At 72.7% G+C, this 111,599-nt stretch carries 112 protein-coding genes and 2 tRNA genes (2 of these 114 running past the window's edge); 75 read left to right on the forward strand and 39 right to left on the reverse strand.

What is annotated here, in order from left to right:
* The 13 genes from ACQ1X7_RS02195 to ACQ1X7_RS02255 form a co-directional block, all read left to right on the forward strand.
* Positions 1-880, forward strand: the 3' portion of a protein-coding gene (locus tag ACQ1X7_RS02195) for an MCE family protein (RefSeq protein ID WP_432476506.1). It extends 158 nt beyond the left edge of the window; only the last 880 of its 1,038 coding nucleotides appear in the window; its start codon lies off the left edge, out of view; it ends in the stop codon at positions 878-880.
* Entirely contained in the window at positions 877-1,860 is a 984-nt protein-coding gene (locus tag ACQ1X7_RS02200; protein WP_432476507.1) for an MCE family protein, read from the forward strand. Before ACQ1X7_RS02195 ends, ACQ1X7_RS02200 begins: the two co-directional genes overlap by 4 nt.
* Complete coding sequence (locus ACQ1X7_RS02205; protein ID WP_432476508.1) at positions 1,857-3,005, forward strand: MCE family protein; 1,149 nt, start codon at positions 1,857-1,859, stop codon at positions 3,003-3,005. The genes ACQ1X7_RS02200 and ACQ1X7_RS02205 overlap by 4 nt, the downstream gene beginning before the upstream one ends.
* Positions 3,002-4,456: an MCE family protein gene (locus ACQ1X7_RS02210; protein ID WP_432476509.1), complete on the forward strand. Its 1,455-nt coding sequence runs from the start codon at positions 3,002-3,004 to the stop codon at positions 4,454-4,456. Before ACQ1X7_RS02205 ends, ACQ1X7_RS02210 begins: the two co-directional genes overlap by 4 nt.
* The gene (locus ACQ1X7_RS02215) at positions 4,453-5,748 is read left to right on the forward strand and encodes an MCE family protein (RefSeq protein ID WP_432476510.1); all 1,296 of its coding nucleotides are present in this window, start codon (positions 4,453-4,455) and stop codon (positions 5,746-5,748) included. Before ACQ1X7_RS02210 ends, ACQ1X7_RS02215 begins: the two co-directional genes overlap by 4 nt.
* Entirely contained in the window at positions 5,745-6,329 is a 585-nt protein-coding gene (locus ACQ1X7_RS02220; protein ID WP_432476511.1) for a hypothetical protein, read from the forward strand. The genes ACQ1X7_RS02215 and ACQ1X7_RS02220 overlap by 4 nt, the downstream gene beginning before the upstream one ends.
* Positions 6,326-7,108 carry a J domain-containing protein gene (locus ACQ1X7_RS02225; RefSeq protein WP_432476512.1) on the forward strand — a complete coding sequence of 261 codons (783 nt, stop codon included), beginning with the start codon at positions 6,326-6,328 and terminating at the stop codon, positions 7,106-7,108. The genes ACQ1X7_RS02220 and ACQ1X7_RS02225 overlap by 4 nt, the downstream gene beginning before the upstream one ends.
* A 242-nt stretch (positions 7,109-7,350) precedes the next feature.
* Positions 7,351-10,890 carry a DNA-directed RNA polymerase subunit beta gene (gene rpoB / locus ACQ1X7_RS02230; protein ID WP_432476513.1) on the forward strand — a complete coding sequence of 1,180 codons (3,540 nt, stop codon included), beginning with the start codon at positions 7,351-7,353 and terminating at the stop codon, positions 10,888-10,890.
* A 20-nt stretch (positions 10,891-10,910) separates the two neighbouring features.
* The gene (locus tag ACQ1X7_RS02235) at positions 10,911-14,792 is read left to right on the forward strand and encodes a DNA-directed RNA polymerase subunit beta' (RefSeq protein ID WP_432476514.1); all 3,882 of its coding nucleotides are present in this window, start codon (positions 10,911-10,913) and stop codon (positions 14,790-14,792) included.
* A gap of 176 nt (positions 14,793-14,968) precedes the next feature.
* Positions 14,969-15,340: a hypothetical protein gene (locus tag ACQ1X7_RS02240; protein WP_432476515.1), complete on the forward strand. Its 372-nt coding sequence runs from the start codon at positions 14,969-14,971 to the stop codon at positions 15,338-15,340.
* On the forward strand, positions 15,337-16,359 hold the full coding sequence (locus tag ACQ1X7_RS02245; RefSeq protein WP_432476516.1) for a serine hydrolase domain-containing protein: 1,023 nt from the start codon (positions 15,337-15,339) through the stop codon (positions 16,357-16,359). Before ACQ1X7_RS02240 ends, ACQ1X7_RS02245 begins: the two co-directional genes overlap by 4 nt.
* Positions 16,356-17,033, forward strand: a complete 678-nt coding sequence (locus ACQ1X7_RS02250) for a DUF429 domain-containing protein (protein ID WP_432476517.1) — start codon at positions 16,356-16,358, stop codon at positions 17,031-17,033. Before ACQ1X7_RS02245 ends, ACQ1X7_RS02250 begins: the two co-directional genes overlap by 4 nt.
* A 78-nt stretch (positions 17,034-17,111) precedes the next feature.
* Positions 17,112-18,359 carry a geranylgeranyl reductase family protein gene (locus ACQ1X7_RS02255; RefSeq protein WP_432476518.1) on the forward strand — a complete coding sequence of 416 codons (1,248 nt, stop codon included), beginning with the start codon at positions 17,112-17,114 and terminating at the stop codon, positions 18,357-18,359.
* A gap of 57 nt (positions 18,360-18,416) precedes the next feature.
* Here the strand turns inward: ACQ1X7_RS02255 and ACQ1X7_RS02260 are convergent, their stop codons facing one another.
* A complete protein-coding gene (locus ACQ1X7_RS02260; RefSeq protein ID WP_432476519.1) occupies positions 18,417-20,015 on the reverse strand; it encodes a hypothetical protein in 1,599 nt (532 codons plus the stop codon).
* A 29-nt stretch (positions 20,016-20,044) separates the two neighbouring features.
* A complete protein-coding gene (locus ACQ1X7_RS02265) occupies positions 20,045-20,431 on the reverse strand; it encodes a DUF2784 domain-containing protein (protein ID WP_432476520.1) in 387 nt (128 codons plus the stop codon).
* Between the two features lie 160 nt (positions 20,432-20,591).
* Between ACQ1X7_RS02265 and ACQ1X7_RS02270 the strand changes: the two genes are divergently transcribed.
* The 7 genes from ACQ1X7_RS02270 (at position 20,592) to ACQ1X7_RS02300 (ending at position 27,438) form a co-directional block, all read left to right on the forward strand.
* On the forward strand, positions 20,592-21,401 hold the full coding sequence (locus tag ACQ1X7_RS02270) for a lysophospholipid acyltransferase family protein (protein WP_432476521.1): 810 nt from the start codon (positions 20,592-20,594) through the stop codon (positions 21,399-21,401).
* A gap of 13 nt (positions 21,402-21,414) precedes the next feature.
* The gene (locus ACQ1X7_RS02275; RefSeq protein ID WP_432476522.1) at positions 21,415-22,317 is read left to right on the forward strand and encodes an NUDIX domain-containing protein; all 903 of its coding nucleotides are present in this window, start codon (positions 21,415-21,417) and stop codon (positions 22,315-22,317) included.
* Entirely contained in the window at positions 22,314-23,576 is a 1,263-nt protein-coding gene (locus ACQ1X7_RS02280) for a hydroxyacid-oxoacid transhydrogenase (protein WP_432476523.1), read from the forward strand. Before ACQ1X7_RS02275 ends, ACQ1X7_RS02280 begins: the two co-directional genes overlap by 4 nt.
* 111 nt (positions 23,577-23,687) lie before the next feature.
* Positions 23,688-24,899: a class I SAM-dependent methyltransferase gene (locus tag ACQ1X7_RS02285; RefSeq protein WP_432476524.1), complete on the forward strand. Its 1,212-nt coding sequence runs from the start codon at positions 23,688-23,690 to the stop codon at positions 24,897-24,899.
* Positions 24,886-25,869: a hypothetical protein gene (locus tag ACQ1X7_RS02290; protein ID WP_432476525.1), complete on the forward strand. Its 984-nt coding sequence runs from the start codon at positions 24,886-24,888 to the stop codon at positions 25,867-25,869. Before ACQ1X7_RS02285 ends, ACQ1X7_RS02290 begins: the two co-directional genes overlap by 14 nt.
* Positions 25,870-25,931: 62 nt before the next feature.
* A complete protein-coding gene (locus tag ACQ1X7_RS02295) occupies positions 25,932-26,927 on the forward strand; it encodes a DNA topoisomerase IB (protein ID WP_432476526.1) in 996 nt (331 codons plus the stop codon).
* Between the two features lie 13 nt (positions 26,928-26,940).
* Positions 26,941-27,438, forward strand: coding sequence for an O-acetyl-ADP-ribose deacetylase (locus ACQ1X7_RS02300; RefSeq protein ID WP_432476527.1), 498 nt, complete (start codon positions 26,941-26,943; stop codon positions 27,436-27,438).
* A 68-nt stretch (positions 27,439-27,506) separates the two neighbouring features.
* On the opposite strand, the gene serC is transcribed toward ACQ1X7_RS02300, so the two are convergent.
* Entirely contained in the window at positions 27,507-28,628 is a 1,122-nt protein-coding gene (gene serC, locus ACQ1X7_RS02305) for a phosphoserine transaminase (RefSeq protein WP_432476528.1), read from the reverse strand.
* Positions 28,629-28,695: 67 nt separating this feature from the next.
* On the opposite strand from serC, the gene ACQ1X7_RS02310 reads away from it, so the two are divergent.
* Together ACQ1X7_RS02310 and ACQ1X7_RS02315 are read left to right on the forward strand one after the other, a co-directional pair.
* Entirely contained in the window at positions 28,696-29,181 is a 486-nt protein-coding gene (locus ACQ1X7_RS02310) for a GNAT family N-acetyltransferase (protein WP_432476529.1), read from the forward strand.
* Positions 29,182-29,239: 58 nt separating this feature from the next.
* Positions 29,240-29,812 carry a hypothetical protein gene (locus tag ACQ1X7_RS02315; RefSeq protein WP_432476530.1) on the forward strand — a complete coding sequence of 191 codons (573 nt, stop codon included), beginning with the start codon at positions 29,240-29,242 and terminating at the stop codon, positions 29,810-29,812.
* A gap of 7 nt (positions 29,813-29,819) precedes the next feature.
* Here ACQ1X7_RS02315 and ACQ1X7_RS02320 read toward each other — a convergent pair whose 3' ends face one another.
* Positions 29,820-30,752 (reverse strand): SRPBCC domain-containing protein, encoded by a 933-nt coding sequence (locus ACQ1X7_RS02320; protein WP_432476531.1) that lies wholly within the window; start codon positions 30,750-30,752, stop codon positions 29,820-29,822.
* The gene (locus ACQ1X7_RS02325; protein ID WP_432476532.1) at positions 30,749-31,099 is read right to left on the reverse strand and encodes an ArsR/SmtB family transcription factor; all 351 of its coding nucleotides are present in this window, start codon (positions 31,097-31,099) and stop codon (positions 30,749-30,751) included. Before ACQ1X7_RS02325 ends, ACQ1X7_RS02320 begins: the two co-directional genes overlap by 4 nt.
* 87 nt (positions 31,100-31,186) lie before the next feature.
* Between ACQ1X7_RS02325 and ACQ1X7_RS02330 the strand changes: the two genes are divergently transcribed.
* Together ACQ1X7_RS02330 and ACQ1X7_RS02335 are read left to right on the forward strand one after the other, a co-directional pair.
* Positions 31,187-31,525 carry a hypothetical protein gene (locus ACQ1X7_RS02330; protein WP_432476533.1) on the forward strand — a complete coding sequence of 113 codons (339 nt, stop codon included), beginning with the start codon at positions 31,187-31,189 and terminating at the stop codon, positions 31,523-31,525.
* Complete coding sequence (locus tag ACQ1X7_RS02335) at positions 31,512-32,102, forward strand: hypothetical protein (RefSeq protein WP_432476534.1); 591 nt, start codon at positions 31,512-31,514, stop codon at positions 32,100-32,102. The genes ACQ1X7_RS02330 and ACQ1X7_RS02335 overlap by 14 nt, the downstream gene beginning before the upstream one ends.
* A gap of 17 nt (positions 32,103-32,119) precedes the next feature.
* Here ACQ1X7_RS02335 and ACQ1X7_RS02340 read toward each other — a convergent pair whose 3' ends face one another.
* Positions 32,120-32,692 (reverse strand): class I SAM-dependent methyltransferase, encoded by a 573-nt coding sequence (locus tag ACQ1X7_RS02340; protein WP_432476535.1) that lies wholly within the window; start codon positions 32,690-32,692, stop codon positions 32,120-32,122.
* 44 nt (positions 32,693-32,736) lie between these two features.
* Between ACQ1X7_RS02340 and ACQ1X7_RS02345 the strand changes: the two genes are divergently transcribed.
* Positions 32,737-33,138 (forward strand): VOC family protein, encoded by a 402-nt coding sequence (locus ACQ1X7_RS02345; protein ID WP_432476536.1) that lies wholly within the window; start codon positions 32,737-32,739, stop codon positions 33,136-33,138.
* Between the two features lie 75 nt (positions 33,139-33,213).
* Here ACQ1X7_RS02345 and ACQ1X7_RS02350 read toward each other — a convergent pair whose 3' ends face one another.
* Together ACQ1X7_RS02350 and ACQ1X7_RS02355 are read right to left on the reverse strand one after the other, a co-directional pair.
* The gene (locus ACQ1X7_RS02350) at positions 33,214-33,786 is read right to left on the reverse strand and encodes a GNAT family N-acetyltransferase (protein ID WP_432476537.1); all 573 of its coding nucleotides are present in this window, start codon (positions 33,784-33,786) and stop codon (positions 33,214-33,216) included.
* Positions 33,774-34,886, reverse strand: a complete 1,113-nt coding sequence (locus ACQ1X7_RS02355) for a citrate synthase 2 (protein WP_432476538.1) — start codon at positions 34,884-34,886, stop codon at positions 33,774-33,776. Before ACQ1X7_RS02355 ends, ACQ1X7_RS02350 begins: the two co-directional genes overlap by 13 nt.
* 55 nt (positions 34,887-34,941) lie before the next feature.
* Between ACQ1X7_RS02355 and pdxH the strand changes: the two genes are divergently transcribed.
* The 6 genes from pdxH to ACQ1X7_RS02385 all read left to right on the forward strand — a co-directional run bounded on the left by pdxH (position 34,942) and on the right by ACQ1X7_RS02385 (position 42,366).
* Positions 34,942-35,580, forward strand: a complete 639-nt coding sequence (gene pdxH, locus ACQ1X7_RS02360) for a pyridoxamine 5'-phosphate oxidase (RefSeq protein WP_432476539.1) — start codon at positions 34,942-34,944, stop codon at positions 35,578-35,580.
* 52 nt (positions 35,581-35,632) lie between these two features.
* A complete protein-coding gene (locus ACQ1X7_RS02365) occupies positions 35,633-36,211 on the forward strand; it encodes a TetR/AcrR family transcriptional regulator (protein WP_432476540.1) in 579 nt (192 codons plus the stop codon).
* Positions 36,211-37,947: an ABC transporter ATP-binding protein gene (locus ACQ1X7_RS02370; RefSeq protein WP_432476541.1), complete on the forward strand. Its 1,737-nt coding sequence runs from the start codon at positions 36,211-36,213 to the stop codon at positions 37,945-37,947. Before ACQ1X7_RS02365 ends, ACQ1X7_RS02370 begins: the two co-directional genes overlap by 1 nt.
* Positions 37,944-39,947, forward strand: a complete 2,004-nt coding sequence (locus ACQ1X7_RS02375) for an ABC transporter ATP-binding protein (RefSeq protein WP_432476542.1) — start codon at positions 37,944-37,946, stop codon at positions 39,945-39,947. Before ACQ1X7_RS02370 ends, ACQ1X7_RS02375 begins: the two co-directional genes overlap by 4 nt.
* Positions 39,948-40,357: 410 nt before the next feature.
* Positions 40,358-41,908, forward strand: a complete 1,551-nt coding sequence (locus ACQ1X7_RS02380; RefSeq protein ID WP_432476543.1) for an MDR family MFS transporter — start codon at positions 40,358-40,360, stop codon at positions 41,906-41,908.
* Positions 41,905-42,366, forward strand: coding sequence for a MarR family winged helix-turn-helix transcriptional regulator (locus ACQ1X7_RS02385; RefSeq protein WP_432476544.1), 462 nt, complete (start codon positions 41,905-41,907; stop codon positions 42,364-42,366). The genes ACQ1X7_RS02380 and ACQ1X7_RS02385 overlap by 4 nt, the downstream gene beginning before the upstream one ends.
* A gap of 24 nt (positions 42,367-42,390) precedes the next feature.
* Here the strand turns inward: ACQ1X7_RS02385 and ACQ1X7_RS02390 are convergent, their stop codons facing one another.
* The 3 genes from ACQ1X7_RS02390 to ACQ1X7_RS02400 form a co-directional block, all read right to left on the reverse strand.
* Positions 42,391-43,977, reverse strand: a complete 1,587-nt coding sequence (locus tag ACQ1X7_RS02390; RefSeq protein WP_432476545.1) for a glycoside hydrolase family 13 protein — start codon at positions 43,975-43,977, stop codon at positions 42,391-42,393.
* Between the two features lie 156 nt (positions 43,978-44,133).
* Positions 44,134-44,937 carry a hypothetical protein gene (locus ACQ1X7_RS02395; protein ID WP_432476546.1) on the reverse strand — a complete coding sequence of 268 codons (804 nt, stop codon included), beginning with the start codon at positions 44,935-44,937 and terminating at the stop codon, positions 44,134-44,136.
* Complete coding sequence (locus ACQ1X7_RS02400; protein WP_432476547.1) at positions 44,934-46,256, reverse strand: cryptochrome/photolyase family protein; 1,323 nt, start codon at positions 46,254-46,256, stop codon at positions 44,934-44,936. The genes ACQ1X7_RS02395 and ACQ1X7_RS02400 overlap by 4 nt, the downstream gene beginning before the upstream one ends.
* Positions 46,257-46,339: 83 nt before the next feature.
* On the opposite strand from ACQ1X7_RS02400, the gene ACQ1X7_RS02405 reads away from it, so the two are divergent.
* Positions 46,340-47,026, forward strand: coding sequence for a metal-dependent transcriptional regulator (locus ACQ1X7_RS02405; protein ID WP_432476548.1), 687 nt, complete (start codon positions 46,340-46,342; stop codon positions 47,024-47,026).
* A 2-nt stretch (positions 47,027-47,028) separates the two neighbouring features.
* Here the strand turns inward: ACQ1X7_RS02405 and ACQ1X7_RS02410 are convergent, their stop codons facing one another.
* From ACQ1X7_RS02410 to ACQ1X7_RS02420, 3 genes are read right to left on the reverse strand one after another with little or no spacing between them, the layout of a single operon-like run.
* A complete protein-coding gene (locus tag ACQ1X7_RS02410; protein ID WP_432476549.1) occupies positions 47,029-47,847 on the reverse strand; it encodes a Sir2 family NAD-dependent protein deacetylase in 819 nt (272 codons plus the stop codon).
* Positions 47,844-48,113 carry a DUF2277 domain-containing protein gene (locus ACQ1X7_RS02415; protein ID WP_432476550.1) on the reverse strand — a complete coding sequence of 90 codons (270 nt, stop codon included), beginning with the start codon at positions 48,111-48,113 and terminating at the stop codon, positions 47,844-47,846. The genes ACQ1X7_RS02410 and ACQ1X7_RS02415 overlap by 4 nt, the downstream gene beginning before the upstream one ends.
* A gap of 39 nt (positions 48,114-48,152) precedes the next feature.
* Positions 48,153-50,084: a beta-propeller domain-containing protein gene (locus ACQ1X7_RS02420; RefSeq protein ID WP_432476551.1), complete on the reverse strand. Its 1,932-nt coding sequence runs from the start codon at positions 50,082-50,084 to the stop codon at positions 48,153-48,155.
* A gap of 77 nt (positions 50,085-50,161) precedes the next feature.
* Between ACQ1X7_RS02420 and ACQ1X7_RS02425 the strand changes: the two genes are divergently transcribed.
* From ACQ1X7_RS02425 to ACQ1X7_RS02435, 3 genes are all read left to right on the forward strand, one after another.
* Positions 50,162-51,355, forward strand: a complete 1,194-nt coding sequence (locus ACQ1X7_RS02425; RefSeq protein WP_432476552.1) for a saccharopine dehydrogenase family protein — start codon at positions 50,162-50,164, stop codon at positions 51,353-51,355.
* Positions 51,356-51,852: 497 nt separating this feature from the next.
* Positions 51,853-53,685 (forward strand): hypothetical protein, encoded by a 1,833-nt coding sequence (locus ACQ1X7_RS02430; protein WP_432476553.1) that lies wholly within the window; start codon positions 51,853-51,855, stop codon positions 53,683-53,685.
* Entirely contained in the window at positions 53,682-55,517 is a 1,836-nt protein-coding gene (locus tag ACQ1X7_RS02435; RefSeq protein WP_432476554.1) for a glycosyltransferase, read from the forward strand. The genes ACQ1X7_RS02430 and ACQ1X7_RS02435 overlap by 4 nt, the downstream gene beginning before the upstream one ends.
* A gap of 40 nt (positions 55,518-55,557) precedes the next feature.
* Here the strand turns inward: ACQ1X7_RS02435 and ACQ1X7_RS02440 are convergent.
* Positions 55,558-55,630 (reverse strand) — tRNA-Arg (locus tag ACQ1X7_RS02440).
* Positions 55,631-55,643: 13 nt separating this feature from the next.
* Positions 55,644-56,510, reverse strand: coding sequence for a serine hydrolase (locus ACQ1X7_RS02445; RefSeq protein ID WP_432476555.1), 867 nt, complete (start codon positions 56,508-56,510; stop codon positions 55,644-55,646).
* Between the two features lie 145 nt (positions 56,511-56,655).
* Between ACQ1X7_RS02445 and ACQ1X7_RS02450 the strand changes: the two genes are divergently transcribed.
* Both ACQ1X7_RS02450 and ACQ1X7_RS02455 read left to right on the forward strand, forming a co-directional pair.
* Complete coding sequence (locus tag ACQ1X7_RS02450) at positions 56,656-57,930, forward strand: LCP family protein (RefSeq protein ID WP_432476556.1); 1,275 nt, start codon at positions 56,656-56,658, stop codon at positions 57,928-57,930.
* Complete coding sequence (locus ACQ1X7_RS02455; RefSeq protein WP_432476557.1) at positions 57,927-58,133, forward strand: hypothetical protein; 207 nt, start codon at positions 57,927-57,929, stop codon at positions 58,131-58,133. Before ACQ1X7_RS02450 ends, ACQ1X7_RS02455 begins: the two co-directional genes overlap by 4 nt.
* A gap of 4 nt (positions 58,134-58,137) precedes the next feature.
* Here ACQ1X7_RS02455 and ACQ1X7_RS02460 read toward each other — a convergent pair whose 3' ends face one another.
* The 3 genes from ACQ1X7_RS02460 to ACQ1X7_RS02470 are packed head-to-tail and all read right to left on the reverse strand — an operon-like array spanning position 58,138 to position 59,602.
* Positions 58,138-58,518, reverse strand: a complete 381-nt coding sequence (locus tag ACQ1X7_RS02460) for an MscL family protein (protein WP_432476558.1) — start codon at positions 58,516-58,518, stop codon at positions 58,138-58,140.
* A gap of 52 nt (positions 58,519-58,570) precedes the next feature.
* On the reverse strand, positions 58,571-59,209 hold the full coding sequence (locus ACQ1X7_RS02465; protein ID WP_432476559.1) for an SAF domain-containing protein: 639 nt from the start codon (positions 59,207-59,209) through the stop codon (positions 58,571-58,573).
* Between the two features lie 60 nt (positions 59,210-59,269).
* The gene (locus ACQ1X7_RS02470) at positions 59,270-59,602 is read right to left on the reverse strand and encodes an FmdB family zinc ribbon protein (protein WP_432476560.1); all 333 of its coding nucleotides are present in this window, start codon (positions 59,600-59,602) and stop codon (positions 59,270-59,272) included.
* Positions 59,603-59,697: 95 nt separating this feature from the next.
* On the opposite strand from ACQ1X7_RS02470, the gene ACQ1X7_RS02475 reads away from it, so the two are divergent.
* Positions 59,698-62,298, forward strand: a complete 2,601-nt coding sequence (locus ACQ1X7_RS02475; protein WP_432476561.1) for a penicillin acylase family protein — start codon at positions 59,698-59,700, stop codon at positions 62,296-62,298.
* A 640-nt stretch (positions 62,299-62,938) separates the two neighbouring features.
* Here ACQ1X7_RS02475 and ACQ1X7_RS02480 read toward each other — a convergent pair.
* Positions 62,939-63,541, reverse strand: coding sequence for a 5-formyltetrahydrofolate cyclo-ligase (locus ACQ1X7_RS02480; protein WP_432476562.1), 603 nt, complete (start codon positions 63,539-63,541; stop codon positions 62,939-62,941).
* 23 nt (positions 63,542-63,564) lie between these two features.
* Between ACQ1X7_RS02480 and ACQ1X7_RS02485 the strand changes: the two genes are divergently transcribed.
* From ACQ1X7_RS02485 to ACQ1X7_RS02520, 8 genes are all read left to right on the forward strand, one after another.
* Positions 63,565-64,956 (forward strand): UTP--glucose-1-phosphate uridylyltransferase, encoded by a 1,392-nt coding sequence (locus tag ACQ1X7_RS02485; protein WP_432476563.1) that lies wholly within the window; start codon positions 63,565-63,567, stop codon positions 64,954-64,956.
* Entirely contained in the window at positions 64,949-66,181 is a 1,233-nt protein-coding gene (glp, locus tag ACQ1X7_RS02490) for a molybdotransferase-like divisome protein Glp (RefSeq protein ID WP_432476564.1), read from the forward strand. The genes ACQ1X7_RS02485 and glp overlap by 8 nt, the downstream gene beginning before the upstream one ends.
* The gene (gene moaC, locus ACQ1X7_RS02495; protein ID WP_432476565.1) at positions 66,181-66,666 is read left to right on the forward strand and encodes a cyclic pyranopterin monophosphate synthase MoaC; all 486 of its coding nucleotides are present in this window, start codon (positions 66,181-66,183) and stop codon (positions 66,664-66,666) included. The genes glp and moaC overlap by 1 nt, the downstream gene beginning before the upstream one ends.
* 2 nt (positions 66,667-66,668) lie before the next feature.
* The gene (locus tag ACQ1X7_RS02500; RefSeq protein WP_432477015.1) at positions 66,669-67,139 is read left to right on the forward strand and encodes a MogA/MoaB family molybdenum cofactor biosynthesis protein; all 471 of its coding nucleotides are present in this window, start codon (positions 66,669-66,671) and stop codon (positions 67,137-67,139) included.
* Positions 67,136-67,720 carry a GNAT family N-acetyltransferase gene (locus ACQ1X7_RS02505; RefSeq protein WP_432476566.1) on the forward strand — a complete coding sequence of 195 codons (585 nt, stop codon included), beginning with the start codon at positions 67,136-67,138 and terminating at the stop codon, positions 67,718-67,720. The genes ACQ1X7_RS02500 and ACQ1X7_RS02505 overlap by 4 nt, the downstream gene beginning before the upstream one ends.
* 207 nt (positions 67,721-67,927) lie before the next feature.
* Complete coding sequence (gene sepX / locus ACQ1X7_RS02510) at positions 67,928-68,707, forward strand: divisome protein SepX/GlpR (protein WP_432476567.1); 780 nt, start codon at positions 67,928-67,930, stop codon at positions 68,705-68,707.
* A 43-nt stretch (positions 68,708-68,750) separates the two neighbouring features.
* Positions 68,751-68,823: transfer RNA gene (locus tag ACQ1X7_RS02515), tRNA-Ala, on the forward strand.
* An 87-nt stretch (positions 68,824-68,910) separates the two neighbouring features.
* Complete coding sequence (locus ACQ1X7_RS02520) at positions 68,911-69,570, forward strand: class E sortase (protein ID WP_432476568.1); 660 nt, start codon at positions 68,911-68,913, stop codon at positions 69,568-69,570.
* 18 nt (positions 69,571-69,588) lie between these two features.
* Here the strand turns inward: ACQ1X7_RS02520 and ACQ1X7_RS02525 are convergent, their stop codons facing one another.
* A complete protein-coding gene (locus ACQ1X7_RS02525) occupies positions 69,589-70,248 on the reverse strand; it encodes a GAP family protein (protein WP_432476569.1) in 660 nt (219 codons plus the stop codon).
* A gap of 194 nt (positions 70,249-70,442) precedes the next feature.
* Between ACQ1X7_RS02525 and ACQ1X7_RS02530 the strand changes: the two genes are divergently transcribed.
* Positions 70,443-71,636: an MFS transporter gene (locus ACQ1X7_RS02530; protein ID WP_432476570.1), complete on the forward strand. Its 1,194-nt coding sequence runs from the start codon at positions 70,443-70,445 to the stop codon at positions 71,634-71,636.
* Here the strand turns inward: ACQ1X7_RS02530 and ACQ1X7_RS02535 are convergent.
* A complete protein-coding gene (locus ACQ1X7_RS02535; protein ID WP_432476571.1) occupies positions 71,583-72,374 on the reverse strand; it encodes an IclR family transcriptional regulator in 792 nt (263 codons plus the stop codon). The genes ACQ1X7_RS02530 and ACQ1X7_RS02535 overlap by 54 nt on opposite strands.
* A 154-nt stretch (positions 72,375-72,528) precedes the next feature.
* Here ACQ1X7_RS02535 and ACQ1X7_RS02540 point away from each other — a divergent pair, with 154 nt between their 5' ends.
* Both ACQ1X7_RS02540 and ACQ1X7_RS02545 read left to right on the forward strand, forming a co-directional pair.
* Positions 72,529-72,942: a metal-sulfur cluster assembly factor gene (locus tag ACQ1X7_RS02540; protein WP_432476572.1), complete on the forward strand. Its 414-nt coding sequence runs from the start codon at positions 72,529-72,531 to the stop codon at positions 72,940-72,942.
* Positions 72,932-73,930: an amidohydrolase family protein gene (locus tag ACQ1X7_RS02545; RefSeq protein ID WP_432476573.1), complete on the forward strand. Its 999-nt coding sequence runs from the start codon at positions 72,932-72,934 to the stop codon at positions 73,928-73,930. Before ACQ1X7_RS02540 ends, ACQ1X7_RS02545 begins: the two co-directional genes overlap by 11 nt.
* Positions 73,931-73,942: 12 nt before the next feature.
* On the opposite strand, the gene ACQ1X7_RS02550 is transcribed toward ACQ1X7_RS02545, so the two are convergent.
* Positions 73,943-74,617, reverse strand: a complete 675-nt coding sequence (locus ACQ1X7_RS02550; RefSeq protein ID WP_432476574.1) for a phosphatase PAP2 family protein — start codon at positions 74,615-74,617, stop codon at positions 73,943-73,945.
* A 373-nt stretch (positions 74,618-74,990) separates the two neighbouring features.
* On the opposite strand from ACQ1X7_RS02550, the gene ACQ1X7_RS02555 reads away from it, so the two are divergent.
* The 4 genes from ACQ1X7_RS02555 to ACQ1X7_RS02570 all read left to right on the forward strand — a co-directional run bounded on the left by ACQ1X7_RS02555 (position 74,991) and on the right by ACQ1X7_RS02570 (position 79,755).
* Positions 74,991-75,383 carry a hypothetical protein gene (locus tag ACQ1X7_RS02555; RefSeq protein ID WP_432476575.1) on the forward strand — a complete coding sequence of 131 codons (393 nt, stop codon included), beginning with the start codon at positions 74,991-74,993 and terminating at the stop codon, positions 75,381-75,383.
* Positions 75,380-77,071: an MFS transporter gene (locus ACQ1X7_RS02560; protein ID WP_432476576.1), complete on the forward strand. Its 1,692-nt coding sequence runs from the start codon at positions 75,380-75,382 to the stop codon at positions 77,069-77,071. The genes ACQ1X7_RS02555 and ACQ1X7_RS02560 overlap by 4 nt, the downstream gene beginning before the upstream one ends.
* 40 nt (positions 77,072-77,111) lie before the next feature.
* Positions 77,112-77,732: a hypothetical protein gene (locus tag ACQ1X7_RS02565; protein ID WP_432476577.1), complete on the forward strand. Its 621-nt coding sequence runs from the start codon at positions 77,112-77,114 to the stop codon at positions 77,730-77,732.
* A gap of 103 nt (positions 77,733-77,835) precedes the next feature.
* On the forward strand, positions 77,836-79,755 hold the full coding sequence (locus ACQ1X7_RS02570; RefSeq protein WP_432476578.1) for a CocE/NonD family hydrolase: 1,920 nt from the start codon (positions 77,836-77,838) through the stop codon (positions 79,753-79,755).
* A gap of 70 nt (positions 79,756-79,825) precedes the next feature.
* Here the strand turns inward: ACQ1X7_RS02570 and ACQ1X7_RS02575 are convergent, their stop codons facing one another.
* The gene (locus ACQ1X7_RS02575) at positions 79,826-81,076 is read right to left on the reverse strand and encodes a hypothetical protein (RefSeq protein WP_432476579.1); all 1,251 of its coding nucleotides are present in this window, start codon (positions 81,074-81,076) and stop codon (positions 79,826-79,828) included.
* A 56-nt stretch (positions 81,077-81,132) separates the two neighbouring features.
* On the opposite strand from ACQ1X7_RS02575, the gene ACQ1X7_RS02580 reads away from it, so the two are divergent.
* Positions 81,133-81,516 carry a hypothetical protein gene (locus tag ACQ1X7_RS02580; RefSeq protein WP_432476580.1) on the forward strand — a complete coding sequence of 128 codons (384 nt, stop codon included), beginning with the start codon at positions 81,133-81,135 and terminating at the stop codon, positions 81,514-81,516.
* A 22-nt stretch (positions 81,517-81,538) separates the two neighbouring features.
* Here the strand turns inward: ACQ1X7_RS02580 and ACQ1X7_RS02585 are convergent, their stop codons facing one another.
* The gene (locus ACQ1X7_RS02585) at positions 81,539-83,260 is read right to left on the reverse strand and encodes a dolichyl-phosphate-mannose--protein mannosyltransferase (RefSeq protein ID WP_432476581.1); all 1,722 of its coding nucleotides are present in this window, start codon (positions 83,258-83,260) and stop codon (positions 81,539-81,541) included.
* Positions 83,261-83,285: 25 nt separating this feature from the next.
* Between ACQ1X7_RS02585 and rsmI the strand changes: the two genes are divergently transcribed.
* Positions 83,286-84,137 carry a 16S rRNA (cytidine(1402)-2'-O)-methyltransferase gene (gene rsmI, locus ACQ1X7_RS02590; RefSeq protein WP_432476582.1) on the forward strand — a complete coding sequence of 284 codons (852 nt, stop codon included), beginning with the start codon at positions 83,286-83,288 and terminating at the stop codon, positions 84,135-84,137.
* Here the strand turns inward: rsmI and ACQ1X7_RS02595 are convergent.
* Positions 84,134-84,898: a response regulator transcription factor gene (locus tag ACQ1X7_RS02595; protein WP_432476583.1), complete on the reverse strand. Its 765-nt coding sequence runs from the start codon at positions 84,896-84,898 to the stop codon at positions 84,134-84,136. The two genes, rsmI and ACQ1X7_RS02595, sit on opposite strands and share 4 nt — an antisense overlap.
* 135 nt (positions 84,899-85,033) lie before the next feature.
* Between ACQ1X7_RS02595 and ACQ1X7_RS02600 the strand changes: the two genes are divergently transcribed.
* The 6 genes from ACQ1X7_RS02600 to ACQ1X7_RS02625 all read left to right on the forward strand — a co-directional run bounded on the left by ACQ1X7_RS02600 (position 85,034) and on the right by ACQ1X7_RS02625 (position 91,181).
* Positions 85,034-85,240, forward strand: coding sequence for a hypothetical protein (locus ACQ1X7_RS02600; RefSeq protein ID WP_432476584.1), 207 nt, complete (start codon positions 85,034-85,036; stop codon positions 85,238-85,240).
* Between the two features lie 46 nt (positions 85,241-85,286).
* Positions 85,287-86,177, forward strand: coding sequence for a TatD family hydrolase (locus tag ACQ1X7_RS02605; RefSeq protein WP_432476585.1), 891 nt, complete (start codon positions 85,287-85,289; stop codon positions 86,175-86,177).
* A 264-nt stretch (positions 86,178-86,441) separates the two neighbouring features.
* Positions 86,442-87,587, forward strand: a complete 1,146-nt coding sequence (locus ACQ1X7_RS02610) for a transglycosylase family protein (RefSeq protein ID WP_432476586.1) — start codon at positions 86,442-86,444, stop codon at positions 87,585-87,587.
* A 42-nt stretch (positions 87,588-87,629) separates the two neighbouring features.
* Positions 87,630-88,490 (forward strand): 16S rRNA (adenine(1518)-N(6)/adenine(1519)-N(6))-dimethyltransferase RsmA, encoded by an 861-nt coding sequence (rsmA, locus tag ACQ1X7_RS02615; RefSeq protein WP_432476587.1) that lies wholly within the window; start codon positions 87,630-87,632, stop codon positions 88,488-88,490.
* Positions 88,487-89,380: a 4-(cytidine 5'-diphospho)-2-C-methyl-D-erythritol kinase gene (locus ACQ1X7_RS02620; protein ID WP_432476588.1), complete on the forward strand. Its 894-nt coding sequence runs from the start codon at positions 88,487-88,489 to the stop codon at positions 89,378-89,380. Before rsmA ends, ACQ1X7_RS02620 begins: the two co-directional genes overlap by 4 nt.
* Positions 89,381-89,384: 4 nt before the next feature.
* Positions 89,385-91,181, forward strand: a complete 1,797-nt coding sequence (locus ACQ1X7_RS02625) for an ABC-F family ATP-binding cassette domain-containing protein (RefSeq protein WP_432476589.1) — start codon at positions 89,385-89,387, stop codon at positions 91,179-91,181.
* 82 nt (positions 91,182-91,263) lie between these two features.
* Here ACQ1X7_RS02625 and ACQ1X7_RS02630 read toward each other — a convergent pair whose 3' ends face one another.
* Positions 91,264-91,749, reverse strand: coding sequence for a MarR family winged helix-turn-helix transcriptional regulator (locus tag ACQ1X7_RS02630; protein ID WP_432476590.1), 486 nt, complete (start codon positions 91,747-91,749; stop codon positions 91,264-91,266).
* Between the two features lie 53 nt (positions 91,750-91,802).
* Between ACQ1X7_RS02630 and ACQ1X7_RS02635 the strand changes: the two genes are divergently transcribed.
* The gene (locus ACQ1X7_RS02635; protein WP_432476591.1) at positions 91,803-92,588 is read left to right on the forward strand and encodes a methyltransferase domain-containing protein; all 786 of its coding nucleotides are present in this window, start codon (positions 91,803-91,805) and stop codon (positions 92,586-92,588) included.
* A gap of 168 nt (positions 92,589-92,756) precedes the next feature.
* Here the strand turns inward: ACQ1X7_RS02635 and ACQ1X7_RS02640 are convergent, their stop codons facing one another.
* Positions 92,757-94,889 (reverse strand): M6 family metalloprotease domain-containing protein, encoded by a 2,133-nt coding sequence (locus tag ACQ1X7_RS02640; protein ID WP_432476592.1) that lies wholly within the window; start codon positions 94,887-94,889, stop codon positions 92,757-92,759.
* A 96-nt stretch (positions 94,890-94,985) separates the two neighbouring features.
* On the opposite strand from ACQ1X7_RS02640, the gene ACQ1X7_RS02645 reads away from it, so the two are divergent.
* Together ACQ1X7_RS02645 and ACQ1X7_RS02650 are read left to right on the forward strand one after the other, a co-directional pair.
* A complete protein-coding gene (locus tag ACQ1X7_RS02645) occupies positions 94,986-95,360 on the forward strand; it encodes a thioredoxin family protein (RefSeq protein WP_432476593.1) in 375 nt (124 codons plus the stop codon).
* A 45-nt stretch (positions 95,361-95,405) separates the two neighbouring features.
* Entirely contained in the window at positions 95,406-95,882 is a 477-nt protein-coding gene (locus tag ACQ1X7_RS02650) for a hotdog fold domain-containing protein (RefSeq protein ID WP_432476594.1), read from the forward strand.
* A 3-nt stretch (positions 95,883-95,885) separates the two neighbouring features.
* On the opposite strand, the gene ACQ1X7_RS02655 is transcribed toward ACQ1X7_RS02650, so the two are convergent.
* From ACQ1X7_RS02655 to ACQ1X7_RS02670, 4 genes are all read right to left on the reverse strand, one after another.
* Positions 95,886-96,743, reverse strand: a complete 858-nt coding sequence (locus ACQ1X7_RS02655; protein WP_432476595.1) for an amino acid ABC transporter permease — start codon at positions 96,741-96,743, stop codon at positions 95,886-95,888.
* A 10-nt stretch (positions 96,744-96,753) separates the two neighbouring features.
* Entirely contained in the window at positions 96,754-97,437 is a 684-nt protein-coding gene (locus tag ACQ1X7_RS02660) for an amino acid ABC transporter permease (protein WP_432476596.1), read from the reverse strand.
* 86 nt (positions 97,438-97,523) lie between these two features.
* Positions 97,524-98,414: a glutamate ABC transporter substrate-binding protein gene (locus ACQ1X7_RS02665; protein WP_432476597.1), complete on the reverse strand. Its 891-nt coding sequence runs from the start codon at positions 98,412-98,414 to the stop codon at positions 97,524-97,526.
* A gap of 58 nt (positions 98,415-98,472) precedes the next feature.
* The gene (locus ACQ1X7_RS02670) at positions 98,473-99,249 is read right to left on the reverse strand and encodes an amino acid ABC transporter ATP-binding protein (protein ID WP_432476598.1); all 777 of its coding nucleotides are present in this window, start codon (positions 99,247-99,249) and stop codon (positions 98,473-98,475) included.
* Between the two features lie 160 nt (positions 99,250-99,409).
* Here ACQ1X7_RS02670 and miaB point away from each other — a divergent pair, with 160 nt between their 5' ends.
* Together miaB and ACQ1X7_RS02680 are read left to right on the forward strand one after the other, a co-directional pair.
* Positions 99,410-100,903: a tRNA (N6-isopentenyl adenosine(37)-C2)-methylthiotransferase MiaB gene (gene miaB / locus ACQ1X7_RS02675; RefSeq protein WP_432476599.1), complete on the forward strand. Its 1,494-nt coding sequence runs from the start codon at positions 99,410-99,412 to the stop codon at positions 100,901-100,903.
* Between the two features lie 39 nt (positions 100,904-100,942).
* Positions 100,943-101,830, forward strand: a complete 888-nt coding sequence (locus tag ACQ1X7_RS02680) for a hypothetical protein (protein ID WP_432476600.1) — start codon at positions 100,943-100,945, stop codon at positions 101,828-101,830.
* 44 nt (positions 101,831-101,874) lie between these two features.
* Here ACQ1X7_RS02680 and ACQ1X7_RS02685 read toward each other — a convergent pair whose 3' ends face one another.
* The 5 genes from ACQ1X7_RS02685 to ACQ1X7_RS02705 are packed head-to-tail and all read right to left on the reverse strand — an operon-like array spanning position 101,875 to position 103,283.
* On the reverse strand, positions 101,875-102,159 hold the full coding sequence (locus ACQ1X7_RS02685) for a hypothetical protein (protein ID WP_432476601.1): 285 nt from the start codon (positions 102,157-102,159) through the stop codon (positions 101,875-101,877).
* Positions 102,159-102,416, reverse strand: coding sequence for a hypothetical protein (locus ACQ1X7_RS02690; RefSeq protein WP_432476602.1), 258 nt, complete (start codon positions 102,414-102,416; stop codon positions 102,159-102,161). Before ACQ1X7_RS02690 ends, ACQ1X7_RS02685 begins: the two co-directional genes overlap by 1 nt.
* Positions 102,413-102,895, reverse strand: coding sequence for an NUDIX hydrolase (locus ACQ1X7_RS02695; protein WP_432476603.1), 483 nt, complete (start codon positions 102,893-102,895; stop codon positions 102,413-102,415). The genes ACQ1X7_RS02690 and ACQ1X7_RS02695 overlap by 4 nt, the downstream gene beginning before the upstream one ends.
* On the reverse strand, positions 102,892-103,056 hold the full coding sequence (locus tag ACQ1X7_RS02700; protein ID WP_432476604.1) for a hypothetical protein: 165 nt from the start codon (positions 103,054-103,056) through the stop codon (positions 102,892-102,894). Before ACQ1X7_RS02700 ends, ACQ1X7_RS02695 begins: the two co-directional genes overlap by 4 nt.
* Entirely contained in the window at positions 103,053-103,283 is a 231-nt protein-coding gene (locus ACQ1X7_RS02705; protein WP_432476605.1) for an antitoxin, read from the reverse strand. The genes ACQ1X7_RS02700 and ACQ1X7_RS02705 overlap by 4 nt, the downstream gene beginning before the upstream one ends.
* Positions 103,284-103,320: 37 nt before the next feature.
* Here ACQ1X7_RS02705 and miaA point away from each other — a divergent pair, with 37 nt between their 5' ends.
* The 6 genes from miaA to ACQ1X7_RS02735 all read left to right on the forward strand — a co-directional run bounded on the left by miaA (position 103,321) and on the right by ACQ1X7_RS02735 (position 108,073).
* On the forward strand, positions 103,321-104,223 hold the full coding sequence (gene miaA / locus ACQ1X7_RS02710) for a tRNA (adenosine(37)-N6)-dimethylallyltransferase MiaA (protein ID WP_432476606.1): 903 nt from the start codon (positions 103,321-103,323) through the stop codon (positions 104,221-104,223).
* Positions 104,224-104,330: 107 nt separating this feature from the next.
* Positions 104,331-105,263: a helix-turn-helix domain-containing protein gene (locus ACQ1X7_RS02715; RefSeq protein ID WP_432476607.1), complete on the forward strand. Its 933-nt coding sequence runs from the start codon at positions 104,331-104,333 to the stop codon at positions 105,261-105,263.
* Complete coding sequence (locus tag ACQ1X7_RS02720; RefSeq protein WP_432476608.1) at positions 105,260-105,817, forward strand: dihydrofolate reductase family protein; 558 nt, start codon at positions 105,260-105,262, stop codon at positions 105,815-105,817. Before ACQ1X7_RS02715 ends, ACQ1X7_RS02720 begins: the two co-directional genes overlap by 4 nt.
* A gap of 21 nt (positions 105,818-105,838) precedes the next feature.
* Positions 105,839-106,492, forward strand: coding sequence for a pyridoxamine 5'-phosphate oxidase family protein (locus ACQ1X7_RS02725; RefSeq protein WP_432476609.1), 654 nt, complete (start codon positions 105,839-105,841; stop codon positions 106,490-106,492).
* Positions 106,485-107,264 carry a diaminopimelate epimerase gene (dapF, locus tag ACQ1X7_RS02730; protein ID WP_432476610.1) on the forward strand — a complete coding sequence of 260 codons (780 nt, stop codon included), beginning with the start codon at positions 106,485-106,487 and terminating at the stop codon, positions 107,262-107,264. Before ACQ1X7_RS02725 ends, dapF begins: the two co-directional genes overlap by 8 nt.
* A 32-nt stretch (positions 107,265-107,296) precedes the next feature.
* Positions 107,297-108,073 carry an SDR family NAD(P)-dependent oxidoreductase gene (locus ACQ1X7_RS02735; protein ID WP_432476611.1) on the forward strand — a complete coding sequence of 259 codons (777 nt, stop codon included), beginning with the start codon at positions 107,297-107,299 and terminating at the stop codon, positions 108,071-108,073.
* A 30-nt stretch (positions 108,074-108,103) separates the two neighbouring features.
* On the opposite strand, the gene ACQ1X7_RS02740 is transcribed toward ACQ1X7_RS02735, so the two are convergent.
* The gene (locus tag ACQ1X7_RS02740) at positions 108,104-108,967 is read right to left on the reverse strand and encodes a hypothetical protein (RefSeq protein ID WP_432476612.1); all 864 of its coding nucleotides are present in this window, start codon (positions 108,965-108,967) and stop codon (positions 108,104-108,106) included.
* A gap of 127 nt (positions 108,968-109,094) precedes the next feature.
* Here ACQ1X7_RS02740 and ACQ1X7_RS02745 point away from each other — a divergent pair, with 127 nt between their 5' ends.
* Both ACQ1X7_RS02745 and ACQ1X7_RS02750 read left to right on the forward strand, forming a co-directional pair.
* Positions 109,095-109,622, forward strand: coding sequence for a MauE/DoxX family redox-associated membrane protein (locus tag ACQ1X7_RS02745; protein WP_432476613.1), 528 nt, complete (start codon positions 109,095-109,097; stop codon positions 109,620-109,622).
* A complete protein-coding gene (locus ACQ1X7_RS02750; protein ID WP_432476614.1) occupies positions 109,619-110,236 on the forward strand; it encodes a hypothetical protein in 618 nt (205 codons plus the stop codon). The genes ACQ1X7_RS02745 and ACQ1X7_RS02750 overlap by 4 nt, the downstream gene beginning before the upstream one ends.
* Positions 110,237-110,245: 9 nt before the next feature.
* On the opposite strand, the gene ACQ1X7_RS02755 is transcribed toward ACQ1X7_RS02750, so the two are convergent.
* Positions 110,246-110,995 carry a PqqD family peptide modification chaperone gene (locus ACQ1X7_RS02755; RefSeq protein WP_432476615.1) on the reverse strand — a complete coding sequence of 250 codons (750 nt, stop codon included), beginning with the start codon at positions 110,993-110,995 and terminating at the stop codon, positions 110,246-110,248.
* Positions 110,996-111,129: 134 nt separating this feature from the next.
* On the opposite strand from ACQ1X7_RS02755, the gene ACQ1X7_RS02760 reads away from it, so the two are divergent.
* Positions 111,130-111,599, forward strand: partial view of a nucleotidyltransferase family protein gene (locus ACQ1X7_RS02760; protein WP_432476616.1) — the start only. Its footprint extends 646 nt past the window's final position; only the first 470 of its 1,116 coding nucleotides appear in the window; its start codon is at positions 111,130-111,132; its stop codon lies off the right edge, out of view.

Genomic DNA, 111,599 nt, shown 5'->3' on the forward strand with positions numbered 1-111,599 from the left:
CGTCGTCGAGGGCGACGACATCCGGATCGCCGGCGTCCGGGTCGGTTCGGTGACCGGGGTCGAGATCACCGAGCGGACCCGTGCCCTGGTGACGTTCACGGTCGAGGAGGACACCCCGCTCAGCGAGGCGACGCACGCGTCGATCCGCTACCGCAACCTGGTCGGCCAGCGCTACATCTCCCTCAGCGAGACCATCGGCGACACCGCCCGGCTCGACGAGGGTGCCACCATCCCGGTCGGCCAGACCTCGCCCGCACTCGACCTGACCGTCCTCTTCAACGGCTTCAAGCCGCTGTTCCAGGCGCTCTCGCCGGAGGACCTCAACAAGCTCTCCTACGAGGTCATCCGGGTCTTCCAGGGCGAGGGCGGGACCCTCGAGGGCCTGCTCCAGAGCACCGCGTCGGTCACCCAGACCCTCGCCGACCGCGACCAGGTGATCTCCGACCTGGTCGACAACCTCAACCGGGTGCTGGAGCAGATCGGCGACCGCGACGACCAGCTGACCGAGCTCATCCAGTCCTTCCGCGTGTTCGTGGGCGGGCTCAAGGACGACCGCGAGGCGATCCTCGGGTCCCTCGACCAGATCTCGGAGCTCTCGGTCGAGACCGCCGACCTGATCGACGGCGTCCGCGAGCCGTTCGTCAAGGACATCAAGCACCTGCGCACGTTCGCCGGCAACCTCGACCGCAACAAGGCCGAGATCGACCGGGCGCTGCAGGTCCTGCCCATCAAGCTCCGCAAGGTCGGACGCACCGCGATCTACGGCTCCTGGTTCAACTTCTACCTGTGCGAGTTCCGGGGCACCGTGTCGCTCCCCGGCGGCCGGACCGTCGAGGGCCTCGACTACGACACCGGCTCCGAGAGGTGTGAGCTGGGATGAGCATCCCCTTCCGAGAGCGCAACCCGGTGGTCGTCGGGGCGATCAGCCTCGCCGTCATCGCCGGGCTGATCCTGGTGTCCTTCAAGGCCGCCTCGCTGCCGGTCATCGGCGGCGGCGACGTCTACTACGCCAGCTTCTCCGAGGCCGGAGGGCTCAAGGCCAACGACGAGGTCCGGATCGCCGGTGTCCGCGTCGGCAAGGTCGAGGAGGTCGAGCTCGCCGGTGACCACGTCCGGGTGGCCTTCCGCGTCGAGGACGACGCCGAGTTCGGGCAGGAGACCCGCGCAGCGATCAAGGTCAAGACCCTGCTGGGTGCCATGTTCCTGGCCCTGGAGCCGGCCGGCGACGGCCAGATGGACGAGGACCAGGAGATCCCCCTCGAGCGCACCACCTCCCCCTACGACGTGGTGGAGGCGTTCAGCGGGCTCGCCGAGACCTCCGGCGAGATCGACACCGACCAGCTCGCCGAGTCGTTCACCACCTTCGCCGACCTCACCCGCAACACCCCCGACGAGTTCCGCGCCGCCCTCGACGGCGTCTCCGCGCTGTCGGCCAACGTCGCCGACAAGAACGAGCAGATCAACACCCTCCTCAAGAACCTGCGCAAGGTCTCGGGCGTGCTCGACGAGCGGGACGACAACATCATCGCGCTGATGCGCGACGCCGACGTGCTGTTCCGGGCGCTGGTGCAACGGCGGGAGGCCATCCACGACCTGCTGGTGTCGACCTCGCGGCTCTCCAGGGAGCTGACCCTGCTGGTGAAGCAGAGCCGGGCCGACCTCAAGCCGGCCCTCACCCACCTCGAGAGCGTGCTGCAGGTGCTCACCAAGAACGAGGACAACATCGACAACAGCCTGCGGCTGATGGCGCCGTTCTACCGCGTCTTCGCCAACACCCTCGGCACCGGCCCCTGGTTCGACACCTACATCCAGAACATGCCTCCGGCCCCGGACCTCGCGAACGGGGGCGGTGTGGGATGACCCTCCTCAAGCGCGCGGTCGTCCCCGGCATCGTCGTGGCCCTGCTGGCCGCGGCCGCCGTGGTGATGTTCCGGGACGACGACCGCAAGACGGTCACCGCCCACTTCCCGCGCACCATCTCGCTCTACGAGGGCAGCGACGTCCGGGTCCTGGGCGTCCCGGTCGGCACCGTCGACTCGGTGACCCCCTCGGGCACCGACGTCGTGGTGACCATGTCCTACGACCCGGAGGTGCAGATCCCGGCCGACGCCGACGCGGTCATCATCTCGCCCTCGATCGTCGGGGACCGCTACGTCCAGCTCACCCCGGCGTACGACGGAGGCGACGTGCTCGCCGACGGAGCCTCCATGAGCGTCGAGGACACCTCGGTCCCGCTCGAGCTCGACCAGATCTACGACAACCTCGACCGGCTCAACGTCGCCCTCGGCCCCACGGGCGCCAACAAGGAGGGGGCCCTCTCCGACCTGCTGGAGGTCACCGCCGACAACTTCGGCGGCGAGGGCGAGCAGTTCAACCAGACCATCCGCGACTTCGCGGACTTCAGCCAGACGCTGAGCGACAACCGCGAGGAGCTCTTCGGGTCGGCCCGCGCCCTGCAGGGCTTCATCAGCACGCTCGCCGAGAACGACCGCACCGTCCGCCGCTTCAACCGGTCGATCGCCGACGTGTCCACCGTCCTGGAGGGCGAGAAGGAGGAGCTGGCCGCCTCCCTGCGCAACCTGTCCACCGCGCTGGGCCAGGTCTCGACCTTCGTCCGTGACAACCGCGCGATCCTGGGCCGCAACATCGAGGGCCTCAACCGGGTCGCCGGCGTGCTGGCCCGGCAGCGGAAGGCCCTCGACGAGATCCTGTCGGCGGCCCCGGTGGCGCTCAACAACCTGGCGCTGACCTACAACCCGCAGGCCGGGACCCTCGACACCCGCGCCAACCTCGGCTCGACCCCCGACCAGATCCTGGCCGACCCGGCCGCCTACCTGTGCGGCTTCGTCGGGCAGGTCGACGACTCCGGGGCGGCCTGCGACGCCATCGAGGCGGCCCTCCCCAACGACGGGGCCAACCGCGTGCCGTTCGGTCAGGGGCCGCGACCGGCGTGGCAGGACCGCTACGACCCGAGCCTCGGCGGACTCGTGGAGGTGCCGCGATGACCGCCCGGCTCCGTCGTACGACCGCCCTGCTGGTGGCCGTGCTCGGCGCCGCGCTCGTGCTCAGCAGCTGCAGCGCGACCGAGCTCCCGTTGCCGGGCGGCACCGACACCGGTGACGACCCGATGGTCGTCAGGGCCGAGTTCAACGACGTGCTCGACCTGGTCCCGCAGTCGACGGTCAAGATCAACGACGTCAGCGTCGGCAAGATCACCGACGTGCAGCTCGACGGCGAGACCGCCCTGGTGACCATGGAGCTGCCGCGCGGCACCGACCTCCCGAGCAACGCCGTGGCCGAGATCCGGCAGACCAGCCTGCTGGGCGAGAAGTTCGTCTCGCTCAGCCCGCCGGAGAGCGGTGCCAGCACGACCGCGCTGGCCGACGGCGACACCATCGCCCTCGACGCCACCTCCCGCAACCCCGAGGTCGAGGAGGTGCTGGGAGCGCTCAGCCTGCTCCTCAACGGTGGCGGTGTCGCCCAGCTCAAGACGATCACCACCGAGCTGAACAAGGCGCTCGAGGGTCGCGAGGACAACGTGAAGTCGGTGTTCCGCCAGGTCGAGGACCTGATGGGGCAGCTCGACGAGGGCAAGGCCGACATCGTCCGCGCCCTCGAGGGCCTCAACCGGCTCTCGCTCGCCACCAGCGACCAGATCGGCACCATCGACCAGGCGCTCCAGGAGCTCCCGAGCGCGTTGCGGACCATCGACCGGCAGCGGGCCGACCTGGTGCGGATGCTCCGCGCGGTCAACGAGCTGGGCGACGTCGGTGTCCGGGTCATCCGGGCCTCCAAGCAGTCGACGATCCAGTCGTTCCGGCAGCTGGTGCCGGTGCTCGACAAGTTCGCGGAGTCCGGTGACGCGTTCGCGAAGTCCTTCCACGCCTTCCTGACCTACCCGTTCGTCGACGAGGTCGTCGGGCGCGACCCGCAGGTGGCCCGCGACCTCCGCATGGGCGACTACACCAACCTCTCGATCACCCTGGACGTCAAGGTCGCGGGCACCCGCGACGACGACGGCGACGGCCTGCCCGACCCCCCGACCGACCTGCCGACGGTTCTCGACCCCGTCGAGACGGTCGGCCTGGTCACCCGGTGCCTGCGGTCCGGCGACCTCGGCAGCAAGCCCTGCAGGAAGCTGCTGAAGCGGCCCCAGAAGCTGCTGAACCTGCAGGAGGAGTGCCAGAAGAGGAAGAACCGCGACAAGGACGTCTGCCGGCAGCTCAACGCCCTGCAGCTCCCCAACCTCCCCGGTCCGGGTGGCGGCAACGGCGGCGGAGGCGGCGGAGGCGGCCTCGGAGGGGTCCTCGACGGGATCACCGGTGGCGGCCTGCCCCGTCCGCCGTTCGGCCGGCAGGGCGACTACGGACCGCGCGGGCCGACCATGGGTGAGCTCATGGAGGTCTACGACGCCGACCTGGTGTCGCTCCTCGTCCCCGGGATGGTGACCCGATGATCACGCGTCGTACCAAGCTCCAGCTGCTCGTGTTCGCGGCGATCACCCTGCTCGGCGTCAGCTTCGTCGGGGCCCGCTACGCCCAGCTCGACCGGCTGGTGCGGGACGACTCCTACGAGGTCGTGGCCCACTTCGCCGACTCCGGCGGCATCTTCGCGGGCGGCGAGGTGACCTACCGCGGCGTCAAGGTCGGCCAGGTCGACCAGCTGCAGCTCACCGACGGGGGCGTCGACGTCGTGCTGTCGATCGAGGACTCCTTCGACACCATCCCCGCCGACGCGATCGCCCTGGTCGGCAACCGCTCCGCGGTCGGTGAGCAGTACGTCGAGCTGCAGCCGCAGAGCGACGCCGAGCCCTACCTCGAGGACGACTCCGAGATCGCGGTCGAGAACACCCGGACCCCGATCAAGACCCAGGTCTTCCTCACCCACCTGTCCGACACGGTGGAGTCGGTCGACAAGGACGCGCTCCGGACGACGGTCAGCGAGTTCGGCCAGGCGTTCGGCGGCACCGGCGACGACCTCGGACAGATCATCGACACCGGCAACGCGTTCATCGAGGACGCCAACGAGAACTTCGACGTCACCACCGCCCTCATCCGCGACAGCAACACGGTGCTGCAGACCCAGGCCGACTCGGCGAGCGCGATCCGGACCTTCGCCCGGAACCTCTCGGCGTTCAGCGGCACCCTGGCCGGGGCCGACGCCGACCTGCGGGAGGTCATCGACAACGGGTCGGCGACCGCGAACGAGCTGCGCCGCTTCATCGAGGACAACGAGGTCGAGCTGGGCGAGCTCATCAACAACCTGGTGACCACGGGGGAGGTCGCCGTCGCCCACCTCGACGGCATCGAGCAGGTGCTCGTGGTCTACCCGTACGTCGTCGAGGGGGGCTTCACGGTCGTGTCGAAGAAGCCCGGCGGCCTCTACAACGCCCACTTCGGGATGGTCCTCCAGACCGACCCGCACGTCTGCACGCACGGCTACGAGAGCACCGACATCCGCAAGCCGCAGGACGGCCGCGACATCCCGATGAACATGGATGCCCGGTGCCTCGAGCCCGCCGCCCAGAGCAACGCTCGTGGCGCCCAGCACGCCCCCGCGCCGCGGCCCGCGGCGTCCTACGACGACGCTCCCGTCGTCGCGACGTACCACCCCGGGACCGGCAAGGTCCGGTGGGGAAGCAGGATTCCCGGCAGTGCCGCGAGCCCCGGTACGTTGGCCCCCAGCAGCCTCGGAGAGGAGTCGTGGAAGTGGCTGTTCCTCCAGCCCCTGGCAGCGAAGCCGGAGTGACGAGCAGCGACCGCGACGACCCCGCCACCCCCGCGCCGACCTTCCGGCTGGTGCTGCTCGGGGTGCTCCTGGTCGTGCTGCTCGCCAGCATCGGCACCAGCATCTGGCTCGTGGCGACCCGCGGCGCCGACGTCGTCGGCCTCGACGGCGGCGCCACCGAGGTGCAGTCCGAGCGGGACGCCGTGATGAGCCAGTCGCGCCAGTTCATGCTGCGGATGGGCACCTACGGGCCCGAGCAGCTCGAGGGCAACCAGCTGCCCGAGTACCGCGACCTGGTCTCCGAGGTGATCACACCCAAGCTGGAGGCGAGCTTCGAGCGCCAGGTCAGCGCAGCCGAGCAGATCGTCGGCCAGGCCGGGGTCGGGCGCACCGCCGAGGTCTTCGCGACCGGGGTGACCACCCTGGACGACGACTCCGCCACCGCCCTGGTCGCCGGCACCTTCACCGACGCCTACCCCGACCGCAAGGGTGAGCTCGACCCCCAGGAGCCGGTGCCGTTCCGGTTCCAGGTCACGCTGGTGAAGACCGGCGGGGAGTGGCTGGTCGACGACTTCACCCCGGTGACGGGAGGGGAGCGATGACCGCGCCCCCCGTCCCCAACTGGTACGACGTCCTCGACGTCGACCCCGCCGCCACCACCGACGAGATCCGTGACGCCTGGCGCGCCTCGATCGCCGACCTGACGCCGGCCGACCGGCGGTTCCGGCTCTACAACCAGGCCGCCGAGGTGCTGCTGGACCCAGAGCGCCGCGCGGCCCACGACGCGGTGCTCGCCGAGTCCGAGGCCGAGCCCGAGCCAGAGCCCGAACCCGAGCCCGAGGTCGGGCCGGAGCCGGCTCCGGACGTCGTCCGGGAGGCGCGCACCCCGCGGGTGGTCCCCACCTGGCTGCTGGTCGGTGTCGCCGTGCTGACCCTGCTCGCCGTGGCGGCGACGGGCTACCTCTGGACCCAGCCCTCGGCGGGCGCCGTGAGCGAGGCCGCCAGCGGGGCCCGCAACGCCGCCGAGCGCGCCGCGGTGACCGTGCTCTCCTACGACTACGAGACGCTCGAGGAGGACCAGGAGGCGGCCCACGAGCTCATGACGTCCAGCTACAGGCAGAAGTACGACGACCTGTTCGCCGCCGCCGTGAAGGAGAACGCGCCGTCGACGCAGACGGTCGTCGACGTCGACGTCCTGGCCTCCTCCATCGTCCGCGCGGGCCAGGACCGCACCGAGGTGCTGCTGTTCGTCGACCGGCCCACCACCAACAAGGTCACCCGGGAGCCGGTCGTCTACAAGGACCAGGTGACCCTCACCATGGAGAACGTCGACGGCGAGTGGCTCGTCGACGACGTCGAGACCAGCCCCGCGCAGCAGTAGCCGCGCCACGCCGACGCGCCCGAATCGGCGTTCCGCTTGACCTGACGCGGGTCTGCGTTCATGATCTAACGCAACGTCGCGGGCAGTCACTCGTACCGCCTTGACGCCGATGTTGTGTCGCGCCCTCTCTCTGAGGTACTCTTCACGTTCGCGCCCTCTCTCAGATGCGCTTCCGCCTGCCCGGTGGCGGATGCGTGGTGGTGGGCGCCCTCTCCCAGAGCGACCCGTGAAAAGGACACCTCTTGGCCGCGCGCACCGCCACAGGTACCACCCGCAAGTCCCACCGCATCTCCTTCGCCAAGATCACCGAGCCCCTCGAGCTCCCTCAGCTCCTCTCGCTCCAGACCGCCAGCTTCGACTGGCTGATCGGGAGCGAGGCCTGGCAGGCCGAGGTCGAGCGCCGCCGCGAAGCCGGCGACGACGTCTCGGAGAAGTCGGGCCTGCAGGAGATCTTCGAGGAGATCTCGCCCATCGAGGACTTCAGCGAGACCATGTCGCTGTCCTTCGAGAACCCGGTCTTCTACGACCCCAAGTACACCGTCGACGAGTGCAAGGAGAAGGACTTCACCTACTCCGCCCCGCTCTACGTGTCGGCGGAGTTCACCAACAACGACACCGGCGAGATCAAGGGCCAGACGGTCTTCATGGGCGACTTCCCGCTCATGAGCCCCAAGGGCACCTTCATCATCAACGGCACCGAGCGGGTCGTCGTCTCGCAGCTCGTCCGCTCCCCGGGCGTCTACTTCGAGCGGGCCGCCGACAAGACCTCCGACAAGGACGTCTTCACCTCCAAGCTGATCCCCTCGCGCGGGGCCTGGCTGGAGTTCGAGGTCGACAAGCGCGACACCGTCGGCGTCCGCCTCGACCGCAAGCGCAAGCAGAACGTCACCGTGCTGCTCAAGGCGCTGCAGGCAGTCGCCGAGGACACCGGCGAGGACTACGACTACGACGCCGTGATGGCCGAGCTGCGTGCGTTCGAGTCGATCCAGCTCACCGAGGAGAAGGACCACACCCAGGGTCCCGACGACGCGCTGCTCGACATCTACCGCAAGCTGCGCCCGGGCGAGCCGCCGACGCGTGAGGCCGCGCTGACGCTGCTGAAGAACTACTACTTCAACCCCAAGCGCTACGACCTCGCCAAGGTCGGTCGCTACAAGATCAACAAGAAGCTCGGTGTCGCCCAGCCGTTCGACCAGCAGACGCTGACCATCGCCGACATCGTCGCGACGATCCGCTTCATCGTGCAGTTGCACGCCAACACCGCCACCGACGCGGCCGACCTCGTCGACGCGCAGGGCAACGTGGTCCACGGCCCCGACGACAAGCCGATCAAGGTGCAGTCCGACGACATCGACCACTTCGGCAACCGCCGGATGCGCACCGTCGGCGAGCTGATCCAGAACCAGCTCCGCACCGGGCTGGCCCGGATGGAGCGCGTGGTCCGCGAGCGGATGACGACCCAGGACGTCGAGGCGATCACGCCGCAGTCCCTGATCAACATCCGCCCGGTCGTCGCGGCGCTGAAGGAGTTCTTCGGCACCTCTCAGCTGTCGCAGTTCATGGACCAGACCAACCCGATCGCCGGGCTGACCCACAAGCGCCGCCTGTCGGCGCTCGGCCCCGGCGGCCTGTCCCGCGACCGCGCCGGCATGGAGGTCCGCGACGTCCACCCGTCGCACTACGGCCGGATGTGCCCCATCGAGACGCCGGAAGGCCCGAACATCGGCCTGATCGGGTCGCTGGCCTCCTACGGCCGGATCAACCCGTTCGGCTTCGTCGAGACGCCTTACCGGGTCGTCAAGAAGGGCAAGGTCACCGACGAGGTCCACTACCTCACCGCCGACGACGAGGACCGCTACGTCATCGCCCAGGCCAACGCCGCGCTCGACGACAAGGGCACGTTCGTCGAGGAGCGCGTGCTGGTCCGGCAGCGTGACGGCGAGGTCTCCGAGATCCTGGCCGACGAGGTCGACTACATGGACGTCTCGCCGCGCCAGATGGTGTCGGTCGCGACGGCCCTGATCCCGTTCCTCGAGCACGACGACGCCAACCGCGCGCTCATGGGTGCCAACATGCAGCGGCAGGCCGTCCCGCTCATCAAGAGCGACAGCCCGCTGGTCGGCACCGGCATCGAGTACCGCGCCGCGGTCGACGCCGGCGACGTGCTGGTGGCCGAGAAGGCCGGTGTCGTCCAGGACGTCTCGGCCGACCTGATCGAGGTCATGAACGACGACGGCACCTACTCGTCGTACCGCCTCGCGAAGTTCCGCCGCTCCAACCAGGGCACGTGCATCAACCAGCGGCCGCTGGTTGCGGAGGGCACCAAGGTCGAGGCCGGGTCGCCGATCGCCGACGGCCCGTGCACCGACGACGCCGAGATGGCGCTGGGCACCAACCTGCTGGTGGCGTTCATGCCGTGGCAGGGCCACAACTACGAGGACGCGATCATCCTCAGCCAGCGCCTGGTGCAGGAGGACGTCCTCACCTCGATCCACATCGAGGAGCACGAGGTCGACGCCCGCGACACCAAGCTCGGCCCCGAGGAGATCACCCGCGACATCCCCAACGTCGGCGAGGAGATGCTGAGCGACCTCGACGAGCGCGGCATCATCCGCATCGGCGCCGAGGTCACGACCGGCGACATCCTGGTCGGCAAGGTGACCCCCAAGGGCGAGACCGAGCTGACCCCCGAGGAGCGGCTGCTCCGCGCGATCTTCGGCGAGAAGGCGCGCGAGGTCCGCGACACCTCGATGAAGGTGCCCCACGGCGAGTCCGGCACCGTCATCGGCGTCCGGGTCTTCGACCGCGAGGACGGCGACGAGCTGCCGCCGGGCGTCAACCAGCTGGTGCGCGTCTACGTCGCCCAGAAGCGGAAGATCTCGGTCGGCGACAAGCTGGCCGGCCGCCACGGCAACAAGGGCGTCATCGCCAAGATCCTGCCGGTCGAGGACATGCCGTTCATGGAGGACGGCACCCCGGTCGACGTGATCCTCAACCCGCTGGGCGTGCCCCGACGGATGAACATCGGCCAGATTCTCGAGCTGCACCTCGGCTGGCTGGCCAAGCAGGGCTGGGACCTCGACCTGTCCGACGACAAGAAGGACGCCGACTGGAAGCAGCGGCTGATCAAGATCCACGCGGACAAGGCCGAGCCGGACACCCGGGTCGCGACCCCGGTGTTCGACGGTGCCCGCGAGGACGAGATCACCGGCCTGCTGGGCGCGACGCTGCCCAACCGTGACGGCGTCCGGGTGATCGACGAGACCGGCAAGGCGAGCCTGTTCGACGGCCGCTCCGGCGAGCCGTTCCCCGACCCGGTCTCGGTCGGCTACATGTACATCCTGAAGCTGCACCACCTGGTGGACGACAAGATCCACGCCCGCAGCACCGGCCCCTACTCGATGATCACGCAGCAGCCGCTGGGCGGTAAGGCCCAGTTCGGCGGCCAGCGGTTCGGCGAGATGGAGGTCTGGGCGATGGAGGCCTACGGCGCCGCCTACGCCCTCCAGGAGCTGCTCACGATCAAGTCCGACGACGTGCCCGGTCGCGTCAAGGTCTACGAAGCCATCGTCAAGGGCGAGAACATCCCCGACTCCGGGATCCCCGAGTCGTTCAAGGTGCTCGTCAAGGAGATGCAGTCGCTCTGCCTCAACGTGGAGGTGCTGTCGCAGGACGGCACGGCCATCGAGATGAAGGACGCCGAGGACGACGTGTTCCGGGCGGCCGAGGAGCTCGGCATCGACTTGTCACGTCGTGAGCCGTCGTCCGTCGAGGAAGTCTGAAGGGAATAGGGACAACAACAGTGCTGGACGTCAACTTCTTCGACCAGCTTCAGATCGGCCTGGCCACCGCTGACGAGATCCGTCAGTGGAGCCACGGTGAGGTCAAGAAGCCGGAGACCATCAACTACCGCACGCTCAAGCCCGAGCGTGACGGCCTCTTCTGCGAGAAGATCTTCGGTCCCACCCGGGACTGGGAGTGCTACTGCGGCAAGTACAAGCGGGTGCGCTTCAAGGGGATCATCTGCGAGCGCTGCGGCGTCGAGGTGACTCGCTCGAAGGTCCGTCGCGAGCGGATGGGCCACATCGAGCTCGCCGCCCCGGTGACCCACATCTGGTACTTCAAGGGTGTGCCGTCGCGGCTGGGCTACCTGCTCGACCTCGCCCCGAAGGACCTCGAGAAGGTCATCTACTTCGCGGCGTACATGATCACCTCCGTCGACGAGGACGCGCGCCACAAGGACCTGGACTCCCTCGGGAGCAAGGTCGACCTGGAGCGGCAGCGGCTCGAGAAGCGGCGTGACTCCGCCCTCGAGGACCGCACCAAGAAGCTCGAGGAGGACCTGGCGACCCTCGAGGCCGAGGGCGCCAAGGCCGACCAGCGGCGCAAGGTCCGCGACGGTGCCGAGCGCGAGATGAAGCAGATCCGGGACCGCTCGCAGCGCGAGATCGACCGCCTCGACGAGGTCTGGAACAGCTTCAAGTCGCTGCAGGTCCAGGACCTGATGGGCGACGAGCTGCTCTACCGCGAGATGAAGGCGTGGTTCGGCAAGTACTTCGAGGGCCACATGGGCGCCACGGCGATCCAGAAGCGGCTCGAGGACTTCGACATCGACGCCGAGGTCGACGCGCTCCGCGAGGTCATCGCCACCGGCAAGGGCCAGCGCAAGGTCCGCGCCCTGAAGCGGCTCAAGGTCGTCGACGCGTTCCGCAAGACCGGCAACCAGCCGATCGGCATGGTGCTCGACGCCGTCCCGGTCATCCCGCCGGACCTGCGGCCGATGGTGCAGCTCGACGGTGGCCGTTTCGCGACCTCCGACCTCAACGACCTGTACCGCCGGGTGATCAACCGCAACAACCGCCTCAAGCGGCTGCTCGACCTCGGCGCGCCCGAGATCATCGTCAACAACGAGAAGCGGATGCTCCAGGAGGCCGTCGACTCGCTGTTCGACAACGGCCGCCGCGGGCGTCCGGTCACCGGCCCGGGCAACCGGCCGCTGAAGTCGCTCTCGGACATGCTCAAGGGCAAGCAGGGCCGGTTCCGCCAGAACCTGCTCGGCAAGCGCGTCGACTACTCCGGCCGCTCGGTCATCGTGTCCGGCCCGCAGCTGAAGCTGCACCAGTGCGGCCTGCCGAAGCAGATGGCGCTGGAGCTGTTCAAGCCGTTCGTCATGAAGCGGCTGGTCGACCTCTCGCACGCCCAGAACATCAAGTCCGCCAAGCGGATGGTCGAGCGTGCGCGTCCGGTCGTGTGGGACGTGCTCGAGGAGGTCATCACCGAGCACCCGGTGCTGCTCAACCGCGCACCCACGCTGCACCGCCTCGGCATCCAGGCCTTCGAGCCGCAGCTGATCGAGGGCAAGGCGATCCAGATCCACCCGCTCGTCTGCACCGCGTTCAACGCGGACTTCGACGGCGACCAGATGGCGGTGCACCTGCCGCTGTCGGCCGAGGCGCAGGCCGAGGCCCGGATCCTGATGCTGTCGACGAACAACATCCTGAAGCCGTCCGACGGGCGGCCGGTGACGATGCCGACCCAGGACATGATCATCGGCCTGTTCTTCCTCACCACCGACCGGGAGGGCGAGCCCGGCGAGGGCCGCGCCTTCGCCGGCGTGGCCGAGGCGATCATGTCCTTCGACCGGGGCGAGATCAGCCTGCAGAGCCGGATCAAGATCCGGTTCGACGACATCGTGCCGCCGCTCGAGCTCGACCTCGGGGCCGACTGGGAGGAGGGCACGTCCCTCACCCTGGAGACCACCCTGGGCCGGGCGCTGTTCAACGAGACCCTGCCCGCCGACTACCCCTTCGTGAACTACGAGGTGGGCAAGAAGGCGCTGGGGGCGATCGTCAACGACCTGGCCGAGCGCTACTCCAAGGTCGAGGTCGCGGCGTCGCTGGACGCCCTCAAGGACGCCGGCTTCCACTGGGCCACCCGCTCGGGCGTCACGGTGTCGATCGACGACGTGACCACGCCGACCGAGAAGGCGACGATCCTCGCCGACTACGAGAAGCAGGCCGAGAAGGTCCAGAAGCAGTTCGAGCGCGGCCTGGTCACCGACGAGGAGCGCCGCCAGGAGCTCATCGAGATCTGGACGCAGGCCTCCAACGACGTCGCCAAGGCGATGGAGGGGACCTTCGAGAAGTCGAACCCGATCTACATGATGGTCGACTCGGGTGCGTCCGGAAACATGATGCAGATCCGTCAGGTGGCCGCCATGCGAGGCCTGGTGGCCAACCCGCGCGGCGACATCATCCCGCGGCCGATCAAGGCGAACTTCCGTGAGGGTCTCACGGTGCTGGAGTACTTCATCTCCACCCACGGTGCCCGCAAGGGACTCGCCGACACCGCGCTCCGGACCGCCGACTCGGGCTACCTGACCCGGCGTCTGGTCGACGTGTCGCAGGACGTCATCATCCGTGAGGACGACTGCGGCACCGAGCGCGGCCTGCCGAAGACCATCGGCGTGCGGGGCGAGGACGGCGTGGTCCGCAAGGACGACAACGCCGAGACCGCGGCCTACGCCCGCTCGGCGGCCGTCGAGATCACCCACCCCGACACGGGCGAGGTGCTCGCCGGAGCCGGTGAGGACCTCGGCGACGTCAAGATCGGCGAGCTGGTCGCGGCCGGCATCGAGGAGGTCAAGGTCCGCTCCGTGCTGACCTGTGACGCCAAGACCGGTACCTGCGCGAAGTGCTACGGCCGTTCGCTGGCCACCGGCAAGCTCGTCGACATCGGCGAGGCGGTCGGCATCATCGCGGCGCAGTCGATCGGTGAGCCCGGCACCCAGCTGACGATGCGGACCTTCCACACCGGTGGTGTGGCGTCGGCCGACGACATCACGCAGGGTCTGCCCCGCGTGGTCGAGCTGTTCGAGGCCCGCTCGCCCAAGGGCCTCTCGCCGATCGCGGAGGTCACGGGTCGGGTCGAGATCGAGGAGACCGACAAGGCCCGCAAGGTCCTGGTCACTCCCGACGACGGCTCCGACGTGCACGAGTACCCCGTCAGCAAGCGGTCCCGCCTGCTGGTCGCCGACGGCGACCACGTCGAGGTGGGTCACCAGCTGACCGTCGGTACGCCGGACCCGAAGGAGGTGCTCCGCGTCCTCGGCATCCGTCGGGCCCAGCAGCACCTCGTCGACGAGGTCCAGGCCGTGTACCGGTCGCAGGGTGTGTCGATCCACGACAAGCACATCGAGATCATCGTGCGGCAGATGCTGCGCCGCGTGACGGTCATCGAGTCGGGTGACACCAACCTGCTGCCGTCGGACCTGGTCGACCGGATCCGCTTCGAGGAGGAGAACCGCCGGGTCGTCACCGAGGGCGGCAAGCCCGCCTCGGGTCGCGCGGAGCTGATGGGCATCACGAAGGCGTCGCTGGCCACCGAGTCGTGGCTGTCGGCCGCCTCCTTCCAGGAGACGACCCGCGTCCTCACCGACGCGGCGATCAACGGTCGCAGCGACTCGCTGCGCGGCCTGAAGGAGAACGTGATCATCGGCAAGCTGATCCCGGCCGGCACCGGCCTGGAGCGCTACCGCAACATCCGGGTGGAGCCGACCGAGGAGGCCCGCGCCGCGGCGTACTCCGTCACCGGTTACGACTCCTACGACTACGAGTTCGGCAACGCCGGCAACGGTCAGGCCGTCGCCCTGGACGACTTCGACTTTGGTTCGTACCAGAACTGACGCGCGCAAGCGCGCTCAGTTCTGGTGCAAGAACCAGGTTGAGGAGTGTCGACGTGCTCCCGAGCGTGCTCGGAAGGGCGTGACACGTCTCGAAACCAGCTGGGAGGACTGATCGACCGTCATCCACCGGCCCCGACCCGCTTCCGCGGGTCGGGGCCGTGTGCTTTCCTCGGGACATGAGCAGCACGGCCCGCCACTTCGTCGACGCCATCGTCGCCAAGGACCACGACGCGCTGCGGGCGTGCCTGAGCCCCGACGTCGACTTCAAGGGGCTGACCCCGGGCCGGTTCTGGGAGGCGGACTCGCCCGACGGCGTGCTCGAGGTGGTGCTCGGGCACTGGTTCGAGCCCCACGACCGGGTCACCTCGGTGGTCGAGGTCAGCGAGGACGAGGTCGCGGACACGGCGCGGATCAGCTACCGGCTCGACCTCGAGACACCCGGGGGAGCCCACGTGGCCGAGCAGCAGGCGTACTACCGGGAGGGTCCCGAGGGCATCTCGCACCTGCGGATCATGTGCTCCGGGTTCCGGCCCCGGCCGATGCCATGAGCGAGGCGTGGGCCCGGGTCGAGCGGGAGCTGGCGACGCACACGGCCGACGACCGCTTCTCGGGGACCGTGCTGGTGACCCGCGGCGACGAGACGCTGCTCGAGTACGCCGGTGGACTCGCCGAGCGTGGCAACAGGCGGCCGATCGGGCCGGGCACCCGGTTCGCGCTCGCCTCGCTCTCGAAGCCGTTCACGGCCGCGGCCGTGCTGACCTGCGTGGGCCGGGGAGAGCTCGGCGTCCACGACCGGGTCGTCGACGTGCTGCCGCCGGAGCGGCGCCCGCGGACGCTGGACACCGCGGTCACGGTCCACCACCTGCTGACGCACACCTCCGGCATCGGCGACTACGCCGAGGAGGACGAGGACCTGGCGGGCTACGTCGACGACTACGGGGCGCTGTGGCGCGACCTCCCGTCGTACCGGATGGAGCGGACCGACCACTTCCTGCCGCTGTACGCCGACGCGGCGCCGGTCGCGGCCCCAGGGGCGGAGTTCCACTACTCCAACGCGGGCTACGTGCTGCTCGGCGCGGTGCTGGAGGAGGTCACCGGCCGGGAGTTCGTCGACGTGGTGGGCGAGCGGGTGCTCGGCCCCGCGGGCATGTCCGGCGCCGGCTACTTCCGGCTCGACGACCCCGTACCCGACCTGGCCGTGGGCTACCTGCCGTCCGGGCGCACCAACGTCTTCTCCACCCCGGTCGTCGGCGGGGGTGACGGTGGCGCCTTCGCGACCGCCCGTGACCTGGACCGCTTCTTCCGGTCGATCGCGACGGGCTCGCTGCTCGGCGACGAGCTGACCCGCCTGATGCGCACGTCGCACGCGGTGATCGAGGACGGCTGGACGATCGGCTACTCCCTGTTCCTGTCCGCGGGGGCGTTCAGCCACGGTGGCGGCGACCCGGGCGTCGAGACCGGTGCCCGCTACCTCGTCGGGCAGGACGTGGTCATCGTCGTCCTGTGCAACCGCGAGGACGGGCTCGACCCTGCGTGGGACCTGGTCGAGGACGCCCTCGCCCGATGACCGCCGTGCTCGGGGTCGACGGCTGCCCGGCCGGGTGGGTCGGCGCCCTGCTGGTCGGGGGTCGGGTCACGCTGGCCACGGCGCCGACCGTGGCCGAGCTCGTGGACCGGGCGGCCGTGCGGCCGGTCGTGGTCGGGGTGGACATCCCGATCGGGCTGCCCGACGCCGGTCCGCGCCGCGCCGACCTCGCAGCCCGGGCGGTGCTCCCGGTCGGGCGGAAGTCGTCGGTGTTCCCCACCCCCACTCGCGTGGCTGTCGCCGCCCCGACCCATCCCGAGGCCAACGCGGCCCATCGACGGGCGACCGGCACCGGACTCAGCGTGCAGGGGTTCCACCTCTGCGCGAAGATCGCCGAGGTCGACCGTTGGGTGCGGTCCGGGCCCGGCGTCGCCGTGCTGGAGGTGCACCCCGAGGTCAGCTTCACCGAGCTCGGCGCCGACTCGGTCCTGTCCAAGCGCACCGCGGCCGGTGTCGCCACCCGGCGGGAGGCGCTGCGGCGGGCCGGCATCGAGCCGCCGCCCCCGCCGTACGGTCCCGGGGTGGCCCAGGACGACGTGCTGGACGCGTGCGCGGTGGCCTGGACGGCGCGCCGCCACCTCGACGGCCACTCCTACACCCTGCCGGAGGAGCCGGAGGTGTTCTCCGACGGTCTCCCCGCGGCGATCCACGTGTGACCGGACCGGCACTCCGCCGGTGACCGCCGGTCCGCGCGACAATTCGGACCGGCTCCACCCTGCTGCGACAATCGGCTCGTGACGCGCCCCACCAGCACCGACGTGCTCGTCGTCGGCGCCGGCCCCGCCGGGTCGGCCGCCGCGGCCTGGGCGGCGCGGCAGGGCCTCGACACACTACTGGTGGACGCCGCGGTCTTCCCGCGGGACAAGACGTGCGGCGACGGCCTCACCCCGCGCGCCGTCGGCGAGCTGGAGCTGCTGGGCCTCGGCGACTGGCTGCGCGCCCACACGGTGAGCCAGGGGCTGCGCGCCCACGGGTTCGGTCAGACCCTGCTGCTGCCCTGGCCCGGAGGCACCCTCCCCTCGTGGGGCTCCGCCGTCGCGCGCACCGAGCTCGACGACCACCTGCGCACCACCGCGATCAAGGCCGGCTCCGCCGGGCTCGACGGCGCCCGGGCCGTCGACGTACGCCGGGACGGCGACCGGGTCTCCGCCGTGGTGCTGCGTGACGCCGACGGTGACTTCGAGGTCGCCTGCGAGCGGCTGGTCGTGGCCGACGGGGTGCGTTCGCCGCTCGGCAAGAAGCTGGGGCGGGAGTGGCACCGCGACACCGTCTACGCCGTCGCCGGGCGGTGCTACGTCGACTCCACCATGGCCGACGACCCGTGGATCAGCAGCCACCTCGAGCTGCGCGACGAGCAGGGTGACATCCTGTCCGGCTACGGCTGGGTGTTCCCGCTCGGCTCCTCCGACGGCCGCGGCTCGGTCAACCTCGGCGCCGGCACCCTCGCGACGGCGAAACGGCCGGCGGAGGTCGCGATCAAGCCGCTGATGCAGGTGTACGCCGACACCATCCGCGACGACTTCGGCCTCGCCGAGGAGCTGCGGATGCCCACGTCCGCCCTCCTGCCGATGGGCGGCGCGGTGTCCCACGTGGCCGGCCGCAACTGGGCGCTCGTCGGGGACGCGGCGGCGCTGGTCAACCCGCTGAACGGCGAGGGCATCGACTACGGCCTCGAGAGCGGACGGCTGGTCGTCGACACGATGACGTCGTCCGACGACCTGTCGGCCGCGTGGCCGGCGCTGCTGCAGGACCACTACGGCGAGGCGTTCTCGATCGCCCGCCGGCTCGCCGGCCTGGTGACCGTCCCCGGGGTGCTGCGGGCGCTCGGGCCGGCCGGGATGCGCTCGGACTGGCTGATGACCCTCGCGCTGCGCTGGATGGGCAACCTGGTGACCGACGACGACCGGGACCGGGCCGCCCGGGTGTGGCGCTGGGCCGGCCGGCACTCGATCACCCGCGACGCGCGGCCGCCGTTCTCCTGACCCGGGGACCGGCAGGTCAGCGGGCCGCTCGTCGCGTCGTGCGCCCGCCGCGTGCCCTCACCCGGGCCACGCACCGCCGGTGCCGCAGCTGGGAACCTCGGCGAGGTCCCGATCGACGCCGACACGCAGCAGGACCGGGTACCCGCACACGTCCGCGACGTGGCGGTAGCGGTCGGCCAGCAGCCTGCGCAGGGCACCGTCGCGGTCGATGTCCCACGCGTCGAGAGTCGTGACCTGGACGACCCACGTCGGGGCGTCCGGGCCCCGGAGCGTCTGGCGCAGGCGCTGCTGACGCTCATCCAGGGTGCGCATCTGCAGGCTCCACAGGTAGGGGTACGGCGAGGCGAGATCGGCCTGCTCGAGGATCTGCGGGTGGCCGTAGGTGACGACCGCGGTGTCGCCGCCGTGCGAGGAGTGCGCCAGCCACGTCCCGACCTGCTGCGGGGACGAGACCGAGGGCACCAGCGCGTAGACGGCCACCGTGCCCGCCGTCGCGACGGCCGCCGAGGCGACCGACGCCCGGGCCAGCACCCTCATCCGGCGCGCAGCACGGCCGCCCTCGGCGATCACCACACCCGCACCCAGGGCGATGCCGGGAACGAGCTGCTGCAGGTAGTGCGGCCAGTAACTCCCGCCGAGGAGGACGCCGAGGACGCCGCAGCCGAGCAGGGCGACCAGTGCCCACTGCTCCGGGTCCGGGCCCCCACGTCGGTGGCGCAGCCAGCGCACCCACACCCATGCGATGGGAAGCATGGCGCTCACCGTCGCGAGGACGACGAGGGTCACGGCCCGCCGGGCCGGGGCGTGCAGGCTCGACCCGAGGATCGCCTCCAGCGCGGCGCCGCGGAACCCGGCCAGCTCGGAGGCGATCTGGGAGAGGTCGGCGCCCGCCGAGGACAGCCACACGAGGGCGAGGACGTAGGTCGTCGCCAACCCCGCCAGCGCGACGATGCAGGTGGCCGCGGTGCTGGGGGCCGCCTGACGGTCCCGCGCTGACCGGGCCAGCACCAGGACACCCAGGAACACGATGCCGTCGACGAAGTTCTGCTTGACCAGCGTCGCGGAGGCCGCCAGCACCCCGGCGCCGAACGTCCAGGCCAGCGCCGACCGGGTGGCCGTCGCCCGACCCGCCCGCAGGGCGAGGAGGACGCTCCCGGCCACGAACGCCACGGCGAACAGCTCCCCGTCCGCCTGGTCGCTCGCCAGCGCAGGCGAGCAGAGGAGCGCCCCGGCGACGACTCCGGACCAGACCGCAGCGACGTGGCCGCCGATCAGTCGACCCGAGGCGGCCACGGCCAGGACGGCCGCCACGACGACCGGCACGGCGATGAGGCGGATGGCGGCGTCGCTGTCCCACAGAGCGGCCCATCGGAAGAAGAGCATCAGGAGGGGTGGACGGTCGACGTGGTAGTCGCCGTACAGGAACTCACCCGAGCCGGGGGCCCAGTGCCGCGCGATCAGGAGGTATCCACCCTCGTCGGGGCGCAGGGGAAGGCCGGCGTGCACCAGGCGCGCCAGCACCACCACCGCGATCGTCGTTCCCAGGAGCCGGCGGAGGCGCCGTGGGCCCGGACCGTCGTACCCCCGGCGTGGCGTACGGCCCGCCCGGTGCTCCGACACCACCGGGCGGCACCCGTCGTGCTGCTGCAGGTCCACGCCTCACCCCCGTGAGCAGCCCGGCCCGGTCACACGCCCAGGCGAGGAGGGGTGGCGACCGGGGAATCGGACGTCGTCCGCAGCCGGGACAGGACGAAGCCGTAGGTGGCGAGGATGACCAGGAGGTGCAGCCCGTAGACCAGGGGCTGGGTGCCCTCGGGGAGGAGGACGCCGAAGACGTAGTGGTCGAGGAAGGACCCCTCGTACGGCGTTCCTCCCGATCGCGCCACCAGGAACTTCTCCGCACGCGTCAACGGGCACCCGCCCTGGAAGGCGACGATTCCCACGCCCCACGCGACCGCGAGCGGGTGGATCCACAGCCATCGTCGGTGTCGGAGAACCAGGAGGGCGCCGAGCATCTGGAACACCAGGTAGGCGACGTGGACCAGGACCACACCCGCTGCGGCGACCGTCACGATGCCGCACCCCCTTCACCAGCGGACCCGCCCGGGGGCGGCCACCGTCAGCAGTCCAGTGCCAGCACTCTCGATTCTACGGCTCCTCCCCGGGACGCGCCCACGATCGTCGCCGCACGGCGTCCGCCGCTCGGGCCCCGGGGTCGGCGAGAATGCGCGGGTGCTGGAGGACGGGTACTACCGCGCGACCGTCGCGCTCGGCGGCCTCGTCCTCCGGGCCCTCGGGCTGCGCCTCCACCTGGAGGGGCTGGAGCGCCTGCCGGCCGAGGGCCCGGTGATCCTGGCGTCGACGCACGCGGCCTACCCCGACTTCATGGTCCTGGCGGCCGCCGGGTGGGAGCGCGGGCGCTGCGTCCGGTTCCTCACCCGCCACGACGTCTGGAACGTCCCCGGCGTCCGACGCGCGATGACCGGCATGCGCCACGTCCCGGTCGACCGCGCCGCACCCGCGGGGGCGTACCTGCACGCACGTCGGCTGCTCCGCGAGGGCGAGGCCGTCGGGATCTTCCCCGAGGCCGGGATCTCCCACTCCTACACCGTGCGCGCGCTGATGCCGGGTGCAGTCGCCCTGGCCCGCGAGACCGGGGTGCCGGTCGTGCCGGTCAGCCAGTGGGGCATCCAGCGTGTCTGGAGCGTCCGCCGACCGGGCGGCCCGAGGCCGCGTCCCAGCCTGCGGAGCGGCCGACCCGTCGACCTCGTGCTCGGCGAGCCGTTCCACGTCCCGCCGGACGCCGACGTGGCCGAGTGGACCGCGCGGCTCGGTCAGACCCTCACAGGGCTGCTGGAGGGACTGCAGCGACGACCGCACCTGCGGCCGGCGCCCGGGGAGTACGCGCCGTGGTACCCGGCCCACCTCGGCGGGCACGCTCCCGACCGGCGTGAGGCGGTCGAGCTGGACGTGATGCCGCGGTCGGCGATCGGTCCGACCTGGGGGCCGCCGCTGCCACCGGAAGCCGTGGGTCCGGTCTAGGTTGGTGGGCGTCATGGCGAGCACACCGAAGCGACAGCGCGTGGCGGCGTACGCCGTCATCGTCCGGGACGACGCGATCCTGCTCAGCAGGCTGTCGCCGCTGGTCACCCGCGAGCAGCTGTGGACGCTGCCGGGCGGCGGGCTCGACCACGGCGAGGACCCGCGCGACGCCGTCGTCCGCGAGGTCCACGAGGAGACCGGCCTGCGCGCCGACGTGAGTGACACCGCCCGGGTCTACTCCGCCCACATGCCCCAGGCGTGGCGGGCCGGCCAACGGGTCAACGCCCACGCCGTCCGGATCGTGTACGACGGCTGGGTGGCGCCGGGCTCGCCGGAGCCGCGGGTGCTGGAGGTCGACGGGTCGACGATCGAGGCGGCGTGGCAGCCGCTGGCCGACGTGGTCTCCGGCGACCTCCCGGTGACGCCGCTGGTGATCGAGGCGCTGGCCGACCACGTGCCGTTCCAGCGACAGCGCGTGGCGGCGTACGCCCTGGTGATGCGGGCCGCGGCGGGTGACGCCGGCGAGGTCCTGCTGACCCGGCTCTCGGAGACCGCGGCCCACCCGGGGCTGTGGACCCTCCCGGGTGGCGGCATCGCCCACGGCGAGCGGCCGGCAGTGGCCCTGGAGCGGGAGGTCGCCGAGGAGTGCGGGATCCCGTGCGAGGTCGGCGAGCTCCTCGACGTGCACGACTGGCACTTCTCCGGCACCGCCCCGAGCGGTCGGTGGGAGGACTTCCACGGCGTGCACCTCATCTTCGCCGCCCGGGTCGACGAGGGCGCCGAGCCTCGGGTCGTCGAGACCGGAGGCACCACCGACGCGGTCGCCTGGGTGCCGGTCGCCGACGTGGTCGCGGGCGAGGTGCCCGTGCTCGACATGGTCACCCACGTCCTCGGGACCACAGGAGCCGGCCGATGACCGAGACCGTCTTCACCTACGGCGCGCCGGGCCTGAAGTTCGGCAGCGGCGCCTCGGCCGAGATCGGGCACGACCTCGCCGCCAGCGGCGCCCGACGGGTGCTGCTGGTGACCGACCCCGGCGTCGCGGCCACGGGTCACCCCACCCGGATCGCGGAGCAGGTCGCCGCCGCGGGCCCCGAGGTGACGACGTACGCCGAGGCGCGGGTCGAGCCGACCGACGAGTCGCTGCGCGAGGCGATCGGCTTCGCGCGCGACACGGGGCCCTTCGACGCGATCGTCGCCGTCGGCGGTGGGTCGGCCATCGACACCGCCAAGGCGGTCAACCTGCTCACCACCAACCCGGGCGAGCTGCTGGACTACGTGAACCCGCCCGTGGGCGGCGGGCGGGCACCGAGCGAGCCGCTGCTGCCGCTGGTCGCCTGCCCGACCACGACGGGCACCGGCGCCGAGAGCACCACCGTGTGCGTCCTCGACGTGCTCGAGCAGCACGTCAAGACCGGCATCAGCCACCCGCGGCTGCGGCCCACCAGCGCCGTCGTCGATCCCGAGCTCACCTTCAGCCAGCCCGCGATGGTGACGGCGGCCGCCGGGATGGACGTGCTGTGCCACGCGCTCGAGAGCTACACGGCGCGCTGGTACGCCGACTTCCCGGCCAAGCAGCCCGGGGAGCGGGTGCCCTACTGCGGGGCGAACCCGATCGCGGACCTGTGGGCCGAGAAGGCGATGTCGCTGCTCTCGACCGCGTTCCGGACGGCGGTGCACGACGGCAGCGACCGCGACGCGCGGCAGCAGATGGCGATGGCCGCCACCTTCGCCGGCCTCGGCTTCGGCAACGCCGGGGTCCACGTGCCCCACGCCAACGCCTACCCGATCGCCGGCCGGGTGCGCGACTACCGGCCCGAGGGCTACCCCGACGACGAGGCGATCGTGCCCCACGGTATGGCGGTGTCGATGACCGCGCCCGCGGCGTTCGGCTTCACCTTCGAGGCCTCGCCCGAGCGCCACCACCGGGCCGCGCGGCTGCTCGACCCCGACGCGACCGGCGACGGGCCCGACGTGCTGCCCCGGGTGCTGTCGACGCTGATGCGCGACATCGGGCTGCCGAGCGGGCTCGCCGAGATCGGCTACGGCGAGAGCGACGTCGACGACCTGGTGGCCGGGACCCTCCAGCAGCAGCGGCTCCTGGCCACGGCGCCGCGCGAGCCCACGGCCGAGGACCTGGCCGCCGTCTTCCGCGGCTCCATGGCGAACTGGTGAGCGCCGGGCCGCGTCCTAGACTCGTGGGGTGAATCCCCGCCACCGACGCCTGGTCATCCCCCTGGCGCTCGGCGGCCTGCTCCTGGTGGTCGTGGTCGCGGCGGTGTGGCGGTGAACCTGGACGAGGCGCTCGACCGGGTCGGGACGCTCCTGCTCGACCACGACGGACTGGTGCGCGCCATCGGGTCGGGTCGGCGCAAGGGACACGACCGGCCCGCCTGGCGGAGGGTCGAGCTGCGCTACGTCGACCTGCGGGAGGGGCGCCACCTCCAGGTCACGTCGTACGACGAGACCCAGGCCCACACCGCCAACCACCCGGTCGGCGAGAGCGCCGCCGAGGCGGTGTCCGACCTGCTCGACGTGCCGTTCGGGAACTGGCACGTCGACACCACCGACGAGACCGTTCAGGTGCGGGTCACCAAGAAGGGCGACGGCCTGGTGCACGCCGCCCCGCGGGAGCAGGCGGTCGAGGTCGACCGCGACCACGACCGCGACAAGGCCCGGTTGCTGCCCGCCGACGACCCCGTCCTGGTCGCGCTCGGCATCAGCGACCGGCAGGGCCGGGTCAAGCCGACCCGGCAGGCGAAGTACCGCCAGGTGGAGGAGTTCCTGAGGGTCCTCGACGCGGCGGTGCGCGAGGCGGTCGAGGCCGGTCACCTCCGTTCCCCGACCGCCGACGACCCGCTCCGTGTCGTCGACCTCGGCTGCGGCAACGCCTACCTGACCCTGGCCGCCCACCGGTTCCTGACCGAGGTGCGCGGCCTCCCCGTGCGGCTCACCGGCGTCGACGTGCGCGAGCAGTCGCGGCGCCACAATGACGACGTCGCCCGCGGGCTCGGCATCGACGCCGACTTCGTCGCCGGCACCATCTCCGACGCCGAGCTCGAGCAGCCGCCCGACGTCGTGCTCGCCCTCCACGCCTGCGACACGGCGACCGACGACGCCCTGGTCCGCGCGGTCCGGTGGGGCTCGCCGCTGGTGCTGGCGGCCCCGTGCTGCCACCACGACGTGGCCGCCCAGCTGCGCCGGGCCGCTCCGCCCGCGCCGTACGCGTCCCTGGTCCGGCACGGCATCCTGCGCGAGCGGTTCGCCGACACCCTCACCGACGCCCTGCGGGCCTCGCTGCTGCGGCTCGAGGGCTACCGGGTCGAGGTCATCGAGTTCGTGGAGAGCGCGCACACCCCGCGCAACACGCTGCTGCGTGCCGTCCGCACCGGCGACACCGGTGGCCCCGCGCTGCGCAGCGAGTACGCCGACCTGGTGGCGGCGTGGGACGTGACGCCGCGGCTCGGAGAGCTGCTGGGCGACCGTGGGACTGGCTGAGGCGGGCGTCGCCCTCGCGGTGGCGCTCCCGTTCGGCCTCGGCCTCACCGCGGCGGCGCCCGACGACGACGCACCGGTGCTGCGCTTCGCCGACCCCGAGATCGTGGAGTCGAGCGGACTCGTCGCCCGCGACGGCCTGCTCCAGACCGTCAACGACTCCGGCGACGAGGCGCGCGTCTTCACCGTCGACCGGAGCGGACGCACCGTGGGGGTCACGCGGTGGGCGGCCGCGCCCGTCGACGTCGAGGCGCTCGCGCCGGGGCCGCCCGGCAGGGTCTGGGTGGGGGACATCGGCGACAACGCGGAGGAGCGCGACGGCGTCGTGGTCACCTCGGTCCCGGTCGGACGTGGCGAGGTGTCCGGCACGGTGGAGAGCTACCGACTCGCCTACCCCGACGGCGCCACCGACGCGGAGACGCTGCTGGCCCACCCCCGCACCGGCCGGCTGTACGTGGTCACGAAAGGTGTGCTGGGCGGGGAGGTGCTCGCCGCGCCCCGGGAGCTGGATGCCGAGGGGGTCAACCGGTTGCGTCCGGTCGGCCGTTCGCTGGCGCTGGCGACCGACGGCGCGTTCCTCCCCGACGGCCGGCACGTGGTGCTGCGCGACTACGGCCGGGCCGTCGTCTACCGCTTCCCGTCGTTCACCGAGGTGAGCGAGGTGCCGCTGCCACCGCAGCGGCAGGGCGAGGGACTCGCGGTCGACGACCGCGGTCGGCTGCTGGTGAGCTCGGAGGGACCCCGGGCCCCGGTGTACGCCGTCGACCTGCCACCACGTGTGGCGCCTGCGACCGCCGCCGAGGACGAGGCCGGGGACCGGACGCCGTCGGCCTCCCCGTCGCCCGAGCCGCTCCCCGAGCCCGCTCCCGACCCGGCCTCCTCCGCGCGCCCGGACGTCAGGTCGTGGCTGATCGGCGCCGGCATCCTGGTCGCGATGGTCGTCGTGCTGCTGCGGTCGCTGCGGCCCCGCTGAGCCGCCGGCTGCCTACCACGGGGTGAGGTCCGGCCGGTCGGCACCGACGTACGATCCCCGGCATGCCGCGGCTGCGACACACCTCCCCCGACCAGCCGGGCTGGACCCGACGCCGGGCCGGGAGGGGATTCGTCTACCTCGACGCCGAGGGCCTGCGGCTGGCCGACGTCGACGTCGCGCGCTGCAAGAAGCTGGTGATCCCGCCGGCGTGGGAGGAGGTGTGGATCTGCCCGGCCGACAACGGGCACCTGCAGGCGGTCGGGACCGACGACGCGGGGCGGCGGCAGTACCTCTACCACCCCGAGTGGCGCACCATGCGCGACACCGAGAAGCACGAACGGGTGCTCGCCTTCGGCAAGGTGCTCTCGCGGGCCCGCGAACAGATCCTGGTCGACCTCGGCACGGCCGGCATGACCCTGGAGCGGGCGTGCGCGACCGCCGTACGGCTGCTCGACCTCGGGTACTTCCGGATCGGGAACGACGTCTACGCCGACAAGCACGGCAGCTTCGGGCTCACCACCCTGCGGCGCGAGCACGTCCGGAGGGTGGGGGAGACCCTGGTGTTCTGCTTCGTCGGCAAGTCGGGCATCGAGCACAGCATCACCATCGACGACCCGCACGCCCTCGAGGCGCTGGAGGCGATGCGGCGGCGCCGCGGCGGCGAGCAGCTGCTCGCCTGGAAGGACGGGCGCCGGTGGAGCGACCTGCACGCCACGCACGTCAACGACTACCTGCGCGAGCGAACGGGGGAGGAGTACAGCGCCAAGGACTTCCGGACCTGGCACGCCACCGTCATCGCGGCCGCCGCGCTGGCCGAGTCCGACGAGCCGGGCACGACCAAGGCGTCCCGCAAGCGCGCGATCTCGGCGACGATGAAGGAGGTCGCGGACTTCCTCGGCAACACGCCGACGCTGGCCCGCACGTCGTACGTCGACCCGAGGGTGGTCGACGCCTACGAGGAGGGCCGCACCATCGCCGCGGCCGCCCGGCGCCGGCACCGGACCGCCGACGAGCGGCAGGCCGCCCTGGAGCGGGCGGTGCTCCGGCTGCTGCGCTGACTACCGTGGGGCCATGGAGCTCACGGTCGTGCAGGGGGACATCACCCAGCAGCAGGTCGACGCGGTCGTCAACGCCGCCAACCGGGCGATGCGCGGCGGTGGCGGGGTGGACGGGGCGATCCACCGGGCGGGTGGTCCAACAGTGCTCGACGACTGCATCCGGCGCTTCCCCGACGGCCTCGCGACCGGCGACGCCGGGTGGACGACAGGAGGCGACCTGGCCGCGCAGTGGGTGATCCACGTCGTCGGCCCGAACTACTCCGCCGGCGAGCGCGACCGCTCGCTGCTCACCTCCTGCTACGCCCGCGCCCTCGCGGTCGCCGACCACGTCGGCGCCCGGACGATCGCCTTCCCGCTGATCAGCGCGGGCATCTTCGGGTGGCCCAAGGACGACGCCGTCGACGCCGCGGTCGAGACCCTCCGGACCACCCGCACCGAGGTCACCCTCACCCGGCTGGTCGCCCTCGACCGGGCCACCCACGACCAGATCGCCGCCCGCCTGGAGCGGTAGTCCAGTGGCGAGTGGCCCCTGCGGCCAGCGTGCCGGGGGCCATTTGCCACTGAACTACCGCGAGTTGTTCACAGGTGCTCGACGACGAAGTCGATGCAGCCGGTGAGGGCCTCGACGTCGGAGGGGTCGATGGCGGGGTACATCGCGATCCGGAGCTGGTTGCGGCCGAGCTTGCGGTAGGGCTCGGTGTCGACGATGCCGTTGGCGCGCAGCGTCTTCGCGACCAGCGCCGCGTCGATCGACTCGTCGAGGTCGATGGTGCCGATGACCAGCGAGCGGAGGTCCGGGTCGGCGACGTACGGCGTGGTCCACGAGGTGCGCTCGGCCCAGCCGTACAGCGCGGCCGAGGCCGCCGTCGTCCGCTCGACCATCCCCTTGAGGCCACCCTGGCCGTTCATCCAGTCCAGCTGCTCGGCCATCAGGAAGAGCGTGGCGACCGACGGGGTGTTGTAGGTCTGGTTCTTGGCGGAGTTGTCGATGGCGGTCGGCAGGTCGAAGAACGGCGGCACGTAGCGGTCGGTCGCCGCGATCTCCTCGACCCGGGCCAGCGCGCGGGGCGACAGGATCGCCACCCACAGCCCGCCGTCGGAGGCGAAGCACTTCTGCGGCGCGAAGTAGTAGGCGTCCACCTCGGTCAGGTCGACCGGCAGACCGCCGGCGCCGGACGTCGCGTCGACCAGCACCAGCGCGTCGTCGGCGGTCCCGGCCGGTCGTACGACGGGCGCCATCACCGCCGTCGAGGTCTCGTTGTGCGCCCACGCGTAGGCGTCGACGTCGTCCTCGGCGACCGGGGCGGGCAGTGACCCTGGGTCGCTGCTGATCACCGAGGGCTCGGCCAGCCACGGCGCCTTGCTGGCCGACGTCGCGAACTTCGCGGAGAACTCGCCGAAGGACAGGTGCTGGCTCTTGTCGCGGATCAACCCGAAGCACGCGACGTCCCAGAAGGCGGTCGCGCCCCCGTTGCCCAGCACGACCTCGTGGCCGGCGGGCAGCGAGAACAGCTCGGCGAGGCCCGCCCGGACACGGCCCACCGTGTCCTTGACCGGCGCCTGCCGGTGCGAGGTGCCCATCAGCGAGGAACCGGTGGCCGCCAGCGCGTCGAGGTGGCCGGTCTGGATCTTCGACGGGCCGGCGCCGAAGCGGCCGTCGGCGGGCTTGAGGTGGTCGGGGATCTGGAGGGCGTCGGTCATGGGCAACCTTTCGGTGGTGCGTGGTCTCGTGCCTGACGACGCTGTCAGCACTCCTATTCTGGCACCCGTGCTGCGGATCGAGCGTGTCGGCTTCGGCCACCCGGACGCGCTGCTGCTCATCGAGGAGGTCCAGGAGGAGTACGTCGCGCGCTACGGCGGCCGCGACGACACCCCGCTCGACCCGCTGATGTTCGAGCCGCCGGCGGGCAGCTTCTACGTCGGCTACCTCGATGACCGGCCCGTGACGTCGGGCGCGTGGCGCCGTCGGGGTGACGTGGAGGCGTTCGGCACCGTCGACACCGCCGAGGTCAAGCGGATGTACGTCGTGTCCTCGGCGCGCGGCCGCGGGCTGGCGCGGGCGATGCTCGCCCACCTGGAGCTCACCGCCCACGAGGCCGGAGCGCGGGCGATGGTGCTCGAGACCGGCCTGGCGCAACCGGAGGCGATCGCGCTGTACGAGTCCTCCGGCTACACCCGGATCCCGAGCTTCGGCCACTACCGGTGGTCGCCCCAGAACCGGTGCTTCGCCAAGCCGCTCGCCGCGACCGGGTGACAGCACGGCCGAGCCGACCTACCCTCGACGGAGCCCCGACCCCCCCCGGAGAGGCCTTATGTCCCCCCACCCCCGCGGGCGGCTGCTCGTCGCTGCCGTCACTGCCGCTGTCCTCGTCCTGTTCACCGCCCCCGCCGCGTACGCGATCGACGACTACGCGGAGTACCAGCCCGGTACCCGGTGCGCCCCCAAGGCCAAGCCCGGCACCAAGGTGCTGGGCCGCTGGATCGTCCGCACGCAGGGCGGGAGCTTCGGCCACATCTCCCGTCCCTGCAGCCGGAGCACCTCCGAGCACGAGGAGGGCCGTGCCTTCGACTGGACCCTGGACGCCACCCGCCCGAAGCACCGGCGGATCGCCGCGCGCTTCCTCACGCGGGTGCGCGCGACCGACCAGGCCGGGAACACCGACGCCAAGGCGCGGCGGATGGGGATCATGTACATCATCTGGAACGACCACATCTACCGCTCGTACGACCGGCGCGAGTTCGCCGAGAAGAACTACCTGAGCTCCTCCTGCCGGCGGAAGAGGAACTGCTCCAAGACGTTGCGGCACCGCGACCACATGCACATCTCGCTGAGCCGCGCCGGTGCCCGCGGCCGCACCAGCTGGTACGACGGCCGGGTGGACTAGCAAGCGCTCAGCCCGTCGGAGCCGCGGCCGCGAAGTCGGCCTCGACGATCGCCCGGTCCTCGGGGTCGGCGACCTCGACCGCGCGGGCCGCGCGCCACGCGGCCCCGGCCTCGTCGGTCCGGCCCAGGGCGGACAGGGCGCGCGCCCGCGCCTCGTGCGCGTAGGCGAGGTCGAAGTCGGCGATCCCGTGCGCCAGGCAGGCGGCGAGCGCCCGGTCGGCGGCGACCAGCGCCCGGTCGGGCTGACCGGTCGCGCCGAGCGCCCGGGAGACCAGGTAGTCGGCCCGGACGGCGTTGGCCGGCAGGGAGCCCTCCGCCCGCTCCCAGTGGTACGCCGCCGCGTAGGCCAGCCGCAGCAGCTCCTCGTCGGCGGTGGGGTCGCGCTCCCCGTCGAGCAGCCGGAAGGCGGCGTGGGTGGCCTCGACGCCCTGGCGCCGGTGCCAGTCGCCCTCGGCGGGCGCGGCAGCGTCCTCGGGCTCGACGGTGATCCGGGGCAGCGTGCGGCCGGTCTCGAGCACGGTCTTGAGCGCGTCGAGCACCCACACCCAGCCGTCCTTGACGTTGGCCCAGGTGAGTGGGCTGAAGGCGAGGCCGCCGTGCACCAGCCGCACCCGGGTCAGCCGGTCGCCCACCTGCTCGATCGTCCACTCCACCCGGCTCGGCGGCTCCGCGGCCAGCTCGGCGTCGTAGAGCACGTGCCAGGTCTGCACGAACCGGCCCGGCCGCCCGTCTGTCGGCGGCGTCATCTCCTCGATGACACCGTCGATCGCGTCGCCGCCGTCGGCCTTCACGGTCCGGTAGCGGGCGCCCGGCGTCGGGCCCTCGGCGTACGACGTGCCGTGGAAGTAGCGCTTCTTCCACTGCGACCGGGTGATCGCGGCCCAGACCTGGTCGGCGTCCGCGTTGATGTGGATCTGGTAGACGTGCGCGGTGAGGCTCATGACGCGGGTCCTTCGGCGGTCTCGGGCGGGTTCTCGACGTGTTCCTGCAGGTCGACCAGGGCGGAGGTGAAGCGGGCGGCGTACTTGCTGATCCAGCGGTTGGCGACCTGCTCGATCGGGACCGGGTTGAGGAACAGCCGCTTGCTGCGGCCCTCCCTCGCGGTGAGGACCAGCTCGGCCTCGCTGAGCACGGCCAGGTGCTTCATCACGCCGAACCGGCTCATCCGGTCGTCGAACGCCGCGCACACCTCGCCCACGGTCTGACCGTCGCGGGCGAACAGCAGGTCGAGGACCTCCCGCCGGGTGGGGTCGGCGAGCGCCCGGAAGACGGCGTCCTGGGAGTCCACGGGGCAACATTATGTGACCGTATGGTCACATGTCAAGTGTCAACCCGAGGTTGACAACCTTCGTCGGCGATGACCAGCATGGCGGGCATGGGGAACCGGATCATGTCCACGCTCGCCGTCGCCGCCGGAGTGACCCTCGCCGTCGGTCTGCTCTCGGCCGACGGCTGGCCGCCGTACGTCATCGGGGCGGTGCTGGCCATGGCCCTCTGGGTGATCATCTCCGCCGGAGACGCGGTATCCCGCCCGATGGTGGGGGTGTCCACCTACGCGGTGGCCGCCGTGGTGTCGGTGGCGCTCGGCTACGTGCTCTTCCTGGTCGGCGGCGCGGACAACGGGTCGTGGTGGGCCCCGGGGTTCATCATCGCCGGCCTGCTCGCGCCGTACGGGCGCAAGGCGGCCGCGAGTGCCGGCCGTGGTGACGGCTGACGACCCCGAGGAGCCCCTCGGCGGCGTCCGCGACGCGGCCCGGCGAGTGGAGTCTGCCCGCGAGGACCTGCGACTCGCGGTCGAGGCCGCGCGGACCGCGGGCCACTCCTGGGCCGAGGTGGGGCGGGTGCTGGGCACCAGTCGGCAGGCGGCGTTCAAGCGGTTCGGGACCGCGACCGACCCGAGGACGGGGGAGCAGGTGGGACGACGGACACCAGAAGGCGCGGTGACGGTCGCGGAGCGGGTGTGGCGGATGGTCGACGGCGGGGACTACGACGGGCTGCGCGAGCTGCTCCACGACTCGGCCGCCGGCGCCCTCGACCGGGAGACCGTGCTCGGCACGTGGGCCCGGGTCGTCGCGGACGGCGGCCGGCTCGAGGCCGTGCGCGAGGTCGTCGTGCAGCTGCCGGACGGCTCGGCCGCACCGCTCGACGAGCCGGTGAGCGGCACCGTCGTGGTCTCCTCGACCCTCGCCTGCGAGGCGGCCGACTGGCACGGCCGGGTCGCGGTCGACGGCGACGGTCGGGTCACCGGACTGCTGGTCGTGCCGCCGGGGACCACCGACCTGCCGTTCTGAGCGGTCGGGGCCCCTTGTCAGCCCACGACCAGGTAGCGCTCGTCGTCGGTCACGCCGCCCCAGAACACCGGCTCGGGCATCGGCCGCAGCGTCCCGGTGCGCCCGGTGGCCTCCAGGAGGGCCAGCGTCTCACCGGCGGAGAGTCCTCCACCGGTGTGCCAGCGCCCCTCCACCAGCACCAGTCGTCCGCCGGGGGCGAGCAGCGCGACCCACCGCGCCAGGGCGGCCGCCGGGTCGGGGAGTGCCCACAGCACGTGCCGGCACAGCACCACGTCGTACGACGCGGGCGGCAAGGGCGGCGCCGCGGCGTCACCGACGTGGAACTCGGCCACCCCGCCGGCCTTCACCCGCGCCCGCTCGACCATCGCGGGGGAGAAGTCGACGCCGGTGACCGTGTGTCCCTCCTCGGCCAGCAGCAGCGAGAGGGTGCCGGTGCCGCACCCGAGGTCGGCCACGCGGCAGGGGGGCGGCGGCAGCGCGCCGATGAGCAGCTCGCGCCACGCCGCCCGGCAGGCGGGGTCGGCCAGCCCGTGGTCGGGCTCCTCGTCGAAGGTCCCGGCCTCGGCGTCCCACGTCTCCACATCGCCCACGGCACGAGCCAACCACGGCGCCTGGGCCGGGCTACGGTGGGGCGATGATCAACGCCCTGCACACCCTCGTCTACGCCGACGACCCCGACGCGGCCCGCGCGTTCTTCCGCGACGTGCTGCAGCTGCCGGGCGTCGACACGGGCGGGGGCTGGCTGATCTTCCGCACCGGTCCGAGCGAGCTCGGCGTCCATCCCGCGTCGTGGGAGGGGGAGGGCGGCGGCTCCGAGCGCACCAGCCAGGCCTTCGACGTCTCGCTCCTGTGCGACGACCTCGCCGCGACCATGGCCGAGCTGGGCGAGCGGGGTGCCGAGTTCGAGGGTGCGGTGCAGGAGGAGCCGTGGGGCAGCACCGTCCGGATCCGGGTTCCCGGGGCGAGGTCGATGATGCTCTACCAGCCGAAGTACCGTCCGCCGGCCTTCGAGGACGAGCCCGAGCCGATGTGGTGAGCCGTTCGTCCTCGTACCCGACACCCGTGCTGTGGAAAGGCCGATCGACCACGCAGATGTCGGGGTACGACGAGGTCAGCCGGAGCCGCCGAGCCACTCCTCGCGGGTGATCTCGTAGCGGACCTCGCCGAGCTCGGCGCCGGGGAGCGGGTCGTCCCACTCCTCGACGTCGGTCCGGACGTGGGTCATCCCGAGCCGGGTCATCACACCCCGCGACCCGGCGTTCACCGCCATCGTGGTCGCCCAGACGTACGGCAGCCCGAGGGTGCCGAACGCGTGGTCGAGCAGCGCGCGGGAGCCCTCCGTCGCCAGCCCACGACCCCAGGCTTCGCGCCGGAGCCGGTAGCCGAGCTCGGCGGTGTCGCGGTCGGCGTCGTCGACGGCGAGGGTCCACCAGCCGACGAACGTGCCGCCCTCGAAGCCCGCCCAGTAGCCGATCCCCCGTGGTGGGCCGTCCGGCCGGAGCCGGCGCGGCAGGTGGTCGGTGACCACCTCCTCGCGGGTCAGGGCCCGGCCGAAGATGAACCGCAGCACCTCGGGGTCGGCGTCGAGCCCGACCAGCAGGTCGGTGTGGGTGTCGGTGAGCGGCTCGAGCCGCAGCCGCTCGGTCGCCAGGGTCGGTCGCCGGTCCGTGGTCAGCCCGCCCACTCCTCCGACCAGCCCGCCACCTCGGCGGCGGCCCGCACGACCGGGCCGGTGTAGATCGCGGAGGGACGGATCAGCCGCCCGGTCTGCTTCTGCTCCAGGATGTGGGCCGACCAGCCGCCGGTCCGGGCGCAGGTGAACATCGAGGTGAACATCGAGGCCGGCACCCGGGCGAAGTCGAGGACGATCGCAGCCCAGAACTCCACGTTGGTCTCGAGCACCCGGTCCGGTCGCCGCTCCCGCAGCTCGGCCAGAGCCGCCTGCTCCAGCTCCTGGGCCACCTCGTAGCGCGGGGCGCCGAGCTCCTGCGCCGTACGCCGCAGCACGCGGGCGCGCGGGTCCTCGGCCCGGTAGACCCGGTGCCCGAACCCCATCAGCCGCTGCCCGTCGTCGAGCAGCTCCCTGACGTAGGTCCGTGCGTCGTCGCGCTGCTCGACCTGCTCGATCATGCCCAGCACCCGGGACGGTGCGCCGCCGTGGAGGGGCCCGCTCATCGCGCCGATCGCACCGGAGAACGCCGCCGCGACGTCGGCCCCGGTCGAGGTGATCACCCGTGCGGTGAACGTGGAGGCGTTCATGCCGTGCTCGGCCGCCGAGGACCAGTAGGCGTCGATCGCCTTCACGTGGGCCGGGTCGGCCTCACCGCGCCACCGGATCAGGAACCGTTCGGCGAGGGTGCGGCCCCGGTCGACCTCGCGCTGCGGGACCAGCGGGATGCCGATGCCGCGGGCACTCTGGGCGGCGTACGACAGCACCATCACCGCCACCCGCGACAGGTCGAGCCGCGCCTGGTCGTCGCTGATGTCGTAGGTCTGGCCCATGCCGAGCATCGGCGCCAGCATCGCGACGCTGGCCTGCACGTCGGCCCGGACGTCGCCCGTGTGGATCGCGATGTTGTAGGGCTCCGCCGGCGGCAGGCCTGGCGTGTAGGAGCCGTCGACCAGCAGTCCCCAGACGTTCTCGAACGGGACCCGACCGGCCAGCTCCTCGATGTCGACGCCGCGGTAGCGCAGCGCCGATCCCTCCCGGTCCGGCTCGGCGATCCGGGACTCGAACGCCACCACGCCCTCGAGGCCGTGGTGGACCTGCGGCTGCTCGCTCATGCCTCCCCTTCCGGTCGACCCGAGCGCATTCTGCCCGCCGACTAACCTCGGCGCCATGGATGACCTGGCCGCGCTGCGTCGCGAGTACGCCGACGCCGGCCTGCACGAGGCCGACCTCGCCGACGACCCGTTCACCATGTTCGACCGATGGTTCGCCGACGCCCGGCAGGCCGGGCTCTACGAGCCGAACGCGATGGTCGTCGCCACGGTCTCGGCCGACGGCAGCCCTGCGGCGCGGATGGTGCTGCTGAAGGGGATCTCCCCGCGCGGCTTCGTGTTCTTCACCAACCTCGCCTCGCGCAAGGGCGTCGAGCTCGCCGGCAACGAGCGCTGCGCGCTGCTGTTCCCGTGGCACCCGCTCGAGCGCCAGGTCAGGGTCGACGGGGTGGCCTCGGCACTCTCGCGCGAGGAGGTCGCGGCCTACTTCGCGACCCGGCCGCGGGGCGCCCAGCTCGGCGCCCACGCCTCCCACCAGTCGCGCCCGGTCGCCGACCGCGCCGAGCTGATGGCGGCGTACGACGAGGTCAGTGTGCGGTTCGAGGGTCGCGACGTGCCGGTCCCGGACGAGTGGGGCGGCTACCTCGTCGTGCCCGAGGCCGTGGAGTACTGGCAGGGCCGACCGGGCCGGATGCACGACCGGCTGGTCTACCGGCGCGAGCCCATCGGGTGGCGGGTCGAGCGGCTCGCCCCCTGACCGCGTCGGAAATCCAGTTGTGAGTGAGCGCTCACTCACTTAGGCTGGCGGGGTGACCCCGCGCGCCACCCCCCTCACGCCCGACGAGCGCCGGGCCGCTCTCGTCGAGGCCACCGTCCCGCTGCTGTTCCAGCACGGGCGGGCCGTCACCACCCGGCTGATCGCCGAGGCGGCCGGGGTCGCCGAGGGCACGATCTTCCGGGCCTTCGACTCCAAGGAGGCCCTGATCGACGCCGCGGTCGACAGCGCCATCGCGCCGACGGCCTACGAGGCACGGCTGCGCGAGATCGACCTCGACGCCCCCCTCCACGAGCGGCTGGAGGCGCTGGTCGCCGCCATGCAGCAGCGCTTCTCCCGGATCTTCCTGCTCATGGACAAGCTCGGCATGGCGGCGCCGGAGAAGGAACGGCGGCGCGAGTTCCGGGAGCGCTGGGAGGCCCGGCTGCAGCCCCTGGTGCGCGACGTGCTCGGCGACGACGCCGCCCGGCTCCGGGTCGACCCGGACCGCGCCCTGCAGATCATCCGGCTGCTCACCTTCTCGGGGTCACACCCCGCCATCTCCCACGGGCAGCCGATGACGCCGTCCGAGATCGTCGACGTGCTGCTGCACGGGATGCTGGAGGCCGACTGATGCTGGTCCGGCTGCTGCGCGAGCACCTGGCGACGTACCGGAGGCCGCTGGGCGCCGTGGTGGCGCTCCAGTTCGTGGGCGTCGTCGCGATGCTCTACCTGCCGAAGCTGAACGCCGACATCATCGACGACGGCATCGCGACCGGTGACACCGGCCGGATCGGGGAGCTCGGCGGCGTCATGCTCGCGGTCTCGCTGGTCCAGATCGTCTGCTCGGTGCTCGCCGTCCGGCTGGGGGCGCGGACGGCGATGGGTCTGGGTCGCGACCTGCGGGCCGAGCTGTTCCGGCGGGTCGGCACCTTCTCGACCCGGGAGGTGCAGCACTTCGGGGCGCCGTCGCTGATCACCCGCACGACGAACGACGTCACGCAGGTGCAGATGCTCGTGCTGATGTCGTGCACGATGGCCGTCGCGGCGCCGATCATGATGGTCGGCGGCGTGCTGATGGCGCTGCGCGTCGACGCCGGCCTCAGCTGGGCCCTGCTGGTCGTCGTGCCCGCGCTGTTCGTCGCCGTCGGGCTGGTCGTGAGCCGGATGATCCCGTACTCCCGCCAGCAGCAGCCCCGGATCGACGAGGTCAACCGGGTCCTGCGCGAGCAGATCACCGGCATCCGGGTGGTCCGGGCGTTCGTGCGCGAACGCCACGAGGTGGACCGCTTCCACCGGGCCAACGACGACCTCACCGAGGTCGCACTCCGGGTGGGCCGCTGGATGATGACGCTGTTCCCGCTGGTGATGGTGGTCGTCAACGTCAGCAGCGTCGCCGTCCTCTGGGTCGGCGCCCACCGGGTCGATGCGGGCCTGATGGAGGTCGGCCCGCTCACCGCGTTCCTCTCCTACCTGATGCAGATCCTGATGTCGGTGATGATGGCGACGTTCATGCTGATGCTGACGCCCCGGGCCGCCGTGTGCGCCGACCGGATCGCCGAGGTGCTCGGCACCGAGACCTCGGTGACGCCGCCCGCCGACCCGCAACGACCGGACCCGTCCCGTCGTGGGCACCTCGACGTCCGCGCGGCGACGTTCGCCTACCCGGGCGCCGAGGAACCGGTGCTCTCCGAGGTGTCGTTCGAGGCCCGGCCGGGCCAGACGGTCGCGGTCGTCGGCTCCACCGGCGCGGGCAAGTCGACGCTGGTCAACCTGGTGCCGCGCCTGTTCGACGTCACCGGTGGGTCGGTCGCGGTGGGCGGCGTCGACGTCCGCGACCTGGAGCCCGAGGCGCTCTGGGCGGAGCTCGGTCTGGTCCCGCAGCGGGCCTACCTGTTCTCCGGGACCGTGCGCAGCAACCTCGAGCACGGTCGCGCCGGTGCCACCGACGACCAGCTGTGGGAGGCGCTCGACGTCGCCCAGGCCCGCGACTTCGTCGAGGCCCTCGACGAGGGGCTGGACGCCCCCGTGGCCCAGGGCGGGACCAACTTCTCCGGCGGCCAGCGGCAACGGCTCGCCATCGCCCGCGCGCTCGTACGCCGCCCCGCGATCTACCTGTTCGACGACAGCTTCTCCGCGCTCGACCTCGCGACCGATGCCCGGCTCCGGGCCGCGCTGCGACCACGGACCACCGACGCCACCGTGCTGATCGTGGCGCAGCGGGTGTCCACCATCCGCGACGCCGACCTGATCCTGGTGCTGGAGGACGGCCGGGTCGTCGGCCGCGGCCGGCACGACGAGCTGCTGGAGTCGTGCGCGACCTACCGCGAGATCGTCGAGTCGCAGCTCACCACGGAGGCCGCAGCATGAGCGCCCCCGCCACGGACAAGTCGAAGGGCTTCCGCGCCACCGAGCGGATCCAGGCCGGGCCCGGCCCGGGCCGCGGCCCGATGGGCGGCGGCATGGTCGGGCAGAAGGCCATGGACTTCACCCCGTCCGCCCGCCGCCTGGTCGGCCGGCTGCGCCCCGACCGGTTCAAGGTCGCGCTGGTCCTGGGCCTGACCGTGGTCAGCGTCGCCCTGATGTCCTATGGGCCGCGGGTGCTCGGCACGGCGACCGACCTGATCTTCGCCGGCTACCTCGGGCGCCGGCTGCCCGAGGGAACGACGCGCGACCAGGCCGTCGAGGCGCTCCGGTCCCGGGGTGAGGAGCGGCTGGGCGACGTGCTGGCCGGAGCCCCGCACGTGGTGCCCGGCCAGGGCATCGACTTCGACGCTCTCCGGTCGGTGCTGCTGCTCGCGCTGGCGATCTACGTCGTCGCGATGCTGATGTCGTGGTGCGGCGGCCTGCTGCTCAACAGCGCGGTCCAGAACACGGTCCGGACGCTGCGCGACGACGTGGAGGCCAAGATCCACCGGCTGCCGCTGTCCTACTTCGACCGCTCGCCCCGCGGCGAGCTGCTCAGCCGGGTCACCAACGACATCGACAACATCAGCCAGTCGCTGCAGCAGACGATGAGCCAGCTGCTCAACTCCCTGCTCACCGTGTTCGCCGTGCTCGGCATGATGCTGTGGATCTCGCCCCTCCTGGCCCTCGTGGCGCTCGCGACGGTGCCGGTGTCGCTGCTGGTGACGCGGGCGATTATGACGCGCAGCCAGGGCCAGTTCATCGCGCAGTGGCGGCGTACCGGCACCCTCAACGCCCAGATCGAGGAGGCGTTCTCGGGGCACGCCCTGGTGAGCGTCTACGGCCGCCGGGAGGAGGTGGAGCGGGCGTTCGCCGAGGAGAACGACGAGCTGTTCGAGGTCAGCTTCGGGGCCCAGTTCATGTCCGGCCTGATCATGCCGGCGATGATGTTCCTCGGGAACGTCAACTACGTGCTGGTGGCGGTCGTCGGCGCGCTCCGGGTCGCGAGCGGGGCGCTGACGCTCGGCGAGGTGCAGGCGTTCGTGCAGTACACCCGGCAGTTCACCCAGCCGCTCACCCAGGTCGCGTCGATGATGAACCTGCTCCAGAGCGGGGTCGCCTCCGCCGAGCGGGTCTTCGAGCTGCTCGACGCCGAGGAGGAGCCGGACGCGGCGGCCGAGCCCGGCACCGCACCCGTGCGCCGGGGCGAGGTCGCCTTCGAGCACGTCTCCTTCCGCTACGAGCCGGAGCGGCCGCTGATCGAGGACCTGTCACTGGTGGCCCGGCCCGGCCAGACGGTGGCCATCGTCGGCCCGACCGGGGCCGGCAAGACCACGCTGGTCAACCTGGTGATGCGGTTCTACGACCTCGACGCCGGCCGGATCACCCTTGACGGAGTCGACATCACCCGGATGCCGCGCGCGACGCTGCGCAGCCAGGTCGGGATGGTGCTCCAGGACACCTGGCTGTTCGAGGGCACGATCCGCGACAACCTGGCCTACGGCCGGCCGGACGCGATCGACGACGAGATCGTCGAGGCTGCGCGCGCCACCTACGTCGACCGGTTCGTCCACTCGCTCCCCGACGGCTACGACACCGTGATCGACGAGGAGGGGTCCAACCTGTCGGCCGGCGAGCGGCAGCTGGTCACGATCGCCCGGGCGTTCCTCACCCAGCCGGCGCTGCTGATCCTGGACGAGGCGACGTCGTCGGTCGACACCCGCACCGAGGTGCTGGTGCAGCGGGCGATGGCGGCGCTGCGCGCCGACCGGACGTCGTTCGTGATCGCCCACCGGCTGTCCACGATCCGTGACGCCGACCTGATCCTGGTCATGGAGGACGGCGCGATCGTGGAGCAGGGCACCCACGACGAGCTGCTGGTCGCCGACGGTGCCTACGCCCGGTTGCACGCCTCCCAGTTCACCCAGCCGATGGCCGAGGCCGACGCCGGTGCGCCCGCCTAGGGCACGCACGGAAATTTCCTTGAAGGCGCTTGGGGGCGGGCCGTAGCGTGAGGGCACACGGGAAAGGAGGTGGTCCGAGGAATGAATTCTTCCAGGACGCGTGAGGTGGCTGCCCGCTAGCAGCCAGTAGCAACGGTCGGGCGGAAGCGCCCGGCCCGGCTGCTGACGAATCCACAGCAGTCACCCGGCCCGCAGGTGATCCGGAGCACGTCCCTCCGGAGGGGTGCCGCCGTACGGCGTGCGCCGCACCTGCGGGTCGTTCTCATTGTTCACGGATCGCATGGCGAGGGAATATAGTTGCCAAAGTCAACTGTTCTGTCGTCGTGAATCGAGACTCCGTGACCCCGGCACCTCCCTCCGCGCCCGTCCCGTCCCCCGCACCCGCCGCGTCGGCGGAGCAGTCGGGGACGATGTCGCACCGCGAGGTGCTCGAGGCCCTCAGCGGCCTGCTGCTCGCGATGTTCGTGGCCATGCTGTCGAGCACCGTGGTGTCCAACGCGCTGCCGGTGATCGTGGCCGACCTCGGGGGCAGCCAGACCGGCTACACCTGGGTCGTCGTCGCCACGCTGCTGACGATGACCGCGACCACGCCGATCTGGGGCAAGCTGTCCGACCTGTTCAGCAAGAAGCTGCTGGTGCAGACCGCGCTGGTCATCTTCTCCGCCGGCTCGCTGGTCGCCGGGTTCGCCCCCTCGATGGAGGTGCTGATCGGTGCTCGCGCCTTCCAGGGCCTCGGGGTCGGCGGTCTGACCGCCCTGGTCCAGGTGGTGATCGCCAGCATGGTGAGCCCGCGCGAGCGCGGCCGGTACGCCGGCTACGTGGGCGCCACCTTCGCCCTCGCCACCGTCAGCGGGCCGCTCGTGGGCGGCCTGCTGGTGGACACCGTCGGCTGGCGCTGGTGCTTCTACGTCGGGCTGCCGGTCGCACTGCTCGCCTTCGTCGTGCTGCAGAAGACGCTGCACCTGCCGGTCGTGAAGCGCGGGGTGCACATCGACTACCTCGGCGCGACCCTGCTCGTCGGCGGTGTCTCGGTGCTGCTGGTGTGGGTCTCGCTCGCCGGCAACCAGTTCGCCTGGACCTCCGCCACGAGCGCCCTCCTGGTCGCCGTCGGCCTGGTGGTGCTGGCTGCGGCCGTCTTCGTCGAGGTGCGCGTCGCCCGCGAGCCGGTGATCCCGATGCGGCTGTTCCGCGACCGGACGACGTCCCTCGCGACCGCAGCCTCGGTGCTGATCGGCGTCGCGATGTTCGGGTCGACCGTCTACCTCAGCCAGTACTTCCAGCTCTCCCGCGGGATGAGCCCCACCGAGGCCGGCCTGATGTCGATCGCGATGGTCGGTGGGCTGCTCGTGTCCAGCATCGTGTCCGGGCGCCGGATCACCGCCTCGGGCCGGTGGAAGCGCTACCTGGTCGGGGGCATGGCCCTGGTGATCGTCGGGCTGGCGCTGCTGGCCACCATCGACCACACCACCTCGCTGGTGCTGGTCGGCGGCTTCATGGCGGTGCTGGGGCTCGGGCTCGGCGCGACCATGCAGAACCTGGTGCTGGCGGTGCAGAACAACACCGCGCAGTCGGACATGGGCGCCGCCAGCTCGGTCGTGGCATTCTTCCGATCGATGGGAGGCTCGATCGGTGTCTCGGCGCTGGGAGCCGTGCTCAGCCACCAGGTCGCCGACACCGTGGCCTCGGGGCTGGCACGGCTGGGCATCGCTGCGTCCGGAGAGCAGGAGAGCCACGCGATCCCGGACCTGTCGACGCTGCCGGAGCCGGTCCGGGCGCTGTTCGAGCAGGCCTTCGGCGACGCGACCGGCCACCTGTTCCTGGTGGCGCTGCCGTTCGCGGTGCTGGCCTTCGGCTGCGTGCTGCTGATCCGCGAGGTCCCCCTCCGCACCACCATCCTCCGCGAGGACGAGCTGCACCCCGAGGCGGCCGCCGAGCTCGTCGAGGGCGGGGCCCGGCAGTGACCACGTCGGGCCCGTCCGGCCGCGACGCCGCACTGCGCTCGATCGAGCGCGAGGTCGGCGTGCTGCTCCGGCGGGTCCGGCGCGTCATCGGCGTCCGCGCCCGGGCGGTGCACCCCGACCTCCAGCCGGCGTCGTACCTCCTGCTCGCGCACCTGGAGGAGCGTGGGCCCTCCCGGTCCTCCTCGGTCGTCGACGAGCTGGGCATCGACAAGGGCGCAGTGAGCCGTCAGATCACCCACCTGGTCGAGCTGGGCCTCCTCGAGCGCACCCCCGACCCGCACGACGGCCGCGCGGTGCTGCTCTCGCTCAGCGACGACGCAGCCGCGCGGCTGGCCCGGGTCCGGGCTGAGCGGAGCGAGAGGTTCGAACGTCGGCTCAGCGGCTTCACCACCACCGAGCTGTCGGCCCTCGCCGACCAGCTGGCGCGCTACAACGCCGCCCTCGACGACTCGGCGTGATCCGGTGGTCCCCCGCGCGGACGCTCAGACCAGCCAGGCAGCGGTGTCGGCGGGCAGCAGCCCGTCCTCGACCGGGGCGCTGGCGATCACGACCTCGCCCTCCGGGAGCGGGACCGGGGTGGAGCCGCAGTTGAGGACGACCGTCAGCCCGTCGCGCCGGAAGGTGAGCACGTCGTTCGCGGCGTCCCCGAGCACGACTTCGGCGCCCAGGTCGAGGGTGTGCTCGCGCCGGGCGCGCAGCGCCGCGCGGTAGAACTCCAGGGTCGAGCCCTCCCGGCCCCACTGCGCGTCGACGCTCAGGTCGGCCCAGTCACCGGGCTGCGGGATCCAGGGCTGGGCGGAGCCGGGACCGAAGCCGTACGGCGGCTGGGAGCCCTCCCACGGCAGCGGGACCCGGCAGCCGTCACGGCCCCGCTCGCCGGTGCGCAGCGAGGCGGGGTCCTGCCAGTGCTCGGGGGCGACGTCGACCTCCTCGAGGCCGAGCTCCTCGCCCTGGTAGAGGTAGGCCGACCCGGGCAGCGCCAGCATCGTCAGCGTCGCGGCGCGGGCCCGGGCAAGGCCGCGGTCACCGCCGCCGTACCGGGTGACGTGGCGGACGACGTCGTGGTTGCTGAGCACCCACGTCGGGGCGGAGCCGACCGGCTGCAGTGCCGTCAGGGTGCCCCGGACGACGTCCGCGAAGGCTGCTGCCGACCACTCGGCCAGCAGCCAGGCGAAGTTGAAGGTCTGGGAGAGCTCGTCGGGACGCACGAAGCGCACCATCGACTCGGCGGTCTGGGTCCACGCCTCGGCGACGGCCATCCGGTCACCGTCGTAGGAGTCGAGGATCTTGCGCCACCGGCGGTAGACGTCGTGCACCTCGGGCTGGTCCCACATCGGCTCGTCGTCGACCGCGCGCTCGACCATCGCGCCCGAGTGGCCGGCGGTCAGGGTGCCGGTCTGGTCGCGCAGGCCCTCCTCCTTGACCAGGCCGTGGGCGACGTCGACCCGGAACCCGTCGACGCCGCGGTCGAGCCAGAACCGCAGCACGTCCTCGAACATGTCGCCGACCGCGGGGTTGCGCCAGTCGAGGTCGGGCTGGGTGGTGTCGAAGAGGTGGAGGTACCACTGGCCGTCCTCGACCCGGGTCCACGCGGGGCCACCGAAGACCGAGCGCCAGTTGTTGGGCGGCTCGCTGCCGTCGTCGCCCCTGCCCTCGCGGAAGATGTAGCGGTCGCGCTCGCGGCTGCCGGGGCCCGCGGCCAGCGCGGCCCGGAACCACGCGTGGTCGCTGGAGGTGTGGTTGGGGACCAGGTCGACGATCACCTTGAGCCCCAGCTCGTGGGCGCGCGCGAGCAGGTCGTCCGCGGCCGCGAGGTCGCCGAACAGCGGGTCGACGTCGTAGTAGTCGGCGACGTCGTACCCGTGGTCGTGCTGCGGGCTGGTGTAGAAGGGCGTCAGCCAGACCGCGTCGACCCCGAGGTCGCGCATGTAGGGGAGCCGGCTGGTGATGCCGGCGAGGTCGCCGACGCCGTCGCCGTCGGAGTCGGCGAAGCTGCGGACGTAGATCTGGTAGGTGACCGCGCTGTGCCACCACACCGCGCCAGACCCCGTTGGATCGTTCCAAGCCATGCGCTCCAGTGTGGTGGTGCGGCGGGTGGGGGTCAATCCGGCGGGGGGCGGTCGGTTTCCCCGCCTGGGCGGGGAAACCGGAGGTTGGCCCGGGAAAGATCCCGAGCCAAGGTCCAGTTTCGGTCGCCCGGCGTGACGGGTGTGGCGCGGGTGACGTCAGCCGCGGAGCCGGTTGAACGCCGCGGGGTCGACGGCGATCCAGACGTGCTCGGCGACGGCGACCACCCGGCCGTCGGCGTCGTAGAGCGGCGCCGCGGTGAACGTCTTGCGACCCTCGCCGCCCCGGGCGCCGCCGACCACGACGTGCCGCTCGCCGACCACGGGAAGGGCGTCGACCCGCGCCGTCATCCGCCCCAGCACCATCGGCCGCTCCTCCAGGTCGCCCGCCCAGCCGCCGACGCAGTCCAGCGAGGCCCAGGTCACCGCCAGCGAGGCACGCCGGTGGTCGTCGGCGTACAGATGCCCTTCGAGACGCTCGCTTCGCTCGCTCCCCAGGAACCACCAGTCCTCGGCGTGGCTCTCGTGCGGCGTCCAGGTCGAGGCGACCCGCACCCGGCCCTCGCGGTCGTCGGCGACCCTGCCGGGGAAGATCCGCAGCCCGTCGCCCTCCGCCCGGTCGGGTCCGCAGGCGAAGCAGGTGGGGAACGGGTGGGTCCTCAGACCGGCGTACGACGCCGTCGCGGCGGCCGCCTCGTCCTGCGACACCGCCTCCACCTCACGCAGGGGACCGTCGACCAGCTCGGCCGCGGCGACGACGCCCTCGTCGTCGGCCGCAACCCCGTCGCTGACCGGCAGCGGCCTGTCGAGCGGCGGCGGACGCCGCAGGGTGATCCTCACCGGCGGCCACCCCGCTGCGTGGTCGGCGTCGTGGACCAGGCCGGCGAGGGTCCCGGCGGTCCAGCCGCCGTTGCCGGACGCGGCCGGGCCGTTGAAGCGGGCGGGGACGAGCAGCTCGGTCACCGTCGGATCCGTTCCCACCGCGCCAGCGCCTCGCGGCGCTCCTCGGCGTGGTCGACGATCGGGTCGACCGGCTCGTGCGGGTCCTCCGCGTCGGCCAGCTCGGGCACCCAGGCCCGGACGTAAGCACCGTCGGGGTCGAACTTGCGGCCCTGGCTGACCGGGTTGAACACCCGGAAGTACGGCGCCGCGTCGGTGCCGCACCCGGCCGTCCACTGCCAGCCGTGCTGGTTGGAGGCGAGGTCGCCGTCGACCAGCCACTGCATGAAGTGGCGGGCGCCGTGCTGCCACTCCAGGTGCAGGTCCTTGACCAGGAAGCTCGCCACGATCATCCGGACCCGGTTGTGCATCCAGCCGGTCGCCCGCAGCTGTCGCATCCCGGCGTCGACGACGGGGAAGCCGGTGCGGCCCTGCTTCCAGCGGTCCAGCTGGTGACCGGGCTCGTCGTAGTCCATCTTCGCGAACTCCGGCTTGAGGTAGTCACGGGCGGTGTCGGGCCGCTGGTGGAGCACGTCCGCGTAGAACTCCCGCCAGGCCAGCTCGTTGCGGTAGCTGGTCGCACCCTTCGAGGTCCGGCCGCTCAGGTCGGCCAGCATGGTGCGGGGGTGGATCTCGCCCCACTTGAGGTGGACGCTCATGTGGGAGGTCCCGGGCACCCCGGGCCGGTCGCGGTCGCGCTCGTAGTCACCCAGCCGGTCGTCGAGGAACGACTGCCAGCGCCGTCGCGCAGCCGCCTCGCCCGCGGTCGGCAGCGACAGTCCGTCGGGTCGCGCGAGGTCCGGGACGTCGGTCGTGTCGTCGACGGTCAGGAAGTCGACCCCGCGAGGCGGATCGACCGGCCCGCGCCACCCGTGTGCCGCCCAGGCCCGGCTGAACGGCGTGAACACGGCGTACGGCGTGCCGTCGTCCTTGGTCACCCGGTCCGGCGCGACGGCGTAGGGGGAGCCGGTGCGGACCAGCTCGATGTCGTGCTCGGCGAGCGCCGCGGCGACCGCCTCGTCGCGCCTGCTGCCGTAGGGGCCGTAGTCGGCGGCGACGTGCACCCGCTCCGCGCCGACCGCCCGCGCGGCGAGCACGACGCGGCGTACCGGGTCGCCCCGCACGACCTGCAGCCCGCCGCTGCCGCCCTTCCGGTCGCGGATCGCGGCGTCGAGGGCGCGCAGCGAGTCGCCGAGGTAGAGCCGGCGGGAGATGCCGGCCGGGCCCCAGAGGGCGGGGTCGAGCACGAACAGGGGGAGCACCGCGCCGTCAGCCGCCGCCTCCACCAGGGCCGGGTTGTCGCCGAGCCGCAGGTCCCGCCGGAACCACATCACCGCCGTCATCGGCACCCACTCTGTCACCCGCCACGGGACCGTCGGTACGCCCGGAGAGGCGAGCGGCTGGCCCGATGGGTGAGAATGCAGACGTGAGCGACCTGATCGACACCACCGAGATGTACCTGCGGACCATCTACGAGCTGATCGAGGAGGGCATCACCCCCCTGCGCGCCCGGATCGCCGAGCGGCTGCACCAGAGCGGTCCCACGGTGTCGCAGACGGTCGCCCGGATGGAGCGCGACGGCCTGCTCACGGTCGAGGGCGACCGGCACCTCGAGCTGACCGACGAGGGACTGCGGCTGGCCACCCGGGTGATGCGCAAGCACCGGCTCGCCGAGCGGCTGCTGGTCGACGTGATCGGCCTCGACTGGGAGCTGGTCCACGCCGAGGCGTGCCGGTGGGAGCACGTGATGTCCGAGACCGTCGAGCGCCGGCTGGTCGACCTGCTCGACCACCCGACCGAGTCACCGTACGGCAACCCGATCCCCGGCCTCGACGAGTTCGGCGAGCCCGAGCCGGGCGAGGAGTACCTCGAGGGCCTCAGCCCGCTGTCCCAGGTGGCGGTCGACGACGACGCGCGGGTGCTGATCCGGCGGATCTCGGAGGAGATGCAGAAGGACGAGCTGCTGATGGGCGCGCTGCGCCGGGTCGGAGCGCTGCCCGACAAGGCGGTGACCGTGGCCCGCACCGACGAGGGCGTGCTGGTCGGCTCCGGCGGTGAGACCGCCGAGATCTTCCCCGAGGCGGCCGACCACATCTTCGTGCGGGTGCTCTGACCTCACGCCGCCAGGGCGGTGAGGAACTCGCTGCAGCCGGCGTCGACCCGGTACGTCGCGTGCTCGTCGCCGCGGGTCGTGCCGCGGTTGACGATGACGACGGGGGTGCCGGCCTTGGCGGCGCGCTTGACGAACCGCAGCCCGCTCATCACCGCGAGCGACGACCCCGCGACGAGCAGGACGCCGTCGTGGGCCACGAGCCTGTCGACGGCGTCGTAGCAGCGGGCGACCCGGTCGGCCGGGACGTTCTCGCCGAAGAACACGACGTCGGGCTTGAGCACCCCGCCGCACGCCTCGCAGCCGGCGACCCGGAACGACGACCAGTCCACGAGGTCGACGTCGCCGTCGGGGCGCAGCGCGAGGTCGGCGTGGGCCTCGGCCCAGCCGGGGTTCAGGTCGGCCAGTCGCCGCTCCAGCCCGGTGCGCGCCGACGTACGGCGGCAGTCGAGGCAGACCACGTCGGACAGGCGCCCGTGCAGCGCCACCAGGTGCCGCGAGCCGGCCGCCTCGTGCAGCCCGTCGACGTTCTGGGTGATCAGCAGCTCGGGGTCCAGCGTTGCCAGCGCCCGGTGCCCGGGGTTGGGCGCGGCTTCGGAGAACCGGCCGAAGCCGGTGTGGACCCGGGCCCAGTAGCGCTGCCGCGCCTCCGGTCCGGACACGAACTGCTGGTAGGTCATCGGCTGCCGCCGCGGGGTCCCCGGACCGCGGTAGTCGGGGATCCCGGAGTCGGTCGACAGCCCGGCGCCCGTGAGCACGACCAGCGGCCGCCCCCGGAGCAGCGTCAGCGCCGGCTCCAGGGTGTCTTCGGGCGCGAGCGTCATCGGGCGTAGCGGGCCTCGGCGCGGGCGCGGCGCTTGGCGGCCTCCACCTCGCGGTCCTTGGGCGGGGCGGTCGTCACCAGGTCGTCGAGCAGGTGCCGGGTGATGTGGGCGATCTCGGCGACCGCCCGGTCGAAGGCGGCCTGGTTGGCCTGCGACGGGCGGGTCGAGCCGCTGACCTTGCGGACGAACTGCAGCGCGGCGGCCGTCACCTCGTCGTCGGTCGCCGGCGGCGCGAAGTTGTGGAGCGGGCGGATGTTGCGGCACATGCCCCGAGCGTACGTCGCCCCGCCGGCCCGGCGCGCGGCTCAGGAGCGGAAGAGCTCGACGTCGTCGGCGGTCACCAGCACCACCCGCCCGTCGGGCAGCGGGACCAGCCGCACCTGGCTGACGTCCGCGCCTTGCTCGACCTCGACCATCCGGTTCGAGAGCGAGCCGCCGGACACCTCGAGCACCGAGACCCAGCCGGTCGTCCCGGTCCAGCCCTGCGTGACCACGGTGAGCGCCGTCTGCTGCTCCGGCAGCCAGGTGAACTGGCGCGGGTCGGTGGCGGCGGCCGCCGTGCTCGCCTTCCGGTAGCGGACGACGTCGGTCTGCCGCGGGTCACCGAGGTCGGAGACGTCGAAGAGCGCCGCCTGCGCCCCGCGCAGCATCCCCGACGTCGAGGCGTCCTGGCCCATCCCGATCAGCCGCTGCTCCGAGATCGGGTGGAGGTACTCCGAGAAGCCGGGGATCTTCAGCTCGCCCAGGAGGCGGGGGTCGTCGGGGTCGGTGATGTCGACGGGGTAGAGCGGGTCGACCTGCCGGAAGGTGACGACGATCGCGAGGTCGTCGAACCAGCGGACGGACTTGATGTCCTCGCCGACGCCGAGCCTGTCGACGCGGCCGACCTCCTCGAGGACGTCGCCCTCCTCGCGCAGGGTGAGGACCGAGTTGAAGTTGCCGGTCTCGGCGCTCGGTCCCACGGCGAGCCGCAGCACGCCGTCGTGCTCGTCCATCGACCACCGGTCTGCCAGCACGCCGTCGACGACGCCGCTCGCGACGTACGCCGCGGAGTCGCCGTCCAGCGCGAAGGCGTGGATCCGGCTGCGCCCGGACTCCTGCGGCGGCACCGACCAGGGGCGGCCGACCGGCGGCGCAGGCACGACGTCGACGCAACAGGGCCAGGTCGAGACGTCGCTGGTGGCGAGGTAGAGCCGGATGGCGGACACGTAGGCGAGCCGGGTGTCGGTCGCGACGCCGATCGCGGTCGCGTCGCCGGGGTCGTCGGCGTCGAAGCCGACGACGGCCATGGTGCCGAGGGCGGCGTCGTCGCGCGGCACGGTGACCTGGCTGCAGTCGAGGAGCTGCTCGCTGCCGGTCGTGGCGCCGTCCTCGGCGTACGTCGTCACCGTGGGCAGCCAGTCGGTGATCTCCGAGGCCTCGACGATCGCCTGGTTCTTCCGCCGCGCCTCCTCGGTCTGCCACCAGGAGTCGGAGTCGCCGAAGCCGGGGGTCACGAAGTCGAGGTCCGGGAGCCCGGAGCCGAGCACCAGCCGCACCACGTCGTCGTGCTGCACCGCCCTCACCAGCCCTGCGTCGTAACCGCGGTGGTCCACCAGCACCGGCGTGGCCGGGTCGGACACGTCGTAGGTCAGCACCCGCGTCTCCCGGGCGTGCGTCCCGTCGGCGGTGGTGCCGGTGACCACCAGGGTGTCGCCCGCGAGCAGCAGCTCGGGCTCGGGGACGTCGGCGGGGAGGTCGGTGTCGCCCAGCCGTACGGGATCCGCGCCCGAGACGTCGTAGGCGAGGAGCTCACCGTCGCGCACCCGGACCAGCAGCTCGCCGTCGGTCTTCACCACGTCCGGCTCGTCGACACCGGCCTCCTGGACGTTGGTGCCCGTCTCGCTGCTGCCCTGCTCGACGACCCGCGACCCCGCCGCAGGTGCCACCGCGTCCTCCTCGGCCATCCCGACCACCCCGCCGCCCTCCATGGCGGTGTGGACCGGGGAGTCCCAGCCGTACGGCCCGACCCGCTCCACGCCGCGGCGGACGTAGGAGTCGAGCAGGGCGTCGCAGGAGCCCGGCACCGTGAGCGCGGCGTTCGCCAGCCGGAGCGCGGGGTCGACGGGGGAGCCGTCCGGAGGTGGGGGCGCGACGGTGGGCCCCGCACCGCCGGCCACGGCGACGCCGAGCAGGAACGACGCCCCGACGGCGGTGACCCCTGCGGCGGCCAGACCGGCCCTGCCTGCACGCTCCATGACGCTCCTCCTGTGGTCCGTTTCGTGGATGGGACGCCGCCGACCGGCGGTCGGTTCCCGGCTGCGAGGATCCGGGCATGGCCGAGGCTCGGAAGTCCGGACGCGAGTACGACGTCGTGCTGGTGGGCGCGACCGGGTTCACCGGTGGCCTGACGGCCGACTACCTCGCCCGGCACGCGCCGCCGCACCTCCGGTGGGCGCTGGCGGGTCGCGACGCCGGCAAGCTGGCCGCGGTCCGCGACCGGCTCGCGCGCGACCACGACGCCTCGGCCGACCTCGCGCTCCTGCACGCCGACGTCACCGACCCGGCCTCGCTCGCCGACGTCGCCGCCCGGACCCGGGTGCTCGTCACCACGGTCGGTCCCTACCTCACCCACGGAGCGGCCCTGGTCGCCGCCTGCGCCGCTGCCGGCACCGACTACCTCGACCTCACCGGTGAGCCCGAGTTCGTCGACCGGATGTACGTCGAGCACCACGCCACCGCGGTGCGCACCGGCGCCCGCCTCGTGCACGCCTGCGGTTTCGACTCGGTCCCCTACGACCTGGGCGCGTACTTCACGGTGCCCCTGCTGCCGCCCGGCGAGCCGATCACGATGCGCGGGGTGGTGCGCGCCGGCGGGACCCCGTCGGGAGGCACCTTCCACTCCTTCGTGACCGCACTGTCGCGACCGAGGCCCGCGCGGCAGGCGGCCCGCGACCGGCGGTCCGTGGAGGTCCGGCCGAACGGGCGCCGGTCCCGTGCCGTGCCGGGCAAGCCGCACCGGGACCCGCTGCTGGGCTACTGGCTGCTCCCGCTCCCGACCATCGACCCGCTCGTCGTGGCTCGCAGCGGCCGGGCGTTGCCGGCGTACGGGCCGGACTTCCGCTACTCGCACTTCGCGGGCACCCAGACCCTCCGGTACGCTGTCGCGGGCACCGCGACCGTGGTCGGACTGGGCCTGGCGGCCCAGGTGCCGCCGCTCCGGCGCCTCGTGCTGGACCGGGTGCCCCAGGGCGAGGGGCCCGACGAGCGGCGACGCGACCGGTCGTGGTTCACCGTCGACCTGGTCGGCGAGGCGGGTGGCCGCACCGTCCACACCCGGGTCTCGGGTGGCGACCCCGGCTACGGGGAGACCGCCAAGATGCTGGGGGAGTCGGCGCTGTGCCTCGTCCTCGACGACAACCCCGAGTCCGCAGGGCAGGTCACGACGGCGGTCGCCATGGGTGACCGGCTGCTCCACCGGCTGCAGCGCGCCGGGATCCGCTTCGAGGTGGTCCCGGACGGCTTTTGATCCGGTCGCCGTCCACCGAAAGGCAAAATCTTCGTCCTGGTGTTGATCTGACCCCTACCAGCGGCGACGATTCTGGGGACGGTCGGAGGGGTTTCGGCCGTCGGCATGGGGGGATCCACGCCACACGTGCCCTCGCCGCGCCGCCACACCGGTGGAGCGGCGGTGGTGGCCTTCCCGTGTCTGTGGAACGCGGCGGGTGGGTCGAGTCGGGGGGCTAGACCCAACCGTCCGGGGCGGTGGCTGACGAGCCGCTGCCCGCCCAGCGCCATGCGGCTCGACGGATATCCGGCGGGCCGCATGGCGTTCCCGATTTCCGGGCCGCGCCCTGCCACGACGTACGCCCGGAACCGCCCGGATGCAGGTGGTCGACCACCGGCGCTGGACCACTGCGCCGCCCCGGGCAGAGAATCATCCCCAGCCACTCGGGACAGGGGAGGGCCTGTGCGACGCGAACCCGCGGCTCGGCACGTCACGTCGACATCCAGGGCGATGGCCTCGTGAGCGAGGATCCGGCCGAGCGACCCCGGCGTCGCGCGTGGGTACCACGCGGGGCGCTGGCCGTGCTGGTGCTCGCGGTCGTGCTCCTGATCGGCTTCGCGCTGCTGCGGCCGAGCTGGTTCGGCGGTGCGGAGACCCCGTCCGAGCGCACCTTCGACACCTCTCTCGTCGACATCGGTCTGGTCGACGGGCTCACGTTGAGCGACGACAACGCGACGTCGCAGACGTTCACCGTCCCGGTGCCGCTCGACGCCGCCCCCACCGACCTCCGGCTCGCACTGGTCGGACGCACCGAGGTGGCCGCGTCCGGCACCGTGTTCCTCCGGGTCCTCGCCGACGGCATCTCGGTCCACGTCGAGGAGCTCGAGGCCGGGCAGCGCGACCTCGAGCAGGACGTGCGGCTCCCCGCCAGCGTCACCGACGACGGCGAGGTCCGGGTCCAGGTCCGGACCACCGGGTCGCTGGACCAGCAGCAGTGCAACCTGACCCAGGAGCTCGGCGCCTACGTCTGGCTCGACCCGGACCGCACCAGCGTCGGCGGCGACCTCGGGGCCCGTGTGACCAGTGTCCGCGACACCGTCGCCACCCTCGACCACGACGTCACGCTGCAGCTGGCGGGCACGGTGGGCGACGCCGAGTGGTTCGAGACGGCCGCCCGACTCGGGGTTGCGCTGACCCAGCTCGGTCACGAGGTGCGCTACCAGGACGTCACCGACGACGTCGATCTCGGCGAGGTGGAGGGCAGCCGGATCCTGCTCGGCGGAGCCGGTGCGCTCACCGGCCTGGGGTGGGAGCCGGTCGGGGACCCCGAGGAGGACGTCGTCGTGGGAACGGTCGGCGACGACCCGGTGCTGGCCGTCGTGCAGCCCGGCGACGTCGTGCCCACGGTGCTGTCGACGAACGCGGTCCACGGCGCGGACCGCGCGGCCTCGGCCCCGCGCGCGGCGGAGCCGGAACGTCCTCGGGGACCCTCGGTGACCGTGGCCGACCTCGGCCTGGACACCTCGGTGCAGCAGGTGACCGACCGACGCAGCTGGCGCCTCGACTACGCCCTGCCGGACCTCCCCGGTGGGCTGCCGCCACGCGCCGTCCGGCTGGGGCTGGACGTGCCTCCGACCACCGACGACGCCCGGTGGCTGGTCTCGGTGCAGGTCAACGGGCGGCTCGCCACCACCACCGGGCTGCCGGGCGCCGGGACCCGATGGGCACGGGTGCCGCTCCCCGCGACCGACGAGCGGCTGCGCAACCAGCTCGTCGTCACCCTGGTGCGCGACCGGGACGTCGGTGGGTGCCACGTCCGCCAGACGGCGTACGACGTCCAGCTCCTGCCGGACAGCCGGCTGCTGCTCGGCGACGGTGGCCCCGGTCTCGCCGGGCTGCCCGCTGAGCTCGCGGCCGGGTTCGACGTCCTGTACCCGGAGGCGACGCTGGAGGACCCGGTGACCGGCCTGACCGGCCTGGTTCCCACGCTCGCGGAGTTCAGTGGCTGGCAGCAGCCGCTGCGGCTGGGGGGAGAGAGTCCGTCGGGTCGGCCGTTCCTGAGCCTGGGGACCCCGGCGCCGGACGCGCAGGTGCCGATGCGCATCGACGACGGGAGGATGTCCGCCCCCGGCGTCGACCTCCCGCTCCCGGCCGACGGCACGGTGGTGCAGCGCGGCGCCTGGCGAGGGCAGCCCGGACTGATGGTGACCCCGACCGGCGACCCGGGGACCGTCGTCCCCGACTACGGGCGCGAGGTCGCTCGGGTGGAGGCGGATGGTGCCGGGTTCGTGGTCACCGGTTCGGGACGCGTGGTGACGGATCCGCCCGTCCGCGCGAGGCCCGGCGGGTGAGCAGTCCCGATCCGCGCGACGGGGAGGGAGCCCCCACCTCACCGGAGGCGGTCGCGGAGCACTACCGATCGGTCGACAGCGCTCCGCACGCCTACGCCTCGCGGCAGCCCGCCAGCGTCACCAACGGGTTCTTCGTCAGCTTCCTCGCCCTCAGCATCCTCGCCCTGCTGGGGCTGACGGTCCTGATCAACACCGGGATCTTCGCCGGCAGCCGAGACCTCGTGATCGGCGCGCAGGAGGGAGACCGGGCGCTGGTCCCGGCCCGCGTGTTCATCATCGTCTTCTTCGTGACCCTGGCGCTGTCGATGCCGACCGGCTGGTGGCGGCGCCTCGCGCTCGCCGCCGAGCTGGTGCTGTGGTTCGGGGCGGTGATCCTGCTCGTCGACGTGGCGGCGGTGCTGGCCAGTCGGGTCGGCGTTCCGACACCCGTGGTCGGGCAGCAGATCATCTCCGGCCTCGCCGCCATGGTCGTGCTGCCGACCGTCGTGCTGCGTCGCGCCACGCTGCCGCCCCCCGTCGAGGGGCCCTACACCGGCAGGATCCGGTGGCACGCGTGGGTCCGGCTGGTACTGCCCCTGCTCCTCGCCTTCGCCGTGGCCGGGCTGGTGGAGGTCCTGTTCGCGGACGCCGTCGTGTGGATGCGCTCGGTGGCGCTGCTCGGGGGTGTCGGCCCCGGCGTCTTCCTCGTGCAGCAGGTCTTCGCCGTGGTCACCGCGGGCTTCGGCGTGCTCATGGTGCGCCGCTCCCGCCGCCGCAGCTTCGCCCCGCCGCTCGCCGTCCTGGTGCCGGCCCACAACGAGGCCCACCTCATCGCGGCGACGGTCGCGGCCGTCGACCGGGCGGCCGCCGCCTACGACGGCGCGGTACGGCTCTACCTCGTCGACAACGCCTCCACCGACACCACCCGCCAGGTCGCAGCGGCCGCGATCGCCCGCTGCCACGCGCTCCGGGGCGCGGTCCTCTCCTGCGCCGAGCCCGGGAAGGCGCGGGCGCTCAACTTCGGGCTGGACCGGATCGAGGAGGAGTTCGTCGTCCGGATCGACGCCGACACCGAGGTGGGGGAGCGCTGCCTGGACCTGGCGCTGAGGCCGTTGGCCGACCCCACGGTCGGCGCGGTGGGCGGGATCCCGCTGCCCGCCCGGCTGGAGACGTGGATCGACAAGGTGCGGCTGGTGGAGGTCCTGCTGCGCCACGGGTTCTTCCAGGTGTCGATGATGGGGTACGACGGCATCCTCGGGCTGCCGGGCATGTTCGTCGTCTACCGCAGGAAGGCGCTCGACGAGGTGGGCCCGATCGTCGAGGGGATGAACGGCGAGGACACCGACATCTGCCTGCGGATGGCCGGCGCCGGCTACCGCAACGTGGTCGAGACGCGGGCTCTCTACCGCTCCGAGACGCCTGCCGGCCCGTCCCACCTGCGCGAGCAGCGCACCCGGTGGTTCCGCAGCATCTACCACGTCACGTCGCACAACCGGCACGCCGTGTTCGGGCGCCACTCGGTCGCCGGGGCCGTGGTGCTGCCGTTCCAGCTGGCCAACGCCGCCCGGCGGGCGATGCTCGCCCCCGTCCTGGTGTTCGCGGCGCTGATCCTGACCGTCTTCCGGGAGGACTTCCCGGGGCTGGACTGGCAGCCCGTGGTGGCCACGGTCGCTGGCCTGCCGATGCTCGTGGCGGTCGCGGTGTGCCTGGCCCACCGGCAGCTGCGCGCCGTGCTCTACGTGCCGGCGTACCTGCTGTTCCGGGTGGCCCGCAGCTACCTCACCCTCGGAGCGCTGCTCAGCCTCGTGATGCGCCCGACGGGTGTCGGGTCCGGGTCGCCGCGGGGGCGGTGAGCCACCGACGATCCGTCGATGCCCCAGGAGGTCGGGCGGGTGCCCCAGGCAGGAGTCGAACCTGCGACCTTTCGCTTAGGAGGCGGCTGCTCTATCCGCTGAGCTACTGGGGCCTGCGTCGCGCGGTCATCCTGCCACGCCGGGGGGAGCCGGAGGTGCTCCGGCTCTGCGCCGCCAACCGGCGCCGACGAGCTCCGCGACCACCGCGCCGAGGTCGCGCATCGCGGCCATCACCGCGGCCCGCGGCCGGTCGTCGCCGGGCTCCCAGTTGCAGATGGCGGCGTACGCCACCGGGCCGGCGGGCCCGCGGACGACGCCGACGTCGGCGCGCGCCCTGCTGTCGGTACCGGTCTTGTTCCAGAGCAGCACACCGCGGTCCACCTCGACGTGCGCGAGCGGGTCCAGGTGCAGCGCGGAGGCCACCATCGACAGGTCGACACCGGTGGCCAGCCACGACCGGACGGTCGCGCTCACGGCCGGACCCACGACCGTCCCGGCCTCGAGCCCGGCCATCACGGCCACCCAGTCGGCCGCACACCCCTCGCTGAGCGTCGGTGGGTCGTCGGGCCCGCGTTCGTCACGGACGAGGTCGTGCAGCGCGGAGCCACCGGGGGCGAGGGTCCGGGCCCGCTCGCGGACCGAGGCCAGCCCGACCAAGTCGAGGAGGGCGTTGGTGGCCCAGTTGTCGCTGACGGCACCGACCAGGCACGCCGCGTCGACGACCGGGAGCTCGTCGGAGGCGAGGTGCTGCCACAGGCCTGAGTCCGCGACCGGTGCGACCCGGTCCCGCCGGACCGGCTGTTCGGGGTCGAGCAGGCCGCGGTGCAGCCGGTCGGCGACCTCGACGAGCAGGAAGACCTTGCCCACGCTTGCCGTGCGCAGCAGACGGTCCGGTTCGTGGCGGAGGACGACGGACCCGTCGCCGTCCCGCACCTCGACGCTCCACCTGGTGCCGGCGAGTGCCGCCGTTCCGACGAGGTCAGCGAGGTCCACGAGCGTCACGCTAGGGGCCCGGAGGGCCGGGCGCGGGGGCCGGCACCAGTGCGGCGAGTTTGTCCATCGGGCGCGGACAGAGGATATTGGTCCCCCGTGCACCCGCGCGCTGCTGCTGCGTGCGCCCGAAACCCGAAGGACCACGATGACCGACTCCCACGCGCCCGACGCGGGTGGCGAGTCGACCCCTGACCCGGGGCCCGACGCCCCGTCGGCCGGGTCGGGCGAGGGGCCCGCGACAGAGGCGGGGAACGGCAGCGGTCCGCGGCGCCGGGGGCGTCCCGCCCGCTCCCACACGGTCGGTCGGGTGCTGCTCGTCACCACCCTCGTGCTCGCGCTCGCGACCGGCCTCGGCGTCGTCTACCTCTACCGCCACCTCAACGGCAACCTCACCGTCGTCGGGCTCGACGACCGGCTCATCACCCGCCCCGAGAAGCAGGCGGTCGAGGGGCCCCAGGAGCCGCTCAACGTGCTCGTCATGGGCTCCGACACCCGTGACTGCGAGGGCTGCAACCTCGACAACGAGGCCGGCGGCAACGCCTCCGACACCACGATCCTGATGCACCTGTCGGCCGACCGGGAGAGCGCGTACGGCGTCAGCATCCCGCGCGACACCCTCGTCGACCGACCGGCGTGCAAGCTCGAGGACGGCTCGCGCAGCGCCCCGGCCAGCGACGTGATGTGGAACGAGGCGTTCTCGGTCGGCGGGCCCACCTGCACCGTCGAGCAGTTCCAGGCGGTCACCGGCGTCTTCGTCGACCACATCGTCGTGGTCAACTTCGCGGGCTTCGAGGACATGGTCAACGCCATCGACGGCGTCCCCGTCTGCATCCCCGAGGACATCGTCGACCCCGCCCACGGGATCAACATCCCCGCCGGCACGCGGGAGATCGAGGGCCGCGAGGCCCTGAACTACGTCCGCGCGCGCTACACGCTCGGTGACGGGTCCGACATCAGCCGGATCAAGCGGCAGCAGGCGTTCATCGCGGCGATGGCGAAGAAGGTCATCTCCGCCGGCACGCTGGCCCGCGTCGACCGCCTGGTGCGGTTCCTCAACGCGGCGACCAAGTCGCTCACCGTCGACGAGAACCTCGAGAACGTCGTCAAGATCGCCGAGGTCGGCGTCGGGTTCCAGGGCATCGGACTCGACAACATCCAGTTCCTGACCGCGCCGATCGCCTACTACCCCTCGGACTCCGAGAACGCCGGCCGCGTCTACTTCACCCCGCCCGCCAAGAAGCTCTGGAAGCAGATCGCGGCCGACGAGCCGCTGGCGCCGCAGTTCACCAGCGACGCCATCGCCGCAGCCCAGGCGCCCGGTCAGGGCGGGGGCAACGGCGGCGGTGGCAACGGCGGCGGGAACAAGCCGCCGTCGGCCGAGGCGCAGGCCGAGGCCGAGCAGAACGGCCTCTGCGCATGAGCGGCCCGCAGGGCGCCGACGACCGCGCCACCGAGGCAGCGACCCGCGAGCGGGCGCGCCGCCGGGCCCGGGTGGCCGAGGTCTTCGGCGACGTGCTGCCGGAGTCGACGACCGACGACCGGGACCCCGACGTACGCCGCGACGACGCCGCGGCCGATGCGTGGCTGAGGGCGCAGGTCCCGCCCCACCACGGGGGCCCCTGACCGGTCAGGTCGTGGGCGGCGTACCGCCCGCGTTGCGCTGCGCCAGCAGGTCGCGGATCTCCTCCAGCAGCACGATGTCGTCGGGAGTGCCGGGCTCCTCCTTGGGGAAGTACCTCTCCTGCGCCTTGGTGTAGGGCATCACGATGAAGAAGTAGACGACCGCGGCGATCACGATGAAGGAGATCAGCGCGGTCAGGAACGCGCCGACCGAGATCCCGCCGGGCGAGTAGTTCGAGAAGTCGGGGGTGCCTCCCGCCTTGCCGATCAGGTCCATGATCATGCCGACGGTGGCCGTGACCACGGCTGCGAACGCCGCCGCCATGATGAACGCCACGGCGAGCTCCACCAGGTTGCCCCGCAGGATGAAGTTCTTGAATCCGGTCATGACCCCTCCTCGCCCCCGAGCCCGAGGGCACCGTCTTGGCTGGCGCCTCAACCTAGCGCGACCACGCGTAGCCGAGGTACCACCGGACGCTCGCGTCGGAGACGGCGGTCACCGCCGTCGGTGTCACGCCGAGGACCACGACCACACCCGGGACGGCACCCGGTGCCGCACCTGGCCCCGCGTCGGGCGCGGGGGCGGCGAGCACGAGGGCGTCGCTCGCGACCACCCGTGCACCCCCACCCTGGGGGTCGGTGGCGACCAGGTCGATCCGGTCGCCGGGCTCGAGCAGCCCGGCCGCCTCGGCGTCGGGGAGCCGGACCGGCAGGGCGGTCAGCTCCGGATGGGCGTCGGCGAGGGTCTCGCCCACCAGCCGTACGTCGGTGAGCGGCTCGCCCCGACGCAGCGGCGCGGCCAGCGTGTGCCCGACGGGGTCGCGGACCGCGCCGGCGGGGACCGCGTCACGGGTGAACTCGACGGGCACCAGGTCGTCGGCGGCGACCGGGGAGCCCGCCGGGAGGTCGTGCGCGGCGGTCAGCACGGTGGTGGTCGGCGGGGGCGAGGCCGCCGTGGCCCGGACGCCGAGGGCGACCGCGGTGACGACGCAGAGGGCGGCCAGCAGCCGGCGCCGGCGGAGCACCGCGCGCCGGAGGCCGCGACGTACGCCGCGCAGGCGGTCGGAGGGGGTGGGCATCCCCCGACGGTAGGAGGATCCGGCCGGCCGCGGGCCCGTCGTCCACAGGGCCGGCGGTGGTCAGCTCCCGGTGGCGGCGGTGGACTTCGACGAGTCCGTGGTCGAGGACGTCGTCGAGGCGGCCTCCTTGGAGCCCGAGCCTGAGCCCGAGCCCGACGAGGACTCGCCGCCCGAGGAGCCCGCCGAGCCCTCGGAGCCGGCCGACGCGCCGTTGGTCGCGCGGCTGTCGGTGCGGTAGAAGCCCGACCCCTTGAAGACGACGCCGACCGCGTTGAACAGCTTGCGCAGCCGGCCCCGGCACTCGGGGCACTCGGTCAGCGCGTCGTCGCTGAAGCTCTGGAACTGCTCGAACGCGTGGCCGCACTCGGTGCAGGCGTACTGGTAGGTCGGCACGGGCGTGGATCCTCGGGACTCGGTGTGGTTCGGGTCGGCAGCGGGCTGGCACTCCCGCGTGTCGACTGCCAATGGTACGGCACAATGACCACACCATGACGTCCTCCGCCTGGCTCGCTCGCTTTCGCCTCCTGCCACGGACGGTCCGGGTGTCGGCGTACGTCGCGACGGGGGTGGTGGCCCTCCTCGTGGTGGCGCTGGTCGCCCTCACGGTGCTGGTGCGGCAGCCGTTCCCCGAGACCGAGGGGGAGCTGACGCTGGCCGGCCTCGAGTCCGACGTCACCGTGCTGCGCGACGACGCCGGGATCCCCCAGCTCTACGGCGACTCGGTGGGCGACCTGATGCGTGCCCAGGGGTTCGTGCACGCGCAGGAGCGGTTCTTCGAGATGGACGTGCGGCGCCACATCACCTCCGGACGGCTCTCGGAGATCTTCGGCGAGGCGACCGTCGAGACCGACGCGTTCGTCCGCACCCTGGGCTGGCGCGAGGTCGCCGAGCAGGAGGTGGCCCTGCTGGAGCCCGAGACCCGCGCCGCGTTCGAGGCGTACGCCGACGGCGTCAACGCCTACCTCGAGCAGACCGACCCCGGGGAGCTCGCGGTCGAGTACCGGGTCCTCGGGCTCACCGGGCTCGACTACCAGCCGGAGCCGTGGACCACGGCCGACTCCCTGGCGTGGCTGAAGGCGATGGCGTGGGACCTGCAGGGCAACATGACCGAGGAGATCGACCGGGTGCTGGCGATGTCGATGAACTCGCCCGAGCTGGTCACCGAGCTCTTCCCGCCGTACGACGCCACCACCCGGACCCCCATCGTCACCGAGGGTGCGGTGGTCGACGGCGTCTTCGACCAGGACGCGACCGGCGGCAGCCGGCTGCCCGCCCGGCCGGGCTACCTCTCCTCACCGGAGGCGCTCGACGCGCTGCGCGCCGTCCGCGACCGGGTCGACCGGGTCCCGGCGTTCCTCGGCAAGGGGGACGGCCTCGGCTCCAACAGCTGGGTCGTCTCCGGCGACCGGTCGTCGACCGGGCAACCGCTGCTCGCCAACGACCCGCACCTCGGCGTCGGCATGCCCGGCATCTGGATGCAGATGGGCCTGCACTGCCGAACGGTGAGCGAGGACTGCCCGCTCGACGTCTCCGGGTTCACCTTCTCCGGGACCCCCGGCGTGGTGATCGGCCACAACGCCGACATCGCGTGGGGGTTCACCAACCTCGGGCCCGACGTGGCCGACCTCTACCTCGAGAAGGTGGAGGGCGACCGGTGGCGGCACGACGGGCGGATGCGTCCGCTGACCGTGCGGCGCGAGGTGATCGAGGTCGCCGGCGGCGAGCCGGAGGAGATCACGGTCCGCTCGACGGCCCACGGGCCGATCCTGTCCGACGTCGACCCCCTCGTCGCCGAGGCGGGCGAGCGGGCCACGCCGGACCATCCGGGCGGCGCCGCGCCCGTGGGCGGCTACGCCGTCTCGCTCGCGTGGACCGCCCTGGAGCCGTCCGGCACCGCCGACGCGATCATGGACCTCAACGTAGCGAACGACTGGGACGAGTTCCGCGCCGCTGCCTCGTCCTTCGCCGTCCCGAGCCAGAACCTGGTGTACGCCGACCGCGAGGGCCACATCGGCTACCAGGCGCCGGGGCGGATCCCGATCCGCAAGTCCGGCAACGACGGCCGGGTGCCCGCCGAGGGCTGGCGTGCCGACGACGACTGGACGGGCGACTACGTGCCGTTCGACGGGCTCCCCAGCGTGCTCGACCCCGAGGAGGGGTTCATCGTCACCGCCAACCAGCAGGTGATCGGCGGCGACTACCCCTACTTCCTCACCGACGACTGGGACCAGGGCTACCGCTCGCAGCGCATCCGCGAGGTGATCCAGGGGGAGCAGGACCTGTCGCTGGCGGAGATGACCGAGCTGCAGCTCGACACCCGCAACCCGATGGCGCCGACGCTGGTGCCGTTCCTCCTCGACGTGGAGCTCCCCGACGGCTACTGGTCCGACGGGCAGGAGCTGCTCCGCGACTGGGACTTCCGGCAGCCGCCGGGGAGTGCCGCGGCCGCGTACTACAACGTCGTCTGGAGCGAGCTGCTCGAGCTGACCTTCCACGACGACCTGCCCGAGGAGGCCTGGCCCGACGGCGGCGACCGCTGGATGGCGGCCGTCTCCGGGCTGCTCCGCGACCCCGACGACCCGTTCTGGGACGACCGGGAGACCGACGACGAGGTCGAGACCCGCGACGACGTGCTGGTGGAGGCCCAGCTCCAGGCCCGGGACGAGATGACCGTGCGGCAGGACCGCAACCCGGCTGAGTGGGAGTGGGGCCACCTGCACCGGCTCGACCTGATCCACCCGACGCTGGGCGCCTCCGGCATCGCGCCGGTCGAGTGGCTGGTCAACCGCGGGGGCTGGGAGGTCGGCGGCGGCGGCAGCATCGTCAACGCCACCGCCTGGGACGCGCGCGAGGGCTACCAGGTCTCGGCCGCCCCGTCGATGCGGATGGTGGTGAGCATGGCCGACCTGGACGACTCCCGGTGGATCAGCCTCACCGGCGTCTCCGGGCATCCTTTCCACGACCACTACACCGACCAGACCGACCTGTGGGTCGACGGGGAGTACCTGCCCTGGCCGTCCTCGCGGGAGGCCGTGGAGGCCGCCGCCGAGGACGAGCTCACCCTGGTCCCCGGCTCCGAAGGAGGTTGAGGCGCGAACCTCGCATCGGCGCCGCACCGGTGATCCGCGGTGGTTCCCGCCCTGTTGGGCGCCCGGGGTTTCGAGGCTCGGCGCTGGCGCGCCTCGCACCTCAACCTCCGGGGGTGGTCCCGGGTGTCGGTGGGAGGTTGAGGTGCGAAGGCCGTCAAGGCCTGAGCCTCGAAACCGTCGCACTGGTGCAGGGCGGTGATCCGGGGGTGGTCCCGGGGTGTCGGTCGGAGGTTGAGGTGCGAAGGCCGTCAAGGCCTGAGCCTCGAAACCGTCGCACTGGTGCAGGGCGGTGATCCGGGGGTGGTCCCGGGTGTCGGTGGGAGGTTGAGGTGCGAAGGCCGTCAAGGCCTGAGCCTCGAAACCGTCGCACTGGTGCAGGGCGGTGATCCGGGGGTGGTCCCGGGTGTCGGTGGGAGGTTGAGGTGCGAAGGCCGTCAAGGCCTGAGCCTCGAAACCGTCGCACTGGTGCAGGGCGGTGATCCGGGGGTGGTCCCGGGGTGTCGGTCGGAGGTTGAGGTGCGAAGGCCGTCAAGGCCTGAGCCTCGAAACCGCCGCACTGGTGCAGGGCGGTGATCCGGGTGGATCCGGCCCGGCGTCGCTCCGGGGTTTATCGAGGCTCGGCGCTGGCGCGCCTCGCCCCTCAACCTCCGAGAGTCACCAGGCCCACGGTGGGCGTGACGGCGGCGGTGACGGGGCGGTCGTGGGGCTCGACCGGCACCTCCAGTCCGAGCTCGCCGTCGTGGAGCAGCACGACGACCGGGGTCCCCACCGGGACCCGCGCGAGCGCCCGGTCGTAGCAGCCGCCGCCCTTGCCGAGCCGGTCCCCGGACGGCGACGCGGCGAGCCCGGGCACCAGCACCACGTCGGCGGTCGCGACGGCGTCGACGCCGAGCCGCGGGGTGACCGGCTCCAGCAGGCCGAGCCGCGCCGGGGCGAGGGACTCCGGGCCCTGGTAGGTGGCCCAGTCGAGGTCGAGGTCGGGCAGCACGACGGGCACGATCACCCTCCGCCCGGACTCGACCAGCGCGTCCAGCAGCACCGACGTCCCGGGCTCCCGCCCGACCGAGACGTACGCCGCCACGGTCGCCGCGCGGCGTACCTCGTCGGAGGCCAGCAGGTGGTGTGCGATCGCCCGCGCGTGCTCTCCCAGCTCGGGGAGCGGGATCCGCCTGCGCGCGGCGACGAGCTGGTCGCGCAGCGCCAGCTTGGCCGGGGCACCTCGGGGCGCTTGCGGGGGGTGCACCGCACCAGCCTACGATCGACAGCATGGGTAGTGCAGGGTTGAACCGGGCGCGCGCCAAGATGGCCGACGCCGGCGTGGACGAGGTCGCGATCGAGACCTTCGCCCACTACTACCGGCTGCTCGAGCACGGGGAGACCGGCATGGTCCCCGAGTCGAGCATCGAGCCGATCGAGATCGACCACCTCGACGACGTCGAGGTGACCGACGACGTGGCCGCCGAGGCGGTCCGCGCCACCGCGGTGGTCAAGCTCAACGGGGGCCTCGGCACCTCGATGGGCATGGAGCGTGCGAAGTCCCTGCTCTGCGTGCGCAAGGGCCTCTCGTTCCTCGACATCATCGCCCGGCAGGTGCTCCACCTCCGCCGGGAGTACGACGCCACCCTGCCGCTGCTGATGATGAACAGCTTCCGCACCTCCGACGACAGCATGGCGGCGCTCGAGCGCTACGACGGGCTGCAGGTCGACGGCCTGCCCCTGGAGTTCCTGCAGAACAAGGAGCCCAAGCTCCTCGTCGACGACCTGCAGCCGGTCTCCTGGCCGCGCGACCCCACGCTCGAGTGGTGTCCGCCCGGTCACGGTGACCTCTACACCGCGCTGCGTGGCACCGGCCTGCTCGACCGGCTGATCGACGCGGGCTACCGCTACGCCTTCGTCTCCAACTCCGACAACCTGGGCGCGGTCCCCGACCCACGGGTGGCGGGCTGGTTCGCCGACTCCGGGGCGCCCTTCGCGATCGAGGCGGTGCGCCGTACGGCGTCGGACCGCAAGGGCGGCCACTTCGCGCGTCGCCGGCGCGACGGCCGGATCGTACTCCGCGAGACCGCCCAGACCCCCGAGGGCGACAAGGCCGCGCTGGCCGACCTCGACCGGCACCGCTACTGCTCGACCAACAACCTCTGGTTCGACCTGGCGGCGATGAAGCAGGCGCTCGACGTGCGCGCTGGCATCCTCGGGCTCCCGCTGATCCGCAACGTCAAGCACGTCGACCCCGGCGACCCGTCGTCGCCGGAGGTGGTCCAGGTGGAGACCGCGATGGGCGCCGCGGTCGAGGTGTTCGACGACGCGCTGCTGATCGGTGTCGGCCGCGACCGGTTCGTGCCGGTCAAGACGACCGACGACCTGCTGGTCCTCCGCTCCGACGTCTACGCCCTCGGCGGTGACTTCGTGCTCGACCAGCAGACCGAGCGCGTGCCGTACGTCGACCTCGACGACCGCCACTACAAGCGCGTCGACGAGTTCGACAAGCGGTTCCCCGACGGTGCGCCGTCGCTGCGGGAGGCCCACAGCCTCACCGTCGAGGGCGACTGGACCTTCGGCCGCGACGTACGGGTGGTCGGCGACGTGCGGCTCGAGGCCGGCAAGGCCAAACGAGTGGAGTCGGGTGCCACGCTCGACGGGGGGCTCGCGGATGGCTGACGCCCCGGTGACGGTCGAGGAGCACCTCGACCGGATCCTCTCGGCCATCGAGCCGCTGCCCGACTTCCCCCAACCGCTGATGGAGACCCTCGGGCTCGCCTCGGCCGAGGACGTCGTCTCGCCGATCGCGCTCCCGTCGTTCGACAACTCGGCGATGGACGGCTACGCCGTCCGCCACGAGGACGTCGCCGACGCGTCCCCGGACGCGCCGACCCACCTCCCGGTCGTCGGCGAGATCGGGGCCGGCCAGGCGCGGCTGCTGGCGCTCTCGCCCGGCACGGCGGCCAAGATCATGACCGGTGCGCCGATGCCCGCGGGCGCCGACTCGGTCGTGCCCTACGAGTGGACCGACCGCGGCGTCGCGCAGGTCCGGATCGCCTACCCGCCCGACCCGGGCCAGCACGTCCGGTCCGCCGGTGAGGACGTCGAGGAGGGCGACCTGCTGCTGGAGAACGGCACCGTGCTCGGCCCGCGCCACCTCGGCCTGCTCGCCAGCGTCGGCCGGGCGACCGTGCGGTCGCGGCCGCGACCCCGCGTGGTGGTGCTGTCCACCGGCTCGGAGCTCCGCGAGCCCGGCACGTCGCTCGGGCCCGACTCGATCTACGACGGCAACTCGTGGCTGCTCGCCGCCTCGGCGCGGCGGGCCGGCGCGATCGCCTACCGGGTCGGGATCGTGCCCGACGAGCCACGCGCGTTCATGGACGCCCTGAGCGACCAGCTGGTCCGGGCCGACCTGGTCGTCACCAGCGGCGGCGTGTCGATGGGCGACTACGACGTCGTCAAGGAGGCACTCGCGCCGCTGCGGACCGTCTGGTTCGGCCCGGTCGCGATGCAGCCCGGAAAACCCCAGGGGTTCGGGGTGGTCGGCGAGGACGACACCCCGATCTTCTGCCTGCCCGGCAACCCGGTGTCGTCGTACATCTCCTTCGAGATGTTCGTGCTGCCGGCGCTGCGCAAGCTGATGGGAAAGCTGCCCTACGCGCGGCCACCCGCGCGGGCGCGGCTCACCCACGGGGTGTCCTCGCCGGAGGGGAAGCGGCAGTTCCTGCGCGGCGGCTACGAGCTCGGCCGTGGCGGACCCACCGTGTCGCCGGTGGGCGGCCCCGGGTCCCACCTGGTCGGAGAGCTGGCCAACGCCAACGCGCTGATCGTGGTGCCCGAGAACACCACCAGCCTGCCGGCGGGCGAGATGGTGCAGGTGCTCGCGCTCGACGAGGAGTTCTGATGGCCGACCCGGAGCCGACGGGGCTGACCCACGTCGACGAGAGCGGCGCCGCTCGGATGGTCGACGTGTCCGGGAAGTCGGTGAGCGACCGGGTCGCGGTCGCCCGTGGCCGGGTTTTGGTCTCCCCACGGGTGGTCGAGCTGCTGCGCGGGGAGGGCGTCCCCAAGGGTGACGCGCTCGCGGTCGCCCGGGTCGCGGGGATCCTCGGCGCCAAGCAGACGCCCTCGCTGGTGCCGCTGTGCCACCCGCTGGCGATCTCGGGGGTGACCGTCGACCTGGCCGTCTCCGACGACGCGGTCGAGATCGAGGCCACCGTCCGGACCACCGACCGCACCGGCGTCGAGATGGAGGCGCTCACGGCGGTCTCGGTCGCGGCGCTCACGGTGGTCGACATGGTCAAGGCGGTCGACAAGGGTGCCGTGATCACCGACGTCCGGGTCGAGTCCAAGACCGGCGGGAAGTCCGGCGACTGGAGCCGGTCGTGACCATGCGGGCCGAGGTGGTGGTCGCCTCCAACCGCGCCGCGTCCGGTGTGTACGACGACACCACCGGGCCGGTCATCGTCGACTTCCTCCAGGGCCTCGGGTTCAGCGTCGGCGACCCGGTCGTCGTCCCCGACGGCGACCCGGTGGGCCAGGCGATCCGGACGGCTGCCGACGGTGGCGCCCGGCTGGTGCTCACCACCGGCGGCACCGGGCTGACGCCGACCGACGCGACACCGGAGCAGACCCGCGCCGTCCTCGACCGCGAGGCACCGGGGATCGCCGAGGCGATCCGGGCGGCCGGCGTGGCCAAGGGCGTACCGACGGCGGCGCTGTCGCGCGGTACCGCAGGCGTCGTCGGCAGCTGCCTGGTCGTCAACCTGCCCGGCTCCCGCGGCGGGGTGAAGGACGGGTTGGCGGTTCTCGAGCCGATGCTCCTCCACGCCGTCGAGCAGGTCGTCGGGAGCGACCATTGACGGCGTGGCCCGCCCGGATCGTCTCGGGTGAGGTGACGCTGCGGCCCCTCGCACGCTCCGACCGTGCGGCCTGGCGCGAGATCCGCCGGCGCAACGCCGCGTGGCTGGCGCCGTGGGACGCCACCGTGCCCCCGGGCGGGAGCCCGCGCGCGACGTCGTTCGGGGTGCTGGTCCGCAGGCTGCAGCGGATGGCCCGCCAGGGCACCACCTTCCCGTTCGCGATCGAGGTGGAGGGCCGCTTCGTCGGCCAGCTGACGGTCAGCAACATCGTCCGCGGGTCCGCGCAGTTCGCGTCGATGGGCTACTGGCTCGACCAGGCGTACGCCGGCCGCGGCATCATGCCGCGGGCGGTCGCGATGGCGATCGACCACTGCTTCGCCCGGGCCGGCCTGCACCGGATCGAGATCTGCATCCGCCCCGAGAACACCAACTCGCTGCGCGTCGTCGAGAAGCTCGGCCTGCACGAGGTCGGGCTCGCCCCCCGGTTCCTGCACATCGACGGGGCGTGGCGCGACCACCGGATCTTCGCGGTCACCGTCGAGGAGTGCCCCCGCGGGATGCTCGCCCGGCTCGACGGCTGAGACCTTCGGCCGGCGGTCCGGCCGGGTGGGTTCGCGGGCGAGTCTGGCGGCTCGTGACGGATGCATCGGTGACAGAGCTCTGGTTTCCCCGGCCGGCCGGGGAAACCGGCGCGGCCGCCGCTCAACCACACCAGTCACACGAGTGATTTTGCGACACACCCGCGACGCTGCGGGCCGCGCCTCGGCGGTCAACTTACGCTCGGCTCCGTGGACCTCTCTGCGCTCATCTTCGTGGCCCTGGCGGTGGCCTGGGCCGTCTACCTGGTCCCCAAGGCACTCAAGCACCACGACGACGTCGTCCGGAGCCGGTCGGTCGACCGGTTCTCGCACACCATGCGGGTGCTCGCACGACGCGAGCCCGTCGACCGGCGCAGCACCCGGCTGGTCGTGAGCCCGGGCCGCCAGCCCGCTCCTCCGGTCGTCACCACCAAGGCCCGCGCGGCCGGGCCGGCGGCCGGGCGCCCCGAGCGTGAGAGCGCGCGCCGCGCGGCCCGTCGCCGCCGTCGCGTGCTCGGCACGATCCTGCTCGGACTGCTGGCCACCGGCGGTGTCGCCGCGTTCGGCCTGATCGCGTGGTGGTGGGTCGCCGTCCCGGCGACGCTCCTGGTGGCCTGGCTGGTCGCCTGCCGACTGATGGTCCGGCGCGAGCGCAACCAGCGCTTCGACAGCTCCCTCGGCCACCCCGAGGAGCCGGCCGACGACGCGGTCGCCGCCGACGGCGAGCCGACCGACGACGCCCTCGACGACACCTCGCAGACCCCGGCCGTCACCGACCCCAGCCTCTGGGATCCCATGCCGGTCACCCTGCCGACCTACGTCACCGCCCCCGCCGCGGCGCGACGTACCGTCCGGACCATCGACCTCGACTCCACCGGCGTCTGGACCTCCGGTCGCACCGAGGCCGACACCGCCCTGGCCCGCGAGGCCGACGAGGCCGAGCGGCTCCGGCGCAGTCACGCCGACCAGCGGCGCGCGACCGGATCCTGATTCGGAGACGCCCGTGACCGGGTGCTAACGTCTGACCTCGCTTGGGGCTGTGGCGCAGTTGGTAGCGCGTCTCGTTCGCAATGAGAAGGTCAGGGGTTCGAATCCCCTCAGCTCCACCGAAGCGCCCCTCGAGCGCACCCCGTGGAGACCTCTTCCGCCGACGGCGCACCGGAATCCGCGCCCCGAGCCGTCACACTGGACCCATGGTCCGGGACCGATCACGCCGCCGCCGGGTGCTGCTCGTCGCCGGGGCCGTGTGCATCGTCGCCGGCGTGGGTCTGCTGGGCTGGGTCGGCTGGCAGTTCTGGGGAACGACGTGGATGTCCGAACGCCGCCACGAGGCCATCGCCGACGACCTCCGGCAGGAGTGGGCCGCAGGCGCGCAGCTCGCGAGGGTGGGCGAGGGGAGCGCGACCGCGGTGGTGCGGATCCCGGCGTTCGGCTCCGAGTACGCCGTCCCGCTCCTCGACGGCACCTCCGACGAGGCGTTGGCCGCCGGCTTCGGGCACCTCGAGGGGACCGACGACCCGGGGGAGAAGGGCAACGTCGCCATCGCGGGCCACCGGGTCACCCACGGTGAGCCGCTGGCCGACATGCCCGACCTCGAACCCGGGGACGAGGTCGTGATCGAGACCAGGGACACCGTCTACACCTACGTGCTCGACACCGGTGGTGACGACCTCGTCGTCGGGTTCGACCAGACGTGGGTGCTCGACGCCCTCCCCACGAACCCGGCCGGCGGCGTCCAGCCCGACCAGCGGCCCGGCCAGAGGCTGCTGACGCTGACGACCTGTGCCGAGCTGTTCCACACCGACGACCGCCTCGTCGCGTTCGGCCACCTGGTGTCCGCGTCTGCGCGCTGAGACGCCGGACGACGGCCGTCAGAGGTTCAGGACGCCGCGGACGACGAGGGCCGGACCGACCAGGAACGCCGTGGCCAGCAGGATGGTGCGGGAGTGGGCGCGCACCCAGTCGCGGACCGCCTCGACCAGCTCACGGGCCGCCGCCGGGCGCACGATGCAGGTCACCAGCGCCAGCAGGGGGAGGGTGAACCAGATCGCGTTGTAGGTCACCACCGCCCCGAGGGCCGCCGCCGCCCGGACGTTGTGGGCCACGATGACGTTGAGCGCCACCAGGTAGAAGATCCCCGGGATGTGCGTCAGCGGGCCGGCCACGGCGGCGGTCGTCATGGTCAGCTTCCCGCCGAGACGCTCCTGCAGGCCGCGACCGGGACCGGGTGCCTCGCGGCGCGGTCGGTGCGGGACGCGGCCGGTGAGGACCCCGATCCCGAAGCCCACCAGGACCAGGCCCCCGAGGATGTCGGCGACGGCCTTGGTCCGGTCGCTCCCGGTGTGCAGGTCGATGCCGTGCGACGCGCCGACGACCAGGACACCGAAGGCGATGGTGCAGGACAGGCCGGTCACGACGTACGCGAACAGGTAGCGCCGGGCGGAGGGGTCGGACAGGATCGCGTAGACGGCCGCGAGGCTGGTCGGACGCACGGTGCTGACCAGGGCGAGCACGACGACCTCGATGATCATGTCGGTCGCCGATCTCGTGCCATGGCTCCCTCGTCGACCGGTCAGGCGAGCGGCTGCTCATCCGGAGCCTAACGCCCCGCGAGGTCCGCGGCCGTCCTCGCCGGCGGTGGACCGTCTGGACGCCGGCGCGGCCTCGGGGCACAGTGAGCGGTCTCTGAGCTCGTCACCAGCCTCGGCGCCGGGGGGACGCATCGATGACCACGCAGCGTCTGGTGCTGGCCGGTGTCGCGGCGAACGCGGCCGTGGGGTCCCTGTTCGCCTGGAGCCTGATCGCGGACGAGGCCGCCCGGGACGTGGGGATCTCGTCCAGCGGGGCGGCTGCGGTGTTCGCCCTGGCCGTCGCCGTGATGGCCGCGACCGTGCTGGTCACCGGCCGCGCCCTCGGCCGCCTCGGACCGCGGACCCTGCTGGTCGCGTCGGCGGTGGCCGCCGGGGGCGGCCTGGTCCTCGCCGGGGCGTGGCGGGACCCGGTCGGACTGGTGCTGGGCGTCTCGGGGCTGTTCGGCGCGACGAACGGTGTGGCCTACTCGGTGGCCACGACGCTCGCCTCGTGGGTGCCCCTCCGTCGTCGGGGAGCCGCGACCGGGCTGGTCGTGGCGGCGTACGCCGGGGGGCCGCTGCTGCTCGGCGTGGTCGGGCCGTCGCTGATCGCCGAGCACGGCTGGCGAGCGTGCACCCTCGGGCTGGGGGTGGTGGCCGGTGCGCTGCTCCTGCTGGCCGCCCTGCTCGCGCCGGTCTCGTCGCCTCACCGGGACGTCGCCGACGCCACCGCGTCGGCGGGAGCCGCCCCGCCCGGCACGGTGCCCTGGCTGTGGCTGCTGTTCGCCGGAGGGACGGCTCCGGCCCTGATGGTCTTCGCCCACGCGGTGGCGCTGGCCGACCTGCACGGGCTCGGCGCCGGGGCCGCCGGTCTCACGGTGGCGGCGCTGGGCGGGGGCAACCTGGGCGGTCGCCTCTGCGCCGGGTGGGCCTCCGACCTGGTCGGCCGCCTGCCCAGCCTGGCCGCGGCGGTCGCCGCCCAGGTCCTCGCGCTGGGCGCGGTCACCCTGGGTGGCGAGGCGGCACTCGTCGCCGGGTGCGCCCTGCTCGGCTTCTGCTACGGCGCGGTGTCGGCCCTCGTGCCCGCCGCGACCGCCGACCTGGTCGGCGTCGCCGCCTTCCCTCGGGCCTACGCCCGGGTGTTCTCCGCCTGGGGGGTGGCCGGCCTGGTCGCGCCCGTGCTGGGCGCCGGGCTGCTCGGCCTCGCGGTCGCCACGCCGGCGCTGCTGCTCCTGGCCGGCCTCCCCCTGCTCCCGGCCGGCCTCGCGTGGTGGGCGCTGTCACGGCCTGCGGGGTCAGGACGCGCGCGACCCGCCCGCGAGGTCGGCGGCGGCCAGGGCCACCTCTGAGCGGACGGCGGCGGGGACGTCCTCACCGCGGGCCGCGACGGCGATCGCCCAGGTCGGGTCGTCACCCTGCCGCCGCGGGACCACCGCGGCGGCACACGCGACCCCGTCGCGGAACTCCCCGTGCTCCACCACCGGCGACCCGGACCGGGCCGCGCCGAGCTCGCGGTCCAGGACCACGGGGTCGGTGCGGGTGTTGGCGGTGAACGGGCGGAGCTCGTGGTGGCTGAGGAACTCCCGGCGCTCCGGGGCGCCCATCGCGGCCAGCAGCGCCTTCCCGAGCGCCGTCGCGTGCGCCGAGACGTCGAGTCCCACCTCGAGGTCCTCGAGGTACGGCGAGCCCGGTCCCTCGACGACGCCGACGATGGTGATCCGTCCGTCGCGGAGCAGGCCGAGGTAGGCGCTCAGCCCGACCCGCTCGGTGAGCTGCCCGAGCACGACGATCGCGTCCGACGGACGGTCCAGCCACGCGACCAGCTCGTGGTAGCGCCGGGCGACCTCGTCACCGGTGACGTAGGTGCCGTCGGCGAGCCGGACCAGGTAGCCGGTGTAGGCCAGCGTGCGCACCAGGTGGTAGGTGGTCGAGATGTTGAGGGAGCAGCGCCGGGCGATCGACTTCACGGGCAGCCCGGGATGGGTGCTGACGACCTCCAGGACGCGCATCGCGCGCCCCACGCTCTGGACGTAGTCCTCCGGCGGCGCGCCCGCCTTCCCCGAGACCGATCCCCCCGCTGGCGTCACGACTCCGCTCCCGCCTCCTCGGCTCCACGGTAGGCACGCCTCCCGGAGCCGTCCAGCGTTTCGTGATGCGAAATCACGGGGGTACCGGACGGCTCGGGGCGGGTCGAGACTGACCGGAGCGGCACCACGGCGTGTGCACGGGCAGGAGGCCCCGATGACGGTGCAGGAGGACGTGACCATCGACGCGTCGGTGCGCGAGGTCCTCAGCGGGGTCTACGACCCGTGCTGCCGGGACAAGGGCATCTCCGTGGTCGACATGGGGCTGCTGCACCGCGCCGAGGTCGACGGCAGCGCCGCTCGCGTCGAGCTGATGCTCACCTCGGGCTGGTGCCCGTTCGCGACGCAGGTGCTCACCGACATCGAGGCCGCCGTGTGCTCGCTGCCGGGGGTCCGCAGCGCGAGCGTGGAGCTCATCTGGCACGAGGCCTGGTCGCCGTCCCGGCTCTCCGAGAGCGCCCGCAGCAAGCTGCACTTCCTGCCCGACCCGAGCAGCGTCGACGACCCGGCGGCGTACGTCGCCCGGCACTGGCCGACCCACCACGACACGGAGGACTCCCATGATCGGTGACGCACTGGTGTTCGACGGGGTCGCGCACCCGTTCAACTTCGAGGCGGACAACGCGTACGGGGCTGCCGGCCAGATGTTCTCCAACCACCTCTACGCCTTCCACACGGTGCTCACCCCCGAGGGGCAACCGCTGATGAGCGCGGAGGAGTTCCTGAAGAAGTGGAGCGTGGAGGAGATCCACGAGATGGTCTACGAGCACTCGCAGACCGACATGCTCGTCGCGATGCCGCTCCCGCTGACCGACCTCTACCGCGACGGCCTGTCGCCGTGGCAGGAGTGCGCGAAGCTGGCCCGGCTCGATCCCGACCGCACCGTGCTGTGGGGAACCGTGAACCCCCTGGAGGGCAAGAAGGCACTGGACGACGTCACCCGCCAGGTGGAGGAGTACGGCGCCCGGGCGTTCAAGTTCTACAACGTGCGCTACGAGGACGGCGGCCAGGTGCCCTGGCGGATGGACGACCCGCAGGTGGCCTTCCCGATCTTCGAGCGGCTGGAGGACCTCGGGGTGAACCTGGTCGGTGTGCACAAGGGCGTGCCGTTGGGCCCGCAGATGATCGAGCACACCCAGACCTGGGACATGGACGGCGCGGCCGGCAACTTCCCGGGCATCAACTTCGTGATCTACCACGTCGGGCTGCCGTTCATCGACGAGACGTGCTGGCAGCTGATCCGCTACCCCAACCTGTACGCGTCGCTGGCGGCCTCGATCAACTTCGTGGTGCGGGCGCCCCGGCTCTTCGCCGAGCTGCTCGGCAAGCTGCTGTTCTGGTGCGGTGAGGACAAGATCGTCTACGGCTCCGAGGCCCCGATCTGGCAGCCACAGTGGGCCCTCGAGGCGTTCTGGAACTTCGAGCTGCCCCAGGACCTCTGTGACGGCTACGGATACCCGCAGCTCACCGAGCAGGCCAAGCGCAAGATCCTGGGCGAGAACCTGGTGAAGCTCCACGGCATGGACGTCGAGGAGACCCGGGCGCGGCTCACCGCCTGACGGTCCGCGGGCTCACCTCGCGCTGGACCCGCGGTCCCGTGCCTCGCCGGTGCGCGGGCCCGCCAGGTCGAAGGCGACCAGGATGCCGAGGAGCGTCGCGACCACGGCGCCGCCGAGCAGCAGGGCCGCCGCCACGAGCGCGGCTCCTGCGCCGGCGGCGGTGGTCTGCAGGGACGGCATGGCGTCGAGGGACAGGGCGAACGTCAGGCCGACGATGCCGGCCGCCAGGGCGGCCACGGCGGGCCACCGCATCTCCTGCAGCTCGACGCGTGTCGCGGAGACAGCGACCATGCGATCAGGTGGTTCCAGGGCGACGACCACGCCCGCCGAGAATGCGGACCAGAAGCCCACGACGAAGAAGCCGGCCATCGAGTCGCCGGCGCGGTGCCAACCGGCGGACATCGTGGCGAGCGCGACCAGGACTGACGCGGCGCCTCCGGTCAGCGCAGCCGGTCTCCGCCACCGACGTGGGAGGACGAACAGGAGTGCGGCCACGGCAGAGAAGACGGCGGTGCTGTGACCGCTGGGCATGCTGTTGAGGGTGGCCGGCGTGATCTCCTCGACGCCCAGGTCGGGTCTCGGGAGGGTGGCCTTGAGCAGCCACGTGGTGGCGTTGGCCGCCACGGCGAGCCCGACCGCGGCCAGACCGACGAGCCGCTCGAGCCGGACGAGGGCGACCGCGGCCACCACGGCATCGCCCCGAGCAGCGACGCAGCGGACACGACGTCCAGGACGGTGTCGACCGTTCCCGCGAACGGGCGGTTGGTGAGGAGGGCACCGCGGAGCGAGGCGTCCCCGAAGCGGCGCCCGGAGGTCGTGCGGACGGTGACGTGGTAGACGAGCCAGAACGCCGCGACGTACCCCACCGCGAGCAGCGTCAACGCCAGGTGGGCCCGCGGCCTGGTCCCGATCCTGCCCGCCCCCATCCCGCCATGGTGGCCGATCCGAAACTGCTCGCGTCAAGGTCGGGCCGGATCCGCAGATCTGCGCACGCCGGCCGGGACCGGGATGGGTGGGAAGCCCGAAGTCGTTCCCGGCCCGTCCGAGCCCTCATGGAGGTGTGGAACCCAGCCAGCTTCCGGTCCTCGCCGGCTCGATCGCGACCACGATCTTCGTCGGGAGCTACCTGCCGATGCTCGTCCGGGCCGTCCGGACCCGCGAGCTGTCGTCGTACAGCCGGTCCAGCCTGGTGCTGGCCAACGTCGGGAACCTGGTCCAGACGGTCTACGTCGTCACCCTGCCCGTCGGCCCGATCTGGGGCCTGCACGCGTTCTACCTGGTCTCCACCCTGCAGATGCTGGTCCTCCACCTGCGGCACGTGCCGCAGCGGCACGACCCTGTGTCCGGCCGACCTCGTCCGGATCGGAGGACGCCGCGGGCATGCGGCACGGTCGATACTGGACGTCACCCGGTGGGATCGCGAGAGCCCGGGAGTGAGGGGGCGCGACCGTGACGGCGGCTGAGTCGCAGGAGGCACCGACGGGATCGGCGCCGCCGGCGGGCTGGTTGCCGCTGGTGGCGCTGGCCGTCGCCCAGTTCGTGATGGTGCTGGACCAGTCGGCGATGAACGTCTCGATCAGCGCCCTGGTCGACGACTTCGACACCACCGTCACCACGATCCAGGCCGTGATCACCCTCTACTGCCTGGTGATGGCCATGTTCATGCTCACCGGCGGCAAGATCGGCGACATCATCGGCCGGAAGCGGACGTTCGTGATCGGCCTGGTCATCTACGCCGCCGGCTCGGCGCTGACCGCGGTGGCGCCGACCGTGGCGGTCCTGACCCTGGGGTGGTCGGTCCTGGAGGGCCTCGGCGCCGCGCTGGTCCTGCCGGCGATGGTGGCGCTGATCGCGGGGAACTTCGAGGGGGCCTCGCGCAAGGTGGCGTACGCCGTCATCGGCGGCGTCGCGGGGGCCGGGATCGCGGTCGGCCCGATCCTCGGCGGGTGGGCGACCACGGAGTACTCCTGGCGGCTGATCTTCGCCGGCGAGGTGCTGCTGGTGGCGCTGATCCTGGTGATGACCCCGAAGGTGGTCGACGCCCCGACCACCGGAGCAGCGCCCCGGCTCGACCTGGTCGGCGCCGCACTGTCCGCGGCGGGCCTGGGCCTGGTCGTGCTCGGGGTGCTGCAGTCGAGCACGTGGGGTTGGGTGCGGCCGAAGGAGGACTCCCCGGCAACGCTGTTCGGCTTCTCGTTGACCGTCTTCGTGATCGGCCTCGGAGCGGTGCTGCTGTGGGCGTTCGCGGCCTGGCAACGCCACCGCGAGAGCAGGGGCCGCGACCCGTTGGTGCACCTCGCGCTGCTCGACATCGCCCCGCTGCGCTCCGGCCTGCTCGGCCTGTTCAGCCAGAACCTGATCCTGATGGGCGTCTTCTTCACCATCCCGCTCTACCTGCAGCTGGTGATCGGCCTGGACGCCCTGGAGACCGGCCTGAAGATGCTCCCCGTCTCGATCGCCATGTTCCTGGCCTCGGCAGCCGGGTCCCGGTTGTCCGGCCGCTTCTCCATCCGGTCGATCGTGCGCGCCGGCCTGGCCACGGCTCTGGTCGCGACGATCCTGCTGCTGGCCACGGTCGAGCCGGAGCTGGACGAGTCGAGCTTCGGGTGGGCGATGGCGGTGCTCGGCGTGGGGATGGGGCTGATCGCCTCCCAGCTCGGGAACGTCGTGCAGTCCTCGGTCGACGCCTCGGGCCGGGGGGAGGCCGGCGGGCTGCAGTTCACCGGCCAGCAGCTCGGCTCGTCGCTGGGCGTCGCCCTGCTCGGGGCGATCGTCCTCTCCGGCCTCACCACCTCCTTCGTCAACAACGTCGCCGACGACGACCGGATCAGCAGCGAGGTCGCCGACCAGGTCGGCGTCGCCGTCGGGTCGGGGATCGACTTCGTGTCCGCCGACCAGGTCGGCGTGGCCGCCCGGGAGGCGGGCCTGGACGACCCGACCGCCGAGGCGATCGTCGAGGACTACGAGGCGGCGCAGATCCAGGCGCTCAAGGCCGGGCTGCTCGCCGCGGCATTCCTGGCCCTGCTCTCCCTCGCCACCACGCGGCAGCTGCCGCACGGTCCGCCCGGGCCCGACGGGGGCCGGCAGGCGTCGTCCGCGGGAGCGGGGCGGGGCCGGATGGCGCGGCGTCGCCGGGAGTGAGAAGGTCGGGGGACACACGACCGGGGAGAGGGGAGCAGCCGTGACGTCGTACGCACCACACGGGGGACCGGCCACGACCGACGCGCTGGACCGGTTCACCGAGGCCATGGACCAGGTGGTGGCGACCACCACCGACGCGACGGCGCGGGCCGTCGCCGCCGCCGAACGCCTCCACGACCTGCTGGCCCATCCCGAGGCGATCGGGCCCGAGCACCGGGTGCCGGCCGACGACAGCTACCGGCAGCACGTCGTCCACGTGCACCCCGAGGGCTCCTACTCGCTGGTGGCGCTGGTGTGGCGCCCCGGGCAGAAGACGCCGATCCACGACCACCGGTGCTGGTGCGTCGTCGGCGTGCTCGAGGGCGAGGAGGACGAGGAACGGTTCCACCTGGTCGAGCAGGAGGGACGGAAGGCGCTCCTCGTCACCGGCAGCGAGCGCAACGGCGCCGGCTCGGTGTGCACCCTGGTGCCGCCGCAGGAGAACATCCACCGGGTCAGCAGCGCGTCGCCGACCGGCATCACCGTGTCCCTGCACGTGTACGGCGACGACATCGCCCAGTGCGGCAGCAGCATCAACCAGGTCTTCGACGAAGCCCTGCTGGTCCACCACGACGAGGTCCCGGACGCCGGCGGCCCCCTGTCGTGGCGCGAGCACGCCTGAGCCGCGGTCGCCGGGTCCTTGACGCAGGGCACGGCGTGACGTTGGGTGAAGGTCCAGCCCACGGTGGACTCGGCCACCAGGGCCCTCCCTCCGAGGTCGCCTCGTGTCTCGCGCCCCCCACCCCCTCCCGACCGTCCTCACCGCCGCTGCCCTGGCCCTCGCCGGCCTGAGCGTGGTCGGCCCGCCCGCGGGCGCTGCCGGCACCGAACGCCCCTACCGGCTGGAGAACGGCCGCTCCGCGCCGATCCACAGCTACCGCGACGCCATCCGGGAGACGGTGTGGGTGACCGCACCGGACTTCGACGGTGACGGCGAGCCCGACCGGGTCGCCGCCGACATCGTCCGTCCCGTGGAGCTCGACCGGGCCGGGGTCGACGTACCGGTCGTGATGGACGCGAGTCCCTACTACCTGAGCCTCGGTCGCGGCAACGAGGGCGAGTTCAAGTCGTACGCCGAGGACGGGACGCCCGAGCAGCTCCCCCTGTTCTACGACAACTACTTCGTGCCCCGCGGCTACGCCTTCGTCGCCGTCGACACCGCGGGGACGGCCCGCTCGACCGGCTGCGTGGACCAGGGCGGCGTCTCCGACGTCGGCTCGGTCAAGGCGGTCGTCGAGTGGCTCAACGGCAACGCCGAGGCGGTCGACGCCGAGGGCCGGCCGGTCACGGCCGACTGGACCGACGGCCGCACCGGCATGATCGGCAAGAGCTACGACGGCACCCTGGCCAACGGGGTCGCCGCGACCGGGGTCGAGGGCCTGGAGACCATCGTCCCGATCTCCGCGATCAGCTCCTGGTACGACTACGACCGGTCGCAGGGCCTGCCTTTCAGCTGGGACTACCCGACGGGGTTGTCGCGCCGGGTGGCCGAGAACCGCACCGAACCCGTCGACTGCACCGCGACGCTGCAGCGGATGGCCGCCGAGGACGGCGACGAGACGGGAGCGTACGACGAGTTCTGGGCCGAGCGTGACCACCGGCAGGGGCCGGTGACCAACGTCGGCAACGTCGAGGCCAGCGTGTTCGTCTACCACGGGCTGCAGGACACCAACGTCAAGACCCGCAACTTCTCCCGCTGGTGGGCGCAGCTCGGCGACCAGGGCGTCACGCGCAAGATGTGGCTGACCCGGGTCGGCCACGTGGACCCGTTCGACACCGACCGGGAGCGGTGGGTCCGTACCCTGCACCGCTGGTTCGACAGCGAGCTGATGGGCATCGACAACGGCATCCTCGACGAGCCGACCGTGGACGTGGAGGTCCGGCCCGACGAGTGGGTGACCCAGTCGCGGTGGCCGGCGCGGGGCCGGACGGTGCTCACCCCGCGCGTCGACGGCAGGATGGTCGAGGGCCCGCACGGTCGCGGATCCGCGTCGTGGACCAACGACCCCAACCAGTCCGAGAACACCGCGCTCACGGCGGGCGCGGAGGCCCGCCGGCTCCTCTACGCGACGGGGCCGCTGCGCCGCGACACCCGCATCAGCGGGACCGCCTCGGCCACGCTGCGCCTCACCACCGAGGTGCCGACGGGCCAGGTCGGCGTGATGCTGGTCGACTACGGGCTCGGGAAGCGGGTGCTCGCCTCCGGCGACGGCGCCGTCACGACCCAGCAGGAGAGCTGTCACGGGTCGTCGACGTCGTACGACGACGCGTGCTACTACACGGTCCGCCGCAACATCGGGACCACGCCGCTGCAGGTGCTCGGCCGTGGCTGGGCCCGGCTCGACGGGGCCGGCACCCACGACGTCAAGGTCACGATGGACCCCGACGACACCATCGTGGAGCGTGGCCACCGGCTCGGGCTGGTGATCGTCGCGGCCGCGCCGAGCCGGCTGCGCAACGTCGACACCAGTCCCACCTCGCGCTACACCCTCGACCTGGGTGCGAGCTCGTTCTCGGTGCCCGGTGAGGTCAGGACGAGTCGCCGGACGGCCGCCGCCCGGGCGCCGTCCTGGCTGCCGGCCCGCGGCGACCTCGTGCGCGGGACGGTGGAGCCCCCGGTCAAGGGGTTCGTCTTCCCGTACTGACCCGTCGGTTCGGATAGTTGGACGCCACGATCATCGTTTCAGGGCGCTGGACGGTGATTTCCGCGTCCAACTATCCCACCGCGCGGGCTAGCTGCACCGCTCCGTGGCTGCCGTAGCCGACCACGCGGCCGCCGTACTCCTCGCCGTCGAAGCCGACCAGGAGCGTCCGGCCGGCGTGCTCGACGAGGGTCGGCCACGGGATGTTGGTGGGGTACGGCGCGTCGAGGGTGCCGGTCTCGCGCAGGTCGAGGTCCAGCACGGGGTAGCAGCGGCGGCGGCTGTCGCTGACCAGCACCCGCCAGTCGCCGTCGACCCGGTGCAGCGTCGGCCCCTCGGTCTCCAGGTGTCCGACCCCGGCGGCGCGCAGCTCGAGCCGGTCGAGGTCAGGACCGCTCGCGAGCACCGGGCCGAACTCGAAGAACCGTCGGGCACTCACGTAGGTGACCAGCCAGCCGTCGTCGGTGCGGACCAGGTGCGGGTCCCAGACCCCGACCGAGGCCAGGCCCGTCGTGGGCAGCGTCAGCGGCCGCGTGTCGAGGACGTGCCGCCCCGACAGCAGGTCGGCGCCGGTCTCGGCGACCGTGGCTCCCACGGTCGCCCCCGGCGCCGTGCTCGCGAAGTCACCCCAGGTGCTGGTCGCCAGCAGCCAGCCGTCGCCGTCGCGCACCAGGTGGGAGGCGTGGTCGCCGTACACGCCCGGACGGTCGGGGCGGCGGAAGAAGACGTCGCTCAGGTGGGTCAGCTCCAGCACGTCGGGCTCGAGGCGCCAGATGCTGGTGTGGGCGGTGTCGAAGAAGCCCGGTCCCGCCGAGGTGGCGGTGAGCAGCACGCCGCCGTCGTCCGGCAGGTACGGCGACCCGTCGGCCGTGGTCACTGCCCGCAGGTCGCGCAGGCCCAGCTGCCCGAAGGCGCGCAGCTCCCCGCCGTCGGCGGCCACGCCCGCCAGCCACGCCTCGTCCCGGGTGGGAACCCGGTCGGCGAGGTCGACCCGGCCCCGCGCGACCCAGCCGTCCGCCTCGCGCCCCCACCCGACCAGGTGGGTGCCGGTGAGGGTGAGGGCGATCCGGTCGACCGGACCGTCGGGCCGGCCGGAGCGGCGGCTGCGGTGGGTCGTCGTCCGGCCACCGCTGGTGACGGCCAGCGTGAAGCGGTCGTCGAGGGTCACGGCGAGGCGGTCCTCGCCCGTGGTCAGCGCCACCTCGGCGACGTCCGCCGGCGCCTCGACGGCCAGCGCGGGAGCGCAGGCCGCCGTGAGCACCCCGGGCCGGGCCAGCTCCACGGGCCGCACGCTGCCGGCGGCCGCGAAGGAGGGGAGGGGCACGCCCCCAGCATGGCGCACCCTTGACCGATGCCCGCTCGTCGGGTGACGGTGACGCCATGCTGCGCGCCCGGCACGAGAACGTGGCGACCGTCCTGGTCGACCCGGCGGTGATCCTCGAGCTCGAGGTCCACCTGATGTCGCTCGACCTGCACCTGTGGCCGGTCGCGACCGCGCCGAACTGCGCCGACGGCCCGCGCCAGGCGTTCCAGATGCGGACCCGGATGCTGACCGCCAAGCGGGGCGCCTGGGACGACGCCGCCGACTGGGTGCCGGCCTGGGTGAGCTTCGGTGACTCCTGGCGCGAGCGCGCCGAGCCGCTGCCGTGGGTGGCGCGCTCGACCCTGTACGCCGCCCTCGACGCGTACGCCGACCGGGTCCGCTACCGCCGCGGCCTCGGCGGCGTCCCGCCGCTCGACGTCCCGCACGAGCGCTCGGCCTGAGCCCACCGCTGTCGCGACACGGTCAGATCCAGCTGGAGAACCAGGTGCGCTCCAGCCACTCCGAGTGGGTGAGCAGCTGGTTGGTCCAGATCGGCCAGAACCACGCGAAGTTGAGCAGCACCAGCACCACGAACGAGCCCAGCGCCACCACGCCCGCCGTACGTCGTGGCGACGGTGAGCGGGACCGGCCGATGAGCTTGCCGCCCACCAGCGCGACCGCGACGACCATGAACGGCAGCATCATGATCGCGTAGAACAGGAAGATCGGCCGGTCGTCGTAGGCCAGCCACGGCAGCCAGGCCGAGAGGGTCCCGACCACGGGCACGCCGAACCGCCAGTCGCGCTGCCCGACCCAGATCACCGCGGAGGCGATCAGGGCCAGGATCGACCCCCACCACAGCACCGGGGTGCCGATCAGCAGCACCCTGCGCAGGCAGTCCGACCCCTCCGGCGCCTCGCAGCCCTGGGACCCGGGCTGGATGTCGATGTCGGCGTTGACGCCCACCGGCTTGGCCAGGAGCGGCCAGCCCGAGGGCTGCGACTCGTAGGTGTGGTCGGAGCAGCTGAGGAAGTGGGCGTGGAAGGTGTAGACGTCCTGGTGGTAGTACCAGAGCGACCGGAGCGACTGCACCACCTCGCCGAGACCGGAGGCGTCGGGCTCCGTCGCCGTCGGCCAGCGCCGTTCGGACGACTGCACGCCCGCCATCGACTCCTTGTTGCAGCCGCCGTCCCAGCCGTCGTAGCGGGTGTACTGGGTGTCCGACAGCACCTGCTCGTACTCGTCGGCGTGGGCGAGCCAGCCGCCCCAGGTGGCGACGTACACGATGCCGGCGACGACCACCAGGTGGAGGAACGCCGGGACCCCGTCGACGACCGCCGAGCGCAGCGCCGCCCAGCGGACGCCGAAGCTCCGTCGCGCCCCGGCGTCCCACAGCCACACCAACAGACCGAACGCCGCGAGCGGGTAGAGGGCGGTCCACTTGGAGCCGACGGCGAGCCCGAAGCACACCCCCGCCGCCGCCAGCCACGGACGCCACAGCAGCCCCCGGACCGGTCCCCAGCCGGCGCGGCCGACCGGTCCGTCGACCAGCCGGGCCATCCGGTCGCGGTGGTGGGCGCGGTCGGCGACCAGGCAGTGGACCGCGCAGAGGGTGAAGAACGCGACGAAGATGTCGAGCAGCGCCAGCCGCGACAGCACGAGGTGCAGGCCGTCGAGCGCCAGCAGCAGCCCGGCCACGCAGCCGAGCAGCGTCGACCCGGTCAGCCGCCTGACCAGCCGGACCATCACCAGCACCATCAGCGACCCGACGACCACCGACGGGATCCGCCAGCCGGTGGGGTCCATCCCGAAGGCCAGCTCGCCGGACCCGATCAGCCACTTGCCGACCTCGGGGTGGACGATCATCGACGGGTCGGCCTGCCACAGCCCGGACGGGTCGCCCCGCTCGATCAGCTTGTCGGCGTCCTCGACGTACTCACGCACGTAGCCGTGGTGGACCAGCGACCACGCGTCCTTGGCGTAGTAGGTCTCGTCGAACGCGAGCTCACGCGGCTGGTCGAGCCGGACCAGGCGGAGGGCGAAGGCCAGCAGCATCACCGCGATCGAGGCGGTCCAGCCGATCACGGGGTCCTCGAGGCGACCCCGCCGACGGGCGCGGTCCCGCGCGAGGGGGACGTCGTCGCCACCGGCCGTGCGGGAGAGGCCGACGCGCGACGCAGGCCTCTCGGGCGCGGGGGCGGTCACCCCGGTGACTGTAGTCAGGGCTGCCATGATCGGAGGCGTGACCGGCCTCCTGGTGCTCGCCGCGACCCCCATCGGACAGGTGCGGGACGCGCCGCCGCGGCTGGCCGCCGAGCTCGCGGGCGCGGACGTGGTGGCGGCCGAGGACACCCGTCGGCTGCGTCGGCTGTGCCGCGACCTGGGGGTCGAGCCGTCCGGCCGGGTGCTGTCGTACTTCGAGGGCAACGAGCATGCCCGGACGCCCGCGCTGCTGGAGGCGCTGGGCGCCGGGGAGCGGGTGCTCCTCGTGACCGACGCCGGGATGCCGAGCGTGAGCGACCCGGGCTACCGGCTGGTGGCGGCCGCGGTCGACGCCGGCGTCCCCGTGACGGCCGTGCCGGGACCGTCCGCGGTGCTGACGGCGCTGGCCGTGTCGGGGCTGCCGGTCGACCGGTTCTGCTTCGAGGGGTTCCCGCCCCGCAAGGCGGGGGAGCGGCAGCGCCGCCTCGCCGGCCTGGCCCACGAGGAGCGCACCCTGGTCTTCTTCGAGTCACCCCACCGGACGGCGGCGACGCTGGCCGCGATGGCCGACGCCTTCGGGGGTGACCGGCCCGCCGCGGTGTGCCGCGAGCTGACCAAGACCCACGAGGAGGTACGCCGCGGGCCGCTGTCCGAGCTCGCCGCGTGGGCCGCCGACGGCGTACGGGGGGAGGTGACGCTGGTGGTCGCCGGCGCACCACCCGCCGCCGTCCCGGCCGACCCCGCGGCCTGGCGGGCGGCCGTCGCCGAGCTGACCGACGGCGGCACCACGCGCAAGGAGGCGATCGCCCGCGTCGCGCGGGCCGCCGGTGTTCCCAAGCGTGAGGTCTACGACGCCGTCCACCGGGAAGACGCACCCTAGGCGACGGGCGGCCGGTCCAGCGCCCGCGCGACCGCGGCGGTCCGGCTGGTCACCTCCAGCCGCTCGAAGATGTTGTTGAGGTGGGTCCGCACGGTCCCCTCCGACAGGCGCATCCGGCGACCGATCTGGCGGTTGGTGTGACCGTCCCGCACCAGCTCGAGGACCTGCAGCTGCCTTGGCGTCAGGGCCGCGGCACCCTGGCCCCGACGCGCCGTGGCCCGGTAGGCCTCGGCGACGTGCGGACGCAGCAGCCGGAGCAGGAGGCGCTCCCGGTCGCCGAAGTCGCGCCCCGGTCCGCGGTAGCAGATCAGCCGCACCGATCGCGCCGGGCCGTCGGGGAGGCACATCATCAGCTCGTGCTCGATGCCCAGCGGGCCGAGGTAGTCGACGTACATGCCGGTCGAGTGCCACTGTCGCGTGGAGTAGAAGTCGGAGACGGTGACCACGCTGGTGTAGTCGGCGCTGGCCTCGGGGTAGCTGCACGCCTCGCACGCCCAGTAGTGGTGCCAGAACGCCGGCTCGTCCGGGGTGTCGGGCACCGGGTGGCTCTCGAACCACTCGGTGTCCTCGATCGACTGCTCGAAGTACGCCGCCCGCGCCCCGGAGTCCTGCCCCACGAACGTCAGGTCGTCGCAGCCGATCAGGTCCTTCAGCCGGCGTGCGAAGGGCCAGGGGAGAGCAGGCCCGTCCGGCTCGCCGACCAGCGTGAGCAGGCGCCCGAGCTCCGCGACGTCGTGCGCGTCCAGGTTGCTTCCCGCCATGGTCCGACCCCCGTGCCTCCGTGGAGGCTCCATCGTCCCCCTCGCCGTGCGCTCGTGCCATACGCGGAAGCGCGGATGGTGCCACCGGCCGGTCCGGTGCAGCCTCGAAGGTCCACTCGACCAAGGGGGATCCAGATGGGACACAAGTACGAGGCCGTCGCCGGGTTCGTCGGCGTGATGGTGGGACTGGCGGCCGGTGCCGGCTCGGTCAGCTGGCTCAGCGCGGACCAGGCCGCCGGCGAGGAGGCCGTGGTCGAGCAGCAGGAGCACCCGGCGTACGAGGGGCCCCGGGAGCCGGACCGGCTGGTCCAGTGGGTCAGGAAGCACCCGCGAGGCGAGTGAGGCGGCGCGGCGCTCCCGGTCGGGTCCGCGTGCTACACAGAACCTCGTGACGCAGAGGCCGACCCGCTCGCGCGCCGCGACCGAGGAGAAGTCCGGTGCCCGGCGCGACCGCGAGCGGCCGCCGGCGCCGGAGCCGCTCCCGCACCCGGTCGTCGACAACCACTGCCACCTCGACATCGCCGACGGCGAGTGGTGGCCGACCGAGCAGGCGATCGCCGCTGCCGCGGCCGTCGGCGTGCCCCGGATCGTCCAGATCGGGTGCGACCTGCCGGGCGCACGCTGGGCGGTGGACGCGGCTGCCGCCCACGACGCCCTCGTCGCCGGCGTCGCGCTGCACCCCAACGAGGCGCCGCGACTGGCCGCAGCGGGCGGGCTCGACGAGGCGATGGCGGAGATCGAGCGGCTCGCGCAGGCCCACGACAAGGTGCGCGCGGTCGGGGAGACCGGGCTCGACCGGTTCCGCACCGGGGAGGACGGGCGCGCCACCCAGGTCGACAGCTTCCGCCGCCACCTCGACCTCGCGAAGCGGCTCGACAAGACCCTGGTGATCCACGACCGCGACGCCCACGACGAGGTGCTGGAGGTGGTCGACGCCGAGGGTGCCCCCGAGCGGTGGGTGATGCACTGCTTCTCCGGCGACGCCGAGGTCGCCCGCGCCTGCCTCGACCGCGGCGCCTACCTCAGCTTCGCGGGGCCGGTCACCTTCAAGAACGCCGCGCCGCTGCGCAACGCCCTGGTCGTGGCGCCGCTGGACCGGATCCTGGTCGAGACCGACGCGCCGTACCTCACCCCCACGCCGTACCGCGGCCGTCCCAACGCCTCCTACCTCGTCCCGCTCACCGTGCGGGCGATGGCCGAGGTCCGCGGCGAGGACCTCGAGACCCTGTGCCGCGCGCTCGACCGCAACACCGAGGAGGCCTTCGGCGGCCCCTGGTGAGGCGCCCCGGCGCCGGCCGGCCGCACCGGCGGACGTGGGCCACGTCACGTCATGTGGACGAGGAGTTGGCGTGACCCGTGGTCCCCGTTATCGTTTCGTGATTGTTGGCCGGGATCGGGACAGATTTCGGGTCAGCGCCAGGGTGGGCCCCAAGCAACCCCCACCCGCGAGAACCCCCGCTCGCGCACCCCCACCACCGTGGGACCGTCGTGCGTCCGGGTGCGCTGGCTCCCGAGGACCGGGAAGTACGACGTACGGAGAATCGTGCAGACGCGCAGCTACATCGCACGCCTGATGAACAGCAAGGCCACCTTCCTCGGACTCTCGACCGCCGCGGTCCTCGCGGTGGGCGGCACCACCCTCGGCTACAGCGCCATGAGCCACGACGTGACCGTCTCCCTGGACGGCGAGAAGCGTGAGGTCTCCGCCCTGGGCGGCACCGTCGGCGACGTGCTCGAGGACGAGGGCATCGAGGTCAGCGACCGCGACGTCGTCGCTCCCAGCCTCGACGAGGAGGTCACCGACGGCAGCGCCATCAGTGTCCGCTTCGCCCGGCCGCTCGAGCTGACCGTGGACGGCAAGACCTCCACCCACTGGGTGACCGCCACCGACGTGGCCGGCGCGCTCTCCCAGGTCGGCAGCCGCTTCGCGGGCGCCGACCTGTCGGTGAGCCGCGGCGGCAGCATCGACCGCGAGGGCATCGACCTCGAGGTCGTCACCGAGAAGACCCTCGACGTGAAGATCGCCGACGAGAAGGTCATCACCCGCCGGATCCCCGCGCTCACCGCGCGCGACGCCCTCGAGGAGCTGGGCGTGGAGATCGACCGGCACGACCAGATCACCCCGGGCGCCGACAAGGAGCTCGACGACGGCGACCGGATCGAGTACACCGACATCGACGTCCGGACCAAGCGGGTCAAGGCCGAGGCCATCGACTTCTCGACCGTCGAGCGCGAGGACTCCTCGATGCTCGAGGGCAAGACCGACACCGTGCGCCAGGGCCGCGCCGGCGTGCGCGACGTGACCTACAAGATCACGACCCGCAACGGCGAGGTCACGGCCACCAAGGTGCTCCGCCAGGAGGTCCTCCGCGAGCCGGTCGCCGCGATCGTCAAGGTCGGCACCAAGGAGGAGCCGGTGGCCCCGACCACCAACTACGCCTCCGGGAGCACGGTCTGGGACCAGCTCGCGCAGTGCGAGTCCGGCGGCAACTGGGCCATCAACACCGGCAACGGCTACTACGGCGGGCTGCAGTTCAACCTCGGCACGTGGCAGTCCTACGGCGGCACCGGGTACCCCCACCAGGCCAGCCGCGAGACGCAGATCGCGATCGCCGAGAAGGTCCGCGCCGCCACCGGCGGCTACGGCTCCTGGCCGGCGTGCTCGGCCTCGCTGGGCCTGCCCCAGTAGTCGGTGCGCTGACTCCCTCAGCGCGTGACTAGCCTTGCGCGCATGACACCGTCCGCCGGTCCGAGGTTCCTCGGGCCGGCGGACGTGCGTCTGCTGGCGGCCGAGCTGGACCTGCGGCCGACCAAGCAGCGGGGCCAGAACTTCGTCATCGACCCCAACACGGTGCGCCGGATCGTCCGGGAGTCCGGGATCGGGCCCGACGACGTGGTCCTCGAGGTCGGGCCGGGCCTCGGCTCGCTCACCCTCGCGCTGCTCGGGGTGGCACGCCGGGTGGTCGCGATCGAGGTCGACCCCGTGCTGGCCGGCCGCCTGCCGGCCACGGTCGCCGAGCTCGCGCCCGCCCAGGCCGACCGGCTCGACGTGGTGGCGGCCGACGCGCTCCGCGTGGCCGAGGTGCCCGGCCCCCCGCCGACCGCGCTGGTCGCCAACCTGCCCTACAACGTCTCGGTCCCGGTCCTGCTCCATCTGCTGGCGCTGCTGCCCTCGCTCGAGCGGGGACTGGTGATGGTGCAGTCCGAGGTGGCCGACCGGCTCGCCGCCGCGCCGGGGTCCAAGGTCTACGGCGTCCCCTCGGTCAAGGCCGCCTGGTTCGCCGACGTACGCCGGGCGGGCTCGGTCGGTCGCACCGTCTTCTGGCCCGCCCCCAACGTCGACTCCGGGCTGGTGGCCTGGACCCGCAGGGAGCCGCCGACGACGAGGCTCCCGAGGGAGCGGGTGTTCGCCGTCGTCGACGCGGCCTTCGCCCACCGGCGCAAGGCGCTGCGCGGCGCGCTCAAGGGGCTCGCCGGCTCGGCCACCGCTGCGGAGCAGGCGCTGGCCGCGGCCGGCATCGACCCGCTGGCCCGCGGTGAGTCGCTGGGCATCCAGGACTTCGTGCGGATCGCCGAGGAGCTGCCCGCGTGAGCGTCACGGTCCGGGTGCCGGCCAAGATCAACCTCCACCTCGGCGTCGGCGCGCCGCGGGAGGACGGCTTCCACCCCCTGATGACGGTCTTCCACGCGATCGACCTGGTCGACGAGGTCACCGTGAGCGATGCCGGGGAGTGGTCGGTGACATTGACCGGCCACGGGGTCGACGTGTCCGACGTGCCCGCCGACGACACCAACCTCGCCGTCCGGGCGGGCGTGCTCCTGACCGCCCACCACGAGATCGGACGGTCCGCGCGGATCGAGATCCGCAAGGGCATCCCCGTCGCCGGTGGCATGGCCGGCGGCTCCGCTGATGCCGCCGCCACGCTGGTCGCGCTGGACCGGCTCTGGGGCCTCGCCAGCGGCGACGCTGCACTGTTCGGGATCGCCGGCGACCTCGGCAGCGACGTTCCGTTCGGCCTCGTCGGGCGTAACGCCCTCGGCACCGGACGCGGCGAGCAGGTCGAGCAGCTGCCGGGCGTCGAGGTCACGCGGTGGTGGGTCGTCGTGCCCGACCCCGGCCAGGGGCTCTCCACCCCGTCCGTCTACCGCCGCCACGACGAGCTGCGTCCCGACGCGCCGGCCACGCCGCCGGCACCCCACCGGCTGGTCGCCTTCCTCGGCGACCCGGCCGAGACGCTGGCGCCGCTGCTCCACAACGACCTGCAGGCCGCGGCGCTCGACCTGCGGCCCGGGCTGGCCGACCTGCTCGCCGCGGGTGAGGCGGCCGGTGCGCTCCGGGGCCTGGTCAGCGGCTCCGGCCCGACCTGCGTCTTCCTCTGCGCCGACGAGGCGGGTGCGCACCGCGTCGCCGACGACCTGCGGTCGAGGCAACCGCTCGCGCTGGTCGCGTCCGGCCCGGTCCCGGGAGCGCTGGGTCGATGAGGTGGTGTCGATGAGCAACCTGCTCAACCTCGAGCGCGTCTCCAAGGCGTACGGCGTACGACCGCTGCTCAGCGACGTCTCGCTCGGCGTCTCCGCCGGTCAGCGGGTCGGCGTCGTCGGGCGCAACGGGGACGGCAAGACCACGCTGCTCCGGGTGATGACCGGGCTGGAGCAGCCCGACTCCGGGCGGGTGTCGCGCGTCCGCGGGCTGCTCGTGGGTCACCTCCACCAGGACGACCGGCTCTCCGACACCCACACCGTCCGGGAAGCCGTCCTCGGCGGCCGCGCGGACCACGAGTGGGCGGCCGACCCGCGCACCCGCGAGGTGGTCGAGGTGCTGCTCGCGGGGGTGGCGCTCGACCGCGCCGTCGTCAGCCTGTCCGGCGGCGAGCGCCGGCGCTGCTCCCTGGCGGCGTTGCTGCTCGACGACCACGACCTCGTCGTCCTCGACGAGCCCACCAACCACCTCGACGTCGAGGCGGTCAACTGGCTGGCGGGCCACCTCGCCGAGCGCCCCTCGGCGCTCGTCGTGGTCACCCACGACCGATGGTTCCTCGACGCGGTCTGCCAGTGGACGTGGGAGGTGCACGACGGCGTCGTCGACGCCTACGAGGGCGGCTACGCCGCGTTCGTGCTGGCCAAGGCGGAGCGGCAGCGGCAGGCCGCCGCGTCGGAGGTACGTCGCCAGAACCTGGTCCGCAAGGAGCTGGCCTGGCTGCGCCGCGGCGCCCCGGCCCGGACCTCGAAGCCCAGGTTCCGGATCGACGCCGCCACCGAGCTGATCGCCGACGAGCCGCCGCCCCGCGACCGGCTTGAGCTCCAGCGCTTCGCCACCCAGCGGCTCGGCAAGGACGTCGTCGACGTCGAGGACGTCGACCTCGTGCGCGGCGACCGGCAGCTGCTGTCGCACGCGACCTGGCGGCTCGGGCCCGGCGACCGGGTCGGCATCGTCGGGGTCAACGGCGCCGGCAAGACCTCGGTCCTGTCGCTGCTGTCCGGTGAGCTGGCGCCGTCCGCCGGCCGGGTCCGGCACGGCCGGACCGTCGCGCTGCAGCACCTCACCCAGCAGGTCGACGAGCTCGACCCGGAGGCGCGGGTGCTGGCCACGGTCGAGTCCGTCCAGCGGGTCACTCAAACGGCCGACGGGTCCGACGTCACGGCGACGGCGATGCTGGAGCGGTTCGGCTTCACCGGCGACAAGCTGACCGCCCGGCTCGGTGACCTCTCCGGTGGTGAGCGTCGTCGCTTCCAGCTGCTGCGGCTGCTGCTCACCGAGCCCAACGTGCTGCTCCTCGACGAGCCCACCAACGACCTGGACATCGAGACGCTCACCGTCCTGGAGGACTTCCTCGACCGCTGGCCCGGCACCCTCGTCGTCGTGTCCCACGACCGCTACTTCCTGGAGCGGGTCACCGACTCGATCTGGGCGCTGCTGGGTGACGGCCAGATCTCGATGCTCCCCCGCGGCGTCGACGAGTACCTCGAGCGCCGACCCGTCACCCCAGCAGGTTCCGAACCCGCCGACCCGTCAGTGGTGCAGGTCGAGAACCCGTCGAGCCGTCACTCCGGCAGGCCGCGTGCCGGGAGTGCCGAGCAGCGGACCGCCCGCAAGACCATGGCGCGCCTCGACAAGCAGCTGGAGCGGCTCGATGAGCGGGAGGCCCGGCTGAACGGCGAGGTCGAGGCAGCGGGTCAGGACTACGAGCGGTTGACCGAGCTGGGGGAGCAGATCGCTGCCCTCCATGCCGAGCGCGACGCGCTCGAGCTGGAGTGGCTGGAAGCGGCTGAGCTGGCCGAGTGAGACTGCGCGAGTGACGGCTCGGCCCGTTCTGAACCTGCACGAGTGACGGCTCGGTCCGTTCTGAACCTGCGCGAGTGACGGGTCAGCGGAAGGGGATCAGCAGGGTGCGGAGCAAGGTCGCCAGCCGGTCCCGGTCGGGGTCGGGGAGGTCGGCCAGCAGGGCGGCCTCGGCGGCCAGCAGCTCCTCGAAGGCGGCGTCGACGGTCAGCCGGCCCTCCGCGGTGAGCCGGACGATGACACCCCGCCGGTCGGAGGGGTCGGGGGAGCGCTCCACCAGGCCGCGCGCCGCGAGCCGGTCGACCCGGTTGGTCATGGTGCCGCTGGTCACCAGCGTCTCCCGGAGCAGCCGCCCCGGCGAGAGCTCGTACGGCGCCCCGGCGCGGCGCAGCGCCGCGAGCACGTCGAACTCCCAGGACTCGATCCGGTGCCGGGTGAACGCGGTACGGCGAGCCAGGTCGAGGTGCCGGGCCAGCCTGCTGATCCGGCTGAACACGGCGACGGGTGCGAGGTCGAGGTCGGGGCGCTCGCGCGCCCACGCCTCGGACAGCTCGTCGACCTCGTCCTGCACGCGTCCCATGGTACGGCTTGTCAAGAATCTTGATGTCAAGATAAAGTCGAGCCATGGCGCCTGACCGACACACCTGGGACCCCCGGCACTACCTGGCCTACTCCGAGGAGCGGGCCCGGCCGTTCGTCGACCTGCTGGCGCGCGTGCGCGCGGCCGACCCGGTCGACGTCGTCGACCTCGGCTGCGGCCCGGGCAACCTGACCCGGCTGCTGACCGAGGCCTGGCCCACGGCCGGCGTCCGGGGCGTCGACTCGAGCGCCGCGATGATCGACCGGGCCCGCCGCGAGCTCCCGGGGGTCGAGTTCGAGGAGGCCGACCTGCGCGACTGGGTGGCCCGCGGCGACGAGGTCGACCTGCTGGTCTCGAACGCGACCCTGCAGTGGCTTCCCGACCACCTCGACCTGCTGCCGGCCCTCGCCGGCCGGGTCCGCCCCGGAGGCTGGCTCGCGGTCCAGGTCCCGGCGAATTTCGACCAGCCGAGTCACACGATCCGCACCGAGCTGGCCGCCACCGCGCCGTACGCCGACCACCTGCGCGAGGTCACCGTGCCGGCCAGCCACCCGCCCGACGCCTACCTCGACGTCCTGGCGCGGGCCGGTCTCGAGGCGGACGTCTGGGAGACGACGTACTTCCACGTGCTGACCGGCGACGACCCGGTCTTCGCGTGGGTGTCCGGCACCGGCGCGCGCCCCACGCTCCAGGCGCTGCCCGAGGACCTGCGGCCGGGCTTCGAGGAGGAGTTCCGCGCCCGGCTGCGGGCCGCCTACCCCGATCGTGGCTACGGCGTGGTGCTGCCGTTCCGACGGATCTTCGCCGTCGGTCACCGGGGGGCCCGATGAGGCTGCACCACGTCCAGGTCGCGATCCCGGAGGGCGGAGGGCGGTGAGCAGGAGGCGCGCCGGTTCTGGGTCGGGGGCCTCGGCCTCGGCGAGGTGGAGAAGCCGGAGCGGCTGCGGCGGAGACGGCCACGGCAACCCGGTGGAGCTGCTCGCCCGGCGCTGACGGCCTCAGCGCATCCGCACCCGGCAGGTGGTCCGGGCGAGGGCATCCGGGTCGCTCTCGGACCTCGCCGTGACCCGGACGGTGGCGGGCCGGGCGCCGGCGAAGTCGTTACGGGCATGGACGGTGACCGGCGTGGTTGTGCCGTTGGGCGTGGTGGCCAGCTCGTTGGGGAGGTGGGCCGTCCAGCCCTTGCCCTCCACCCGCGCTGACAGCCGGAAGACGTCGCTGCCCAGGTAGCGGCGCACCCCCTCGGGGTGGTCGCCGGCCGGCCGACCGAGGCGGCCGGTGTTGCTGAGCGGCAGCCGGCACGTCGCCAGGCCCCGCCCGTCGGCCACGTCGCGGTCGGGGCGCAGCCGGACGCCGCGCTGCTGGGGACCGGACCCGTCCAGCGACCGGATGCCGAGCACGTAGCTCAACCGGCCACGGCGGTCGCGGTGCTGCTCGAGCACGTAGAAGTGAAGCCGGTTCGCCTCGTCGACGTACTCGAACTCGCTGCCCGAGGCCGTCCCGGCGTGGAACAGCGCATCGGACAGTTGGCGGTAGTCACCGATCGTGATCGGCACCTCGGTGCCGTCCGGGCGGACGAAGTCGGTCATCCCGATGTCCTGGGGGTTGGCGTCGACCACCCAGATGAACGGCGACCGGTCCTGGTCCTTGGTCTTCGCCAGCAGCGCCCCCGAGTCGGGCGTGAACGAGTCGGCGCCCATCCGGTCCACGACCTCCAGGGTGTAGTTCTCGTAGCCGCCGCCGTCACACAGCGGGTCGGTGGCGGGGTCGCACGCCTGGCTGAGGTCCCCCTGGACCCCGAGATCGAGGTTGACGCCGGAGAGACCCCGCCCCTGCGGGACCACCGAGCGGGCCGTCACCCTCGCGACGACCAAGCCGGAGTCGTCGAGGGCGCCGCGACGCAGCCGCAGGACGTGCCGCTCGCTGACCATGTCGAGCTTCATCTTGTTGCGCAGCATGTGCTGGGCGCCGAGCGAGCCACCGCCGGTCGCCGGGATCGTCCACCGGCTGTGCGGGCCGCCGGGCCCGTTGAACGAGCCCCGGCTGAGCATCTCCCAGATGCCGCTGTAGGAGCGCCGGGGCGGGACGCCGTACGGGTTGTTGTAGTTGTCGCCGATGCCGAGCACGTGGCTGAGCTCGTGGGCGTAGACCCCCATGCCGGAGCTCTCGGCCTGGGTCGTGGAACCCTGGCTGGCGTTGGGCCACAACGTCGATCCCGCGGCCCACGAGGTCCAGTCGACGTAGCGGGTGTCCGACCAGTTGGTCAGCGACTCGTCGGGCGGGCCGAACGGGTCGGTGACGTCCTCCTTCTCCTCGAACTTCATCTGGCCGAACTCCTGCCAGGTCGACGACTCGTCCTGACCGGCACTCAGGATGTAGACGAAGTCGAAGTCGTCGCGCACGTCCTCGCCCTCGGCGGCGTACCAGGCGGCGAAGGCGTCGTCGCGCAGGTCGCGGTCGCAGGTGTCGCCGGTGGGGCAGGACTCCGCCTCGTCCTGGAACTCCAGCGCGTACTCGTGGGACTTGCCCGGCATCTGGTAGGCCCCGAACTCGGTGAGCTCGACGCCGTAGCGGCCGCCGGAGTCCTCCATCCAGTACTCGTGGATGGTGTGGCCGCGGTTGAGCTGGTTGGGGGTGTTGAGGAAGTCGCGGTAGAAGCGCGGTACGTCGGCGCGCGGGATCGAGTTGGCCTCGGTGCTGGGGTTCCCGAAGACCGTGGAGTTGGCCGGCTCGGAGACCGCGAAGGACTTGTTCGGGTAGTCGACGACGACGAGTGCGCCGCGGAAGGTCCGCTCGGAGCCCGCCTGGTCGGGATCGCCCCAGTCGGTCCCGGGGATCCGCGTGTAGTCCGACCACGTCATGTGGTCGGGGTTCTCCCAGTTCTGGGGGTCGACGGGCGCCGGGAAGCCCGGGCGCCCCACGTCGCCCCGGGCGCGGATCCTCCGCAGCTCGGCGTCACCGGTCCCGCTCTGCCATGGCTGGGTCTGCGGCCAGTGGTCGTAGCGCCAGTGGTTGGCCGGCTGTTCCGGCCCGGGGTCCTCCGGCCCCGGCGTTCCGAGAGCCCCTGCGGCCGACGCCGCGATCGTGATGAGGGCAAGGGCGGACACAGTGACGACACCCCGAGCTGTCATGTCGGCACCGTAGACCTCGACCGCCCCTGATGTAACCCCCGTCACACCTCGACGGCGCCCCGGGAACACCCGCGGAGCCGGGGGCGTTGCCGAGGCATGAGCACCATCGACCTGGGCGCCGACACCTTCGAGAAGGCCATCGAGGAGCACGACATCCTGCTCGTCGACTGGTGGGCGAGCTGGTGCGGCCCGTGCCGCACCTTCGCTCCCGTCTACGAGGCCGCCTCGGAGCAGCACCAGGACGTCACCTTCGCCTCGATCAGCACCGAGGAGGAGCAGGAGCTCGCCGGTGCGGCCGGCATCCGGTCGATCCCGACCCTGATGGCCTTCCGGGAGGGCGTCCTGGTCTTCAACCAGGCCGGCGCGCTCCCGGCACCCGCGCTCGAGGAGCTGATCACCGCGGTCAAGGGCCTCGACATGGAGGAGGTCCACCGCAAGGTCGCCGAGCAGGCGGCGCAGCGGAAGGCGTGACCCACACCACGGCGGCCGCGGTTACCGACCGGTAATCTGCGCGGCATGCCGTCGGTCCTCGCCACCTGGAACACCCTGTCGCGGCTGCCGCGGGGGCCGCGCCTCTTCTCGTTCGCCTTCGCCCGCAGTGCGCCGTACTTCGCGACCGTCCGGCCGCGGTTCACCGTGATCGAGCCGAACCGCGCCGAGCTGGTGGTGCCGAAGCGGCGCCGCGTCCACAACCACCTCGGCACCGTCCACGCGATCGCGCTGTGCAACGGGCTGGAGGCGGCGATGGGTGCGCTCGCCGAGGCGACCGTCCCGGCGGATAAGCGGTGGATCCCGAAGGGCATGACGGTCGCCTACACCGCCAAGGCGACCTCCGACGTCACCTGCATCGCCGAGACCGACGCCGCGCAGTGGACGTCGAGCGCTCTGCCCGAGGAGGGGGGCGACCTGCCGGTGCGGGTCAGGGGCGTGCGCGACGACGGCGAGGTCGTCGTCGAGGGCGAGATCCGGCTCTGGGTGACACCGCGCCGGTGAGGCTCAGGCCTTGCCGCCGGCGTCGAGGTTGCCGACCGCCGAGACCTCGAGCTGCTTCTTCTCGCCCACCAGCCTCTTCTGCACCCAGGTCGCGAGCCAGGTGAGCAGCAGGTTGACCACGATGTAGCAGGCAGCGAGCACGATCGCCGTCGGGACCTGGTTCTGGAACTGCCGGTAGATGGACGCGCCGACGTACGTCAGGCCGGGGGCCGCGACGACGTAGCCGAGGCTGGTGTCCTTCAGCGCCACCACCATCTGGCTGATGATCGCCGGCAGCATGATCTTCACCGCCTGCGGCAGCATCACGATCGTCATCACCTGGGTCTTGCGCATCCCGATGGCGTACGCCGCCTCCGACTGCCCCGAGGGCACCGCCTGGATCCCGGCCCGGAACACCTCGGCGAGCACCGCGCCGTTGTAGAGCATCAGCGAGATCACGACGGTCCAGTAGCTGCCGCTCTCGTCGCGGGTGATGCCGTAGGAGAAGAAGATCAGGATCATCAGGAGCAGCACCGGGACCGCGCGGAAGAACTCCACGACGGCCCAGCACGGCCACCGGACGACGGCGTGGTCGGACAGCTTGCCGACGCCGAAGACGAGGCCGAACACCACCGCGAGCAGCACCGCGCTGGCCGCCATCTGGATCGTCTTCAACAACCCGTTGACCAGCAGCGCCTCGATGTAGGCGGGGGTGACGAACGGCTCCCACAGGTCGTAGGCGAACTGGCCCTCCTCGTACAGTCGCCAGCACGCCCAGCCGACCAGGGCGACCAGGGCGACCACCGCGACCACGGTGTAGACCCGGTGTCGGGCGACCGCCCGGGGCCCGGGGGCGTCGAACAGGACCGAGGGGGCGCTCATGCGGGGCTCCTCATGCGATCCGCCAGCGGCGCTCGAGCCGGTTCGCGACGAACGACAGGATCTCGACCAGCACCACGAAGATCAGAGCGAAGCTGATGAAGATCCCGTAGCGGTCGGCCGGGACGTTGTTGGTCATGCCCTTCATCCGGAAGAACGCCTCGGCGACGCCGAAGACACCGCAGACGGTGGTGTTCTTCAGCAGCGCGATCTGGACGCTCGCCAGCGGGGGGACCGCGGCCCGGAACGCCTGCGGCAGCACCACCTCACGCATGACGGCGGCGAAGGGCAGCCCGATGGCGCGGGCGGCCTCCGCCTGGCCCAGTGGGACCGCGTTGATCCCGGAGCGCAGGGCCTCGCAGACGAAGGTCGAGGTGTACGCCGTCAGCGCAGCCACGCACGCGGCGAACAGGTTGTTGATCCGCAGGTCGCCGATGACGATGTCGACGAAGTTGAAGTTGAGGCCGATCCGGGGGGCGGCGATCCGGAAGAAGATGAGCACGATCAGCAGCGGCGTGTTGCGCACGAGCGTGACGTAGACGGCCACCGCTCGCCGCAGCACCGCGATCGGCCCGACCCGCAGCGCGGCCAGGACGGTTCCGATCACCAGCGACAGCAGGCCGGCGATCAGGAACAGTGCGACCGTGTAGGTGAAGCCGCGCACGACCAGGTCCCAGTTGTCGAGGACGGTCTGCATCCGGGGTCGGTGCTCCTCTCGCGGTCGTCAGGGACGGGGGACCGTGGGGTGGCCGGACCGGCCACCCCACGATCACCTCCGGGTGGTCAGGCCTGGCACTCGTCCAGGGCCGGCGGGTCCGGGGTCTCCGCGCCACCCTCGCCCAGGGTGGACTCGAAGGCCTCGGCCCAGGTGCCGTCGTCGTAGGACTCCTGGAGCACGCCGTTGATCCACTCGCACATCTCCGGGTAGTCCTGCGAGTAGCCGACGCCGATCCGCTCCTCGGAGAACTCCTCGCCGACGACCTTCAGCTGGCCGTCCTGCTCCGCGGCGTACCCGAGCAGGATCGCGCCGTCGGTCGACATCGCCTCGACGGTGTCGTTGAGCACGTCGTCGACGCACTGCGAGTAGTCGGGTGCCGGGGCCGGCACCATGCCCTCGGCCTCGACGTTCTCGATCGAGGTCGAGCCCTCGGCCGAGCAGACCTCCTCACCCTGGAGGTCCTCCTTGCCCTGGATGTCGCTGTCCTCCTTGACGAGGATCTGCTGGCCGGTGATGAGGTACGGGCCGGTCTGGCCGACGATCTCCTGCCGCTCGGGGGTGATGGAGTACGTCGCGAGCACGAGGTCGACGCGCCCCTCCTGGATGTAGGGCTCGCGGTTGTCGGAGATCGTCTCCTCCCACGTCACCGAGTCGGACTCGGGGTCGATCCCGAGGTCGGCCACGAGCAGCTTGGCGATCTCGACGTCGAAGCCGGTGGGGATGTCGGACGCCGCGTCCTTGAAGCCCAGCCCGGGCTGGTCGTACTTGACGCCGACGGTGACCTCGCCCGCCTCGGCGAGCTCGGCCATCCGGGAGCCTTCCTCGAACTTGCCCTCCTCGACGTCCTCGGCCTCGACGTCGCTGCTGCTCCCGTCGCTCCCGGCCTCCCCGCACGCCGCCAGGCTCAGGGCGAGACCCACGCCCGCGAGCACTGCCTTGGTCCTGATGAACCGCATCTCTCCTCCTTTGTCCCGAGCCGGGTTCCCGGCCACCTGATGGGTGTTGCTGGGTGAGTCAGTGCTTGAGGATCTTCCCGAGGAAGTCCTTGGCGCGGTCGGTCTGCGGGTTCGTGAAGAACTCCTCGGGCGTGTTCTCCTCGACGACCGCGCCGTCGGACATGAACAGGACCCGGTCGGCGGCGGTCCGGGCGAAGCCCATCTCGTGGGTGACCACGATCATCGTCATCCCCTGCTTCGCGAGGTCGACCATCACGTCGAGGACCTCCTTGATCATCTCGGGGTCCAGCGCCGAGGTCGGCTCGTCGAAGAGCATCACCTTCGGCCGCATGGCCAGCGCCCGGGCGATCGCCACCCGCTGCTGCTGCCCGCCGGACAGCTGGGCGGGGTACTTCGCGGCCTGCTGGCCCACGCCGACCCGGTCGAGCAGCTCCCTGGCCCGCTGCTCGGCGTCCGCCTGCTTCTCGCCCCGCACCTTGACCGGGCCGAGGGTGACGTTCTCGAGGATCGTCTTGTGGGCGAAGAGGTTGAAGCTCTGGAAGACCATGCCGACCTCGGCGCGGAGGGCCGCGAGCTCCTTGCCCTCCTCGGGCAGCGGTTTGCCGTCGAGGGTGATCGTGCCCTGCTGGATGGTCTCGAGCCGGTTGATCGCGCGGCACAGGGTCGACTTCCCGGAGCCGGACGGCCCGATGACCACGACCACCTCGCCGCGGTGGATCGTCTGGTTGATGTCCTGCAGCACGTGGAGCTCGCCGAACCACTTGTTGACGCCGTCGAGCACCACGAGCGGCTCGCCCTGCCGGGCGGTGGTGGGGGCCTGGACCTGCTCGGTCATGGTTGGGAAACCTAGCGTCTCTCACCCCTTCGGGCCATGCGCCGGGGCGTCGGACACGCGATGGTGACAGTTCTGTGACGTACGGCCCCATCCCGCCGCGGAACCGGTCGCCGCACGATTGCCGCGAGCCCGAGGGGCCGCCGTACCCTTGACCACTGTCATGGCCACTGATCAGCGCACGTACGAGGTCCGCACCTACGGGTGCCAGATGAACGTCCACGACTCCGAACGCCTCACCGGGCTGCTGGAGGACGCGGGCTACGCGCCGTTCCGACCCGCCCCCGACGGCGAGCAGCCCGACCACCCGGACGTCGTGGTGTTCAACACCTGCGCCGTGCGCGAGAACGCCGACAACCGGCTCTACGGGAACCTCGGCCACCTCGCCCCCGTCAAGGCGAGGAAGCCCGGCATGCAGATCGCCGTCGGTGGCTGCCTCGCCCAGAAGGACCGCGCCACGATCGTCGAGAAGGCGCCGTGGGTCGACGTCGTGTTCGGCACCCACAACATCGGCTCGCTCCCGGTGCTGCTGGAGCGGGCCCGGGTCCACGACGAGGCGCAGGTCGAGATCCTCGAGTCGCTCGAGGTCTTCCCGTCGACCCTGCCGACCAGGCGCGAGTCGGCGTACGCCGCCTGGGTGTCGGTCTCGGTGGGGTGCAACAACACCTGCACGTTCTGCATCGTCCCGTCGCTGCGCGGCAAGGAGCAGGACCGGCGGCCCGGTGACGTGCTCGCCGAGGTGCGCGCCCTGGTCGCCGACGGCGTCAGCGAGGTCACCCTCCTGGGGCAGAACGTGAACAGCTACGGCGTCGGCTTCGGCGACCGGCAGGCGTTCTCCAAGCTGCTGCGGGCCTGCGGCGAGATCGAGGGACTGGAGCGGGTGCGGTTCACCTCACCGCACCCGGCGGAGTTCACCGACGACGTCATCGAGGCGATGGCTGTGACCCCGAACGTGATGCCGCAGCTGCACATGCCGCTCCAGTCCGGATCCGACCGGGTCCTGAAGGCGATGCGCCGCTCCTACCGGCAGGCGAGGTACCTCGGCATCCTCGAACGGGTCCGGGCCGCGATGCCCGACGCCGCGATCACCACCGACATCATCGTGGGCTTCCCCGGCGAGACCGAGGAGGACTTCGAGGCCACCCTCGACGTGGTCCGGCAGGCGCGCTTCTCCGGCGCCTTCACCTTCATCTACTCGCCGCGCCCCGGCACCCCGGCCGCCACCATGGAGGAGCAGGTGCCGCGCGCCGTCGTCCAGCAGCGCTACGACCGGCTGGTCGCCCTCGTCAACGACATCGCGTGGGAGGAGAACCAGCGGCTGGTCGGGCGCACCGTCGAGCTGCTCGTCGCCGAGGGCGAGGGGCGCAAGGACAGTGCCACCCACCGGCTGTCGGGACGCGGCCCCGACAACCGGCTGGTCCACTTCACGCCCCCGGGCGACACGACCGTCCGGCCCGGCGACATGGTCACCGTCGAGGTCTCGTACGCCGCCCCGCACCACCTGGTCGCCGACGGCCCGGTCCTCGCCGTCCGGCGTACTCGCTCGGGCGACGCCTGGGAGGCCCGGACCGCTGCCCCTCAGCCGGGCTCGGTCGGCCTGGGCATGCCCTCGGTCGGCGTACCGGCTCCGCTGCCGGACGCACCTGCCTGTGGATGACGTCGGGCGCCAGCGACCGGAATCGGTGATGCTCGGTGCGTGACCGTGGTGGACATGCTGACGGAGCTGGGTGGAGTCGCCACCCGCTCGCAGCTGATCCGCGCGACGTCTCGCGCTGAAGTCGATCGCGCCGTGGCCGAGGGCGGGGTCACCGTTCTGGCGCGAGGGCGGTACGCGCTGGAGGGCGCGGACGCCGCCGTGGCTGCCGCCCATCGGCTCAGCGGAGCCGTCACCCACCTGAGCGCAGCGATGCGACACGGGTGGCAGGTGCGGCTGCCACCCGAGCGCCCACAGGTGGCCGTGCCCCACAACCGCAAACTGGTGGCGGGGGCCGCCGCCGGCGTGGACCTGCACCGGGCCAGGCTCGGGGCCGACGACGTCAGTGACGGGGTGACGAGTCAGGAGCGCACCCTGCTCGACTGCCTGCGTAGCGACCACCTCGGTGACGCGTTGTGCGTCGCCGACTCCGCGCTGCGTGACGGCTTCCCGGCGCCCAGGATGGCTGCGCTGGCGCGGGATGCACGCGGTCCGGGCTCACGCCAGGTCAGGCGCGTCGCGGCCCTCGCCGACTCCCGTGCAGAGAGCGCCCTGGAGTCAGCGCTGCGTGCGATCGCCATCGAGGTCCCGGCCCTGGAGGTGGTTCCCCAGACCTCGCTGCGTGAGGGTTCGCGGTTCCTCGGGCGCCCCGACCTGGTCGACGAGCGACTCGGGATCATCCTCGAGGCAGACTCCTTCGCCTGGCACGGCGACCGCGCGGCGCTGCACCGCGACGCCCGGCGCTACAACCAGTTCGCTGCACGCGGCTGGCTGGTCCTCAGGTTCAGCTGGGAGGACGTGATCCTGAATCCCCGGCTGGTGGCGGAGGTGCTGACGCTGGCCGTAGCCGAACGGACCAAACGGGGCCTCTGCCCCACCTGCGCCGCCTAGGTGAAGGGCGCGAGTGACCCATGGGTCCGTTCGAGTACGAGGAGTCAGTCGTCGGAGCGCGGGTCCTTCGAGGAGTAGCCCGCCTTGGGCGGGATGCCCTCGGGGTTGGTCTCGACCGCTCCGGGGCGCTGCTCGGGCGGGACGTCGTCGGCGTCGACCTCGGGGTCGGGCTCGGGTGAGGTGACGTCGCGGACGCCGTCGGTGCCGACCTGGCCGCCGGGGCCGGTCGGGCCCTCGCGCTCGCTGCTCACGCCCATGTCGCCGGAGGCGTCGTGGTGGGAGTCGCGCACGTCGCGGGGCTCGCGGGGGTCGCTCGTGTCGGGTGCCATCAGGCAGGGTCCTCCTTCTCGGGCTCGCTCGCGCCGTCCCCCTCGTTCTCCTGCTGCTTGTCCTCCGGCTGGCCGACCTCGTCCGGGACGATGTCCTCGACCCCCGGGTTGTCGTCGGGGTGGAGGTCGTGCCCCAGCACGGCCGGCTCGTCGCCGGAGAACGGCGTGTCGGAGTTGATGGCGTCGGCGCCTCCCGGGTTGTCCGGGGGCGGCTCCACCACGGGATCGGGCATCGGCCCGAGCTTGTCGTCGATCATTCCTGTCCCCTCCCTGCGGGGGCGTTCTCGAATCCGTACGTCAGGTACGCCGCCCCCGTGCCCAACGATGCCAGTGCCCGGGCCTCGTGGGGCACCACCCGAACGGGCAGGTCGTCGAGTCGCCACCACCGCAGCTCCGCGCACTTCGCCGGCTCCACGATCCGCGGGTCGCCCGCCCACCCTCGCGCCGAGAAGAAGAAGTCGACCCGCTCGTCGATCGGATCGGCATGTCGGGTGCGCTGCATGGTCAGCTCGAAGACCAGGTCGAGGTCGTCGATCCCGAGCTCCTCGCGCGCCTCCCGCCGGGCCGCGTCGTACGCCGTCTCGCCGCGCTCGACGTGGCCGGCCGCGGCGGCGGCCCAGCGGCCGTCCATGTAGCCGGTGTTCTGCCGCAGCTGGAGCAGCACCTCGACGCCCGCGGGCCCCTCGCGCAGCAGGTAGACGTAGGCCGCGGGGACGACGACGAAGCGGTCGGTCACCCGCTCGACGGCTGGTCGAGGGCGGTCCCGGCGTTCTCCTGCTGCTCCGGGGTCGTGTGCGGGTCGTCGGCCTCGTCGGGGAGGTCGTCGTCGTGCTCGTCGGCGGGCTGCTCGGTCACCTCGAGCGCCTCGTTGCTCTCCTCGGGCACCGGCTGGCTCACGGTTTGCCTCCCGTGGTGCCACCGCCCACGTCGCCGTCACGCTTGCCGTCGAGCTTGTCGAGGGCCTCCTTGGCCTTCTCGGAGCCGGTGCCGATGTGGCGCGAGTACTTGCCCTTGGTCTTCTTGTCCGCGGCGGACGCCGCCTGGTCGATGCCGCGAGCGATCTTGTCGCCGTGGTCGTCGACGGCCTTCTGCGCCTTGCCGCGGAGGTTGTCGAGGAATCCCATGCCGGTCCTTCCTGTCCGTTGTTGCCAGACTAGCGACATGGGTCGAGTCCCGATCGTGGCAGTCGTGGGGGCCACCGCTGCCGGCAAGACCGGCCTGTCCCTCGACCTCGCGGAGCGGCTGGGCGGCGAGGTCGTCAACACCGACGCGATGCAGGTCTACCGGGGCATGGACGTCGGGACCGCCAAGCTGCCGCCCGTCGAGCGACGCGGCATCGCCCACCACCTGCTGGACACCCATGACCCGGCGGAGGCGGTGAGCGTGGCCGAGTTCCAGACCGAGGCGCGGGCGGTGGTCGCGTCGCTGCGCGGGCGGGGCGTCGTTCCCGTGCTCGTGGGGGGCTCGGCGCTCTACACGCGCGCGGTGCTCGACCGCTTCGAGTTCCCCGGGACCGACCCGGCGCTGCGCCGGCGCCTCGAGGGCGAGCTGGCCGAGGTCGGCGTGGCGGCGATGCACGACCGGCTGTCGGAGGTCGACCCGGAAGCGGCGGCCCGGATCCTGCCCGACAACGCGCGGCGGATCGTGCGGGCGCTGGAGGTGGTCGAGCTGACCGGGCGCTCGTTCACCGCCTCGCTGCCGCGGCTGGAGTACGTCGACCCGCTGACCGTGCAGGTCGGCGTCGCGATCGACCGGCCGACGCTGGACGAGCGGATCGCCGCCCGGGTGCGCAGGATGTACGACGACGGCCTGGTCGACGAGGTGGCCCGGCTCGGCTCCCTCGGACCCACCGCGGCCACGGCGATCGGCTACCGCGAGGCCGCCGCCCACCTCGCCGGCGAGCTCACCCTCGAGGAGGCCGTCGAGCGGACCACCGCCGCGACCCGCCGGTTCGCCCGCCGCCAGGAGTCGTGGTGGCGCAAGGACCCCCGGATCACCTGGGTCGACCACGACGACCCCTCCCGGGTCGACCTCGCGGTGGCCGCTGTGGAGAACTTCCGGTAGTTCAGTGACAAACGGCCCCCGGCACGCCGTCACGAGGGGCCAACTGCCACTGGAGTACCGCAAGAACGGTCGGGCGCACACCGCGCGGGACGGAGCAGGATGGACCCATGACCGAGATCGGGGGGCGCGACCGGCTCCGTGAGCTGCTGGACGCGGTGCTCGACGACGAGCACCGGACGCTCGGAGACATGGCCGGCGGCGCGTTCGCGTCGCCGTACCACTTCACCCGCCGGCTCTCGCGCGACGCAGGCGAGCCGCCGGTGGCGATGAAGCGCCGGGTGATGCTGGAGCGCGCCGCCTGGCAGCTGCGCCAGGGGACGTCGGTGACCGACGCGGCGTTCGCGGCGGGCTACGAGTCCGTCGAGGGCTTCAGCCGGGCCTTCTCGCGCGCGTACGGCCGGCTCCCGAGCGAGGTCACGGACGCGGGTACTGGGGGCGACCCCTGGCTGCCCGCACCCAACGGCATCCACTTCCACCCACCCACCTCGCTGTGGGTCCACACCGGGGAGCGCACCATGAGCGGACCGCTCGACCACCTCGTCCACCACGACCTCGACGACACCGCCGCGCTGATCGACGCGGCCAAGGGACTGCCCGAGGACGCCTACCGGCGCCGGACGCGGCCGGGGCAGCGGGTGCTCTGGTTCGACGGCACGGACGAGTCCGTCGTCGAGATCCTCGAGCACCAGGTCTTCACCAAGGAGGTGTGGCTGGCGGCGATCCTCGGTGAGGACTTCCCCGAGGACCGGCGCGACGACCCCGCCGGCCTGCTCGAGCGGCACGAGGCGGCGGCCGCGCGGTGGCTGGCGATGCTGCGTGACATGGAACGCCGCGACGCGTGGGACGACCGGATCGTCGACGCGCTGTGCGATCCCCCGGAGAGCTTCGTGCTCGGGTCGATCGTGGCCCACGTCCTCACCTTCGCCGCCCAGCGGCGGGGGCTGGTCCGGGCGATGCTCGGCGAGCTGGACGTCGAGGTCGGCAGCGGCGACCCCATCGACTGGCTGCGCAGCCGGCACGGGCAGGAGCAGCCGTCATGACGACCGTCTACTACACCGCCACCACCCTCGACGGCTACCTCGCCGACGAGGAGGACTCGCTGCACTGGCTGTTCAAGCAGGACCAGGACCCCAAGGGCGCCCACTCCTACGAGGAGTTCATCACCGGGATCGGTGCGGTCTGCATGGGCTCGACGACCTACGAGTGGGTGCTGCCGCACCTGTCCGACGGCTGGGCCTACGAGCAGCCGTCGTGGGTGTTCACGACCCGCGACCTGCCCAAGGTCGAGGGCGACGTCCGGTTCGTGCGCGGCGACGTCCGGCCGGTCCACGAGGAGATGGTGGCGGCCGCTGCCGGGAAGGACGTGTGGGTCGTGGGCGGGGGAGACCTCGCGGCGCAGTTCGCCGAGGCGGGCCTGCTCGACCGGATGATGCTGAGCGTCGCGCCGGTGACCCTCGGTGCCGGTCGGCCGCTGTTCCCGCGCCCGTTCGACCTGCGCCTGGTCGAGTTCGCCCGGAACGGCGACTTCGCCTGCCTCACCTTCGACGTCGTCGGGCCGCTGGAGCGCGGACCCGACGACCCCGGCCCGATCTGAGGGAGCAACTACCCTGAGGGCGTGACCACCACGCCCGACCGCACCGCCGCCTGGACCGAGATCGCCCACGCCGACGAGCTCGTCGCCCTGCTCGGCGAACCCGGCGAGCGGGCCGCCACCAAGGCCCGCCCCGCCCTGCTCGACGTCGACCGGGCCTGGCTGTCGGCCTCGCCGTTCTGCGTGATGGCGACGGCCGGTACCGACGGCAGCTGCGACGCCTCGCCCAAGGGTGATCCCGCCGGCCGCCTCGTGCACGTCATCGACGAGCGGACCATCGCGATCGCCGAACGGCCCGGCAACCGGCGCGCCGACGGCTACCGCAACATCCTCGACAACCCGCACGTGGGGCTGAACTTCCTGATCCCCGGCCGCGGCGACACGCTCCGGGTCAACGGTCGGGCCCGCCTGGTCAGCGACGCGCCGTTCTTCGACGAGATGGTCGTCAAGGGCCACCGGCCGGTGCTCGCGGTCGTGGTCCAGATCGAGGAGCTGTTCTTCCACTGTGCGAAGGCGTTCCTGCGCTCCGGGCTGTGGAAGCCCGAGACCTGGGACCCCGAGGGCGTCGTGCCGCGTCGCGCCGTGGTCGCGGCCGAGGTCGAGCCCGCCGGGATGACGGTCGACCAGCTCGACGACTACTACCGGCCCGAGAACTACGCACGGGGCCTGTATGGCTGACCTGCGGTTCTGGAAGGGGCACGGCACCGAGAACGACTTCGTGATCGTGCCGGCCGGCGCGGAGCTGGCTCCCGAGCGAGTGCGGGCCCTGTGCGACCGCCGGGCCGGGATCGGCGGCGACGGTGTCATCCGCGCGGCGCGGGGGGACGACGGCCGCTGGTTCATGGACTACCTGAACTCCGACGGCTCGGTCAGCGAGATGTGCGGCAACGGCATCCGGGTGTACGCCAGGCACCTCCACGACCGCGAGGGCGAGCCCTTCCCGATGGAGATCGGCACCCGCGACGGGGTCAAGACGCTCACCGTCGACGACCACGGCCGGATCACCGCCGACCTCGGCGAGGCGCAGGTGCTGGGCGAGACCAAGGTCGGCATCGAGGGCCGCTCGTGGCCGGCCACCCACGTCGACACCGGCAACCCGCACGCCGTCGCGTTCGTCGACGACCTGGCCGACGCCGGGCCGCTGCTGGCGCCGCCCGATCACGACGCGTCCCTCTACCCGGACGGCGTCAACGTCGAGTTCGTCGTACGTCGCGGCGAGGGGCACGTCGCGATGCGGGTGCACGAGCGCGGCTCCGGCGAGACCCGGTCGTGCGGCACGGGCGCGTGCGCGGCGGCGGTCGCCACGGCGACCTCCGAGGGCCGCGGGCCGGGCACGACCTACCGGGTCGACGTCCCGGGCGGCACCCTGTCGGTCACCTGGACCGAGGCGGGTCGGGTGCTGCTCACGGGCCCCGCCGTGATCGTCGCCGAGGGGACGACCTCGCTCTGAGCGAGTGACCCGGCGCCGATAACGTCCTCCGCATGGACATCACCGGAGCAGCAGCGATGGTCACCGGCGGAGCCTCGGGCATCGGCGCCGCGGTCGCCCGGCGTCTCGCCGAGCGTGGCGCGCGGGTCGTGGTCGCCGACCTGCAGGTCGACAAGGGCGAGGCGCTGGCCGCCGAGATCGGCGGCGAGTTCGCCGCCGTCGACGTCACCGACACCGATCAGGTCCGCGAAGCCGTCGACCGGGCAGCCGCGCTCGGGCCGCTGCGGGTGCTGGTCAACTCCGCCGGCATCGGCTGGGCGCAGCGCACCATCGGCCGCGACGGCGAGTACGGCTCGGCCCACGACCTCGACGCGTTCAAGAAGGTGATCGCGATCAACCTGGTCGGCTCCTTCGACGTGGCCCGGTACGCGGCGTCGCAGATGTCGCGGCTCGAGCCCACGGAGTCGGGCGACCGCGGGTCGATCGTCACCATCGCCTCCGTGGCGGCGTTCGACGGCCAGATCGGGCAGGCGGCGTACGCCGCGTCGAAGGGCGGCCTGGTGGGCCTCACCCTGCCGGTGGCCCGCGACCTCTCCGCCGCCGGGATCCGCTACAACACGGTGGCCCCGGGCCTGGTCGAGACCCCGATCTACGACTTCGCCGAGGACCCCGCGGCGTTCAAGGAGCAGCTGGGTGCCTCAGTGCTGTACCCCAAGCGGCTCGGCACCCCCGACGAGCTCGCCTCGATGGTGCTGGAGTGCCTCACCAACTCCTACATGAACGCCGAGACGATCCGGGTCGACGGTGGGATCCGGATGCCTCCGAAGTAGCGCTGCCCCACCGGCCGGGGCAGCTGCCTGTCATCCGGCGAGCCCGGCGTCGCGCACCTGGCTCACCAGCTCGTCGGGCGTCGCCCAGGAGACGCCGGTCACCGGCACCCGCTCGACCAGCGCGACCACGCCGTCGAGCGCGGCCTGGGCGCCGCCCGGGAAGGGCGCCGCCAGTTGCCGGGCGGCGTGGCCGACGGCGGCGGCCCCGGTGAGCGGCCCGACGTGGTCGGCGGCCACCGGCACGAGCCACCCCGCGATGACATGACGACCGGCCGGGAGCCGGTCCTCGGTGACGGACGGGCCGAGCCTCGCCAGCTCGTCGGGGGTCGCCGTGATCTCCACGAGCGGGGCGGGCACCTCGACGGCCCCCTCCTCGGGGTGCAGCACCGACCGCGGCACGTCGGCGAAGGTGAGGCCCGCGGGGACCAGCAGCCGGTCGACCGACCCGGTGAGCCCGGGCACGCCCGCCGGGACCAGCAGCACACCCCGCGGGGTGCCGACCGGCACCGCGTCGACGCCCAGCCCGGGCACGGACTCGAGCAGCGGGCTGAGGTGGCGGGCGAGACCACCGAGCAGCCGCCCGAGGTCGCGGGTGCCGAGCACCGGCCGACCGCCGTGGTAGAGGTGGTGGAGCGGAGCAGCCTTGCGCCGCCCCGGCCTCCCGAGTCGCACCGAGTACGCCGGCGGCGCGTCCGCATGGTCGCGCACCCGGTCGCCGAGCGCCGCCGCCACGTGGGCCCGGACGCCCTCGTCGCTGAACCTGATGCCGACGTGGAGGTCGTCGTGGAGGTGCACCGCGAGGGTCCCGGTCCACGCGATGTCGTCGAACTCGCTGCCGCACGTCGTCGGAGCGGCGACGTACCGCGGCTCGCCCTGAACCACGTGCTCGGTCATGTCGCCCCCTGCGGCCCGTCCGACGGCCCGGCCACGTCCGATGCTTCCACACGGCCGGGCGTGCGCGGCCACTCCGTGGTGTCGCGGACGCAGCGGTCGCGACCGCCGCCCCCACTACTGTGTGCCCGTGAGCGCGCTGTTCGTGCCGTACGCCGCCGCGGCGGTGCTGCTGGTCGTGGCGGGCGTCCCCAAGCTGCTCGACCCCGCCCCCACCCGACGGGCGGCCGAGCAGGCCGGACTGCCGTCGTCGGCCACCGTCGTCCGGCTGCTGGGGCTCGCCGAGACCGTCGTCGGCGTGACAGCGCTCCTCGTGGGCGGGCCGGTTCCCGCGACGGCCGTCGCGGTCGCCTACCTCGGGTTCGCAGCCGTGGTCACCCGGGGTCTGCTGCGGGGCGACCTGGAGTCGTGCGGGTGCTTCAACGGCACCGACGCGCCACCCTCGCCCCTCCACGTGGCGCTCGACCTGGGCCTGGCGGCCTCGGCCGTCGCCGTCGCCCTGGGCCCGACGACGTCGTGGCCCGCGCTCGCCGCAGACGAACCCGGGACGGCACTGGTCACCGCCCTCCTCGCGCTCACCGTCGCCGGGCTGGTCTACCTCGTGATGGCGCGGCTGCCGCGGGTGGCCGCGCCCGTGCTCCGGGGGGCCACCCGGTGAGCGTGCTCGAGGTGGGGCTGGTGGTGGCGGTCGCCCTGCTGGCCGTGGTCGTCGCCGCCCAGGGCCGGGCGCTGTCCGCGGCCGCGCGCCGGCTGGAGCTCCTCGAGCGCCGGGTCGACCGCCGGGACCGGCTCACCGGGGAGCCGGCCACCGCCCCGCCGACGCAGGCCCCGGAGAGCGCACCGACCCCGACCACGCCCGCGGACCTCGAGGGCGACGCCGTCGACGTGCGCGGCACCGACCCCGAGGGCGAGCCGACCGTGATCCCGCTGGAGGCCACCGCGCAGCCGACGCTGCTGGCGTTCCTGTCCACCAGCTGCGACATCTGCGTCGGCCTCTGGGAGCGGCTCCGCGACGGCGCACTGGCGTCCGGGGCGCCGGGGGTGGTCCCGGTCGTGGTCACCAGGGACGCCACCCAGGAGGACGCGGGCCTGGTCCGCTCGCTCGCGACAGCCGAGGTGCCGGTGGTGCTGTCGAGCGAGGCGTGGGACGACTACGAGGTGCCGGGGTCGCCGTACGTCATGGTCGTCTCGGCCGCCCCTGGGTCGGTCGCCGCCGAGGGCAGCGTCGCCACCTGGGAGGACCTGGTCCGGATCGCCCGCTCGGCTACCTGAGCGGTCGGGTCAGCGCCCGTCCGCCAGCCGGCGTGCGAGGTCGGGGACCTGGTAGGCCCCGTGGGCGAGCGGCTCGGTGACAGTGCGGTCGGCGCCCACGAGGTAGGCCACCGGCGTCCCCAGCCCCTGGAAGAAGTCGGGCACCGCGGACACGTGCACGGCCGTGAGGCCGGCGTCGCCGACCTGGGAGCGCAGCGACCTCCTGGTGCCGGTCGTGACCAGGACCAGGTGGACGCCGACGTCACGCAGCCGTGGTGACAGCTCCGCCAGGTCGGGCACGATCCTGGTGCAGAAGCCGCAGCGGGTGCCCCAGCTGACGAGGAGCGTCGGAGCGGCGGGAAGGTCGGACCACCCGGCCCACGCCGCGAGGTCCGCGCCCGGCGGGACGCCGTCGGGCCCCGACAGGTGCAGGTGGCCTGCGTGCGGGTCGCGGGCGACCCCCTCGAGCAGGCCCTGCTCACCGAGGGTGCGGGCCAGCGCCACGACGTCGCCCTCCACCTGCGTGCGCTCGGCGCCCAGCACGTCGGCGATGTCGAACGCGATCTCGCCGAGCGTCGACTCGCCGTCGAGGAACCGCGTGACCAGGGCGGCGGGCCGGTCGAGGACGTGGCTGGCGCCCGAGTCCGGGTCGAGCAGCACCCCCTCGCCCTCGAGGAACGCGGACCCCACCCCGCTGCGCAGCTGCGGCGCCGAGTCCGGGCCCACCTCGCTCGCCGGGATCTCCCCACGATCCGCCGCTTGCAGGTCCAGCTCGTCCATCTCGTCCCCCCGCCGTCGTCCCCATGCCCCGAGGCGCAGGAGCACAGGGTAGACCCGATCCCGGGGTCGCGACCCCCCTTCGGAGGATCCGATCTGCCGCACCGCTGGGATAAGTTGGCGGGCCGGGAGGGTCCATGGACGTACGGCGCCTGCTGCTCGGCCTCGCGGCGCACGGCCTGCCGACGACGGTCGCGCTGCCCGACGAGCCCCCCAGCGGCCAGGAGTGGCGTCGGCTCCGGTCGGCGGTCCGCATCGAGCGGCTGACCGGCCCGGCGTCCGCGGCGGCCGACGCCGGGGCCCTCGTCCTGACCGACGAGCAGCGTCAGGAGCTGGAGGAGGAGCACGTCGCGGCGATGGCGCACGTCGTCAGGCTCGAGGCGGGCCTGCTCCGGATCCACGACGTGCTCGGCGCCGCCGGCGTCCCGGTCGTGGTCCTCAAGGGCACCGCGGTCGCGCACCTCGACTACGCCGACCCGCAGGCGCGGGCGTTCGGCGACGTCGACATCCTGCTGCCCACCGGCCAGTTCGCCGAGGGGGTCGCGGCGCTGCTCGACCACGGCTACGTGCGTCCGTCCGCGGGGCTCGGACCCGGCTTCGACGCCCG

Source organism: Nocardioides sp. GXQ0305, from assembly GCF_050880345.1.
Taxonomy (GTDB): Bacteria; Actinomycetota; Actinomycetes; order Propionibacteriales; family Nocardioidaceae; genus Nocardioides.

Coding starts and splice junctions, on each gene's coding strand:
- ACQ1X7_RS02200 (WP_432476507.1), top strand. CDS start 877: ATGAGCATCCCCTTCCGAGAGCGCAACCCGGTGGTCGTCGGGGCGATC.
- ACQ1X7_RS02205 (WP_432476508.1), top strand. CDS start 1,857: ATGACCCTCCTCAAGCGCGCGGTCGTCCCCGGCATCGTCGTGGCCCTG.
- ACQ1X7_RS02210 (WP_432476509.1), top strand. CDS start 3,002: ATGACCGCCCGGCTCCGTCGTACGACCGCCCTGCTGGTGGCCGTGCTC.
- ACQ1X7_RS02215 (WP_432476510.1), top strand. CDS start 4,453: ATGATCACGCGTCGTACCAAGCTCCAGCTGCTCGTGTTCGCGGCGATC.
- ACQ1X7_RS02225 (WP_432476512.1), top strand. CDS start 6,326: ATGACCGCGCCCCCCGTCCCCAACTGGTACGACGTCCTCGACGTCGAC.
- ACQ1X7_RS02240 (WP_432476515.1), top strand. CDS start 14,969: ATGAGCAGCACGGCCCGCCACTTCGTCGACGCCATCGTCGCCAAGGAC.
- ACQ1X7_RS02245 (WP_432476516.1), top strand. CDS start 15,337: ATGAGCGAGGCGTGGGCCCGGGTCGAGCGGGAGCTGGCGACGCACACG.
- ACQ1X7_RS02250 (WP_432476517.1), top strand. CDS start 16,356: ATGACCGCCGTGCTCGGGGTCGACGGCTGCCCGGCCGGGTGGGTCGGC.
- ACQ1X7_RS02275 (WP_432476522.1), top strand. CDS start 21,415: ATGGCGAGCACACCGAAGCGACAGCGCGTGGCGGCGTACGCCGTCATC.
- ACQ1X7_RS02280 (WP_432476523.1), top strand. CDS start 22,314: ATGACCGAGACCGTCTTCACCTACGGCGCGCCGGGCCTGAAGTTCGGC.
- ACQ1X7_RS02295 (WP_432476526.1), top strand. CDS start 25,932: ATGCCGCGGCTGCGACACACCTCCCCCGACCAGCCGGGCTGGACCCGA.
- ACQ1X7_RS02300 (WP_432476527.1), top strand. CDS start 26,941: ATGGAGCTCACGGTCGTGCAGGGGGACATCACCCAGCAGCAGGTCGAC.
- serC (WP_432476528.1), bottom strand. CDS start 28,628: ATGACCGACGCCCTCCAGATCCCCGACCACCTCAAGCCCGCCGACGGC.
- ACQ1X7_RS02315 (WP_432476530.1), top strand. CDS start 29,240: ATGTCCCCCCACCCCCGCGGGCGGCTGCTCGTCGCTGCCGTCACTGCC.
- ACQ1X7_RS02320 (WP_432476531.1), bottom strand. CDS start 30,752: ATGAGCCTCACCGCGCACGTCTACCAGATCCACATCAACGCGGACGCC.
- ACQ1X7_RS02330 (WP_432476533.1), top strand. CDS start 31,187: ATGGGGAACCGGATCATGTCCACGCTCGCCGTCGCCGCCGGAGTGACC.
- ACQ1X7_RS02345 (WP_432476536.1), top strand. CDS start 32,737: ATGATCAACGCCCTGCACACCCTCGTCTACGCCGACGACCCCGACGCG.
- ACQ1X7_RS02355 (WP_432476538.1), bottom strand. CDS start 34,886: ATGAGCGAGCAGCCGCAGGTCCACCACGGCCTCGAGGGCGTGGTGGCG.
- pdxH (WP_432476539.1), top strand. CDS start 34,942: ATGGATGACCTGGCCGCGCTGCGTCGCGAGTACGCCGACGCCGGCCTG.
- ACQ1X7_RS02370 (WP_432476541.1), top strand. CDS start 36,211: ATGCTGGTCCGGCTGCTGCGCGAGCACCTGGCGACGTACCGGAGGCCG.
- ACQ1X7_RS02375 (WP_432476542.1), top strand. CDS start 37,944: ATGAGCGCCCCCGCCACGGACAAGTCGAAGGGCTTCCGCGCCACCGAG.
- ACQ1X7_RS02380 (WP_432476543.1), top strand. CDS start 40,358: ATGTCGCACCGCGAGGTGCTCGAGGCCCTCAGCGGCCTGCTGCTCGCG.
- ACQ1X7_RS02390 (WP_432476545.1), bottom strand. CDS start 43,977: ATGGCTTGGAACGATCCAACGGGGTCTGGCGCGGTGTGGTGGCACAGC.
- ACQ1X7_RS02400 (WP_432476547.1), bottom strand. CDS start 46,256: ATGACGGCGGTGATGTGGTTCCGGCGGGACCTGCGGCTCGGCGACAAC.
- ACQ1X7_RS02410 (WP_432476549.1), bottom strand. CDS start 47,847: ATGACGCTCGCGCCCGAAGACACCCTGGAGCCGGCGCTGACGCTGCTC.
- ACQ1X7_RS02415 (WP_432476550.1), bottom strand. CDS start 48,113: ATGTGCCGCAACATCCGCCCGCTCCACAACTTCGCGCCGCCGGCGACC.
- ACQ1X7_RS02420 (WP_432476551.1), bottom strand. CDS start 50,084: ATGGAGCGTGCAGGCAGGGCCGGTCTGGCCGCCGCAGGGGTCACCGCC.
- ACQ1X7_RS02425 (WP_432476552.1), top strand. CDS start 50,162: ATGGCCGAGGCTCGGAAGTCCGGACGCGAGTACGACGTCGTGCTGGTG.
- ACQ1X7_RS02450 (WP_432476556.1), top strand. CDS start 56,656: ATGACCGACTCCCACGCGCCCGACGCGGGTGGCGAGTCGACCCCTGAC.
- ACQ1X7_RS02455 (WP_432476557.1), top strand. CDS start 57,927: ATGAGCGGCCCGCAGGGCGCCGACGACCGCGCCACCGAGGCAGCGACC.
- ACQ1X7_RS02460 (WP_432476558.1), bottom strand. CDS start 58,518: ATGACCGGATTCAAGAACTTCATCCTGCGGGGCAACCTGGTGGAGCTC.
- ACQ1X7_RS02465 (WP_432476559.1), bottom strand. CDS start 59,209: ATGCCCACCCCCTCCGACCGCCTGCGCGGCGTACGTCGCGGCCTCCGG.
- ACQ1X7_RS02475 (WP_432476561.1), top strand. CDS start 59,698: ATGACGTCCTCCGCCTGGCTCGCTCGCTTTCGCCTCCTGCCACGGACG.
- ACQ1X7_RS02485 (WP_432476563.1), top strand. CDS start 63,565: ATGGGTAGTGCAGGGTTGAACCGGGCGCGCGCCAAGATGGCCGACGCC.
- glp (WP_432476564.1), top strand. CDS start 64,949: ATGGCTGACGCCCCGGTGACGGTCGAGGAGCACCTCGACCGGATCCTC.
- moaC (WP_432476565.1), top strand. CDS start 66,181: ATGGCCGACCCGGAGCCGACGGGGCTGACCCACGTCGACGAGAGCGGC.
- ACQ1X7_RS02500 (WP_432477015.1), top strand. CDS start 66,669: ATGCGGGCCGAGGTGGTGGTCGCCTCCAACCGCGCCGCGTCCGGTGTG.
- ACQ1X7_RS02520 (WP_432476568.1), top strand. CDS start 68,911: ATGGTCCGGGACCGATCACGCCGCCGCCGGGTGCTGCTCGTCGCCGGG.
- ACQ1X7_RS02525 (WP_432476569.1), bottom strand. CDS start 70,248: ATGATCATCGAGGTCGTCGTGCTCGCCCTGGTCAGCACCGTGCGTCCG.
- ACQ1X7_RS02530 (WP_432476570.1), top strand. CDS start 70,443: ATGACCACGCAGCGTCTGGTGCTGGCCGGTGTCGCGGCGAACGCGGCC.
- ACQ1X7_RS02540 (WP_432476572.1), top strand. CDS start 72,529: ATGACGGTGCAGGAGGACGTGACCATCGACGCGTCGGTGCGCGAGGTC.
- ACQ1X7_RS02545 (WP_432476573.1), top strand. CDS start 72,932: ATGATCGGTGACGCACTGGTGTTCGACGGGGTCGCGCACCCGTTCAAC.
- ACQ1X7_RS02580 (WP_432476580.1), top strand. CDS start 81,133: ATGCTGCGCGCCCGGCACGAGAACGTGGCGACCGTCCTGGTCGACCCG.
- rsmI (WP_432476582.1), top strand. CDS start 83,286: ATGATCGGAGGCGTGACCGGCCTCCTGGTGCTCGCCGCGACCCCCATC.
- ACQ1X7_RS02595 (WP_432476583.1), bottom strand. CDS start 84,898: ATGGCGGGAAGCAACCTGGACGCGCACGACGTCGCGGAGCTCGGGCGC.
- ACQ1X7_RS02600 (WP_432476584.1), top strand. CDS start 85,034: ATGGGACACAAGTACGAGGCCGTCGCCGGGTTCGTCGGCGTGATGGTG.
- rsmA (WP_432476587.1), top strand. CDS start 87,630: ATGACACCGTCCGCCGGTCCGAGGTTCCTCGGGCCGGCGGACGTGCGT.
- ACQ1X7_RS02635 (WP_432476591.1), top strand. CDS start 91,803: ATGGCGCCTGACCGACACACCTGGGACCCCCGGCACTACCTGGCCTAC.
- ACQ1X7_RS02640 (WP_432476592.1), bottom strand. CDS start 94,889: ATGACAGCTCGGGGTGTCGTCACTGTGTCCGCCCTTGCCCTCATCACG.
- ACQ1X7_RS02645 (WP_432476593.1), top strand. CDS start 94,986: ATGAGCACCATCGACCTGGGCGCCGACACCTTCGAGAAGGCCATCGAG.
- ACQ1X7_RS02650 (WP_432476594.1), top strand. CDS start 95,406: ATGCCGTCGGTCCTCGCCACCTGGAACACCCTGTCGCGGCTGCCGCGG.
- ACQ1X7_RS02655 (WP_432476595.1), bottom strand. CDS start 96,743: ATGAGCGCCCCCTCGGTCCTGTTCGACGCCCCCGGGCCCCGGGCGGTC.
- ACQ1X7_RS02660 (WP_432476596.1), bottom strand. CDS start 97,437: ATGCAGACCGTCCTCGACAACTGGGACCTGGTCGTGCGCGGCTTCACC.
- ACQ1X7_RS02665 (WP_432476597.1), bottom strand. CDS start 98,414: ATGCGGTTCATCAGGACCAAGGCAGTGCTCGCGGGCGTGGGTCTCGCC.
- ACQ1X7_RS02670 (WP_432476598.1), bottom strand. CDS start 99,249: ATGACCGAGCAGGTCCAGGCCCCCACCACCGCCCGGCAGGGCGAGCCG.
- miaB (WP_432476599.1), top strand. CDS start 99,410: ATGGCCACTGATCAGCGCACGTACGAGGTCCGCACCTACGGGTGCCAG.
- ACQ1X7_RS02685 (WP_432476601.1), bottom strand. CDS start 102,159: ATGGCACCCGACACGAGCGACCCCCGCGAGCCCCGCGACGTGCGCGAC.
- ACQ1X7_RS02690 (WP_432476602.1), bottom strand. CDS start 102,416: ATGATCGACGACAAGCTCGGGCCGATGCCCGATCCCGTGGTGGAGCCG.
- ACQ1X7_RS02705 (WP_432476605.1), bottom strand. CDS start 103,283: ATGGGATTCCTCGACAACCTCCGCGGCAAGGCGCAGAAGGCCGTCGAC.
- miaA (WP_432476606.1), top strand. CDS start 103,321: ATGGGTCGAGTCCCGATCGTGGCAGTCGTGGGGGCCACCGCTGCCGGC.
- ACQ1X7_RS02715 (WP_432476607.1), top strand. CDS start 104,331: ATGACCGAGATCGGGGGGCGCGACCGGCTCCGTGAGCTGCTGGACGCG.
- ACQ1X7_RS02720 (WP_432476608.1), top strand. CDS start 105,260: ATGACGACCGTCTACTACACCGCCACCACCCTCGACGGCTACCTCGCC.
- dapF (WP_432476610.1), top strand. CDS start 106,485: ATGGCTGACCTGCGGTTCTGGAAGGGGCACGGCACCGAGAACGACTTC.
- ACQ1X7_RS02735 (WP_432476611.1), top strand. CDS start 107,297: ATGGACATCACCGGAGCAGCAGCGATGGTCACCGGCGGAGCCTCGGGC.
- ACQ1X7_RS02740 (WP_432476612.1), bottom strand. CDS start 108,967: ATGACCGAGCACGTGGTTCAGGGCGAGCCGCGGTACGTCGCCGCTCCG.
- ACQ1X7_RS02755 (WP_432476615.1), bottom strand. CDS start 110,995: ATGGACGAGCTGGACCTGCAAGCGGCGGATCGTGGGGAGATCCCGGCG.